This is a genomic window from Pedococcus soli (genome assembly GCF_054782575.1).
Genome location: NZ_BAAGSF010000003.1, coordinates 1 through 111,129, shown reverse-complemented (window position 1 = coordinate 111,129; position 111,129 = coordinate 1). Strand labels below are relative to the sequence as shown.

Below are 111,129 nucleotides of genomic sequence, written 5' to 3'. Positions count from 1 at the left end.
CCCGGGAGGCCCCTCGCCGCCGCGGTGGAGGAGGTGGAGCACTGGTATGCCGGGCGAGGTCTCCCAGCGAAGTTCGCCCTCGCCGGACCTCAGGGGTTCGAGCCCGCCGGTGGCTCGCTGGGGGCGCTGCTCCTGGCCCGTGGCTACACCGTCGGCAGCCGCACGCTGAACCTCACTGCCGCCCGGGAGACCATCGCCGCTGCCGACCCCGGCGGACCGGCGGTCACGATCGCGGACGACCTGTCCCCTTCGTGGCTGGAGGCCTACCACCGCACCCGGGCCACGGTGCCGGGCGCCACGGAGGCGGTCCTGAGCGGCAGCCCGCGCGTGCTGTTCGGCAGCATCACCCCCGGTGGCGGGCTCTCCCAGCAGCTGGGGCTCAGGGCTGGCGATGCGGCCGGTACCGCACCGATCGCCTTGGCACGACTGGGGATCGGCGCCGGGTGGGGCGGCCTGGGTGCGGTCTGGACCGACCCGGCATACCGGGGGCGCGGGCTGGCCGCGCATCTCACCGCGCGCCTCGCCGTCGCGCTCCGCGAGGAGGGCGTCTCGTTGCTCCACCTGCAGGTGGAGCACGACAACGAGACGGCGATCCGCCTGTACCGACGGCTGGGGTTCGTCGTGCACTCGTCCTACGCGTACCTCACGTCGCCGCAAACCGGTGGCGCACGGCAAGGGTCGGCGGGAAGAGTGGCGCCATGACGTCACGCATCTCGCACACCACGTTGGACTCCCGCGACGCCCACGCCCAGTCGGTCTGGTGGGCCGGGGTCCTCGGCTTCGGCGAGGACCCGCAGGACCCCAACCTGCCGGGGCACGAGGAGTGCATGATCTTCTCGCCCGACGGGCGTCAGCGGGTGCTGTTCATCGAGGTGCCCGAGGCGAAGACGGTCAAGAACCGCATCCACTTCGACCTCTGGCCCACCGACCGGACGATGGACGAAGAGGTCGAGCGCCTGCTCGGCGCCGGGGCCACGATGGTCCACGACCTGCGGGACCACCGTGGCCCGGGCACCGGCTGGGCGACGCTCGCCGACCCGGAGGGCAACGAGTTCTGCGTGCTGCGCAGCGAGTCCGAGCGACCGGACCCCTACGCCCACCTGGTGCGGTAGGGCACCCAGCCGTCAGGCTGCGGCGACCGTGGCGTCCGGGACGAGCGTGCCACCGGTCCGGACCACCTTGGGCTTGCCCGCCCAGTTGCCACCCATGCCCATGACGCGGGAGACGTAGGCGGCGCCACCGGACACGGCGACGACCGGCACCGACTCCGGCGTGGCCGTGGCGCGGTTGGTCCACGTGTTCGTGATCAGTGCGGTGCCGCCCTGGACCATGATCAGCGCGGTGTCCTTCTGGTCCTTGAAGTCGGTGGGGCGGGCCATGCCGAAGTTGAGCTTGGTGTTCGTCAGCGAGACGCCGCCGCCCTTGACGACGATCAGGGCACCCATGGCGGGGTCGCCCGCGTTCTGGCCCTCGATGACGCAGTCACTGATGTCCAGGCCGCCCTGCTGGGAGGCCGGGCCCTCGACGAGGACCGCGCGGGAGCCACCGCGGGCCGTCAGGTAGAGGTGGCGCACCGCGGTCTTGGCCAGGTTGCTGAACCGCATGAGGTACTTGCCGCCGTTGGCGCCGGCCCAGCCGTAGTTCATGTCGCCGGCGACCCACAGGAAGTTGTCGGAGCCGCGCAGGGAGAACTGCGTGTCCTGCACCGCGACGCAGGTCCAGGAGCCCTTGGTGGTGACCAGCGTCATCGAGAACGGGTCGGCCGGGGTGCCCAGGACGTGCTTGAACCCGTAGAACGACAGGGTGTCGAAGGTGGCGGCGTAGCACGTCCCGGCACTGATCGGGTGGTGGTAGAACTGCGTCACGGCGTTCGAGGACTTGAGCGTGATGCCGGCGACCATGACGTTGTACGTCGTGGCGGTGCCGACCAGCCACGACTTCGCGCCGTTGCCGCAGTTGAGCGTGACGGTGCACTGCGGGAGGCAGCCACTGGTTCCGGCGATCTCGGGGTTCTGCCAGCCGACGTTCGGGCCGAGGATCCGCAGGCCGGAGAACGTCGTTCGCGTCTGCGTGAACGTGTGGGCGCGGCCGGCGAGCCGGATGGCTCGACGGGGACTCGACGACTTGGCGACCGTGAGGGCCTTGGTCAGCCTCTCGTCGTCGGTGCCGGTGAACGAGTCGAGCAGGATGTCGTCCTCGGCGACGGCGGCGGAGGCCGAGGAGGCTCCGACGACGGCCGCTCCGGAGGAGACGAGGGCTGCGGCACCGAGGTGCTTGAGGACGGTACGACGGGGGGTGGACATGCTTCTCCTTGCGCGCGGGGGGACGCTTGGGGGGGACGCCCGACTCCCGCCGGAGCGGGCCTGAGGGGCGCCTGTCTGCCCCACGCAGGAGCGTGGGTCGCACGGAGCAGTGGTGCATCACGGCGGACGCGGTACCGGCAGGCCACCTCCCTGCAGGGGCGCTCCGGTCACTGTCTCCGGCTGCGTGGAACGGTTCCACGCGCAGACTCGAACAGGGCGAAACCGTAGCCCGACAGCTCCGGGTCGCGAAATCGAGGACACACGCAAACGACACGAAAATGGGTTCATATCGGGACAGAACCACCCAGCTCGAACTGGCGGGTTCCCGACGATCCGGACCACCCGACACCGGGTGTGGCGCCCTCCCGACACGGCCCGACCCCTGTCCCCGGATCGGGACGTTTCGGCTGGTCAGCCGTGCGTCACCCGCCGGTGCAGGTGACCTTGTCCTCGGGGATGTAGTGGGTGTTGAACTGCGACGTCCGCACCGTCTTGCCGGCCTTCTTGAAGATTCGCGTCACCGTGACGTCGAAGCCGGGCGTCGGGGTCTGCGTCACGCAGCCCTTGGAGTCGTCGACGATGGTCTTCGGCTGCACGACGTTGCGCCGATCCCCCTTGGAGGCCTCGACGTCCCAGACCTTGGTGCCGTGGAAGGTCACCGTCACCGAGCTGCCCGACACGTACGCCTGGATGAGGATGCCGTAGCCGCTGTCGTTGGTGAACCGGTTGTCGACGTCGGGCCAGGAGATCGTGGCCTCGCGTCCCTCGGGGTAGCGCGAGATGTAGAAGCTGTGGGGGTGGTGCTCCTCGATCTTCACGCCCGAGAAGAACACCGCGTTGAACAGCGTGGTCGACAGCTGCGAGATGCCGCCGCCGTAGTCCTTGGTCAGTCGGCCGTTGACGATGACCGGCGCCGAGTTGTAGCCCTTGGCCGCCGTCCGCTGGCCGAGTCGCTGGTTGAGGCTGAACGTCTCCCCCGGCGCGACGTACGTGCCGTTGAGGGTCCGCGCAGCGATGGTGATGTTCTCGGTGCGCGGGGGGTTGAACGGGAAGACCGAGGTGAACGAGGAGATGATCTCCTTGGGCTTGATCTTGTTCGCCTGCGCGGTCGTGAGCTTGGGCTGGACGGCCTTCGCGGTGACGGTGGCCGTCCGCGACGGTGACGTCAGGGCCGGGACCACGGCGGCGACGACCGAGGCGTCGTCGAGGGTGGAGCCCGTGGCTGACGGTATGACGACGGGCTTGGTGCCGCTGAACGTGATCTTCGCGTCGCGGGCCTTGGTTTCCAGACCGGCGGCCGAGGCGGCCGCGCGGACGGCGGCCACGAGCTTGGTGTCGTCCACAGCAGGGACGAGCTTGCCGTCCTGGACCTTCATCGACAGGGCCGGAGCGTAGTCGGCCGGCTTCACCGGGAACTTCTTGTCGGCGACCTCGACCGTGACGGGACCGGACATGGCCGGCGTCGCGAACTCCGTTGCGGCGCGCTGCACCTCGTCAGCAGTCACGTCGGGCTCGACGGTGTCGAACTTGGCCCCGATCGGTCCCTTGGCGGGCCAGCGGGCGGCCACCTCGTCAGCGGTGCCGGGCACCGAGAGGGTCGCGCCGGCCACCGGCTGCACCACCGCGGCCCTGCCATCGGGGAACGTGATGGCGCCCTGGACGACCTGGGTGTCGAGCGTCGACTCGATGCCCTTGACGGCCGCCTCGAGCTTCGCGCGGTCCACTGACGTCTTGAGCTGCTCCGCGTCCCCACCGGTGAGGTGGTTCCAGAGGTCGGAGGGTTTGAGGCTGAACCCCGTGAGCTCCCCCACCGTGCCCGGGAGGTCGAGCGCGAGGCCGGCGTCCGTGGGGCTCAGCTGGGCCGACTTCTCGCCGGCGGTGACGGTGATCGCGGCGTCCTGCCGGGCACCCAACGAGCGCGACAGGGTCCGCTCTGCGGCCGCCGGCGACATCCCGCCGATCGGCACGCCCGACACTGACGTGTTGGCGGGCACGTGCCGCCCGAGGAACCAGGCCGTGCCGAGGTAGGCGGCGAACAGGACCGCCAGCGCGACCCCGAACCTCAGACCGGCGGAGCCGCTCTCCTTCACGCCCTGCCCTCCCATCACTTCAGCGCCTGGTAGCGGCTGCGGTAGTACACCAGCGCGGCCGCGGGGTGCTCGTTGCTCGAGAGGGACACTACTTCGCCGACCACGATGCTGTGGTCACCGGCGGGGTGCACGTCCGTGGTTCGACACTCGATCGTTGCCATCGCGCCGTCCAGGAGGGCCACGCCCGTGGCCGCACCGCGGTGGTGGGGTATGCGGTCGAGCTGGCCGTGCAGGGGTCGGCCCTGGGTCGAGAGCCACTGCGCCACGGGCCGCTGCTCGGCCCCGAGGATGCTCACACCCCAGATGCCTGCGTCGGTGACGGCCTCGTGGAAGCGCGCGTCGACCTCGACGCACACGAGCACCAACAGGGGGTCGATCGAGACGGAGGTGATGGCGTTGGCCGTCATCGCGTGGTCGTGCTCGCCGCTGCGGGTGGTCAGCACCGTCACACCGGTGGCGAACCGCCCCATCGCCAGGCGGAACTGGTCGGTGTCGACGGCCGGGAGGTCGGTGCTCACGCGGGAGCTCCTGTCAGGTCGGTGCGACGGGACCCCGGCGGGGCGCCCGTCCGGGAGTGGTCGACCGGGTGCAGGTCCGCGCCGGTGACGAGGTGTCCGGTCTCGGGGTCGAGCAGGGCGAAGCCCTCACGCCCCGACAGCCGGGCCGCGATGTCGTTGGACAGGGCGTAGGTCTCACCGTCCACGGTCACCTGGGTGGCGTGGGCGCGAAGCGCCCGAGCCTGGACGGGGACGAGGGTGGGCTCGACGACCTCGTGGGTCACGAGCTCGTCGGCCACCACTGACGGCGGGTACTCGCCGTCGGGGTCCGGCAGCGACCACGGGGAGTCGGGTGGGAGGTGCTCTGCCAGCCACTGCCGGTCCTCACGGGCCCACGAGCGCGGCGTCAGCACGGCATACAGGAGGGGGCGCTGCTCGCGGGGCAGGGAGGCCACGGCCGCACAGGTGACGCGGTGGGTCTGGACGTGGTCCGGGTGGAGGTAGCCACCGTGCTCGTCGTAGGTGACGACGACGGCGGGCCGGACCCGTCGCAGGACGTCGACGACCAGGGACACGGCCTCCTCCGGGTCGGCGCGCACGAAGGTCCCGGGGCCGGGTGGCGAGTCCAGCCCGGCCATCCCGGAGTCGCGGTAGGCGGACAGGCGGCTCTCGTCCTCCCCCAGCACCTCGTGGCTCACGCCGAGGGCGGCCATGGCGGCGCGCAGCTCCTCGCGGCGGTACGGCCCGAGGGCGTCGTCGTGGTGCACGTCGAGGTGCAGCAGCTCGGGCGGGATCACCTCGCCCTCCTCCCCCAGGGTGCAGGTGAGGACGTGGACCGGGTGCCCCTCCTGCGCATGACGGGCCATGGTGATGCCCGTCGTCAAGGTCTCGTCGTCCGGGTGCGCGTGGACGAACAGCAGGGGTGCCGCGGGCGCAGGGTCGGGGGTCGTCACCTGGCTATTCCACACCGATGGTCGCCAGGTCCACGAACCCACCCAGGGCCTCGTTGGCGCTGAGCCCGCTCACGGCGCTCCCGGCGATGAACAACGAACGGCGCTGCGCCAAGGCGATGTAGGCGCCACGCTTGGCCAGCGAGGTGTCGAGGTCGGCCCACGCCGCCGCCTGCGCCGTAGGGTCCTTCACCGTCGAGATCCGGGTGATCTCCTTGTCGACGCCGTCGTCCGCGAAGGCGCCCAGGTCGCGGCCGGTCCCGCTGTCCGAGAGGTTCAGGCGGCTGTCGAACAGCGGGGGGATCACCGTGGAGGCCGCCGGCCAGGCCGGCGCCCAGTTGGCCCAGAAGACATCGGTGTCGGCCGCGCGGCCGGGCCTGGACGCCGCCGAGAAGTAGTCCTTCTCGATGGGCTGCAGCGTGACCTGGAAACCGGCCTGCTCCCAGCCGTTGAGCAGCGCCGCCATCGCCTTGTCCGCGGTCGGGGTCGAGCGGTAGGCGACCGTGATCTTCACCGGGAGCGTCAGCCCCGACGCCTGGAGGGCCGCCCGGGCCCCGGCCGGGTCGCCCGACGGTGAGGCACCGAGCGGGTCGGTGTCGCGGTGACCGGCGATGGCGGGGCCCAGCAGGGTCGACGTGGGTTCGGCTGCGCTCGTTCCGCCCAGGGCGGTGACGTACCCGTCACGGTTGGTCGCCAGCGCCAGGGCCCGTCGCACGTCCGCGTTGCGCATGACCGGGGAGGCGAAGCTCGGCGCGAGGTAGTCGACGAACTGCGCGGTGGGGTTGATCGAGCGGCTGGTCAACCCTTTGTCGGCGAGCACCTGCTGCTGCATCGCCGGGGGAGCCGAGTCGAGGGTGACGGCGCGTCGGCGGTCGCCCTCGTCGTTGATGACCTGCTGGACGGCCGTCTGGGACTCGGTGCCCTCGACGTACCGGATCGAGTCAGGCGCGGCGCGGCGGATGGGGTCGGAACCCTTGTCCCACTTGGGGTTTCGCTCGAATACCCCACCGGTGCTGGGATCCCACTCGCCCTTGAGCTGGTAGGGCCCATTGGAGAACACGGCATACGTGGCGTCGGCCTTGCCGTCCCGGGACTTCTTGACGGGCGCGAAGGCGGGCAGCGCCACGACCTGGTTGAAGTCGACCATCGGCGTGCTGAGGCGGAAGGTGATCTTGGACCCGTCGCAGGTGACCGCCTTGTCGAACGCCGCCTGGCCCGAGCCGCCGAACGGTCCGGCGTAGGTCGACGTCCCGTCGGCCTTGCGCGGGATGTCGAGGTAGGCCAGGGGGTAGTTGAGGCCCTCGTCGGCCCACGGCTTCGCGAACGACCGTGAGACGCCGTAGCGCACATCCTCGCAGGTGACCGGCGAACCGTCCTGCCACGTGGTCCCGCTGCGCAGCGTGAACGCCCAGACCTTGAGCGAGTCGTCGGGTCGGCCGGCATCGGTGGCGAGGTCACCGACGACGTCCCGCTGGGCTGCCGCGTCGGTGCCCGCCGGGTGGGCCGTCAGGGTGCGGATGAAGGTCCGCCCCGCGAAGGCGACGTCCTGCGGCGTGGTCATGCGCTGGGGGTCCCAGCTCGCCACGGGGCCCAGGGACAGCACCGAGAGCTGCCCGGCCACACCCGTGTCCGGCGCCGAGGCGTCGCCGGCGGTGCACCCGGACACCATGAGGGCGACCGCCACGAGGGCGGTCACCACCCCGGGTCGCCGGAAGGGCCTGCACGGGGGCAGGCCCGACCGGCGTGATGGCAGCAGGCGTCGGTGGAGCACGCTCACCAGCCTGCCGCGATCAGGCGTTGCGCGCCCGGGACGCGGCGCGGGCGCGCAGGGTCTGGTCGAGCTCGACCTTGCGGATGCGCACGGCCTCCGGGGTCACCTCGACGCACTCGTCCTCGCGGCAGAACTCGAGTGACTGCTCGAGGCTCAGCTTGCGCGGGGGCACGATCTTCTCGAAGTTGTCCGAGGAGGAGGCGCGCACGTTGGTGAGCTTCTTCTCCTTGGTGATGTTGACGTCCATGTCGTCGGCGCGGGAGTTCTCGCCGATGATCATGCCCTCGTAGACCTCGGTCGTCGGGTCGACGAACAGCGTCCCGCGCTCCTGGAGGTTGACCATGGCGTAGGCCGTGACGACACCGGTGCGGTCGGAGACGAGCGAACCGCTGGTGCGGGTCACGATCGGGCCGAACCACGGCTCGTAGTCCTCGAACACGTGGTGGGCGATGCCCGTGCCGCGGGTCTCGGTGAGGAACTCGGTGCGGAAGCCGATGAGCCCGCGCGACGGCACGAGGAACTCCATGCGGATCCAGCCGGTGCCGTGGTTGGTCATCTGCTCCATGCGGCCCTTGCGGGCAGCCATGATCTGCGTGATCGGGCCGAGGAACTCCTCGGGGGTGTCGATCGTGAGGCGCTCGACCGGCTCGTGGGTCTTGCCGTCGATCTCGCGGGTGACCACCTGGGGCTTGCCGACCGTGAGCTCGTAGCCCTCACGCTTCATCTGCTCGACGAGGATGGCGAGCGCGAGCTCTCCACGGCCCTGGACCTCCCACGCGTCGGGACGCTCGGTCGTCAGGACGCGCAGCGACACGTTGCCGATGAGCTCCTTGTCGAGGCGGTCCTTGACCATGCGGGCGGTGACCTTCGAGCCACGGACACGGCCCACCATCGGGCTGGTGTTGGTGCCGATGGTCATGGAGATGGCCGGCTCGTCGACGGTGATGACCGGAAGCGGGATGGGGTTCTCCGCGTCGGCGAGGGTCTCGCCGATCATGATCTCGGGGATGCCGGCGATGGCGATGATGTCGCCGGGGCCGGCCGACTCGGCGGGCTTGCGCTCGAGGGCCTCGGTCATGAGGAGCTCGGTGATCTTCACGCGCTCGACGGTGCCGTCGACCTTGCACCAGGCGACGTGCTGGCCCTTCCTGATCGTGCCGTTGTGCACGCGCAGGAGGGCGAGGCGACCGAGGAAGTTGGAGGCGTCGAGGTTGGTGACGTGCGCCTGCAGGGGCGCCTCGTCGTCGTACGTCGGCGCGGGGATCGTCGACAGGATCGTCTCGAAGAGTGCCTCGAGGTCGTCGGCGTCCGGCAGGCCACCGTTCTCGGGACGGGTCATCGACGCGCGGCCGTTCTTGGCGGAGGCGTAGACGATCGGGAACTCGATCTGGTGCTCGTCGGCGTCGAGGTCCATGAACAGCTCGTAGACCTCGTCGACGACCTCGGCGATGCGCGAGTCGGGGCGGTCGACCTTGTTGATGCACAGGACGACGGGCATCTTGGCGGCGAGCGCCTTGCGCAGCACGAAGCGGGTCTGGGGCAGCGGGCCCTCGGACGCGTCGACGAGCAGGACGACACCGTCGACCATCGACAGGCCGCGCTCGACCTCGCCACCGAAGTCGGCGTGGCCGGGGGTGTCGATGATGTTGATCGTGGCGCCATCGGCGAGGCCGGCCTCTGCGGCGGCCTTGCCGGCGTAGTGGATCGCGGTGTTCTTCGCGAGGATGGTGATGCCCTTCTCGCGCTCGAGGTCACCGGAGTCCATCGCGCGCTCGTCGACGTGCTGGTGCTCGCCGAACGCGCCGGCCTCCCAGAGCATCTTGTCGACCAGGGTGGTCTTTCCGTGGTCGACGTGGGCAACGATGGCGACATTGCGGATGTCACCGCGGGTCTTCATGGGCATGAGCACCATTGTCTCAGGCTTTCGAGCACGTCAGGACCACCCCGCCCGTGCGTGGTGACCACCCCCACAAGCGGGGTGCGCGGTGGGGCCGCCCGCCGCCATACCTCCCGGTGGTGCCGGCTCACCACCGGACGGGTCCCTGAGCGCCCGGGAGGCGGCACTGTCGGTTGTTTGGCTGCGGTTGGCGCGACTCAGCGCAGCCGGGTGGCGATCACGTCGACGATCGGGAGGTCGGCGGGCAGCCACGGCACGTCGTGGAGGTCGTCGGCGGTGAGCCACCGGAGGGCGTCGTGGTCCTCCAACGGGGCAGGCTCGCCCGACTCGACCACGGCCCACCACACCGTCATCGCGTACGCCTCCCCCAGCGGCCACCGGCCGTCCCGGGGCCCGCGGAGCACGGCTCCGAGGCGCACCGTCACCCCCAGCTCCTCGCGCAGCTCGCGGTGCAGGGCCTGCTCGTCGGTCTCGCCCGGGTCGACCTTGCCACCGGGGAACTCCCACCCGCCGGCCAGCGCCGGGGGCTCGGTCCGACGGGCGCTCAACAGGCGCGTCGGGTGGTCGAGGTCGTCGACGATCGCGGCGCCGACGACGGCGCGCACCAACGGGAACCGTGCTCTTTCCGGCATGTGTCTCACTTTTGTTAATTTCCGCGGCGGAGCGGTGCGGGCACCGCAGTTCTCGCTAGGGTCTCGCACCAACCGTAGAAGGTTTGCGCACGCATGCCCCTCCGGACCGCACCACCTGCACCACCCCTGCTCCACCCCTGGCGCCCGACCGGGTCGACCAAAGTTCGCACACAAGCGAGGTATTCATGAAGCTCACGCGAAGGACGACTCCGGTCGTCTTGGCGACGACGCTGGCCCTCACCCTGACGGCCTGCGCCCAGTCAGACCGCGGGTCTGGCAGCGGTTCCTCCAGCGGTGGTGACACCAAGGACACCATCACGTTCGGCGCGGCAGGCGCCCCCGAGCTCTTCGACCCCTTCTACGCCACCGACGGTGAGACGTTCCGCGTCACCCGCCAGATGATGGAGGGCCTGGTCGGCATCAAGCCGGGCACCGCCGACATCGAGCCCGAGCTCGCCACCAGCTGGGAGGCCTCGGCCGACGGCAAGGAGTGGACGTTCAAGCTCCGCGAGGGCGTCAAGTTCTGGGACGGCGAGGCCTTCAACGCCGCAGCCGTCTGCTACAACTTCGAGCGCATGTTCGACCAGAACGAGGTCGCCCAGGGCGGCCCCGCCGGCTACTGGGCCGACGTCATGGGTTCGTTCAAGACCGACGCGGCCAACGCCCTCTACCAGGGCTGCACGGCCAAGGACGACATGACCGCGGTCATCAAGATCCTGCGCCCGACGTCGAAGTTCCCGACGGCCCTGTCGCTCGACTCGTTCTCCATGCAGTCGCCGAAGGCGCTGAAGGACGGCGACGCGAACAACGTCACCAAGCAGGGTGAGGGCTTCGGCTACCCCGCGTACTCGAAGAACCCGGTCGGCACCGGCCCGTACAAGCTCGACAAGTACGACGAGGCCAACAAGACGGTCACGCTCGTGCGCAACGACGCCTACTGGGGCGAGAAGGCGAAGACGGCCAAGCTCGTCTTCAAGATCATCCCCGACGAGAGCACCCGTCGCCAGGAGCTCGAGGCCGGCAGCATCGACGGCTACGACCTCCCCAACCCGGCTGACTGGAAGGGCCTGAAGGACGCCGGCAACGACGTGCTCGTCCGCCCCGCGTTCAACATCCTCTACATGGGCCTCAACCCGGCCAAGAACCCGAAGCTGAAGGACCTCAAGGTCCGCCAGGCCCTCTACTACGCCCTCAACCGTGAGCAGCTGGTCAAGACCCAGCTGCCCGAGGGCGCGACCGTCGCCACGCAGTTCGTCCCCGAGACGATCAAGGGCTACAACAAGGACCTGCAGCCGTACGCGTACGACAAGGCCAAGGCCATGTCGCTCCTCAAGGAGGCCGGCGCCGAGGGCATGAGCCTGACGTTCGCCTACCCGTCCGAGGTGTCGCGTCCGTACATGCCGGACCCCCAGAAGATCTACGAGGCCCTGCGCACCGACCTCGAGGCCGTCGGCATCAAGGTCAACGTGGTCACCAAGCCGTGGAACGGTGGCTACCTCGACACCGTCGACAACGGTGGCTACGACGCGTGGCTGCTCGGCTGGACCGGTGACTACAACTCGCCCGACAACTTCATCGGCACCTTCTTCGGCAGCCTGAAGACCAACGACTTCCACACCAGTGCGACGTCGTACGGCGCCCAGCTGTCCAAGGACCTCGAGGCGGCCGACGCCATCGTGGACGAGGGCCAGCGCACCGCTGCCTACGAGAAGCTCAACAAGACGATCATGGAAGACGACCTGCCGGGTCTGGCGATCAGCCACTCCCCGCCGGCCCTGGTCGTGAGCAAGAAGCTCAAGGGCCTGGTCGCCAGCCCGCTGACCGCCGAGACGTTCTCCTCGGTGACGGTGAGCAAGTGATCTGAGGTAGACCTCGGACAGCACTTCCTAAGACTGTGGCCGTCCCAGCAGAATCGCTGGGACGGCCACAGTCGTGTATGAACGTTCGTCGAACATGCACTTCCCCCCGTGCGAACCCGTCCGTCGACGCCGATGGTCGACCGTGAAGGAGATTGAGCCCCTGTGCTGAGATTCATCCTGCGAAGACTGCTGCAGATGGTGGGGGTGGTCGTCGTCCTGTCCCTGCTGGTCTTCCTCTGGCTGCGTTCGCTGCCGGGCGGCACCGTGTCCGCCATCCTCGGCGAGAAGGCGACACCGGCCCGACGGGCCGCCCTGGAGAAGGCCCTCGGCCTCGACCAGCCCCTCTACGTCCAGTACTGGCAGTTCCTCAAGCGTGCCGTCCAGGGCCAGTTCGGGTCGAGCACCGGCGTGCAGCCGGGTGTCGACGCCATGCAGGTGTTCGTGCAGCGGTTCCCCGCGACCCTGGAGCTGAGCTTCTTCGCCCTGCTGTTCGCGATCGCCGCCGGCATTCCCCTCGGGTACATGGCCGCTCGGCGCCGCACGTCGTGGTTCGACAACCTGTCGGTGGTCGGCTCCCTCATCGGTGTCGCCGTCCCGGTCTTCTTCCTCGCCTTCCTGCTGAAGTACTGGTTCGCGATCAACCTGCACTGGCTGCCGGTGTCCGGTCGCCAGGACCCGAGCCTCGACGCGACCCGGGTCACCGGGTTCTTCGTCTTCGACGGGCTCCTCACGCGTGAGTACGACGCCGCCTGGGACGCGCTGAAGCACCTGATCCTGCCGAGCCTTGCGCTGGCGACCATCCCCTTCGCGGTGATCTTCCGCATCACCCGCGCGTCCGTCCTGGACGTCATGGACGAGGACTACGTGCGCACCGCGGAGTCGAAGGGCCTGACCAACAAGGTCATCCGCGGCCGGCACATCCTGCGCAACGCCCTCCTGCCCGTGGTCACGACGATCGGCCTGCAGACCGGTGGCCTGCTCGTCGGCGCTGTGCTGACCGAGCGGGTGTTCTCCTGGGGCGGGATCGGCGAGGCCGTGGCGGTGGCGTTCACCCGTCGCGACTACGCCGTCCTGCAGGTGTGCATCCTCATGGCGGCGATCACGTTCGTCGTCATCAACCTTCTCGTCGACATCGCGTATGCCGTGATCGACCCCCGAGTCCGGACGAGGTGACCCCGGTGTCCAATCCCCTCAACCCTGACAACCTGGACCCCAGGAACAAGAAGCAGCGCATCGACGAGCTCGCAGCCCGCTCCGGCGGCACCGCGACGCTCACCGTCGACGACGCCGGTCACATCGAGGAGAGCACCGGCGTCTCGCTCATCGCGAGCGCGTGGCGCCGGCTGCGGCGCAACCCGGTCTTCCTCCTCGGCGCCGGCATCACCCTCCTGTTCGTCCTGCTGGCGATCTTCGCCCCCCTCATCGCGCCGCACGACCCCACCAAGGGGCTGCTGCTCGACAAGGTCCGTCCGCAGAGCAACCCCGTCCCGGGTCCGGAAGCCGGCTTCCCCCTCGGCGCCGACACCTCAGGACGTGACGTCCTCTCCCGCCTCATCGTCGGGAGCCGCCAGACGCTGATCGTGGGTGTCTTCGCCACGCTCTTCGGCCTGGCGGGCGGCATGTCGCTCGGTGTCCTCGCCGGTGCCTTCAGCGGGTGGGTCGACTCCCTCGTCATGCGCATCGTGGACGTGATGCTCTCGATCCCGTCGCTGCTGCTCGCGGTGTCCATCGCGGCGCTGGCCTCGCGACCGAGCCAGTGGACGGTCATCATCGCCATCGCGACGGTCCAGGTCCCGATCTTCGCCCGACTGCTGCGAGGCTCGATGCTGGCGCAGCGTTCCAGCGACCACGTCCTCGCAGCGAGGGCGCTCGGCGTGAAGCGGTCGGCCATCGTGTTCCGGCACATGCTGCCCAACTCGCTCGGCCCGGTCATCGTCCAGGCGACGCTCGTCATCGCCGGAGCGATCATCGACGCCGCGGCGCTGTCCTTCCTCGGTCTCGGCAACCCCGACGACCGGCAGCCCGAGTGGGGCCAGATGCTGGGCAAGGCCCAGAACAACATCTTCGACAACCCGGCCCTGGCCATCTGGCCGGCGCTGTGCATCATCGTCGTGGCGCTCGGCTTCACCCTCATGGGTGAGTCGCTGCGCGAGGCCCTCGACCCCAAGAGCAGGAGATGAGGGAGGCATGACCGAAACCATCGAGAACACCCGCACCCGAGGACACAGCGAGGAACCGCTGCTGTCGGTGCGCGACCTCACGGTCACCTTCACGCGGCAGGGCGAGAAGCCGTTCGTGGCCGTCGACGGCGTGAGCTTCGACGTCCGCCCCGGCCAGACCGTCGGCCTCGTCGGCGAGTCCGGCTGCGGCAAGTCCGTCACGTCCCTGGCGATCATGGGGCTGCTCCCCCAGCGCGGGGTCCGCGTCGAGGGCGAGGTCCTCTACGGCGGCACCAACCTGCTGACCCAGTCCAAGGAGCAGATGCGCGACCGCCGTGGACGCGACCTCGGCATGATCTTCCAGGACCCGTTGTCGTCGCTGAACCCCGTCGTGCCGATCGGCGTCCAGGTCACCGAGGTGCTGGAGCGCCACAAGGGCCTGTCCCGCAAGGCGGCCACGCCGCTGGCCCGCGAGATGCTCGACAAGGTCGGCATCCCCGACCCGAACCGCCGCCTCAAGGACTACCCGCACCAGCTCTCCGGCGGGATGCGCCAGCGCGCCCTCATCGCGATGGCACTGGCGTGCGCCCCCAAGGTCCTCATCGCCGACGAGCCGACCACGGCCCTCGACGTGACGATCCAGGCCCAGATCCTCGCCCTGCTCAAGGAGCTGGTCGAGGACAGCGGCACCGCCCTGGTCATGATCACCCACGACCTCGGCGTCGTCGCCGGGCTGGTGGACCGGATCAACGTCCTCTATGCCGGTCGCATCGTCGAGCGCGGTGACCGCCACCCGCTCTTCGCGCAGCCGCGGCACCCGTACACGCACGGCCTGCTCAGCTCCATACCCCGGCTCGACGGGGAGCGGGGCACCAAGCTGACCCCGATCCCCGGCTCGGTGTCGGACAACCTGCCGTGGGCGAACGCGTGTGCGTTCGCGCCCCGGTGCTCGCAGCCCATCGACGTCTGCGTCGAGAAGACCCCTGAGTTCGTGGAGGACGGCCCGCGGGCGCTCCGCTGCCACAACCCCGTGGAGGTGTCCCGGTGACCGTCAGCGACGAGATCCTCGTCGACGTCAAGGACGTCAAGGTCCACTTCCCCATCAAGCGGGGGGTCATCTTCGACAAGACGATCGGCCACGTCTACGCCGTGGACGGCGTCGACCTGCAGATCCGCAAGGGAGAGACCTACGGCCTGGTCGGCGAGTCCGGCTGCGGGAAGTCGACCCTGGGGCGGGCCATCCTCAACCTCGAACCGCCCACCTCGGGCTCGGTCGAGTTCGACGGGATCGACATCGCCGCGCTCAAGGGCGAGGAGCTGCGGCACAAGCGCCAGGACATCCAGATGGTGTTCCAGGACCCGATGGGCAGCCTCGACCCGCGCCAGACCGTCGAGTCCCTGCTGCTCGAGGGCATGAAGGCGCACGGGCTGACCAAGGACGAGAAGCAGGCGGCCACACGGCTGCGGGACCTGCTCAAGGCCGTCGGCCTGCCGGTGGCGGCGCTGAAGAAGTACCCCCACGAGTTCTCCGGCGGCCAGCGCCAGCGCATCGGCATCGCCCGGGCCCTGTCGGTGAACCCCAAGCTCATCGTCGCCGACGAGCCCGTCTCGGCGCTCGACGTGTCGGTGCAGGCGCAGGTCATCAACCTCCTCGAGGAGCTCCAGGACGAGTTCGGGCTGACCTACCTCGTCGTGGCCCACGACCTCGCCGTCGTGCGCCACATCAGCGACCGCATCGGGGTCATGTACCTCGGGGCGATCGCGGAGGAGGCCGACGCGGAGGACCTCTACACGAAGCCGCTGCACCCGTACACGCGGGCGCTCATGTCCGCCGTGCCGGTGCCCGACCCGCTGATCGAGGACCGACGCGAGCGGATCCTGCTGCAGGGCGACCTGCCCTCCCCCGCCAATCCGCCCACCGGCTGCCGGTTCCACACGCGCTGCCCGTGGCGGCAGGACACGAAGTGCGACACCGAGCGCCCCCAGCTGCGCACCCTGCAGATCGCCGGTGTCCCCGACTCGCACCGGGTCGCCTGCCACTGGGCCGAGCAGATCGAGTCCGGCGAGGTGGCGATGCACACCGTCAAGGCCTCCCTGACCTCGCAGACCGACCACACCTCCGGTGGGGACGACTTCCTCGGGCCGGCCTCGGTCCAGGAGGCCCTCTGAGGAGCCACCCGGCCGGACCGGCCGACCGAAGACCGCGGGTGTGCCGCGTGTGCACCTCGCGCACGCGGCACACCCGTCCCCGGGGGGGTGGTCGCCCGTCGACCTGCGTTCGGGTGGGTGAGGTGAGGCTGGGCTTCGGTGACAGAGGGGGCGTTCCTTGCCAGAGTGGGCGCATGTTCAGGTTGCTCACGCACGAGGAGATCGACCGCCAGCTGAACGACCTGCCCGGGTGGGCGGTCGACGGCACCCAGATCGTGGCGACGTTCGAGGCTCCCGACTTCCCCGCCGCGATCCGCCTCGTCGACGAGGTAGCCCTCGACGCGGAGTCGATGAACCACCACCCCGACATCGACATCCGTTGGCGCTCGGTGCGGTTCGTGCTCTCGACCCACGACCAGGGTGGCCTGACCCAGCTCGATGTCGAGCTCGCCCACCAGATCAACCAGGCCGCGGACCGGATCGGGGCGCAGCCGCGTGGCTGAGGTGGAGACCGACGTCGTCCCCCACGAGGGCGAGGAGCACGACCAGGGCATCGGCGCGAAGCTCAACTGGCTGCGGGCGGCCGTCCTCGGCGCCAACGACGGCATCGTCTCGACGGCCGGCATCGTGATCGGCGTGGCCGCCGCGACGACCGACCGTGGCGCCATCGTGACGGCCGGTGTCGCAGGCCTGGCTGCGGGTGCGATGAGCATGGCCGCGGGCGAGTACGTCTCGGTGAGCACCCAGCGGGACACCGAGAAGGCGTTGCTGGACAAGGAGACCCGAGAGCTGCGCGAGATGCCCGAGGAGGAGCTGCGCGAGCTCGCGGAGATCTACGAGGGCAAGGGCCTGTCATCCGAGCTCGCCCACGAGGTCGCGGTACAGCTGACGAAGCACGACGCCCTGGGCGCCCACGCCGAGGCCGAGCTCGGCATCGACCCGAACGAGCTGACCAACCCCTGGCACGCGGCGTGGGCCTCGATGTCTGCCTTCACGGGCGGGGCGCTGCTCCCCCTGGTCGCGATCCTCCTGCCGCCGCAGGGTGCCCGGGTCGTCGTCACGGCGCTGGCCGTCGTCGTCGCCCTCGCCGTCACCGGCGCGGTGAGCGCCGGCCTCGGGGGTGCACCGCGACAGCGCGCCGTCCTGCGCAACGTCGCGGGAGGCGTCCTCGCGATGGCGGTCACCTACGGCATCGGCGCCCTGGTGGGCACCCAGCTGTAAGGGCGCGACGGACGCCACGCCCGTACCGAGGTACGGGGCGGGTCCCGCGGTGGCACGGGCCCGGGAACGGGTCGTCGACCAACTTCTCGGGCCCGAGTGCATCCCGGGACGGGGGTACGGCGGAAGTAGGGGCAGGCGGCCCACGACGGACCGCCCCGAGCCCTGGAGGTCCACCGATGTACCTGCGCCGCAGAGTCAGCTCCGTCCTCGCCACCGCCGCCCTCGCCACCGCGCTCGTCGCGCCAGCGGCGAGCGCGGCACCGACCACGACCGCGTCCACCGGGACGAGGAGCCTGGCCGCCGTGCTCACGGCGGACGGCAACACCTTCGACCGCAACTGGTACGACTACGACATCCTCACCGAGGCGGTCCTCGCCGTGCTCGCTGCCAAGCCGGACAGCCCGGTCGGGGTCCTCGCCGACGGCACCGTCCCCCTGACCGCGTTCCTGCCCAACGACCGCGCGTTCCAGGTCCTCGTCGCCGACCTCACCAGGTCGTGGCCTAGGACGGAGCAGAAGACGTTCAGCACGCTGGCGAGCACCGTGGGCATCGACGCGATCGAGAAGGTGCTGCTCTACCACGTCGTCCCGGGCGTGACGATCGACTCCCGGACGGCGCTGCGGTCCGACGGGGCCTCGCTCGCGACCGCCCTCCCGGGCGCGTCCTTCACCGTCGACGTCCTCTCCGCCCGCTTCAAGCTCGTGGTGCTGCGCGACAACGACAAGAACGACGTCAACCCGATCCTCAACCCCCGCGCCCTCGACATCAACAAGGGCAACCGGCAGATCGCCCACGGCATCGTCTTCGTCCTCCGACCCGTCGACCTCTGACCAGACCATTCCACCGAACCCTTCGAGAGCTGAGGAACCCCCATGAAGATCACCCGCTTCCTCGCCGCCGCGCTCCTCGCGGTGGCAGCCACCGGGTCGGCCCTGCCGGCGCAGGCCGCCGGCGAAGCCACCGTCACCGTCGTCCACGGCATCCCCGGCGCCACGGTCGACGTCTACGCCAACGGTGACGCGTTGCTCACCGACTTCAAGCCCGGGACCGTCACCGACCCGGTGAAGCTCCCGGCCGGCACGTACGACCTCAAGGTCACCGCGGCCAACGCCGGGGCCGACGGCAAGGCCGTCGTCGAGGCCAAGGGTGTCGCCGTACCGGCCGGCGCCAACGTGTCCGTGGTCGCGCACCTCACGGCCGACGGCAAGCCCGTCCTCACCCCCTTCGTCAACGACGTCTCCAGGGTCGCGGCGGGGAAGGCCCGCCTGACGGTCCGGCACACGGCTGCCGCCCCGGCGGTGGACGTGCGGGCCAACGGTGTGGTGGCGTTCAAGGGTCTGACGAACCCCAAGGAGGCCAAGGCCGATCTCCCTGCCGGCACGATCAGCGCGGACGTGGTGCTCGCAGGCACCGACACGGTCGCGATCGGACCCGCCGACGTGACGCTGGCCGAGGGGAGCAACACGATCGTGTACGCCTACGGCAGCGCCACGGACGACACCCTCGCCCTGGCCGTCCAGACCATCTCCGGACTGCACTCCTCGCCCGGCGGCGTCCCCGCCGGCAACGGTGGGCAGGCGGCCGCGACGGCGGACCTCTCCCGCGCCGCCCTGGTGGCGGCGGCAGCGGTCGTCGCCGGTGGCGTGGTGCTGCTGCGTCGTCGCCCCGCCGTCGCCCGCGGCTGAGGCGGGCCGACGGTGTTCGTGAGGGCCTCCCACAGGAGGGTGGCGGCCGCGGTGGTCGCCGCCCTCCTCGCGGGGGCCCTCACGGCCTGGCTGACGCGCGACGCCGGTGAGGACGACCCTCGGGCGCTCGCGCGCACGGCCTCGACGGGCACGACGGCCGCGCCGCTGTACCGCCCGCTGCCCACGTCGTCGCCCACGCCGACACGCTCGGAGACGGGGCGCGACGCCATACCCGCCGCCGGCGTGGGCGCGACGGTCCGCTCCACACCTCCACCACCCACCCGCATCGTCGTCCCCCGGCTCGACGCGACGATGCGGGTGGCTCCCGTCGGGGTGGACCAGCGCGGCGACATGGTCATTCCTGCGGACCCGCGCGTGGCGGGGTGGTACCGGTTCGGGGCCGCACCGGGGAGCTCGTCCGGGGCGACCGTGATCGCGGCGCACGTCGACGACGCGCGCTACGGCATCGGTCCCCTGGCCCGCCTGGGGACGCTGCATCGCGGCGACACCGTGACGCTGACCGCCGGAAGGGACGAGCTGCGCTACCGCGTCACCAGGGTGCTGCGTCTCGACAAGGGAGAGCTGGACACCGACGACCTGTTCGACCGGGACGGACCGGCTCGCCTGCACCTGGTCACCTGCGGTGGCGCGTTCGACAGAACCACCGGGCACTACGAGGACAACATCGTCGTCGTGGCGACACCGGTGGGCTGAGATCCCCATGACTACAGTGGAAGGCGTGTTGGCCCTGGACGAGCTGGTCGCGGAGCAGGACGACCTCGCCGCCCGGTTCGCCTCGGGTTCGCGCGAGGCTCTCGCCGAGGTCTACGAACGCTGGTCGGCACTCGTCTACACGGTGGCCTTGAGGGCCCTGGACGACGCGCACGACGCGGAGGACGTCACCCAGCAGGTCTTCGTGTCGGCGTGGGGAAGCCGCCACACCCTGCGGCCGAGCGAGGGCGCCATACCGGCCTGGCTCGTAGGCATCACCCGCCACAAGGTCGCCGACGTCCGCACCCAGCGCTACCGCAGGGCTCGCAACCTGGCCGCCGTCGCCTCCGTCACGCCCGAGGCCGGGTCCCCGCCACCCGAGCCCGACATCGCCCAGCGTCTGCTCGTCGCCCACGAGGTCGACCGCCTGGGCGAGCCACGGGCGTCGGTGCTGCGGCTGGCCTTCATCGAGGACCGGCCGCAGGAGGAGATCGCCGAGCGGCTCGGCTTGCCGCTGGGCACCGTGAAGAGCCACGTCCGCCGAGGACTGGTGCAGCTGCGATCACGACTGGAGGAGGTGGACGATGACTCACCCCGATGAGGAGACCCTGGCCGGGCTGGCCCTGGGTGACGCCGCAGGGGCGTCCGACGACCTCGCCCACGTGGCCACGTGCCCCTCCTGCAGCGCCACGGTGGCCGACCTCCGCCGCGTGGCCGACGCGGTGTCCGTGTCGCCCCGACGCCTCGACCTCGCTGCTCCTCCCGCCGGCCTGTTCGACCGCATCGAGGCCCAGATCGACGACGAGGAGCGGGACTCCGAGGTCCTCGACCAGGCTCACGCCGTCGCTCCGTCACCCGACATCGCGCAGTCCCCTCCCACGCAACCGGTCGCAGCCCGGGCGAGACGCCGCTGGGGCCCGGTCGGGTGGGCGGCGGGCGCCGCTGCTGCCGGCATCGCCATCGGGTTGCTCGCGGGGTACGCGGTGTGGAACGAACCCGCACCCCCGGCACCCGTGGAGGTCGCGAGCACCCGGCTCGACACCCTCGACACCCGGCAGTGGCAGGGGATGGCCACGCTGTTGCGCGAGGACGACCAGGAGCTCCTCTCGGTCCGGACCGAGCGACTCGACGCCGGCTCCGGCTACCTCGAGGTGTGGCTGCTCAACCGCGACGGAAAGCGAATGGTGTCCCTCGGGGTGCTCCGGTCCGACGGCCGGTCGTCCTTCCCCGTCACCCAGCAGCTGATCGACGAGGGATACGTCATCGTCGACATCTCGCGGGAGGGGTTCGACGAGCGACCCGAGCACTCCGGCGACAGCCTGGTCCGGGGGACCCTGAAGAGCTGACCCCCACGTCGTCAGACGTCGAGCTTGCCCATGGCCGGCAGCGACAGGAGGGTCGAGACCGCGGCGACCCGGACCTGCGGCGGCGCGTGCACCGCCTCGATCGAGGAGCCGGTGCCGGTGACCGGCACGGACAGGGCTGCGGCGAGGACCGCGGCGGACGTGAGCCCGCGCGCGGTCAGGTGCGGGCGACGGAGGGTGGCTGCGGCGATGTTCATGGCACCACCGTGGTGGCAGGCGCTGGCGCGCGGGTGTGCCGCCACTGTGCCGTTCCTGTGAGGGTCGGACCACCGCGCGGGGCCCGCCTGCGCTTCAGCGTTCGCAGGCCAGCCCGTCGTGGTCACGGTCCTGGTACCAGTCGTACTCCGGGTCCACACCCTGCCGGTAGGGGCCGTAGCCGGCGGCGTTCGCCTCCCGGCACGTCCCGAACCGCGGGTCGGTGTGGGAGGGCGTGGGGGTCGACGGCTTGGGGGTGCTCCGGCTGCGGGCCGGGGTCGGTGTTGGGGTGGGGGTGGCCCCGGTGGGTCCGCCACCGAGCGGGATCGCCCTGGCCGTCGGCAGCGCCTGGCCGGGGCAGGCCCGGAGCACCCGGATGACCGCGTCGCGCTCGGCCGCCGTGACCCACAGGCCGTACCGGTGCTTGACCGCCACCTGTCGCGCGACGTAGGAGCAGCGACCGGCCTTGCGCGGAGGCAGCCAGGTGGCGGCGTCTCCGTCACCCTTGCCGGCGTTCGTGGGGCCGTCCACGGCAAGGAGGTTGAGCGGGTCGTTGGCGAACGCCGTTCGCTTGGCGGTCGACCACTGCTGGGCGCCCTTCTGCCACGCGTCCGAGAGTGCGACGACGTGGTCGATCTGGACGGCGTTGGAGGTACCCCGCCCACGGACGAAGTCGATCGCCGTGCCGGTGTAGGGATCCGCGAGGGTGCCGGACAGGACCAGGCAACCGTTCGTGCCCGCCTTTAGGGTGAAGCGCGTGAGGTCGCGCCGGAGGATGTCGTTGCGGGTGTCGCAGCCGTTGCGATCGACGTCGGCCCAGGCCTGGCCGAACCGGTCGCGGTCGTAGCCCGTCCTGGGCGCCCGACCCTTGACCGGCAGGGTGGCCAACGTCGTCACGGCGGTGCCCGGTCGTACCGTCGCGGTCGCCGCGTCCGGGGCGGGGGTGGTCGAGGCGGCGGGACGGGAGGTGTCGGTCGTCGCCGAGCGCGCCGGGTTCGTCGTCGGCGTCGTGGTGGTGGTCGGCGCAGGGGCCGACGCCGGCTGCGCCTCCTCGCCTGGCGGCGTGGAGCTCGTGGAGCTCGTGGGTCCCGTGAGAGTCGAGAAGGCCGGGGAGTCCGCGTTCGCCGGCACGCAGCCCGAGACCGCGACGACGAGCAGGACCCAGCCTGCGGCCGCTGGCCAGCGGAGCTCGGGACGGCGAATCATCAGGAGGGACAGACACTTTCGATGGGGGACGCTTCACGCTACGTCCTCACCGACCCCCGTCCCTGCGAACCCGACAACCCTGACCGAAGAGACGAGGATCGGCTGGTCCGGCCGGTCCGCTCCCCCCGGCCACGCCCAGGCGCTACACATGACCTCATGACGGACAAGGTGCAGCTGCTCTGGGAACGCGCAGTGATCGGCGGTCTGGTGTGGGCCGTGGGTGTGGCCGTGGTGGTGTGGGCGCTCGTCAGCGTCGGCGGGGGCTGGGGGTGTTCTGGACGTTCGTCGGCCTCGTGATCGTCGTGGCGGGCGGCACGTTCGCCCTGATCGGCACGATCGCCCTCGGCGTGAAGCTCGGGCGCGAAGCCGCCGCGCTCGACGAGCCCTAGGACGCCCGGACCGAGTAGTCGATCGGCTTGCACGTCCCGCCGTTGGACTTCTCCGCCGAGCAGGCCGTCAGGCCCACGTGCAGGTCCATCTCGGCCCGGACCGTGAAGCGGTCCCCCGCGGACGACGTGGGAGGGTCGATGTGCAGCTCTCCCGAGGGCTCGGGCCAGACGTTCATGAAGATGTTGAGCGTCGTGGACACCATGTCGGAGGTGATCCCGAACGGCGACAGGCCGGTCACGAGGTTCTCCAGGCAGCTGGGGTGGTAAGCGCCCTCGAACTCGGGGTAGAGCAGGTCGAAGGTCTGCTGGCTGCACGGCGTGAGCAGGAAGTCGTGCCGGCCGCAGGTGTCCTCGACGACCGTGAGCATGGGAGTGCTCCGGTTGCTGTAGAGGGTGTGCCCGGTGGTCAGGAAGATCGTGTTGGCGAAGTCGATCGTCCGGCCGCTCGACAACCACTCGTCGTGGTCCTCGGCGTTGAAGCAGAAGAGGTCGCTGACCTGACCGCCGGTCGGGTCGACCACCGTGAGCTGCTCCCCGGCGCGCAGCAGGAAGCCTGTGCCCGTCTGCGGTGCGAGCCGCTCGAGGCCGGTTCCCCCGTCCCGAGCCCTGGTGTCCTGGCCGTCGGTGTCGTGCGTGGTCACGGGTTCTCCTCGTCGAAGCTCACTGGGGCGGCCCAGTCGGTGGGGACGGCTCGGCCCGAGTACTGCCGGGCCTCCGAGCCGGCCCCGTGGTCGGCGACCATGGGGTTGACGTGGCCCTGCAGGGCGGTGTCCCGACGCCGGATGGTGTCTCGCATGCGCTCGAACCGCTCGGACGCGCGAAGGTCCTCGAACTGCTGGTGCAGGTTGAACACCAGGGTGGGCAGCGGGGTCCGCCGGGCGATGCGCGAGGCTGCGGGGTGCAGACCGACGACGAAGTACGCGGTCCCCGCGACGCTGAACGCGAAGTGGGGGTTGGCCGGGTCGTCGGACACGAGCGGGCTCCACGGCTGCTGGTCGGCCTCGTGCAGCTGCTCGAGCTGACGCCACAGCAGCGACTCGAAGGCGGTCTCGCTGTCCACCACCGTGTCCGGGAAGACCGCGACGAGGGACGCGAACCCCGCCCCCTGGTCGGTGTCCCGGCCGAAGGCGCACAGGGCGTCGTACAACAGGGCCGTCGCGCCCTCGGTCGCCATCTCGCCGAGGGCGACGACGGTCGCCCGGTCGCGGTTGAACACCGAACGAGCGCCCAGGCAGGGGTAGTCCGGGTGCAGCACCATCGTCTCGAGCGCGCCGGCCACCTCGTGCGGGCTGCGGCGGTCGGGGTCGAGGGCCAGCTCCCGGGTGAGCTCGTCGAGGCCGGGCTCGCCGCCGTGGTTCGGGTGGAGTGCCTCGGTCACCGTCAGGAGACCACCGCGTCGACGACCTTCTTCAGCGCGCTGGGCTGCGCCGGGGACCGGGGAGCGGTCTTCCTGGCCTCGAGGAGCCGCTCGCCGAGCTCGCTGAGCTGCTTGCGCCCCAGCCCTTCCCGGACCTTCGGGAACCAGTCGTTCTCCTCCTCGTCCATGTGGTGCCGCACGTTCTCGATGAGGACGGTGGTCTTGGCGTGGAACCGCTCGTCCGACGGCTTCATCGGCATGAGCTCCATGACCAGCACGTCCGCGACGTGGTGCTCCTCGTAGGACTCGAGGACGTCGTCCTCCAGGTCAGGCAGCAGGCGACGCACCTCGGGGTACATCACCTCGTTCTCGATGTAGGTGTGCACCGTCAGCAGCTCGATGCACTTCTTGACGATCGCCCCTTGGCGGGCAGGCGTCGTCGTCGACTTCTCGAACTCGCGGAAGAGCGCTCGGACCTCTTTGTGGTCGGCTCGCAGGATGGTGATGGCGTCGGTCGACATGGGGGCTCCAGACGTGAAGGGGTCGGGCCACGCGGCCCGACCCTGTGTCCTTACCCCCGCACCCCCACCCCAAACCCCCGGGTATGGCGCGGGGACCGGGACCTTGGCCCCTGCCGGTACGCGTGGTGGGCGTCGAGGCGGGGCCCCATGGCCTGCCGCGACGGGTAGCACCCTCCACGAGGTCGCCGGAGACGAGCCACGACCGGACGGCACGCGGGGGGGTCCCCTTCAGGAGCCTGCCCAGCGCCCCGCTCGTCGAGGCGGCGAAGGTGTGGTTCCACCGCCTCGTGGCCACGCCCCCGGCCTGCCCTCGCCGCCTCCGCGGTCGCACGCGCACGGTCGGCACCGTCGCGCAGCACGGTTCACCGCCCGTGAGCGGCTGCGGCCCTGCCGGCCGTACAGCGCTGGCGCGCAGCCCGGACGCCTTCCCTCGAAGGGTCAGACGGCCTGGCGCGCGCTCTGGCCGAGGCGGATGAGCTCGCGCTCCTCCGGCGTCGTGCCGCCCCACACGCCATACGCCTCACGCACGGACATGGCGTGCTCGAAGCACTGCTTGACCACAGGGCACTCGCGGCACAGGGCCTTGGCCCGCTCGTCGCGGCTGAGGCGTCGGTTGCCGCGCTCGGCCTCCTCGGCGAAGAACTCGTTGGGGTCGGTGTCGCGGCACGCGCCCTCGACCTGCCATTCGTAGGAGCTCAACAGCGGTTGGGGCAGTCGCTTGATGCTGGCCATGTCTGAACTCTTCTCATGTGGCGGTGAAGTGGTTCACAACTTATGCAAAACCTATTCAACATGCAACCCGCCTGAACAAGTTCTACAGTCGAACCATGCCCAACGACGTCACCGCCTCCATCCCGGGGCAGGCACCCGGGCTCCGAATCGCCGGCTCGACGCCGCTCCTCGTCCGCCCGTCACTGCTCGTGGTCCGCGCCGACGACACGGCACCACCTGAGGTCGAGTGGTCGGTGGGCGCGGTCTCCGAGCAGTGCGGCATCCCGACGGCGACCCTGCGCAGCTGGGACCGCCGGTACGGCATCGGACCGTCGCAGCGCACCAGCGGCGGCCACCGCCGCTACACCGACCTGGACATCTGCCGGGTTCAGGTGGTGCAACAGCTCAGCGACCGCGGAGTGCCCACCCAGACCGCGGCACGCGTCGCCCTGTCGATGGACGCAGGCCGCCTCGCTCGCGAGACCGCCGCTCCCTCCGCCTGACAGCCACCCCCGCCCCTCGCGCGCCGGACGCCCCGAGCAGGACCCCCGCGACCACGACCACCCCTCCGGCCACCTCGACGAGCGTGGGTCGCTCGTGCAGGACCAGCCCCGCGGTGGCCATCCCGACCACCGGGACGAGCATCGAGAACGGCCCGACGACGCCAGCAGGGTGCCGGGCGAGCAACCAGGTCCAGATCCCCGAGCCGACGACCGTCCCGACGAGCACGGTGTAGGCCAGCCCGGCCCAGGCGGGGGCTGCCCCGGCGGTGAACGAGGTGGACAGCGACCGCCCGATCGCCTCCGGACCCTCGAGGGCCAGGGACAGCGCGAGCATCGGCACGGGCACCACCACGGACATCCACAACGTCAGGTGCAACGGGTTGGGTGGCGCCGCGAGCCGGCTGGACAGGTTGCCCAGCGCCCACCCGAGCGCACCGAGCAGCACCAGGACGTAGGGAACGAGCTGGGCGACGCCCGCTCGCGAGACCCCCACGACGAGCATGCCGACCGCGGCCAGGGCCACCCCGAGCCACTGCCGTCGCCCCACCGCCTCCCCCAGCAGCAGGGCGCCCAGGACGAGGGTGAACGGGCCGGAGGCCTGCAGCACCAGCGACGCCAGACCGGACGGCATCCCCGCAGCCATCCCGGTGTACAGGAAGGTGAACTGGAGGACCCCGAACCCCAGGCCGTACCCCACCAGCCAGCGCGTGGGCACCTGCGGGCGAGGCACGAAGAGCAGGGTCGGGACCGCCAGCAGCGCGAAGCGCAGGGCCACGAGGAACAACGGCGGGAACTGCGCCAGCGACAGGTGGATCGCCAGGAAGTTCACGCCCCAGATGGCCGCGACCACGCAGGCCAGGACACGGTGCAGCGGTGGCAGTCCCTGGGTCATGACCCGAGCATGCGTGACGCGACGCCGTAGCACAATCACAAACTTCTGCAGAGACACTTAAGGTGTACTACATGGACGTTCGTCACCTGGACCTGCTGCGCGAGCTCGCCGACCGGGGCACCCTCACGGCCGTCGCCACCGCGACCCACCGGACCCCGTCCGCGGTGTCCCAGCAGCTGCGCGCGGCCGAGCGCGAAGCGGGTATGCCGCTCGTGGAGCCCCACGGGCGCGGCGTGCGGCTGACCCGGGCCGGGCTCCTGCTCGCCGAGGGCGCCATCGACGTCGCCACCGCCCTCGCCCGGGTGGGCGCGCAGCTCGACACCCTGCGGGACGCCCCGGTCGGCACCGTCACGATCGGGGCCCTGCCCAGTGCGGCCGAGGTCCTCGTGCCCGAGCTCCTCGCCCGCCTCGAGGGCAGCGGGTTGCTCGTCACGCTCGACGACTTCGACGTGGCGGAGTCGGACTTCGCCAGACTCGCGGCGGACCACGACATCGTCATCGGCCACACCATCACCGGCGACGCTCCCGAGGGCTCGGCCCACCTGCACCACCGCACCCTCGCCGAGGAGCCCCTCGACGTCGCCCTGCCCGTCGACCACCACCTCGCCCGGCGACGACACCTGACCCCTGAGCTCGTGGTCGGCGAACGCTGGGTCGGCGTGCCGGAGGGCTATCCCTTCGACACGGTCCTCGTGGCGATGGAGAACGCCACCGGGCGCCGGATCGAACGGGTCCAGCGCCTGCGGGACAACCGGGTGGTCGAGGCGATGGTGGCCCACGGCCTCGGGATCGCCCTGCTGCCCCGGTTCACCACGCGCCCCCGGGCCGGCGTGGTCAGCAAGCCGCTGGTCGGGGTTCGCGCCGCCCGACGGATTGTCGCCCTCTCGCGCCGGGACGTCGCCCAGCGAGTGGCCGTGCGAAGCGTCCTCGACCTGCTCGCCGACATCGGTGCGAGGGCGTCGCGCTGACCCCGCCGCTGCCGGACGTCCTCGTCAGACGTTGAAGCGGAACTCCACCACGTCGCCGTCGGCCATGACGTACTCCTTGCCCTCGATGCGGACCTTGCCGGCGGACTTGGCCGCCGCCATCGACCCCGCCTCGACGAGGTCGTCGAACGACACGATCTCGGCCTTGATGAACCCGCGCTGGAAGTCGGTGTGGATGACCCCGGCGGCCTGCGGGGCGGTCCAGCCCCGGCCGATCGTCCAGGCGCGCGACTCCTTGGGACCCGCGGTGAGGTAGGTCTGCAGGCCGAGCGTGTGGAACCCGGTGCGGGCGAGCTGGTCGAGCCCGGACTCGGTGGCACCGAACGACTCCAGCAGCTCCATCGCCTCGTCCGCCTCCATCTCCATGAGGTCCATCTCGAGCTTGGCGTTGAGGAACACCGCGTCCGCCGGCTCGACCAGCGAGCGCAGCGAGGCGTGCAGCTCGGCGTCGCCGAGCTGGTCCTCGTCGAGGTTGAACACGTAGATGAACGGCTTGGTCGTCAGCAGGCCGAGCTGACGCGCATCGGCGAGGTCGACCCCGGCGGCCGCCCCCGCGGCATACAGGGTGTGACCCTCCTCGAGGACCTTCTGGGCCGCCACGGCGTTCGCGTGGGAGGCCTTCTTCTCCTTCTGGATCCGCGACTCCTTCTCGAGGCGCGGCACGGCCTTCTCGAGGGTCTGCAGGTCGGCGAGGATGAGCTCGGTGTGGATCGTCTCGATGTCCGACGCCGGCGAGACCTTGCCGTCGACGTGGACGACGTCGCCGTCCTCGAACGCACGGACGACCTGGCAGATCGCGTCGGCCTCACGGATGTTGGCGAGGAACTTGTTGCCCAGCCCCTCCCCTTCGGAGGCGCCGCGGACGATCCCGGCGATGTCGACGAAGGACACCGTCGCCGGGAGGATCTTCTCCGAGGAGAAGATCTCGGCGAGCTTGCCCAGGCGGGCGTCCGGCAGGGGCACGACCCCGACGTTGGGCTCGATGGTCGCGAACGGGTAGTTCGCGGCGAGCACGTTGTTCTTGGTCAGGGCGTTGAACATCGTGGACTTGCCGACGTTGGGCAGACCGACGATTCCGATAGTGAGAGCCACAAGGCCGAGAGTCTACCGTCGCGGTGTGGCGGCCCTTGCCAGCTGCCGGGACAGGGCGACGAGCCGTCCCCGGCTGTCCCAGACCTCGGCGTCCTCCTCGAGGTAGCCGCCCGACATGGTGCGGCTGGTGAGGTTGACGCGCAGCCAGCCCGGTGCCGGACGCGCGCGTACGTGGGCGGTGAGCTCGAGGGTCGGCGCCCACCCCGGCAGGCCCAGCTCGAACGCCACGGGCGGCAGCGCGTCGACGGCGAGCAGGAGCAGCAGCGGGTCGGGCTCACGGCCGTCGACCATCCGCAGCCAGCCGCGGATGACCCCGTTGCCCGAGGGCCTGCCCATCGCCCACCCGGTCGTGGCGGGGTCGAGCCGCAGGTCGAGCCGCTCGAGGAGGGAGGCGGCCTTGAGGAACTGCGGCGGCGCCTGCTCGGTCGTGAGGCACTCGTCCGGCGGCGGGAGCTCCGGCGGCGTGGCCGTCGTCGTCGCCTCGTCGTCCATGATGGCGAGGTCACCGTAGGTGGCCAGCACCCGGATGCGTTCGACCTCACCGCCCGCGCCGTCGTCCTGGAGGAGGGACGCCTGGCCGTTCGACACGGCACGGCCTCGGCGCAGGACCGAGGTGCGCACCGTGGCAGGGCCGGGGACGCCGGGAGTCAGGTAGTAGGCGCTGATCGCGAGCGGGTGCGGGTGGGGTGGCCGGTCGCCGTCGGAGGTGCCGAGCTCCGCGGCGAGCGCCCGACCGGCGATCGACAGCAGCATCCCGCCGTTCACGCCCCCACCGATGCGCCACCCGTCCCCGAGCGCGGCGTCGTACGCTCCCTGCTCCTGCGCCCGTGCCACCACTGCTGAACCGTCGTCGAACTCGCTCACCCGCACAGTCTCACCCACGACCGCGGGTGCCGCGCGGCCGACGTGAAGAGGCTCACCTCAGAGGGCCGGCAGGCCGTCCTCGAGGTAGGCAGTGGGTCCGGTGTGCGTCGCGAGGAAGGCGAGCAGGCGTTGGTTGTATGGCGCGACGCGGTGTTCGAGGTCCTCCTCGCCCACCCAGTGCACGGCCCGGATCTCCCTCGGCTGCAACGTCGTCGAGGCGACGAAGTCGTCGTCCACGACCCCGAGGTCGAAGACGAACACGGTCGCGTCGGACCAGCCGCGCCACGGCGGGAGCCAGTTCACGGCGATCAGGCCGCGGACCTCGACCTCGACACCCAGCTCCTCACGCACCTCCCGGACGACGCAGTGGGCGGGTGACTCGTGCGGGTCCACGACACCACCGGGCAGGTCCCACTCCTGCTTGTAGACGAGCTCGCACAGCAGGACACGGTCCTGCCGGTCGCGCAGGACACCCTGGGCGATGGCCCGCTTGGTGGGCAGCGCCGAGTTGAGCTGGGCGATGAACCCCTCGCGGCTGTCCGGCGACGGGTCGTCGGCGAGCCCACCGAGGACCACCACGTCGCCCCTCCCTCCGGGCACGTTCTGGGAGCGGCTCACGCCCTCCTTGCGCAGCCCGGCCCGCATGGCGGCCCGCACCCCGTCGCGGTCCGCGTCCTGCACCCTCGCCTCGACGCGCAGCAGGCCGAGGTCGTCGAATGCCCACCGCAGGACCAGCCGCAGGGCCCGCTCGACGATGCCGACGGCGCGGTACTCGGGGACGAACACCCAGATGACCTCGGCGTCCCCGGTCTCGCCGAGGAGCAGCTCGACCCGTCCGACCCGCTCGTCCTGCCAACGCACCTCGAAGGCGCGCAGGTCGGCGGGATCCGCTCCGTCCTCGACCCCGCGCACCACGACGTCGCCATCAGCCAGGAGGGGTCGGCGGGAGTCGGCAGCGGTTTCGGACATGCCGGAACGCTACCCGCCGAGCGCCTCCCTCTCGCTGTCGGTGCGGTCTGCCACAGTCCTCGACATGGAACTCGTCCTCGCCCTCCTCGTCGGCCTCGCCCTCGGTGCCGTCGTGGCTGTCGCGGTGTGCCGCCAGCTCGGGACGGCCCGGGCGGCCGGCGTGAGCGCCGAGCGCGACCTGCTGCGCGAGCGCGTCATCGACCTCGAGGCCGCCCTGTCGGACGACGCCCAGACCGCCGCCGCGCTCGTCCCCCTGCGGGACGCACTGGGCCGCGTCGAGCAGCAGGTGGGCACGCTCGAGCGCGACCGGACCCACCAGTACGCAGCCCTCGAGCAGACGATCGCGCAGGTCCACGCCTCGACCTCGGCCCTGGGCCGTCAGACGCAGAGCCTGGCCGGGTCGCTCAACGCGTCCACCGTGCGAGGCGCCTGGGGCGAGGTCCAGCTGCGCCGCGTGCTGGAGCACGCCGGCCTGCTCTCCCGGTGCGACTTCGAGGAGCAGGTGCACCGCGTCAGCCGGCACGACCGGCAGGTGCGCCCCGACGTGGTGGTGCGACTCCCCGGGCAGAAGTTCCTCGTCGTGGACGCCAAGGCGCCGATGGTCTCGTTCCTCAAGGCCCAGGCCGACGACCTCCCCGCCGACGAGCGGGCCCGGCTGCTGCGCGAGCACGCGACGGCACTCCAGGGGCACGTCCGGGCCCTGGCGGCGAAGGACTACTGGTCGGCGTTCGAGACCTCACCCGAGATGGTGGTGTGCTTCGTGCCGAGCGAGGCGATGCTGTCCGCGGCACTCGCCGCCGACCCCAGCCTGCACGAGGACGCGATGGCACGACGGGTCGTCCTCGTCGGCCCGGGCGCGCTGATGGCCCTGCTGCGCACCGTGGCGTTCACGTGGCAGCAGGACGCCCTCACGGCCAACGCCCGCGAGCTGATGTCGGTGGGCCGCGAGCTCTACGCGAGGCTCGGCACCCTCGGTGCCCACACCGCCCGCATGGGTGGAGCGCTTCAGCGTTCGGTCGAGGCCTACAACCAGATGGTGGGGGCGCTCGAGTCGCGGGTCCTCGTCACGGCCCGGCGGATGCACGAGCTCCAGGTCGTCGAGGACGAGCTGCCCGTCGCCCGCCCCGTCGAGACCGGCCCACGGGTGCTCACCGCCGTGGAGCTGCTCGACGCGGCCACCGCCGAGGACGCCCGCCCTCAGCTGGACCTGTCGCCCGAGTCGCTGGGGCGGGCTCCTGAGGTGCTCGGCGACGACGGCACGCCCAGGTGGACCGGCAGGGAGTCGACCGCGTAGACGATCGACTGGTCGCGGAACCGCAGCGTCGACGGCTGGACCGCCAGCTCGAGGTCGGGGAACCGGCGGGCCAGCCGGGGAAAGGCCATCCGCAGCTCGAGGCGCGCGAGCTCCGCGCCGACGCACCGGTGGAACCCGTAGCCGAAGGCCAGGTGCGGTGACGGCGGGCGGAGCGGGTCGAAGGTGTCGAGGTTCGGCCCGATCCTGGCGTCCCGGTCACCGCGGGCGAGCTGGACGATGACGACGTCACCCTTGCGGACCTTGCGACCGAAGAGCTCGTGGTCCTCGAGGGCGAACCGGGGGAAGGCGATCTGGACCACGGACAGGTAGCGCAGCATCTCCTCCACCACCCGGTCGATCGCCGTGGGGTCGTCGCGGACGAGCTCGAAGTGGGGTCGGTCGCGCAGCAGGACCAGGGTTCCGAGGGCGAGCATGCTGGCCGTGGTCTCGTACCCGCCGGTGAAGACGCCGTCGGCGAGCCCCGCGATCTCCTCGTCACTCACCTCGTCGCCCGCCTCGGCGATGATCCTCCCCAGCAGGCCGTCCCCCGGGTCCCTGCGCTGGCGCCGCGTCGCCTCCAGGAGGAACTCCCTCGACGACGAGATCGCGCCGAAGGCCCCCGCGCCACCGGCGGACACGTCGAACCTCGCGTGCGACAGGGCCTGGAAGCGGGCGCGGTCCTCGGCCGGCAGCCCCAGGAGCTCGCAGATGACGAGGAACGGGATCGGGAAGGCGAAGTCCTCGACGATGTCGACGTCCGCGCCCTTGGCGGCCATCAGGTCGAGCTGGGTGTCGATGATCTGCTCGATCCGTGGGGTCAGCCGTTGGATCCGACGCATCGTGAACTCCGGCGTCAGCAGACCCCTCAGGCGGGTGTGCTCCGGCGGGTCGGTGAACCCCAGACCGCCGACGGCTCCGCCGCTGGCACCGACGTACGGCCGGACGTCGTTGCTGTAGCGCTTCTGGTCGGCCAGCACCGCCTTGCCCTCCGGGTGGCCGGAGACGAGCCAGATGTTCATCCCGAACATGTGCGCGAGGCGGTGGACCGGGTCAGCGGACCCCGGCCCCGAGCGGCGCACCGGGTCCAGGCCGTCCCGGCGCAGCGGGCGCAGCAGCCGCCGCGGCACGGAGTCCAGCAGGGACAGGTCGACCACGGCGGGCCCGCGGGCGACGAGCCGCTGCAGGATTCGGCGCTTGGTCGCCGACAGGTCGATCATGGTCAGACCGTACCCGCGCGGGCGTCCAGATCCGTGCAGTGCCCGCGCACGGCGCCGCGCGGCATCCGTCAGTGCAGGGAGCCGGCTTCCTCGAACGCGCCGTCGTGACGCATCTTGTCGCTCAGCCCACGGGCCTTGAGGTCACGACGGATCTCGTTGGGCAGCGAGAAGAGCAGGCTCTCCTGGGCGGCCACCACCGGGGTGACGTCGGCGTACCCGCGCTCGGCCAGGTAGGTGAGGACGTCGCGCACGAGGACCTCGGGCACCGACGCACCGGAGGTCACCCCCACGGTGGAGACGCCCTCCAGCCAGGTGGGGTCGATCTCGTCGGCGTAGTCGACGAGGTGACCGGCGCGTGAGCCGTGCTCGAGAGCCACCTCGACGAGTCGGACCGAGTTGGACGAGTTGCGCGACCCGACGACGATCATGAGGTCGCAGTCGGGGGCCATCTGCTTGACGGCGAGCTGGCGGTTCTGGGTGGCGTAGCAGATGTCGTCGCTGGGCGGGTCCTGCAGCGACGGGAACCGCTCGCGCAGTCGGCGGACGGTCTCCATGGTCTCGTCGACGGACAGCGTGGTCTGGGACAGCCAGACCACCTTCTCCGGGTCGCGCACGGTGACGTTGGCGACGTCGTCGGGGCCGTCGACGAGGGTGATGTGCTCAGGCGCCTCCCCCGACGTCCCGACGACCTCCTCGTGGCCCTCGTGACCGATGAGCAGGATGTCGAAGTCGTCGCCGGCGAACCGGACCGCCTCACGGTGCACCTTGGTGACCAGCGGGCAGGTGGCGTCGATGGTCTTCAGGCTCAGCGCCTTGGCCTCCTCGTGGACGACGGGGGCCACACCGTGGGCGCTGAAGATGACCGTCGCACCCTCGGGGACCTCGTCGGTCTCCTCCACGAAGATCGCCCCGCGCTTCTCGAGCGTGGTGACGACGTGCTTGTTGTGGACGATCTCCTTGCGGACGTAGACCGGCGGACCGTAGAGCTCGAGGGCCTTCTCCACCGTCACGACGGCGCGGTCGACGCCGGCGCAGTAGCCGCGGGGCGCGGCGAGGAGCACGCGCTGGGTGGGCTGTCCGATGGTGTCAGTCATGACTCCATCGTAGGTTGCCGCGCCGGGGCACCCCAATCGCCCACCACCGCTCAGAACGCCTGCGGCCCGAAGCGCTGCCACGCCACGAAGGCTGCGACGAGCAGGACCGGCACGTTGATCGCCAGCGCCTGGGGCTCGCCACGGCGCAGGTGGGTCACCGCGGCCAGGGCCATGACGACGGCGAGGCCGACAGCGGCAAGCGGGGTCAGGACCACGGCGATCCCGGTGGCTGCCGGGAGGACCAGCCCGATGGCGCCGAGGAGCTCCACGGCGCCGATGAACCGGACCGTCCCCGCCGAGAAGTCCTCCACCCAGGGGAGTCGGGCGCGCAGCTTCTCCTTGGGCTGGCTCAGCTTGGTCACCCCGGCCATGGCGAAGAAGAGGGCGAGCACGATCTGCAGGATCCAGAGCACGGTGTTCATCGGTCGACGTCCTTCGAGTCATCAAGTGGAGGCCATCCTCCACTCTGTCGGGAGGCACAACGCAAGAAGTGGAGGACCTATTCCGGTTAATGTGTGGACGTGACCACCCCACCCCCGTTGCGCGTCGACGCCGAGGCCAACCGGGCCCGCATCGTCCAGGCCGCGCAGGCGGTGTTCGCCGAGCAGGGCGTGTCCGCTCCACTGACCGAGGTCGCCGCACGGGCGGGTGTCGGGATCGCGACGCTGTACCGCCGCTTCCCCGACCGTGCCGACCTCGTGGCCGAGGCGTTCGACGACGCCCTCCGGCAGTACGAGGCCAGTGCCGACCTGGCGCTCACGGACGACGACCCGTGGGCCGGATTCGTGGGCCTGGTCGAACGGATGGCGGCGCTGCAGGCCGAGAACCGCGGGTTCACCCACCTCATCCAGTCCGTCCCGCTGGGGCGTGGTTCGTCGACGGCGGCGCATGGTTCGTCCGGGCGTCGCGAGCGCGGCTCGTCCGGACGTCGCGAGCGTGGCTACCGCACCGTCGTGGAGGTCATCGACCGGGCCAAGTCGTCCGGCGTCCTGCGGGCCGACTTCAGCCCGGAGGACCTCCCCGTCCTCACGTTCGCCGTCGCGGGCGTGATCGAGACGACCCGTGACGACCTCCCGGAAGCGTGGCGGCGGCACGTCGCGCTGTTCCTCGACGCGTGTCGCCCGATCGCGGCCACCCCGCTCCCACCGGCGCCCGAGCCGATCGCCCTGCAGCGCGCGATGCTGCGGGCCGCCCGCCGGCGCCAGACCCGCGGTCAGAGCGGGTAGGACCCGAACCGCGCCCAGGCCACCACGAGCGCCAGGACGGCCAGGACGACGTTGCCGGCGACCATGGGCCACTCGCGCAACCGCAGGTGCGTCGCGATGGCGCCCACCATCACCAGCACCAGGCCGCTGGCAGCCAGCGGCGTCAGCCACGTCAGCACGTCCAGCCACCCGGGGAGCACCAGGCCCAGCGCGCCCAGGACCTCGGCCAGCCCGATCCCGCGGATCGTGTCCTGGGAGAAGCCGTCGACCCAGCGCATCTGCTCGCGCAGCTTCTCCTTCGGCTGGACGAGCTTGAGGGCGCCCGTGGCCAGGAACACCAGCGCCAGCACGACCTGGAGGATCCACACGAAGGTGTTCATGGGCCGATCCTGCGCCCAGGGCGACCGGCAGGGGCGTCGACACGCGAGGCCGTCGGTGCCGTCTCCTAGAGTGAGCCCCGTGACCGGCCCCGAGCAGCGCCCGACCCTGCCCGAGCGGGCCGGCGACACGACGGCCGAGTCGCCCTGGCCGGTGCGGCTGCTGAGCATGAAGATCGCCGAGTACGTCGAGAAGATGTCGGTCCTGTGGGTCGAGGGCCAGGTCGTGCAGCTCACCCGCCGACCGGGGTCCCGGACGGCCTACCTCACCCTGCGCGACCCGGACGTCGACATGTCCCTGTCGGTCGCGATCTCGACCAACGCCCTCGACGCGATGCCGGTCCCGGTCGCCCAGGGGGCCCGGGTCGTCCTGCAGGCGAAGCCCGTCTTCTGGACCCAGCGCGGTTCGCTGATGCTCGACGCCCGGCAGATCCGACCGGTCGGGGTCGGCGAGCTGCTCGCGCGGGTCGAGCACCTCAAGCGCACGCTCGCCTCCGAGGGCCTGTTCGACCCCGACCGCAAGAAGTCGCTGCCCTTCCTCCCGCGGACCGTCGGCCTCGTCTGCGGGCGGGCGAGCGCGGCGGAGAAGGACGTCGTCGAGAACGCCCGGCGGCGCTGGCCCACCGTCCGCTTCGAGATCCGTGAGGTCGCCGTCCAGGGGCCGCAGGCCGTGCAAGAGGTGATGGCCGCGCTCGCCGAGCTCGACGCCGTCGCCGGGGTCGACGTCATCGTCATCGCCCGCGGTGGGGGTTCGGTCGAGGACCTCCTGCCGTTCAGCAACGAGGCGCTCCTGCGCGCCGTCGCCGCCGCCCGCACCCCTGTCGTCTCGGCCATCGGCCACGACGTGGACACCCCGCTGCTGGACCACGTCGCCGACTGGCGCGCCTCCACCCCCACCGACGCCGGCAAGCGGGTGGTGCCGGACGCGCAGGAGGAGCGGCACGGCATACGCCAGTCGCGTGAGCGGGCCCGACGGGCCCTCGCGGGTCACGTCGCGAGCGAGCGACGTCACCTCGTGGCGCTGCGTTCGCGGCCCGTCGTCGCCAACCCCGCCGCGATGATCGACGCGCGGCGGGCCGAGCTCGATGCGCTCACCGCACGCTCGCAGCGCCGCGTCCTCGCCTCCGTCCACCGGGCCACCGACCACATCGGCCACCTCCGTGCCCAGGTCCGCACCCTCTCGCCGTTGTCCACCCTCGAGCGTGGGTATGCCGTGGTGCAGCACCGCGACGGCCGCGTGGTCATGGACCAGGACGACGTCGCCCCCGACGAGCTCCTTCGGGTCCGGGTGGCCCGGGGTGACTTCGCGACCCGCGTCGTGGGCCTGCCGGCGGGCCAGCCGGCCGAGGCCGGTTAGGCTCCTGCCCCATGGCCAAGGGAGCAGAGCAGACCTCGTCCACCGACCAGTTCCCCGACGTGGCGGAGCTGTCCTACGAGGCGGCTCGCGACGAGCTCATCGGCATCGTCGCCCAGCTCGAGGGGGGCCAGGTGGGTCTCGAGGAGAGCATGCGGCTCTGGAAGCGCGGCGAGGCGCTCGCGGCCCACTGCAGCACCTGGCTCGACGACGCCGAGGCAGCCCTCACCGAGGACGTCGACGGCTCCTGAGCCGGCGGGGCACCGCGGCGGCGTCAGCCTGCAGGAGCCTTCTGCAGGGTCCCGGCGAAGGCGCTCAGCTCGTCGAGCGTGCCGGTTCCGGTGACGATCGTCGTCAGCTCCTCACCCGCTCCCGCTTGGTGGACGAGGCTGTTCTGGACCTTGCCGCTGCGGACGTACGTCGTCCATGTGCGACCACCGGCTTCGACCGTGCCCTTCGCCGCGGCACGGTTGGTCTGCGCCTCGATCCACTTCGCGGTGGCGTCCTTCGTCTGCTCGATCGCGACGTAGTTCCCCGTGGGCGACTGGTAGCCGGCGTGCCAGACCATCAGGCCGTCGGTGGAGCGTTCGTACCGCACGCTCGTCGCCCGCCACCCGTCGGGCAGGTTCGTCGGCACCTCGATGGGCCAGCCGCTCTCACGCGCGACCTCCACGGACGCCCCCGCGACGTCGACCGGCGGCTGGGTGACGTTGTTGACGCGAGGCACCACCGCCACCAGGACCGCGACCAGGGCACCGATCACGAGCAGGGACCGGATCATGTTGGGCACGGAGCCGTTGGCGTAGGAACTGCGGGGTGCCTGGGTGCTCACGGCACCATCGTCCCTGACGCGGACCGCTGGGCGCCAACTGCCCCTGCCACCGATAGTCTCGGGGCACTCACCCGCCGCCGCGTGAAGGATCTGATGCATGTCCGAGCAGCACCTCCCCTCATCCCTTCGCGTCGGCAGGGAGGCCCCTGACCGCAACCTCGCGCTCGAGCTCGTCCGCGTCACCGAGGCCGCCGCCATGGCCGGTGGCCGTTGGGTCGGGCGGGGTGACAAGAACGGCGCGGACGGCGCAGCGGTCGAGGCCATGCGGACCCTCATCTCGACGGTCTCGATGAAGGGCGTCGTCGTCATCGGCGAGGGCGAGAAGGACGACGCGCCCATGCTCTACAACGGCGAGGAGGTCGGCGACGGCAACGGTCCCGAGTGCGACGTCGCGGTCGACCCCATCGACGGGACGACGCTGACGGCCAAGGGTCAGTCCAACGCCGTCGCGGTGCTGGCCGTGGCTGACCGGGGCAGCATGTACGACCCCTCTGCGGTGTTCTACATGGACAAGCTCGTCACCGGCCCCGAGGCCGCCGACGCCGTCGACATCCGCCTCCCCGTCGCCGAGAACATCCGCCGGGTCGCCAAGGCCAAGCGCGAGACCGTGGAGGACGTCACGGTGGTCATGCTCGACCGCCCGCGCCACGACAAGCTGGCCGCCGAGGTCCGCGAGGCGGGGGCGCGCCTGCGCCTCATCTCCGACGGCGACGTCGCCGGGGCGATCATGGCCGCCCGCGACGAGACCGGCATCGACCTGCTGCTCGGTGTCGGCGGCACCCCCGAGGGGATCATCGCCGCGTGTGCCATCAAGTGCATGGGTGGCGTCATCCAGGGACGCCTCGCGCCCAAGGACGACGAGGAGCGCCAGCGCGCCATCGACGCCGGTCACGACCTCGACCGCGTGCTGTCGACGAACGACCTGGTCAGCGGCGAGAACTGCTTCTTCGTCGCCACCGGGATCACCGACGGCGAGCTCCTCCGCGGGGTCCGCTACCGAGCCGGCGGCGTGACGACGCACTCCCTCGTCATGCGCAGCAAGTCCGGCACGATCCGGCTGATCGAGAGCCACCACCAGCTCGCCAAGCTGCGGGCCTACAGCTCCATCGACTTCGACCACGCCACCCCCCACCTCCAGGACGCCCCATGAGCCAGCGCCTGCTCGTCGTCGGCGAGGCACTCGTCGACATCGTCACCGATGCCAACGGCGAGTCCGCAGAGCACATCGGCGGCAGCCCGGCCAACGTCGCCGTCGGCCTGGCCCGGCTCGACCACCGGGTCGACTTCGCGACCTGGCTGGGCGACGACGAACGCGGCTCCCGCATCGCCGGTCACCTCAAGCGGCACGGCGTGCACGTGCTGCCGGCGAGCCTGGGCGCGGCCCGCACCTCCGTCGCAGCGGCGACCCTGGACCAGGGTGGCGCAGCGAGCTACGACTTCGACCTCCTCTGGGAGCTGCCGGAGGTCGTCCTCGAGCCGGGCACGAGCCACGTCCACACCGGCTCGATCGCCACGGTGCTCCAACCGGGGGCGCAGAGCGTCACCGCGGCCCTGCGCGCGGTCCGCGAGGTCGGCACCGTGTCCTACGACCCCAACATCCGCCCGAGCATCATGGGCGACCTCGACGCCGTCCGCGACCGCGTGGAGGAGCTGGTCGGCCTGTCCGACGTCGTCAAGGCGAGCGAGGACGACCTCGACCTGCTCTACCCCGACCGCTCCCCCGAGGAGGTCATGGCCCGGTGGGTCGAGCTCGGCGCAGGCATGACCCTGGTGACGCTCGGCGGTGAGGGCGTGGTCTACCGCGTGGCCGCCGGTGAGCAGGTCGTGACCGAGCCCGCGCGGGCGGACCGGGTCGTCGACACCGTCGGTGCCGGCGACTCCTTCATGGCCGGACTCGTGTCCGGGCTCGTCGTCGCCGGGCTGCTGGGTGACCCGGGTGCACGCGAGCGGCTGCGGAGCGCGACACTGGAGGACGTCAGCCCCGCCGTCGACCGCGGGCTGGCCACGAGTGGAGTCACCGTCGGGAAGGCCGGGGCCTACGCCCCCAGCCTCGACGAGCTCTAGTCACGAGCGGTAGTCACGAGCTGTTGTCGCTGCGGCGACCTGAGGACAGGAGCACCATGCCGGACACGCCGGAGAACCCGCCGGAGCCCGAGTTCCCCTACGAGGACCTGCTGCCGATCGGTCCCGACCAGACGGGGTACCGCCTGCTGACGACCGAGGGCGTCCGGACGGTCGAGGGGCCCGGGGGTCGCACCTTCCTCGAGGTGGCACCCGAGGCGCTGCGGCTGCTCACCGACACGGCGATGCACGACATCGCCCACTACCTGCGGCCGGCCCACCTGACGCAGCTGCGGCGCATCCTCGACGACCCGGAGGCGAGCAACAACGACAAGTTCGTCGCGCTCGACCTGCTCAAGAACGCCAACATCGCCGCCGGTGGCGTGCTGCCGATGTGCCAGGACACCGGCACCGCGATCGTCATGGGCAAGCGCGGCCAGCACGTCCTCACCGAGGGCACCGACGAGCGCGCGATCGCCCGCGGTGTCAGCGACGCGTACACCCGCCTCAACCTGCGCTACTCGCAGATGGCGCCGCTGACGACGTGGGAGGAGAAGAACACCGGCTCCAACCTCCCCGCGCAGATCGAGCTCTACGCCGACACCGCCGAGGGCCACGAGAACACCTACAAGTTCCTCTTCATGGCCAAGGGTGGCGGCAGCGCCAACAAGTCCTTCCTCTACCAGGAGACCAAGGCGATCCTGAACCCCGAGCGCATGCTCGCGTTCCTGGACGAGAAGCTGCGTTCCCTCGGCACGGCCGCCTGCCCGCCCTACCACCTGGCCATCGTCATTGGCGGCACGAGTGCCGAGTTCGCCCTGAAGACAGCCAAGTACGCGAGCGCGAAGTACCTCGACGACCTCCCACGCGAGGGGGCGATGACGGCTCGCGGGTTCCGTGACACCGAGCTCGAGGAGCAGGTGCTCGAGCTCACCCGCAACTTCGGGATCGGGGCGCAGTTCGGCGGCAAGTACTTCTGCCACGACGTCCGCGTCGTCCGCCTCCCCCGCCACGGGGCCTCCCTCCCGGTCGCCATCGCGGTGTCCTGCTCCGCGGACCGCCAGGCCCTCGGCAAGATCACTCCCGAGGGCGTCTTCATCGAGGTCCTCGAGACGGACCCGGCCCGCTTCCTCCCGGAGACGACCGACGAGCACCTCGAGGGCGAGGACGACGTCGTGCGCATCGACCTCAACCGCCCGATGGACGACATCCGTGCCGAGCTGACGAAATACCCTGTCAAGACACGGCTCTCGCTCAGCGGCCCCCTCGTCGTCGCGCGCGACATCGCGCACGCCAAGATCAAGGAACGCCTCGACGCCGGCGACGGCATGCCGCAGTACCTCAAGGACCACGCGGTCTACTACGCAGGTCCGGCCAAGACGCCCGAGGGCTACGCCAGCGGCTCGTTCGGCCCGACGACCGCCGGCCGGATGGACTCCTACGTCGACCAGTTCCAGGCCGCGGGCGGGTCGATGGTCATGCTGGCCAAGGGCAACCGCTCCAAGCAGGTGACCGATGCGTGCGACGCCCACGGCGGCTTCTACCTCGGGTCGATCGGTGGCCCGGCGGCCCGCCTCGCGCAGGACTGCATCAAGTCGGTCGAGGTCCTCGAGTACGCCGAGCTCGGCATGGAGGCGGTCTGGAAGATCGAGGTCGAGGACTTCCCCGCCTTCATCGTGGTCGACGACAAGGGCAACGACTTCTTTGCCTCCACCACCAAGCCGATGGCCATGTCCATCCCTAAGAGACCGGGGCTGCTGTGAGCGAATCACCCATCAGTGCACAAGGATTCGACGACCTGATCGAGGCGAACAAGCGTTACGCCGAGACCGAGTTCTCGACCGGCGGGTTCGACGGCATCGCGCACGCAGGTGTCGCGATCGTCACCTGCATGGACTCGCGGATCGACCCGCTGCGACTCGTCGGCCTCCAGCCCGGCGACGCCAAGATCTTCCGCAACCCCGGCGGGCGGGTGACCTCCAACGCCCTCGAGGCGCTGGTCCTCGGCGTCCACCTGCTCGGCGTCGAACGCATCCTCATCGTGCCCCACACCCGGTGCGCCATGGCCTCGAACAGCGAGCAGGAGCTGCGGGCGAAGATCGGCGAGTCGTCCGGGCAGGACGCCTCCTGGCAGGGCTTCCACGTGGTCACCGACCAGCGGGCCGCGCTCGGTGCGGACGTCGCCGCGGTCCGCAGCCACCCGCTCATCCCCGGCACGGTCTCCGTCGGCGGCTTCCTCTACGACGTCGACAGCGGCCTGCTCGACCAGCTGTTCTGACCGTCGGTCCCCACGACGGGACCCGGAGACGGAGGCACACACACAGAGGCGGGGTATGGCGCGTGGTGACCACGCGCCATACCCCGCCTGTGTGCTGTTGGGGACCGGGGTCAGATGCCCTTGGCCGAGATGGTGACGTCGATGTTGCCGCGCGTCGCCTTGGAGTAGGGGCAGAACTCGTGGGCGAGCTCGGCGAGGCGTTGGGCCGTCGCGTCATCGACCCCGGGGACCTCCGAGACGAGGGTGACCGCGAGGCCGAAGCCCGTGTCGGTCTTGCCGAAGGTCACGTCGGCGGTGGTGGTGGACGCGCTGGCGTCGACACCCTCACGGCCGGCGACGGCTGCGAGCGCGCCGTTGAAGCACGAGGCGTAGCCGGACGCGAACAGCGTCTCCGGGTTGGCCTTGGGGTTGCTCTTGCTGCCGGGCTTGCCCAGGGGCAGGTCGACGACGCCGTCCTCACTCTGCACGCGGCCCTCACGTCCACCCTGGGCGGAGGCGGCGATGGTGTAGAGGGTCTCGTTGACTGCTTCGAAAGGCATGGCTGTCCTGTCTGTCGGTGTACGGGTACGTCTGCGCAACTCGTGGGGAGGTGGGGCAATTCCCGGTGGTCCACGTCCCGAGACGTGTGCCTGCACACACCGGTCGGCCACGCCCGAGCCCCTCCCCACCTGCTGCTCGCTAGGTTGGTGGCATGTCCCCACCAGTCCGCGTCGTCGTCATCGGTGGCGGGATCCTGGGCCTCGCAGTCGCCGAGCGGTTGCTGCGCACGCGGCCGGGGACCGAGGTCACGGTGGTCGAGAAGGAGCAGGGCTGGGCGCGGCACCAGACGGGGCGCAACAGCGGCGTCATCCACTCCGGCCTGTACTACCCGCCCGGGTCGGCCAAGGCGAGGATGTGCCGGGCCGGGTCCGCCTCCATGGTCGCCCTCGCCCGCGAGGACGGCATCGCGCACGAGGTGTGCGGCAAGCTCGTGGTGGCCACCCGTGAGGACGAGCTCGCCGGCCTGCGCCGCCTGCACGAACGCGGCCTCGCCAACGGGCTGCAGGTCCGTGAGCTCGGCCCCGAGGAGGCCCGCGAGCACGAGCCACACGTCGCGGCGCTGGCTGCCCTGCACGTGGCCGAGACGGGGATCATCGACTACGGCGCGGTCTGCGCGGCGCTCGTGCATCGCCTCGAGTCCGGCGGTGCCGAGCTGCTGCTCGGCACCGAGGTGCTCGGCGCCCACGAGACCGTCACCGGTGGGACGGTCGTCCGCACCACCCGAGGCGACCTGCCTGCAGACCTCGTGGTCGCCTGTGCCGGGCTGCACGCCGATGCCGTCGCCCGGCGTCTGGGGCACGAGCCCTCGGCGCGGATCGTGCCCTTCCGCGGGGAGTACTACGAGCTGTCCCCCTCGGCCACCCCGCTCGTCCGGGGCCTAGTCTACCCCGTCCCCGACCCCGACTTCCCGTTCCTCGGCGTGCACCTCACCCGCGGCATCGACGGTCACGTCCACGCCGGGCCCAACGCGGTGCTGGCGTTCGCGCGTGAGGGGTACGACTGGCGCACCGCCTCCTGGGAGGACCTGCGCGGCACCCTGACCTTCCCCGGGTTCTGGCGGCTCGCGGGTCGGCACTACCGGGCCGGGGCCCGCGAGGTGGCCCGGTCGGCGTCCCGGCACCTCTTCGCCGACAGCCTGCGCCGCCTGGTCCCGGAGATCCACGACGACGACCTGGTGCCCGCAACAGCCGGGGTTCGCGCCCAGGCCGTGCGGGACGACGGCACGTTGGTCGACGACTTCCTCGTGGAGCGGGTCGGCAAGGTGGTGCACGTCCTCAACGCCCCCTCGCCGGCCGCGACGAGCGCCCTGGAGATCGCGCGCCACATCGTCGACGACCTCGTGGGACCGCACGAGCGCTGACGCGGGGCCGAGGTCTTGACAGCGCGGCTCGCTGGGTTGCATGGTTAGTTACATGAGTAATGAACCGGCTAACCGAGGGTCCGTCCGGTGATGGACGACGGTCGGCCGATCTTCCTCCAGATCGCCGAACAGATCGAGAACTCGATCGTCGACGGCTCGATCGACGAGGAGAGCCAGGTCCCCTCGACCAACGAGCTCGCCGCCTTCCACCGGATCAACCCGGCCACGGCGGCCAAGGGCGTGGCCCAGCTCGCGACCGACGGGGTCATCTACAAGAAGCGGGGGATCGGGATGTTCGTCGCCAGCGGGGCGCGCTCGCGCCTGCTCGAACGGCGCCGGGAGGACTTCGCCCGGCAGTTCGTCGAGCCGCTCATGACCGAGGCACGCAAGCTCGGCATCGAGCCCGACTACGTGAGGAAGCTGATCGACGTGTGGGAGGAAGACCAGTGAGCATCATCGAGCTCGACCACGTCAGCAAGCGGTTCGGAGACGTCACCGCGCTGGACGACGTCACGGTCCGCTTGGAGGAGAACGCCATCCACGGCCTCCTCGGACGCAACGGCGCCGGCAAGACCACCCTGATGCAGATCCTCACGGCCCAGGCCTTCGCGACCTCGGGCCGGGTGCGGGCCTTCGGGGAGGACCCGTGGGAGAACACCGGCGTCCTCGATCGGACCTGCTTCATCCGTGAGGGGCAGCGCTACCCCGACGCCTTCACGGTGCGCCACGTCCTCGCGGCCGGGCGGATCTCCTTCGCACAGTGGGACGACGACCTCGCGACCGAGCTGGTCGACCAGTTCCGGCTCAGGACGAACCAGCGGGTCAAGAAGCTGTCACGCGGCCAGCTGTCCGCGGTCGGTGTGGTCCTGGGGCTCGCCTCGCGCGCCCCGCTGACGATCTTCGACGAGCCCTACCTGGGGCTCGACGCGGTCGCGCGGCAGCTGTTCTACGACCGCCTGCTGGCCGACTTCGCCGAGCACCCGCGCACCATCGTGCTCTCGACCCACCTCATCGACGAGGTGAGCGACCTGCTCGACCACGTCGTGGTGCTCGACCAGGGGCGGGTGGTCGTCGACGAGGACACCGAGGCGCTGCGCGGGAGCCTCGTCGTGGTGAGCGGCCCGAGCGCGGCGGTCGACGACTTCGCCGCCGGTCTCGACGTCGTGCACCGCGAGAACCTCGGCGGCTTCACGCGGGCGACCGTCCGCCACGCCCCGACCGCCGACGCCGAGCGGCACGGGCTCCGGCTGGAGCCCGTCTCGCTCCAGCAGCTCGTCGTGCGCACCACGACCGGCCCAGCCCTGCCACCCGACACCGTCATCCGCCACGAGGAGGTCCACCTCTCATGACCGCCGCCCTGAAGGTCCTGCGCATCCACCTGCTCCCGGGGCCGATGGCCCTGTTCTGGCCGTGGCTCATCCTGGCCATCTCGTTCTTCGTGAACCTCGCCATCTTCGGCCTCACGGACGTCCCCGTGGCCGACCGGCAGACCGGCGGCATCGCCTCGCTCTACGGCGTGGCGATCTTCGCGAACCTCTCGCTGTGGACCCAGGTCTTCCCGCTCGCGATCGGGCTGAGCTCCACCCGTCGCAGCTTCTTCCACGGGACGTGCCTGTACGTCCTGGGGCAGTCCGTGCTCGCGGGGGTCGTCCTCACCGTCCTCCACGCGCTGGAGGGAGCGACGAACGGCTGGGGCGTCCACATGCGGTTCTTCACCCCGGGATTCCTGGAGGGGGGCAACCCCGCCGAGCTGTTCCTCACCTACTCGGTGCCGTTCGTGTGCGTCTCGGCGCTGGGGATGCTCATGGGCACCGTCTTCAAGCGGTGGGGGCAGACCGGGATGTACTCCCTGTCGACCGCCAGCCTCCTGCTGGGGTGCGGTGCGGCCGTGCTCGTCACGTGGCGTCACGCCTGGGGCGCCGTCGGGCGGTTCTTCACCGACACCGACCCGTTGGCCCTGACCAGCGGCTACCCGCTCGTGCTCGCCGTGGCCCTCGGCGCGGCGGCCTGGGTCGTGCTGCGACCCGTCACGCCCTGACGCCGGGGCCGAACGGCCCGCTGCGCTACCGAGCCGGGCCGGCCGGCCGGCCCGGCCCGAGCCAGCACGGTAGCCCGGCTGACCGGTGGCTCAGAGCGAGAGGCGCGCCGTGACGACGTCGACGAGGCGACCGGCCACGGCCTGGGCCTCGGCCTCGTCTGCGGCCTCGACCATGACGCGCACGACCGGCTCGGTGCCGGACTTGCGCAGCAGCACGCGGCCCGAGCCGGCCAGGGCCGCCTCCTCCTTGGCCACCGCCTCCTGCAGCTCCACGTCACTGTCGACACGGGACTTGTCCACGCCCTTGACGTTGATGAGCACCTGCGGCAGCCGGCGCATCACGGTGGCGAGGTCGGCCAGTGAACGCCCGGTGGCGCAGACACGGGCAGCCAGCATCAGGCCGGTGAGGACCCCGTCCCCGGTGGTGCCGTGGTCGAGGAAGATCACGTGGCCGCTCTGCTCGCCGCCCAGGGACAGGTCGGACGCCCGCATCTCCTCGAGGACGTAGCGGTCGCCGACGCCGGTCTGGCGGACGGCGACCCCCTCACGCTCCATCGCCTGGATGAGCCCGAGGTTGCTCATCACCGTGGCGACGAGGGTGTCCTGGGCGAGCGCGCCGCGCTCCTTCATGTCGACCGCGAGGATGGCCATGATCTGGTCACCGTCCACCTCGTTGCCGTCGGCGTCGACGGCCAGGCAGCGGTCGGCGTCACCGTCGTGGGCGATGCCGAGGTCGGCGCCCTTGGCCTTCACAGCGGCCTTGATGTGGTCGAGGTGCGTCGAGCCGTACCCGTCGTTGATGTTGAGCCCGTCCGGCTCGGTGCCGATCTCGTGCACCGTGGCGCCGGCGAGGCGGAACACCTCGGGCGAGACCGAGCTCGCGGCGCCGTGCGCGCCGTCGATCACGACGGTGATCCCGTCGAGCCGGTTCGGCAGCACGGCGAGCAGGTGGGAGATGTAGCGCGTGTGGCCGTCGGGCATCGTCACGACCCGGCCCACGTCTGCGCCGGTCGGGCGGTCCCACTCCTGGTCGAGCAGGGCCGCGATCTCGTCCTCGACGGCGTCGTCGAGCTTGTGCCCACCGGTGGCGAAGAACTTGATGCCGTTGTCCGGCATGGCGTTGTGCGAGGCGGACAACATCACGCCGAAGTCGGCGTGGGTGTCGGCGGTGAGGAACGCGATCGCCGGGGTCGGCAGGACGTTGGCGTGGTAGACGTCGACCCCTGCCGAGGCGAGGCCGGCGATGACGGCGGCCGAGAGGAACTCGCCGGACGCCCGGGGGTCGCGACCGACGACGGCCTTGGGGCGGCGGCCGTTCCTGCGGGCCCCGTCCCCGAGGACGTGGGCCGCGGCGACGCTCAGCTTCAGGGCGAGCTCGGCGGTGATGTCGACGTTGGCGAGGCCGCGGACCCCGTCGGTCCCGAACAGTCGTGCCGGAGTGGCCATGGGTGGTGAACCTTTCGGTGGTCAGGCGCCCATGCGGCATACGGGAGGACCGCAACCGGGTGGCGCCCGCGAACACGGGCATCTCGAGGAACCTACTCCCCCGAACGCCGCGATGGCGGCACCCGACGTGCGGGTGCCGCCATCGCGGTGGTGAGACGGCAGGCGCCGAGGCGACGCCCACGCTGATCTGTCAGCACATGCGGAGCCAAGCGGTGAGCCTGGCGCCAGCCAGGATCAGCGCTTGCTGTACTGAGGCGCCTTGCGGGCCTTCTTGAGACCAGCCTTCTTGCGCTCCGGGACGCGGGAGTCGCGCTTGAGGAAGCCGGCCTTCTTGAGTGCGGGACGGTTCAGCTCCTCGTCGATCCCGTTCAGCGAGCGGGCGACGCCGAGGCGCACCGCGCCGGCCTGGCCGGAGGGGCCACCGCCGTGGACGCGCACGAGCACGTCGTAGGCACCGTCGAGCTCGAGCAGCGTGAGCGGCTCGTTGACGATCTGCTGGTGGACCTTGTTCGGGAAGTAGTGCTCGAGCGTGCGCCCGTTGATCTTCCACTCGCCGGTGCCGGGGACGATGCGCACGCGGGCGATGGCCTGCTTGCGTCGGCCGGTCGCCGCGCCGGGCGCCGTGGCGCTCGCACGTCGCGTGGGCTCGTCGGAGACGGGACCCTCGGACTCGGAGGTGTACTCGGTGAGCTCGACCTCGTCGGTCGAGTCGATGTTCTCGGTGGTGTCAGCCACGTGATGTCCTCAATTCGCTTTCTTGCACAGGTCCTTGCGGACTTACTGCGCGACCTGTGAGATCTCGAAGGGCTTCGGCTGCTGGGCCGCGTGGGGGTGCTCGCCGCCGGCGTAGACCTTGAGGTGAGTCAGCTGCTCGCGCCCGAGGGTCGTGTGGGGAAGCATGCCGCGGACGGCCTTCTCCACAGCCTTCTCGGGGCTCTTCGCGAGGAGCTCGGTGTAGGAGGTGCTCCGCAGGCCGCCCGGGAAACCGGAGTGGCGGTACGCCTTCTTCTGCTCGAGCTTGGCGCCGGTGAGGGCGACCTTGTCGGCGTTGATGATGATGACGAAGTCACCACCGTCGACGTGCGGCGCGAAGGTGGTCTTGTGCTTGCCGCGCAGGAGGATCGCGGTCTGGCTCGCCAGGCGACCCAGGACGACGTCCGTGGCGTCGATGACGTGCCAGGTCCGAGTGACCTCGGCCGGCTTCGGGGTAAAAGTGCGCAATGTACTGGCCCTTTGCTTGCTGGGAAGGATCCGTGTGCCGTGGGCGCCCGAGGCGCTGATGTGTCGCCTTGCGAGGGCGCACGGCACAACAGTGCTCAAGTTTACGGGTGGGGTGCGGTGGACCCAAATCGCCCCCGGGGCAGCCGGGAATGGCACCTGACCTGCGAGAACACGCTTTCGGAGCACCCGTGCACAGATCTTGTGCAAACAGAGTGTGCACATGTATTGTGCACACATGGCTCCCGATGAACCCTCCACGAGTGCCGGCCTGACCGGCTTCCGGCTCGATGCGACCTCACTGAAGGTCCTCGCCCACCCCCTGCGCTCGCGCCTGCTCTCGCGCCTGCGGATCGGGGGTCCGGCCACGGCGACCGACCTGGCGACCCAGCTCGGCACCAACTCCGGCGCCACCTCGTACCACCTGCGCAAGCTGGAGTCGGTGGGCCTCGTGAGCGACACCGGTGACGGTGAGGGCAAGCGGCGGCTGTGGCAGGCGGCCACCGAGAGCCACCAGTTCGAGCCGAGCGACTTCGCCGGCGACGAGGACTCCGAGACAGCCCTCAACTGGCTGGTCCGCGACTACGCGCGGCACTTCTCCGAGCGGTTCGAGAAGTGGCTCGACGTCGAGGCCGACTGGCCCATGGAGTGGCGCGACGCCGTGGGGCTCAACGACTCCTTCATCGTCGCCACGGCCGCGCAGGTGGAGGAGCTCAAGGTGGAGATCGACGAGCTCATCGCCCGCTACCGGCGGGTGGGACAGGGCAACCCCAACGCGCGTCGCCTTGCCGTCTACACCGCCACCTACCCGCTGGACCTCGACCGGGTCCCCCGAGGGACGGACCAGTCATGACCGCCTCCCCCGTGACCGCCCTGCAGGCCCGCCGGGTCCTGCTGCTGCTCACCTTCACCCGGTGGTTCCCGGTGGGACTCACCATCGGTGTGACGACGCTGCTCGTCCTCGAGCGCGGCATGAGCCTGGCCCAGCTCGGTGTCATCTTCTCGATGCAGGGCTTCGTCGTCCTCGGCCTCGAGCTGCCGACGGGCGGGTTCGCCGACGCGCTGGGCCGCCGCCCGGTGCTCGTGGCCTCGGCCGTGGTCGCCCTCGTCTCGGGCCTCGTGTTCATCACCTCCCACACCTTCACGGGGTTCGTCGTGGCGCTGCTGCTGCAGGGCGTGTTCCGTGCGCTGGACTCCGGGCCGCTGGAGTCCTGGTACGTCGACACCGCCCACGCCGAGGACCCGGCCATCCCGGTCGAGGACGGGCTCTCCCGCGCGGGCACGGTCCTCGGGCTGGCCATCGCCTCCGGCGCGCTGGTCTCCGGCGGCCTCATCGCCTGGCACCCGGTGCGGGCGCTGAGGGCCCTGGAGTTCCCGTACTGGTGCGCGATCGGCTTCTACGCCGTCCACCTCGCCGCCGTGGCGGTGCTCGTGCGCGAGCCCGTGACCCACGTCGACTCCACCGGGTTCCACCGCGCCCTGGCCTCGGCCAGGCAGGCACCGACGGTCGTCGTCGACGGCCTGCGCACGCTCCGCACATCACGCGTGCTGCTGGCGCTCGTGCTCGTGGAGGTGTTCTGGTCGGTCGGCATGATCGCGTTCGAGACGTTCATGCCGGTGCGGCTGGCCGAGCTCGCCGGGGGCGAGACGGAGGCGGGCGCGCTCATGGGGCCGGTGTCGGCCGCCGCCTGGGGCCTGTTCGCCGTCGGGTCGGCTGCTGCGGGGCTCGCGAGCCGCCGCATCGGCGTCGCCTGGACCGCGGTCCTCGCCCGCGTGCTCAACGGCGCCTTCATCGTCGTCATGGGCCTGATGCTCGGGACGGTCGGCCTGATCACCGCCTTCCTCGTCACCTACACGTTGCACGGTTCCGGCGGCCCGGTGCACAGCACCCTGCTGCACCGCCAGGCCGAGGCCCGCAACCGCACCACGGTCCTGTCGATGAACTCGATGATCGCCGGCGGCGCGTTCAGCCTCGGGATGCTCGTCCTCGGCCCGTTCGCCGAGAGCACCAGCACGGCGATGGCCATCATCGTGGCGGGAGCCTTCAGCATCCTCGGCGCCGCCCTGTACCTCCCCGCCATCCGCCAGGAACGCCACCAGGACCGGTCCGTCACCGAGCCAGCCCCCGCCTGAGCCCACAGACTGGGCACATGCGTTCCTTCCTCGCCGGAGTCCTCACCACCCTCGTGGCCCTCGCCGTCGCGGCCGTGGTCGTCGTGGGCACGCTGCCCGTCGCCGACCCGGCTCCAGCGACGTCGTCGCCCTCCCCCGCCCCCTCGGGGGCACCGGCGAGCGTCGCACAGGGTGAGACCTGGCTCAGCGACGTCGACCTCTCCAGCAGCACGGTCCTGACCTCCGACGGCCCCCTCACCGACGTGCGGGCGACCGGCGCCGGAGTGCGCCTCACCGCCGACGGGCTGAGGGCCCAGCGGCTCGACCTCGGGGCGGTCCTCCCGTTCGCCACCGCCGCGCGCCAGATCGGTGACGTCGAGCTGTATGCCGCCGGCAACGGCCGGGCGGGCGTCCGCCGGACTGCGAGCATCCTGGGGCGCGACCTCTCCGTCCGCGCCACGGGAACGGTGCGAGCCGTCGACGGCCAGCTGGTCATCGAGCCCGAGAGCGTCGACCTGGGCGGCCCCGGCCTGGTCGACACGGCCCTGTCCGCCGCCGCCAGGCGGTTCGTGACGATCCGCCACACGGTGACCGGGCTGCCCGCCGGGATGCGCCTGACCGGGGTCTCGGTGCAGCAGAACGGGTTCCGGGCCACGCTGTCCGGCACCGACGTGGTCCTCACCCAGTAGGCAGCGGCCCGTCGCACGACCGAAGCCCCCTGAGCGAGCGCGCTCAGGGGGCCTCGGTGGTGTCGTCGGTCAGCGCTGGACGAACACCGCGACGGTGCGCGGCGGCACCGTGGCCGTGCCGGCCGTCGCGTTCCACGACGAGGACTTGACGACCGGGTCGGCTCCGGTCGCCTGCACCGGGGACAGCGCCAGGGAGGCACCGGCCAGGCCGGGCACCTTCTGGGTCACGGCCGTCGGCGAGGCGTTGATGACGACGACCAGGCCCTTGAGCCGCGGGTCGACGTCGGCGCCGACGGTGTCATCGATCCGCATGGCGATCACGCCGGCCACCGCATCGGCCGTGCCGCTCGCCGGGTAGGAGACCTTGGCCCGGATCGCGTCGGCGTTGCCGAGCCGGAACAGCGGGGTGGAGAACCGCAGCCGGAGCAGCTCCTGCGCCTGGGCGCTGGCGGACTGCACGTCGTTCGCCGTCGGCTTGAGCGCCGGGTCGGCGAGCAGGGGCTTCATGTACGGCCACTTCGCCTCGTTGTCGCCCTTGAGCGGCAACCCGTGCCCGAAGCCGTTGTCGGCACCGGTCCAGTCGAGGGTGTTGAACCAGTCACCGCTGTCGTAGCTGTTGCGGTCGAGCGACTTGCTGCGCAGCAGGTCGGCGCCCGCGTGCCAGAACGACGGCGTCTGCGCGAGGGCCGTCGTGGCCAACGAGACCGAGTTCATCCGCACCCGGTCCTTCATCGTCGTGGCCTGCGGCAGCTTGAAGGCCAGGCTGTCGAACAACGTCTCGTTGTCGTGGGCGTCGACGTAGCTGATGACCTCGTCGGGCTGGTCGGCGTACCCCGCCGGCGCGCCGTTGTAGTCGACGTCCTTGCCCTGGGCGACCTTGCCGTTCTCGTTGAGCCGGAAGGCGAACGAACGCAGGTTGCCCGCCATACCGAGCTGAACGAGGTCGGTGTCGTGCTTGAGTCGCGTTGCGGCAGAAGGGTTTGCCCCACTGTCACCGTTGGGGTCGGTCGCTTCGCCGCTGCCGAAGCCCTGGGTGCGCGGGTCGTCGTCGAACGGCCCACCGCCACGGACGGCGTCCCTCAGGCGGTCGGAGAACGTCCCGATGCCGGTGCCCCCGAGCTGGCCCTGGGTGGCCTGCACGAAGCGCGCGTTGTCGGCGACCTCGCCGAAGTTCCAGCCCTCGCCGTAGAGGTAGACCTTCTTCCCGTCCACCCCGTCCCGGGCCAGGGTCAGCTTGTCGAGGGCGCCCCGGATCGCGAGCATGTTCGCCTTGCTGTGATGACCCATGAGGTCGAAGCGGAACCCGTCGACCTTGTAGTCCTTGGCCCACAGGACGACGGCGTCGACCATGGCCTTCTGGGCCATGGCGTGCTCGGTGGCGACGTTCTGGCAGCAGGTCGACGTCTCGACGCCGCCCGTGGCGTTCAGTCGCTGGTAGTACCCGGGGACGACCTTGTCGAGGACGCTGGTCGGCGCCTGGCCCGAGCTGGGCGTGTGGTTGAAGACCTGGTCGAGGACGACCCGCAGCCCGTCGCGGTGCAGCGCACCGACCATGGTGCGGAACTCGGCGACGCGGGCGCCACCGTCGGCCTTGGCCGGGGTGGAGGCGTAGGAGCCCTCGGGCGCCATCCAGTGCCACGGGTCGTAGCCCCAGTTGAAGGCGTCGCCCGAGCGGGTGGGCTCGATGCAGGCCTGCTGCTGCTCGCTGTCCGGGGCGTACGACTTCAGGTTGCACGCGGGCTTGGCCTGCTTGGCCGGGTCCTCCTCGATCGAGGCGATGTCGAAGGTCGGCAGCAGGTGCACCGTGTTGAGTCCGGCGGCCGCGAGCGCCTTGAGGTGCTTGGTGCCGTTGCCGTTCTCCGCGAACGCGAGGTAGGAGCCGCGGTTCTCGGCGCTCACCGTCGTGTCGTTGACGGAGAAGTCGCGCACGTGCAGCTCGTAGATGGTCGAGTCGACATCCTGCTTCAGCGCGGGCGCCTTCGTCGTCGACCACAGGGCCGGACGGTATGCCGGGTCCCGCAGGTCCACGGCGACCGACCGGGTCGAGTTGAGCGTCAGGGCCACCGAGTAGGGGTCGGTGACCTGGGTGGTCTCGACCTTGCCCGTGGACGGCACCCAGACGGTCACCTCGTACAGGTAGCGCGCGTTGCGCCATCCGGCCATGGCCGACCACGACCCGTCGTCCGCCCGGGTCATCGCGGTGCGCTTGGCAGCACTGGTCGGGGCGTTCGCCTTCGCGTCGGGCGCCCACGTGAGGACGTCGACCTTCTGCGCGGTCGGTGCCCACAGCCGGAACACCGGCTTGCGACCCTGGAAGGTGACGCCGTAGGCGCGCTTGCTCGCCCCGGCGGCATACAGGTCGTCCAGGGCGTAGGCGTTCTGGGTCCCGGTGGCGTCGAGCAGCCGGTTCAGCGAGTCGTACATGCCGACGGCGACCTGTCCGCGCAGGATCACGGGGACGGCGTTCGCGGTGCGCTTGTCGAGGTTCAGGGCGAGGTAGCCCTTGAGCTCGGGGTGCGCCGTCGTGACCTTCGCAGGCAGGCCCGCGGGGTCGAACGTCAGCGGGGCGGACGAGCCACCGGTGATGTCCTCGGCATCGACCGTGAGCCCACCCTTGGCGGACCATGCGAGGCGCCACTTGAGCAGGGCCGGGTTGGCACCGTCGGGGACCATGTCGGCGGGCCAGGCGACGGTGTCGCGGTCGACCCAGATGGCGCGCTGCTTGGTCAGGTCGGGAGCCGAGCCGGCCCGGACCACCTTGGTGGTCGCCACGTGCGTCGCGAGGTCGTAGGAGATCGACGTGATCATCCCGGCCGCGGGGACGGTCACCGAGAGGTTCGCTCCGCCGGGTGCGCCACCCGCGCCGTAGTTCTCGTCCCAGTTCAGGCCGTGGGCGATCTTGAACTCGTAGGTACCGGGCGGGAGCTGGTCGGTCGACCACGTGTACGTCTTGTCGCCGTCCGGGTCCTGCAGCCACGGCTGCATGCAGTCCGGGCTCCAGTCAGCCGGGCAGCCCAGCTCGCTCTGGAAGGCACCCGGGGCCGTGATGATCGGTCCCTGGGCGTCGGAGGTGGCCCAGTGCGTGGCGTGGTCGTAGTAGAACGTCACCGGTCCGCTCGGCGCGGTGTAGCTGATGTTGTCGCCGTTGGGGCGGCCGCCGGCGCCGTAGTTCTCGTCCCACTTCTTGTCGATCGCCGCCTTGTAGGCGTGCTCGGCCGGAGGGAGCGTGTACGTCCCCTTCCAGACGTGGTCCTTCGGGTCGAGCGTGAGCTGGGCCTGGTCGCAGTCGGGCGCCCAGTCGGCGGCACAGCCCATCTCGCTGTTGTGGTCACCGGGAACGCTGACGTTCGCCGGCTGGGTCACCGGACCGACGCCACCACCGTCGCCGCCACCAGCCGGCTTGGGGTCGCCGACGATGCCGTAGGACGAGGAGGCAGAGACGTGCCCGGCGCTGTCCTTGGCGACGGCGCGGTACTCCAGCAGGGTCCCCTTGGCCATCCCGCTCACGTCGTGGAAGACGCGGTACGGCGCGTTGTCGTCCGTGCCGAGCTTCTGCCAGGCCGTGGTGCCGACCGGGCGGTAGAGGAAGCTCACCTGGGCGAAGGTGTTGTCCGGGATGGCGGCGCCGATCTCGGCGCGACCGCCGACGACGTCGCCGGCGCCCGGCGAGGTGAGGTAGACCGCCGGGGCCGACTTCGGCTTGTCCATCGGGGACGTCGCCTTCCAGACCGACACGGACTGGGCGGGGACGCTCACCGTGACGCGACCGTCCTTGGCCGACCGGACCAGCCGCGAGGTCCCGTACACGGGCTTGAAGGTCTGGTTGTGCCCGTAGGTGGCGAACGTCGCCGACTTCGTGGTGGTCGCGTTGTTGGCGGCGACGACGTACTCCACGCGCTTGCCCTCGTCGATCCGGGAGAAGGCGAAGACACCGGCGTTGCTGCTGGCGTAGCGGTGGACCTGGGCTCCGTCCGCCAGGGCCGGGTTCGCGGCGCGGACCGCCGCCAGCGACTTGATGTGCTGGTAGAGCGGGGCGCTCGTCGAGTAGCGGTCCTTGGAGCCGGCGGTCCCGCCGAGGACGGGCTGCGTGGTGTAGCCGGGGTCGGTGCCACCACCCGCCTTGGGCCGGTCGGCGACCTTGGAGGCGAACATGTCCTGCCGGGCGTCCTTGTCACCGCCGTAGCCGACGAAGCCCTGCTCGTCGCCGTAGTAGGTGATGGGTTGGCCACGCGTGAGGTACATCAGGGAGTCGGCGAGCTTGACCTTCGACATCAGCGCCGGTCCGACCGGGTCGGCCCCCTTGAGGAGGTAGCCGACGCGACCCATGTCGTGGTTGCCGAGGAAGGTCGGCAGCTCGTACGCGTTCGAGTCGGTGTCCGTGTAGTAGTCGTCGTCGGCATAGAGGTCGCGCAGGTCCGTCCCCGCCTTGCCCTGGGCCCAGTTGGTGGCCTGCGCCTGGAACCCGAAGTCGAGGGTGGCCTGCAGCTTCCCGGTCGTCGTGAACTGCGACATGTACGAGGGCCGTGCGTCGTAGACCTCGCCGAACATGAAGAAGTCGTCGTTCTTGCGGGCCTTGGCCTGGGCGATCATCGCCGGGCTGAACGACTGCCAGAACTCCATGTTGACGTGCTTGACCGTGTCGATGCGGAAGCCGTCGACCCCGAAGTCGACCCACGCCTTGTAGATGTCCTCCATGCCCTTCTCGACGTCCTGCTGCTCGGTGAACAGGTCGTCGAGGCCGACGAAGTCGCCGTACTCCGAGGACTCACCGGCGAAGGTCGAGTCACCACGGTTGTGGTAGTTCGTCGGGTCGTTGAGCCACGCCGGGACCTTGGCCGTGGAGTCGCCGGGGTTGGTGAAGACCGGGGTGTAGGGGAACGAGGTCCTGGGGTCGAGCTTCGGGAAGCCGGGCTTGCCCGCGTACGCCTTGTCGTCGAAGACGGTGCCGTCGGCGTCCTTGTAGGGGAAGGCCGTCTTGTCGCGGTAGGTGTACTGGTTCTCCTTGTAGTTGATGACGTCCGCGGTGTGGTTGGTGATGATGTCGAAGAAGACCTTCATCCCCTTGGCGTGCGCCGCGGCGATCAGGGCCTTGAGGTCGGCGTTGGTGCCGAGGTGCGGGTCGACCTGGGTGAAGTCGGTGATCCAGTAGCCGTGGTAGCCCGCGCTCTCGTTGCCCGCGGAACCCTGAACCGGCTTGTTCTTGAACGACGGGGTCAGCCAGATCGCCGTCGTGCCCAGGCCCTTGATGTAGTCGAGCTTGCCCTCGATGCCCTTGAGGTCACCACCGTGGTAGAAGCCCTTGTCCGTCGGGTCGTAACCCGTCGCGAGCCGTCCGCCCGTCAGCCCGCCGAGGTCGTTCCCCTTGTCCCCGTTGGCGAACCGGTCCGCCATGACGAAGTAGTAGCGCTCCTTGGTGAGCGGCTGGCGCAGCGAGTCCGCGGCATACGCCTTGTCGGCGGTGGTGGCCGGCCCGGACAGGGTCACGGGGCGGACACCGACCTGGTGCGACACGTCGTCGTAGGTGAACTCGAGCCTGGCCGGCCCCTTGAGGACCAGCGGGAGGTTCGCTCCGCCCTTGGCGCCACCGGCGCCGTAGCTCTCGTCCCACGAGTGGTCGATGGCGACCTTGTACTCGTAGGTGCCCGCGGGGACGGTCACGGTCTTCGCGTAGGTCGTGCCGGTGCCGACCCGCGTCAGGTCGGTCGCGGTGCAGGCGGGGGCCCAGTCCGCATCGCAGCCGAGCTCGGACTGGAGCGACCCGACGAGGGTCACCGTCCGTTCGGCCGCTGCGGCCGGGGCCGCGGTGAGCGGGACGAGCGCCCCGGAGAGGACCAGCGCTGCGCCGCTGACGGCGGCGACGACGGACGAACGGACCATTGACAGCTCCTTTGCTGCGGGGGTGCCGGCACACCCTATGACCCTGTTCGTCCGACTCGCCAGAGTGCGTTGCAACTTGCTGCAAGAAATTGCGATCTCTTGACCTGCGGCAACGCGATCGCCGTCGCCACGGTGGCGTCACGGTGTGACCTGGGTCACCATGAACGATGGGCCGCTGCCATCCCGCAGCCTCCGCCGAGCACAAAGGAGTGCCATGTCCAGGAAAGTCACACCACGGATGCCCCGAGGCACCCGCACACGGACGGCCCTCGTGGCCGGGACCGTCCTGACCGTCGGGCTCGCGATGGGCATCCCGTCATCGGTCACCTCCGCCCAGGGCGACGGCAACCGCACCGAGGTTCCCGGCGTCACGGCAAACCTCTTCGAGTGGAACTGGGACTCGGTCGGCAACGAGTGCACCACGGTGCTCGGGCCCGGGGGCTACCAGGGCGTCCAGGTCTCGGCGCCGGCGGACTCCCTCAAGCGGATCGCCCTGGGCGACGGCAGCAACACCGTCCTCCACCCCTGGTGGGAGGTCTACCAGCCCGTCGACTACGCCCTCACCAGCCGGATGGGCTCCGAGGCGCAGTTCAGGTCCATGGTCACCACCTGTCGCAAGGCAGGCGTGAAGGTCTACGTCGACGCGGTCATCAACCACATGACGGGGCAGGGCAGCACGTCCTACGGCGGCCAGACCTACACCCACTTCAACTACCCGGGCGTGTACTCGGAGACCGACTTCCACCACAAGGGCACCGGGCCCGACGACTGCACCTCCGCCTCGGGTGGCATAGAGGACTTCAACAACATGCACCAGGTGTTCACCTGCGAGCTGGTGGGACTGGCGGACCTCGACACGTCGAGCCCGACGGTCCAGGACCGACTTGCCGCCTACCTCAACACGCTGATCGGCTACGGCGTCTCCGGGTTCCGCGTCGACGCGGCGAAGCACGTCGGCCAGACCGACCTCGATGCCATCTACGCCAAGCTCCACCGCACGCGGGACAAGGTGAAGCCGTACTGGGCCCTCGAGGTGTTCGGCGGCGGACCCGGCGTCCTGTCGCCCCAGGCCTTCACGAGCAGTGGTGACGTGCTCGGCCTCGACGGGGTCAAGCAGATCCGCGATGCCTTCAAGAGCTACCCGGCAGAGCACATCGGCAGCCTCGCGACCCTGCAGGTCTTCGGTTCCGGCTCGGGGCTCACCCCGGCGGCGAAGACACTGTCCTTCGTCACGAACCACGACACGGAGCGCAACGGCGACGCCCTCAACTACAAGGACGGCGCGCGCTACGTGCTGGCCAACGAGTGGCTCCTCGCCGACGGGTACGGCCATCCGCAGGTCTTCTCGGGCTTCACCTGGAACACGACGGACGACTCCCCACCCTCCGACGCCAACGGGATCATCACCAACACCGACTGCGCCAACGGCCAGTGGACCTGCACGCACCGCAACCCGGGCATCCTCGGGATGGTGGGCTGGCACAACTACGTCGGCACCGCTCGCCGGGGCAACTTCTGGACCGACGGCGACAACGTCATCTCCTTCAGCCGGGGCGACCGGGGATGGGTGGCGTTCAACAACGGTCCAGCGGCGAAGACGATCACCGTGCAGACCGGACTGCCCCGGGGCCACTACTGCAACGTGCTCGAGGGCAAGGCGACACGGGCCGGCTGCGCCAACGGCAGCGCACCCGTCCAGGTGAACGGCCGCGGGTACGCCACGGTCACCGTGGGAGCCACCGGCGCGGTGGCGCTCGACCGGCAGAACAGGACCTGACCCTCGCCACCACGCGGGCCAGGACGTCGGGGATCCGAGCGTCCTGGCCCGCCCAGCACCGGGCAGCTCAGCGGCTGCGGACGACGCGACCCTCGTCCCAGACCGGCTCGTCGCTCTCGTAGACGCGGCCGTCGGCGCCGAAGACGAGGAACCGGTCGAAGCCGCGGGAGAACCAGCGGTCGTGGGTCACCGCGATGACCGTCCCCTCGAACGCAGCCAGCCCCTCCTCCAGGGCCTCGGCCGAGTGCAGGTCGAGGTTGTCCGTGGGTTCGTCCAGCAGCAGGCACGTGGCACCTGACAGCTCGAGCAGCAGGATCTGGAACCGCGCCTGCTGCCCACCGGAGAGCGACTCGAAGGTCTGCTCGCTGGCCCGCGCCAGGCCGTAGCGGTCCAGCGCCCGGGCCGCCTCCTCGCGAGGCTTCCCGGCCCGGTGCTCGTCACCGCGGTGCAGGATCTCCAGCAGCGTCCGTCCGGTCAGCGACGGCTGCTCGTGCGTCTGCGCGAACCACCCCGGCCGCACCCTCGACCCGAGGCGGAGCCGCCCGGTGTGCTCGACGGGGCGGGGGACGACGTCGCCGACCGGCTGGTGCTCCACGTCGGGGTCGCTGCCGCCGCACGCCACGAGGCGCAGGAAGTGCGACTTGCCCGACCCGTTGCTCCCGAGGACCGCGACCCGCTCCCCGAACCAGACCTCGAGGTCGAAGGGACGCATCAACCCGGTGAGCTCGAGACCCTCGGCGATGACCGCGCGCTTGGCCGTGCGCCCACCCTGCAGGCGCATCCTGACGTTCTGCCGCAACGGGATCGCCTCGGGCGGCCCCGCCTCGACGAACCGCCGCAAGCGCGTCTCGGCCGCCTGCAGCTTGGGCGCCATGTCGGAGTTGTACGAGGCCTTCTGCCGGTACATGACGACCAGCGCCTTGAGCTTGAGGTGCTCCTCGTCCCAGCGGCGGGCGAGCTCCTCGAGGCGGGAGTTCCGGTCCTCACGAGCCTGCTGGTAGGTCGCGAAGCGGCCCGGGTGCACCCAGAGGCTCGACCCGGCGCTCCCGGGCTCGAGCGTCGCGATGCGGGTGGCGACGCGGTCGAGCAGCTCGCGGTCGTGGCTGACGAACAGCACCGTCTTCGGCGAGGCGATGAGCTGGTCCTCGAGCCAGCGCTTGGCGGGGACGTCGAGGTAGTTGTCCGGCTCGTCGAGCAGCAGGACCTCCTCGGGCCCGCGCAGGAGCGCCTCGAGGACCACGCGCTTCTGCTCCCCGCCCGAGAGGGTGGTGACCTTGCGCCACTGGGCCTTGTCGAACGGCATACCGAGGGCTGCCACGGTGCACACGTCCCAGAGCGTCTCGTAGTCGTAGCCTCCGACGTCGCCCCACGTGACCAGCGCCTGCGCGTAGGCCATCTGGTCCGACTCCTCGTCGCGCTCCATCATGGCCAGCTCGGTCCGGTCGATCTCGGCGGCAGCGGCGCGGATCGCGGCCGGTGCCACGGAGACGAGCAGGTCGCGGACGGTGGAGTCGTCCCGGACCGAGCCGATGAACTGGCGCATCACCCCGAGCCCGCCAGAACGCGTCACGGCACCGTCGTTCGCCGTCAGGTCCCCGGCGATGATCCGCCCCAGGGTCGTCTTGCCCGTGCCGTTGGGACCGATGAGCGCGACCTTGGCGCCCTCCCCCACCCGGAGCGAGACGTCGCCGAGCAGCGGCCTGCCGTCGGGCAGGACGAAGCTGACGGAGTTGACGTCGATGTGGCCCACGGGACAAGGGTGCTGCACCGCGTGCCCTGCCGTCACCTCGATATCGCCGGCTGGCGCCGGCCGGGCTCCCCCGTGCCCGGCCCCGGCCGTCGGCGCAAGCCCGCGCGGACATCCGCACCACAAGGGGGGTGCGCGGGTGACCGTACGGAGGAGGCAACGGTCAAGGCTTGCCCAAGTCGGCTCAGGGGACCCGCCCACCACGGCAACCATCGAGGTGTCGTCGAAAGGTCTCCCCGTGCCCCGTCCCACCACCGCGTTGCGCGCCGTCGTTATGGTCAGCCTCGTGTCCCTCATCGGCATCATCGGCGTGAGCGCTGCCGCGCAGGCCAGTGCCGCCCAGAACGGCCCGAAGGCCGCCCCGGCCGCCGGGACGGCCTCGCCGACCCGCGCGAAGAGCCCCCAGGGAACCAAGGCCACCAAGGTCCGCAGGACCCGGCCCGTCCCGGGCGCCGTCGCCGCCGCCACCCCCGCGATCCCTGCCGCGCGCGCCATGTACGTGTGGGACACCTCCGACGCGCAGGCCGTCGTCGCCCTGGCCACCTCCCGCGGCATCGGCCAGCTGTATGCCGCCGTCCCCGCCCACGTGGACAGCTCGCCGAAGCTCGCGGAGCTGCGTGCGCTGGTCACCCTGGCCCGGGCGTCAGGCCTGAGGGTCGACGCGCTCGGCGGCGACCCCGGCTGGGTCGACAACCCCTCGGCCGCCGTCACGAGCTGGCTGCGCCCCACTCTCGCCACCGGGCTGTTCACCGGTGTCCACGTCGACATCGAGCCCTACAACACCCCCGCGTGGACGAAGAAGCGGTCCACCGTCGTGACGAAGTACCTGGCCACCCTCGACGCCTTCCGTGCGACCGCGGGCAGCACCCCCCTCGAGGCGGACATCCCGTTCTGGTTCGACGAGATCCCGGCCAACAGGTCGACCTTCGACCGGGAGGTCATGAAGCGCACGGACGGCGTCACGGTGATGGCCTACCGTCGCCTCGCGAGCGGCGTCGACGGGTCGATCGCGCTGTCCGCCAACGAAGTCCGCGCCGGCGCCGAGCTCGGCGTCCCGGTCCGCATCGGCCAGGAGACCAACCACCTCGGTGACGACCCGGTGTCGGTGAAGCAGTCCTTCTACGGTGGGACGATGGCGCAGATGGAGGTGCAGCTCGACCTCGTCGTGGGGGCCTACTCCGGCTCACCGTCGTTCGCCGGCCTCGCGATCCACGACGCGATCGGCTACGCCGCCATCCGGGACTGAGCCCGTCGGGACGCGGCCGTTCACGGGGTGGGTGGGGCCGTCCCGACCAGGAGCAGCCGGCACCACAGGTCCGCGAGGAGGTCGGCATAACGCTGTCGTGACCAACCTCGGGACTGCAGCAGCAACCAGTACTCGTGGGCGTTGGTCGACCAGATGATGTCCGCGACGTCCCGGTCGACGAGCTCCGCACGCAGCTCACCCGTCGCCCGCAGGTCGGCTGCCAGCAGCATCATGTTCGCCGCCCGCCGGTCCACCACCGCAGCCCAGGCTCGGGCGCACTCGTCGTCGTTCTCGCCGGCGCGCCGCAAGGCGTCCATGAGGGGAGCCGTGCCGGGGACCACCTCACCCACGGCAGCGGCATACAGCTCGAGCTTGCGGCGGGCGTCCTCAGCGGCACGGACCGCCCTGACGTACGCACGCTCCTCGGCGGCCAGCGGCTCGTCGGACGACCCCAGCACCATGTCCACCACCGCGACGGTGAGCTGGGGCTTGCGGCCCACGCTGGCGTACACGGTGTCGACGGAGACGCCTGCGCGCTCGGCGACCATGGCCACCGTCGTGGCGTCGTACCCGAGCTGCCCCAGCAGCTCCCGAGCGGCCACCAGGACGCGGTGGCGGGTCCGGGCGGCTCGCTCGGCACGCACCGTCGAGCGGTAGGCGCGGGTCTTGACGGTCTCGGACATCGCCCCTACCGTACCAATATTCGCCTGAATCTGGTTCGGACGAAATCTGCGAGGAGGCCGTCATGGCTCGACCCGAACCCGTGGGCACCGCCGGCCGGGTGGTCCACCGCCGCGCCGGCACCGGTCCGGCCACCTGGGCGATGGGGAGCCTGTTCGAGCACCTCCTCACCGCTGAGGAGTCCGGCGGACGGGTGGGTGTCGCCCTCGTGACGCAACCGCCCGGCACCGCCACACCGCTGCACCGGCACGCGAACGAGGCCGAGGGCTTCTACCTCCTGGACGGCTCGATGACCTACCGCGCGGGCGACGAGGTGTTCGAGCTCGGTGCCGGCGACCTCATCTGGCTGCCCGCCGGCATCCCGCACGCCTTCCGCGTCACCGGCGAGCAGGCGGTCCGCTTCGTCGGCCTCAGCGATCCCGGGCACCTCTTCGACCTCTACCCGGAGGTGGGCCTGCCGGCCGCCGAGCGACGCCTGCCCGGCCCCGACGGCCGTCCCATGGGCGAGGAGATCGCCCGGTGGAACGAGGTCGGACCGCGCTACGGCCTCGAGGTGGTGGGGCCGCCGCTCCCGGAGTCCCCCGGGCCCGGCAGCGAGCGCACCGAGCGGGACTCGGACGCCCTCGCCGCGAGACCCGCGGCGTCGGGGTAGACGACCTCCTCGAGGGAGAGCCCGTGGGGCGGCATCACGCTGACGGCCGCGTCCCGCCGGGAGGCGCGCAGCACCTCGGCGGGCCAGTCGAGCGGCCGTCGCCCCTCGCCCACGGGCACCACGACCCCCACGAGCGACCGCACCATGGAGTGGCAGAACGCATCGGCCACCACCGTCGCTGCCAGGGTCCCGTCCTCCTGCCGCTCCCACGAGTACTCCAGCAGGGTGCGGACCGTCGTGGCCCCCTCCCGCTTCTTGCAGAACGCCGCGAAGTCGTTGAGCCCCACGAGAGTCCGGGCCGCGGCATCCATGGCAGCCACGTCCAGCCCGCGCTTGGTGTGCACGGTGTCCCGCCGACGCAGGGGGTCGGCGGCGGCGGGGTCGTCGCACAAGCGGTAGAGGTAGCGGCGGCGCAGGGCCGAGAAGCGGGCGTCGAACCCGTCCGGCGCCTCGGTCACCGCGTGCACGACCACGTCCGGTGGCAGGATCCCGCCGAGGCGGGTCCGGGCGGCGACCCCCGGCTCACGGTCGGACCGACCCGGGACGCGCGCCCAGGCCTCGGCGTCCACGTCGGCGTGCACCACCTGCCCGCGGGCGTGGACCCCCGCGTCGGTGCGCCCGGCGACCGTGAGCCGCACGGGAGCAGGCGCGCGGAGCAACGTCGTCAACGCCGCCGACAGCTCGCCCTCGACCGTGCGCAGGCCGGGCTGGGCGGCCCACCCGGAGAAGTCGGTCCCGTCGTAGGCGAGGTCCAGCCGGACCCGGAGCGTGCGACCGCCCGACCCCGCGTCCTCGACCATGCCGCCAGCCTAGCGACGCGCAGCACGTACCCCGCCGACCCGGTCGGGGTACGTGGTGGGTCGGGTCGAGCCGACGGCTCGGGCCGGACGGCTCGGTCCGGGGCGACTGCACCCCACCGCCCGGCCCCGTCTGCCACAGTGTCCCGGTGAGCGATCCGCGGACCACGACCCCGGCCACCTCGGAGGCCGCCCTGACCCGGCAGCGGCTGGGCATCGCCGCGACGTTCGCCACCCAGGGACTGCTGTTCATCTCGGTGACGACCCGCCTGCCACGCTTCCAGGACCGCTGGGACCTCGACGAGCTGTTCATCACCGGGCTCCTGCTCATGGTCGTCCTGCTCGCGGGGGTGGGCTCGGTCCTCACCGAACCCGGTGCCCGCCGGCTGGGCAGCGCGACCGTGCTGCGGGTCGCCTTCGGCCTGATCACGGTGGGGCTCGCCCTGGTCGCCCTCGCTCCCCAGCGGCCGGTGTTCGTCGCGGGACTGGCCGTCTACGGCCTCGGGCTCGGTGCGGTGGACGCCGCGGGCAACATGCAGGCCGTGGCCCTCGAGCACCGGTGGGGACGCACGATCCTGCCCTCCTTCCACGGTGCGTGGACGGTCGGCGGCATCATCGGCACGCTCGTCGCCATCGCCGTGACGAACGCCGGGCTCACCGCAGGGCTCCTCCCCCTCGCTGCCGTGGCAGCCCTGGCCATCGGTGCACCACTGCTGCCCCACGCCGTCTCCGCGGTCGGCGACGCACCCCCGGCCGTGGCGATCGACATCCCGTGGCGACGGATCGGCCTGCTCGGGGCCGCGATGGTGCTCTTCTACACGGTCGACACGGCCGCGACGACGTGGGGACCGGTCTTCCTCAAGTCCGCCCACGACGCGCCGGCCTGGCTGCTCCCGCTGGCCACGCTCCCCTACCTCGTCGCCAGCGGCCTGACACGGCTCCTCGGCGACCGGGCCGTGGAACGGTTCGGCGCGGTCCCCCTCGTGCGCGGGGGCGCCGTGGCGGCGAGCCTGGGTCTGGCCGTGATCGTCTTCTCACCCACCTGGCCCGTGGCGGTGGTCGGCTTCACGGTCGTGGGCGCCTCGGTCGCGGTGATCGCCCCCCTGAGCTTCTCCGCCGCCGCGGTGGTGGCCGGTGACGGCGTGGACGGGGAGGCGCGTCGTGCCCGCGTGGACGCGGTCATCGCCCGCTTCAACCAGTTCAACTACGTCGGGGGCCTGCTCGGGGCGGTGCTCACCGGTGCCGTCGGCCAGGACTCCCTGCGCGTCGGCTTCGCGGTCCCCATGGTGCTGGTCCTGCTCATCCTCCCCCTCGCCGGCGTCTTCCGGGCCCGCCGCACCTGACCCGGCGTCCCCACCCGGCGAGTTTGAAGCGTCAGCGACGTCCTGACGTCGCTGACGCTTCAGTCTCGGCGACCCGACGCCCGGGCGCTCGCCCGTAGGGTGCCCGGGCACGGCGAAGGGCCGCCCACCCCGTGGGGGTGAACGGCCCTTCGACGGTCAGCCAGTGGCTACCGGATCAGGAACCGGCCTTGGTGAAGCCAGCCTTCTCGGCGTCCTCGGCGGACTTGAACCAGAACTCGGCGTGCGTCTGCTCGAACCACTGGCCGTCGGCCTCGTGGTACTTGCCGGAGTCGGCGTTGCCCTTGACGACGTAGGCCTCGTCGGGGGTGGAACCATCCTCGTTGGCAGCGATCGCACCCTCGGGCAGCGCAGCCGCCTCGGTGGTCTCGGTCGCCTCGGTGGTCTCGGCCTTCGCCTCGTCCTCGGCGGCCTTGGTCTCGACCGCGGCCTCCTTGGCCTCGGCCTGCTTGGCGGAGCGCTTGGTGGCGGCCTCCGCCTCCTTGACCGTGGCCTTCTTCGCGATGGGCTCGCGGACGAGCTCGATCACGGCCATGGGCGCGTTGTCACCCTTGCGGGCGCCGATCTTGGTGATGCGGGTGTAGCCACCGGGACGCTCGGCCATGTCGGGCGCGATCTCGGTGAAGAGGCGGTGGACGACACCCTTGTCCTCGATGACCGACATGACGCGGCGACGCGCGTGCAGGTCACCGCGCTTGGCGAACGTCACCAGACGCTCGGCCAGCGGGCGAAGGCGCTTGGCCTTGGCCTCGGTGGTGGTGATGGAGTCGTGCTCGAACAGGGAAGCGGCCAGGTTCGCCAGGATGTGGCGCTCGTGAGCCGGACCGCCGCCGAGACGGGGACCCTTGGTGGGCGTAGGCATGTTTGGGTTCTCCTTGGTGTGTGAGGTGGCGGTGTTCAGACCGCCACCTCAGCGGCGGTTGGTCAGAGCTGCTCGTCTTCGGCCAGCGCGCGGCCGTCGTCAGCGAAGTCGTCGTCGTAGTCGCCGTAGTTGTCAGCGATCGCGCTCGGGTCGAACCCGGGCGGGCTGTCCTTGAGCGCCAGGCCCATGCCGACGAGCTTGGCCTTGACCTCGTCGATCGACTTCGCACCGAAGTTGCGGATGTCGAGCAGGTCCGCCTCGCTGCGACCCACGAGCTCACCCACGGTGTGGATGCCCTCGCGCTTGAGGCAGTTGTACGAACGCACGGTGAGGTCGAGGTCCTCGATCGGCAGCGCCAGGTCGGCGGCCAGGGCGGCGTCGGTCGGCGACGGGCCCATGTCGATGCCCTCGGCCTCGACGTTGAGCTCGCGGGCCAGGCCGAACAGCTCGACCAGGGTCTTGCCGGCGGAGGCCATGGCGTCACGGGGAGCCATCGAGTTCTTGGTCTCGACGTCCACGATCAGCTTGTCGAAGTCGGTGCGCTGCTCGACACGGGTCGCCTCGACCTTGTAGGTCACGGCGAGCACGGGCGAGTAGATGGAGTCGACCGGGATGCGGCCGATCTCCTGGTCGCCGGACTTGTTCTGGTTGGCCGAGACGTAACCGCGACCGCGCTCGACGGTCAGCTCCATCTCGACCTTGCCCTTGCCGTTGAGCGTGGCGATGTGCAGGTGGGGGTTGTGGACCTCGACACCGGCCGGGGGCGCGATGTCGGCGGCGGTGACCGGGCCGGAGCCGGTCTTGCGCAGGTACATGACCACGGGCTCGTCGTGCTCCGAGGAGACGACCAGGCCCTTGATGTTGAGGATGATCTCGGTGACGTCTTCCTTGACCCCGGGGATCGTGGAGAACTCGTGCAGCACACCGTCGATGCGGATGCTGGTCACGGCGGCACCGGGGATGCTCGACAGGAGCGTGCGGCGCATGGAGTTGCCGAGCGTGTAGCCGAAGCCGGGCTCGAGGGGCTCGATGACGAAGCGGCTGCGGTTGTCCGCAACGACCTCTTCGCTGAGTGAGGGGCGCTGTGCGATGAGCACGGGGTGATTCCTTTCTCGTCGGCGACCGCTATATGACGCCGATGAAGTCGCCGGTTCTCAACCGGCCGGCCGGCCCACCTCTGTCTGTGGTCCGGACCAGATCCGCTCCGTATGGCGCGGGCGCACGCGGCGCCCGCGCCATACGGAGGCGTGGATCAGTTCTTCGAGTAGAGCTCGACGATCAGCTGCTCGGTGAGGATCGTGTCGATCTGCTCACGGACGGGCAGCGAGTGGATCATGATCTGCAGCGTGCCCGGGACGACCTGGAGCCAGGCCGGGGTGGGGCGCTCGCCGAAGGTCTGGCGAGCCAGCTCGATCGGGAAGGTGTTCACGGACTTGGCGCGAACGGTGATGATGTCGTACTGCTCGACGCGGTAGGACGGGACGTCCACGCGCACGCCGTTGACCTCGAAGTGGCCGTGCGTGACGAGCTGGCGAGCCGCACGACGGGTGCGGGCCAGGCCGGCGCGGTAGACCACGTTGTCCAGGCGGGACTCGAGGATCTGCAGCAGGGTCTCACCGGTCTTGCCCGAGCGGCGCGAGGCCTCCTCGTAGTAACCGCGGAACTGCTTCTCCATGACGCCGTAGGTGAAGCGGGCCTTCTGCTTCTCCTGCAGCTGGGTGAGGTACTCCTTCTCCTGCATCCGGCGACGGCCGTGCTGGCCGGGCGGGAAGGGACGGAGCTCGAAGTTCTTGTCGCCGCCGACGAGGTCGACCTTGAGGCGACGCGACTTCTTGGTGATGGGGCCGGTGTAACGAGCCATGAGTTTTCTCTATCTCCCAGTTCTCAGACGCGACGGCGCTTGGGCGGGCGGACGCCGTTGTGCGGCGAGGGGGTGACGTCGCTGATCGCGCCGACCTCGAGGCCGGTGGCGGTCAGGGAGCGGATGGCGGTCTCACGACCGGAGCCCGGGCCCTTGACGAAGACGTCGACCTTGCGCATGCCGTGCTCCATCGCGCGACGGGCGGCAGCCTCGGCAGCCATCTGCGCCGCGAACGGGGTGGACTTGCGCGAGCCCTTGAAGCCGACCTGGCCGGCAGAGGCCCACGAGATCACGGCGCCCGAGGGGTCCGTGATCGAGATGATGGTGTTGTTGAACGTGCTCTTGATGTGAGCGTGCCCGTGGGCGACGTTCTTCTTCTCCTTGCGGCGCACCTTCTTGGCGCCAGCGGTACGAGCCTTGGGAGGCATTACTTACCAACCTTCTTCTTGCCGGCGACGGTGCGCTTCGGGCCCTTGCGGGTGCGCGCGTTGGTCTTGGTGCGCTGACCACGCACGGGAAGGCCGCGACGGTGGCGCAGACCCTCGTAGGAACCGATCTCGACCTTGCGGCGGATGTCGGCGGCGACCTCACGGCGGAGGTCACCTTCGATCTTGACGTTGGCCTCGAGGTAGTCACGGAGCTGGACCAGCTCGGTGTCGGAGAGGTCGCGGACGCGGGTGTTCGGGTTGACACCCGTGGCTGCCAGCGCCTGCTGGGAGCGGGTGCGACCCACTCCGAAGATGTAGGTGAGAGCGATCTCGACGCGCTTCTCGCGCGGAAGATCCACACCAACAAGACGTGCCATGTTGTGTGTTCCTTTTGTTTCACCGGAGGTCTGGGGCAGTACCGTTCCGGGCTTGGTCCCGAAGCTTTCCTCGGGGCACCGGTCCTCGGCCTCCGGGCCGGGGGTGACGTCCTGGTCGGCATGGAGGTCGTCTGTCGACGACGCCGCGCACAGGGGCCGGGTACTGCGTCATTCACTTGTCTGCGCTTCTCGAAGAGATGCGACTCGTGCTCCGGGCGAACCCGGGGCGGAGGTCCCTGGTGGGGACCCAGGTCATGCTCAGCCCTGGCGCTGCTTGTGGCGCAGGTTCTCGCAGATGACCATGACCCGACCGTGACGGCGGATCACCTTGCACTTGTCGCAGATCTTCTTGACGCTCGGCTGAACCTTCATAGCCTCTGCTTCGAGTCGATCTGGCACTACGGACCCGGACGGGTCTGCAGGTCTTGCGGGGTCGTGCTCAGCGGTAGCGGAAGACGATCCGGCCACGGGTCAGGTCGTACGGGCTGAGCTCCACCACCACGCGGTCCTCGGGGAGGATCCGGATGTAGTGCTGTCGCATCTTGCCCGAGATGTGAGCGAGAACCTTGTGACCGTTCGTGAGCTCGACCCGGAACATCGCGTTCGGGAGAGCCTCGACGATCGTGCCCTCGATCTCGATGACACCGTCCTTCTTGGCCATAGCCTCCACAATCTGCTGCATCGGTCTGCTCCAGGCTGGAACAGACACATCGACGTCGGCACGCGCACACACGCATGCCGACGTAACAGTCTACGTCAGGCCCCCCTCAGCGACGAAATCGCGCCGGGGCCCCAGTGCGGTCTCAGCCCTGGTCGAGCGGTGCGTATGGTGCGCCGGCGGCTGCCAGCCGCTCCTTGCCGCCGTCGAGGGCGGTGAGGACCCACAGCCCGTCGTCGGTGACCGCCACGGTGTTCTCCCAGTGGGCCGCACGCGAGCCGTCGGTGGTGACGACCGTCCAGTCGTCGGCCAGCACGCGGGTCTCCGCGGAACCGAGGGTCACCATCGGCTCGATCGCCACGGTGACCCCGGACCGCACGACCGGGCCCTTGTCACGGACGCGGTAGTTGGGGACCTGCGGGTCCATGTGCATGGCGGTGCCGATGCCGTGCCCGACGTAGTCCTCGATGATCCCGTAGTCGCGGCCGACCCGCTCCCCCGACGCGACGACGCTGTCCTCGACGCCGGCGCCGACCTCGTAGAGCGACTCCCCCACGCGGAGGGCGGCGATCCCGGCCCACATGGAGTCCTCGGTGGCGTCGATGAGCTCGAGGTCCTCCGGGCGCCCGGCCTCACGACCGCCGACGATCACGGAGATCGCCGCGTCGCCGTGCCAGCCCTCGACGATGGCTCCGCAGTCGATGGAGATGAGGTCGCCCTCGGCCAGCACCCGGCTGCCCGGGATGCCGTGGACGACCTCGTCGTTCACGGAGGTGCACAGCGAGCCCTTGAAGCCGTGGTAGCCCAGGAACGACGGCGTCGCCCCGCAGCCCCGGATGTGCTCCTCGGCCAGCTCGTCGAGCTGCTTGGTGGTCATGCCCGGGCGCACGGTCTGCGCCATGAGCTGCAGGGTCTGGCCCACGACCAGCCCGGCCCTGCGCATCAGCAGGAGCTGGTCGGTGGTCTTGGTGTCGATCTTGGACCGGCCGAACATCAGGAGCGAGCAACCCCTTCGAGGGCCTCGGAGATGCGTGCGAAGACCTCGTCGACCGAACCCATGCCGTCGACCTTCACGAGCAGCCCGCGCTCGGAGTACACGTCGGTGAGCGGGGCGGTCTCGCGGCGGTAGATGGCCTGACGCTCGCGGATGACCTCCTCGGTGTCGTCGTCACGGCCCTCGATCTCGGCCCGCTTGAGCAGCCGGGCCACGACGGCGTCCTCGTCCACGGTCAGCTCGAGGACGACCTCGAGGGTGTGGCCGTGCTCGGCGAGGATCGCGTCGAGGGCGTCGACCTGGGCCGAGGTCCGGGGGTAGCCGTCGAGGAGGAAGCCCTTCTCGGCGTCGTCCTCGAACAGGCGGTCGCGCACGATCGCGTTGGTGATGTCGTCGGTGACGTAGCCACCGGACGCCAGCACCTCCTTGACCTGCTTGCCCAGGGGGGTCTCGTTCTTGATGTTGGCGCGGAAGATGTCACCGGTGGAGATCGCGGGGATGCCGAAGGACTCGGCGATCCTGGCGGCCTGGGTGCCCTTACCGGCGCCCGGGGGGCCGAGGATGATCAGACGCATCAGCGGAGGAACCCTTCGTAGTGACGCTGCTGGAGCTGGCTCTCGATCTGCTTCACCGTCTCCAGGCCGACGCCGACGATGATGAGGATCGACGTGCCACCGAACGGGAAGTTCGAGTTGGCACCGACGGCCACGAGCGCGATGAGCGGGATGAGCGAGATGAGGCCCAGGTAGATGGCCCCGGGGACCGTGATGCGGGTGAGCACGTAGTCGAGGTACTCGGCCGTGGGTCGCCCGGCGCGGATACCTGGGATGAAGCCGCCGTAGCGCTTCATGTTGTCGGCGACCTCGACGGGGTTGAACGTGATCGACACGTAGAAGAACGTGAAGAACAGGATGAGGCCGACGTACATCAGCATGTAGATCGGGTGGTCTCCCCTGGTGAGGTTCTGGTCGATCCACGTCACCCAGCCGGGCTGGTTCCCGGTGGTCGACCTGTTGAACTGTGCCAGCAGCGTCGGCAGCGCGAGCAGCGACGAGGCGAAGATCACGGGGATGACGCCGGCCATGTTGACCTTGAGCGGGATGTAGGTGGACGTACCGCCATACATCTGGCGCCCGACCTGGCGCTTGGCGTACTGCACCGGGATGCGTCGCTGGCTCTGCTCGACGAAGACGACGAGGGCGATGATGAGGAACCCGAGCAGGATCACGCCGATGAAGACGTCCCAGCGGCCGTCCTGCTGCTGGATGGCCCACAGCGAGCTGGGGAAGCTCGAGGCGATCGAGGTGAAGATCAGCAGCGACATGCCGTTGCCGATGCCCTTGTCGGTGATGAGCTCACCGAGCCACATGACGACACCGGTGCCGGCGGTCATGGTGAGCACCATGATGACCAGGGTCGGGATCGAGTCGTCGGGCAGGATGCTCGTGCACTGGGGGCCGAAGAGGGCCGAGGGGTTCTGCGCGAAGGTGATCAGCGTCGAGGACTGCAGGATCGCCAGGCCGATGGTGAGGTAACGCGTGTACTGCGTCATCTTCGTCTGGCCCTGCTGGCCCTCCTTCTTGAGGGCCTCGAACCGCGGGATGACCACGGTGAGGAGCTGCACGATGATGCTCGCGGTGATGTACGGCATGATCCCGAGCGCGAAGATCGACAGCTGCAGGAGCGCGCCACCGCTGAAGAGGTTGGCCAGGCCCAGCACGCCGGTGGTCGCATCGGCACCCTTGATGCACGCCTGCACGGCGGTGTAGCTGACGCCCGGGACGGGCACGTGCGAACCCATCCGGAAGATGAGCACGATGGCGAGCGTGAAGAGCAGCTTCCTGCGCAGGTCCGGCGTCTTGAACGCACGGGTGAAGGCGGTGAGCACAGGTCCTCCTGGGTGACGCGGGCCGAGCGGCACGCGGTGAGACGGTCAGGCAATCCTAGGCACGATACCCCGACCGATGGTGAGGGGTGTGCATGCAAAACAGGTATGCCGCGGGCTCACCTTCTGCGGTGAGCCCGCGGCATACCGTGGAGCTGGGTGGATCAGGCGGAGGTGACCGAGCCGCCGGCGGCCTCGATCTTCTCCTTGGCGCTGGCCGAGAACTTGTCAGCGGTCACGGAGACCTTGACGCTGATCTCGCCGTCGCCGAGCACCTTGACCGGGAGGTTGTCCCGGACGGCACCCTTGGCCACGAGGTCGTCGACGGTCACGTCGCCGCCCTGCGGGTAGAGGGCGGAGAGCTTGTCCAGGTTCACGACCTGGTACTCCACCTTGAACGGGTTCTTGAAGCCGCGAAGCTTCGGCAGCCGCATGTGCAGCGGCATGGCGCCACCCTCGAAGCGCTCGGGCACCTGGTAACGAGCCTTGGTGCCCTTCGTGCCACGACCGGCGGTCTTGCCCTTGGAACCCTCACCGCGACCCACGCGGGTCTTGGCGGTCTTGGCTCCGGGGGCGGGACGCAGGTGGTGCAGCTTGAGAGCGGTGCCCTCGACGGACTTCTCCGACTTCGCAGCAGCGGCCTTGGTGGCCTTCTTCTCTGCCATGGTCAGTCAACCTCCTCGACGGCGACCAGGTGGGCCACCGTCTTGACCATCCCGCGGATCTCGGGACGGTCCTCCTTGACGACGACGTCGCCAATGCGCTTCAGACCGAGGCTGCGCAGGGTGTCACGCTGGTTCTGCTTGCCGCCGATCTCGGAACGGGTCTGGATCACCTTCAGACGCATCAGGCACCTGCCTTGGCGGCCTCGCGGCCAGCAGCCTGGGCGCGCAGCATGGCGGCCGGGGCGACACGGTCCACGGGGAGGCCGCGGCGTGCAGCCACCTCCTCCGGACGCTCGAGGCCCTTGAGGGCCGCGACCGTCGCGTGGACGATGTTGATCGCGTTGTCCGAGCCGAGCGACTTGCTCAGCACGTCGTGGATGCCGGCGCACTCGAGCACCGCGCGCACCGGACCGCCGGCGATGACACCGGTACCGGGAGCGGCGGGGCGCAGCATGACGACACCGGCAGCGGCCTCACCCTGCACGGGGTGCGGGATGGTGCCCTGGATGCGCGGGACCTTGAAGAACTCCTTCTTGGCCTCCTCGACACCCTTGGCGATCGCTGCGGGAACTTCCTTGGCCTTGCCGTAGCCGACACCGACGGTTCCGTCGCCGTCACCCACCACCACGAGGGCGGTGAAGCTGAAGCGGCGGCCGCCCTTGACGACCTTGGCGACGCGGTTGATGGTCACCACGCGCTCGACGTAGGCGCTCTTCTCGGCCTGGTCACGGCCACCTTGACGGTTGTCGCGGCCACCGCGGCGGTCGCCGCGCTCGCCACGAGCTGCGTCGCCGCCAGCAGCGGCACCAGTGCCTCGACGCTGGGGTCCGGGCATCAGATGTTCCTCATCTCAATAACAGTTGCGGTCACGGTGCTCACAGGGACAACCCACCCTCGCGGGCGCCCTCGGCGATGGCCGCGACGCGACCGTGGTAGCGGTTGCCGCCACGGTCGAACACGACGGCCTCGACGCCGGCGCTCTTGGCACGCTCGGCCAGCAGCTCGCCGACCTTGCGGGCCTTGGCGGTCTTGTCGCCCTCGAACGAGCGCAGGTCCGCCTCCATGGTGGAGGCCGACGCCACGGTCTTGCCGAGGGTGTCGTCGACGACCTGCACGAAGACGTGGCGCGACGAACGGGAGACGACCAGCCGCGGACGAACCGCGGTGCCGGTCACCTTCTTGCGCAGGCGCAGGTGGCGACGGCCGCGTGCAGCGGACTTGCCCTTGGCGCGCTTGACGATCATTGCCATGACTTACTTACCGGCCTTTCCGACCTTGCGACGGATGGTCTCGCCCGCGTAGCGCACGCCCTTGCCCTTGTACGGGTCGGGCTTGCGCAGCTTGCGGATGTTCGCGGCAACCTCGCCGACCAGCTGCTTGTCGATGCCCTGGACCGCGAAGCGGGTCGGGTTCTCGACGGTGAAGGAGATGCCCGCGGGGGCTTCGACGGTGATCGAGTGGCTGTAGCCGAGGGCGAACTCGAGCGTGCCGCCCTTGTTGACCACGCGGTAACCCGTGCCGTGGATCTCCATCTTCTTCTCGTAGCCCTCGGTGACACCGAGGACCATGTTGTTGATCAGCGAGCGGGTCAGGCCGTGCAGGGCACGGGACTGGCGCTCGTCGTTGGGCCGCTTGACCTCGAGGGCCTCGTCACCCTTCTCAACGGTGATCGGCTCGGCCACACGGTGGCTGAGCTCGCCCTTGGGGCCCTTCACCTTGACGGTCTGACCGTCGATGGTGATGTCGACACCGCTGGGGATGGAGACCGGGAGTCGTCCAATACGCGACATGTCGAATACCCCTTACCAGACGTAGGCGAGGACTTCCCCGCCCACACCCTTGGAAGCCGCCTGACGATCCGTGAGGAGTCCAGACGAGGTGGAAATGATGGCCACACCGAGTCCGCCGAGAACCTTGGGAAGGTTCGTCGACTTGGCGTAGACGCGCAGACCGGGCTTGGAGACACGGCGCACGCCAGCGATGGAACGCTCGCGGTTGGGGCCGTACTTCAGCTCGATTGTCAGCGTCTTGCCGACCTCGGCATCCTCGACCCTCCAGGAGGCGATGTAGCCCTCAGCCTGGAGGATCTCGGCAACGTGGGACTTCAGCTTGGAAAACGGCATGGAGACAGCGTCGTGGTGCGCCGAGTTGGCGTTCCGGACGCGCGTCAACATGTCCGCAATCGGGTCAGTCATGGTCATGGGCTTCTCCGGCCCTCTCTCACCGCGGTTTCACTGCGCTGTGCGCTGCGACCTGCGATGTAGAACGAAATCAATGGGTGGGGTGGTGCTGAGCTGCTTACCAGGAGCTCTTGGTGACGCCGGGCAGTTCACCGCGGTGAGCCATCTCGCGAAGGCAGATGCGGCACAGTCCGAACTTGCGGTAGACCGAGTGCGGTCGGCCGCAGCGCTGGCAACGGGTGTAGCCACGCACCTTGAACTTCGGCTTCTTGTTGGCCTTGTTGACCAGGGCGGTCTTCGCCATGTCAGTTCTCCTTGAAGGGGAAGCCGAGCGCCTTGAGCAGTGCGCGGCCCTCGTCGTCGTTGGTGGCGGTGGTCACCACGGTGATGTCCATGCCACGCACGCGGTCGATCCGGTCCTGGTCGATCTCGTGGAACATCGACTGCTCGGTCAGACCGAAGGTGTAGTTGCCGTTGCCGTCGAACTGCTTGGGCGACAGACCACGGAAGTCACGGATGCGGGGCAGCGCCGTGGACACCAGACGGTCGAGGAACTCCCACATGCGGTCGCCGCGCAGCGTGGTGTGCGCGCCGATCGGCATGCCCTCACGCAGCTTGAACTGGGCGATCGACTTGCGGGCCTTGGTGACGAGCGGCTTCTGGCCGGTGATCGCCGAGAGGTCGCGGATGGCGCCCTCGATGAGCTTGGCGTCCTTGGCGGCGTCACCGACACCCATGTTGACGACGACCTTGACGACGCCGGGGACCTGCATGACGTTCGCGTGGCCGAACTGCTGCTGCAGCTGGCCCTTGATCTCCTCGGCGTAGCGCGTCTTCAGACGCGGCGCCTGCTTGGTTGCAGTCTCAGTCATGTCTCTCACAGGTCCTTGCCCGAGCGCACCGCGACGCGGGTACGGACGGTCTTCTCGCGCCCGTTGCGCTCGACGGTCTCGACACGGGTCTTGACGCGGGTCGGCTTCTTGTCGGTGGGGTCGACGATGGCCACGTTGCTCACGTGGATCGCGGCCTCCTGGACGACCAGGCCACCGGTGCGGCTGCCGCGAGCGGTCTGGCCGGCCTTGGTGTGGCGGGTCACCCGGTTGACGCCCTCGACGAGCACGCGCTCGGTCTCGGGGTACACGGCGATGACCTTGCCCTGCTTGGTCTTGTCCTTGCCCGTGAGGACCTGGACGAGATCGCCCTTCTTGATCTTCATCTTCTTGGGGGCTGCCATGGCTCAGAGCACCTCCGGCGCCAGCGAAATGATCTTCATGAACTTCTTCTCGCGCAGCTCGCGGCCCACCGGGCCGAAGATGCGGGTACCACGCGGGTCCCCGTCACCCTTGAGGATGACGGCGGCGTTCTCGTCGAACTTGATGTAGCTGCCGTCGGAACGACGACGCTCCTTCGTGGTCCGGACGATGACGGCCTTGACGACGTCGCCCTTCTTGACGTTGCCGCCGGGGATGGCGTCCTTGACGGCGGCGACGATCACGTCACCGATGCCGGCGTAACGACGACCCGAACCACCGAGAACACGGATGCAAAGGATCTCCTTGGCACCAGTGTTGTCGGCGACACGCAGTCGCGACTCCTGCTGGATCACTGTCTAACTCCTGTCGTCGAGCTGGTTCTCACGCGCGGTGAGCCTTGCCGAACTGTGGGTGGTCTTGTTTCCGTCCCGCCGCGGCATACCCGGCCAGGTGGCCGGGCGCCGCGGTGGTGACGGTATGTCGTGGTGTTACTTGGCCTTCTCGAGGATCTCCACCACGCGCCAGCGCTTGGTGGCCGACAGCGGTCGGGTCTCCATGATCAGCACGCGGTCGCCGATGCCGGCGGCGTTCTGCTCGTCGTGGGCCTTGACCTTGCTCGAGCGACGCAGGACCTTGCCGTAGAGCGCGTGCTTGACGCGGTCCTCGACCTCGACCACGACGGTCTTGTCCATCTTGTCGCTGACCACGTAACCCTGACGGGTCTTGCGGTAGTTGCGGTCTGCAGCCGTCACGGCCTCATCCTTCACGTTCTCGGTCATGCCGACTCCTCCTTCGCGGGTGCGCCGATACCCAGCTCGCGCTCACGCAGCTCGGTGTAGATGCGGGCGATGTCCTTGCGGACCGCACGCAGGCGACCGTGGTTGTCCAGCTGGCCGGTGGCCGACTGGAACCGGAGGTTGAACAGCTCCTCCTTGGCCTTGCGGAGCTCGTCCACCAGGCGCTCGTCATCGAGACCACGCATGTTCTCGGACGTCAGGTCCTTGGATCCGACTGCCATCAGATGTCACCACCCTCACGCCGAACGAAGCGGCACTTCATGGGGAGCTTGTGCATCGCCAGACGCATCGCCTCGCGGGCGACCTCTTCCGACACACCGGAGATCTCGAACATCACGCGACCAGGCTTGACGTTGGCGATCCACCACTCGGGGGAACCCTTACCGGAACCCATGCGGGTCTCGGCGGGCTTCTTGGTCAGCGGGCGGTCGGGGTAGATGTTGATCCACACCTTTCCACCACGCTTCATGTAACGCGTCATCGCGATACGAGCGGACTCGATCTGACGGTTGGTGACGTAGGCGGGCTCGAGGGCCTGGATGCCGTAGTCGCCGAACGCGATCTTCGTGCCACCCTTCGCAGCGCCCGAGCGACCCGGGTGGTGCTGCTTGCGGTGCTTGACTCGACGAGGAATCAACATGTCAGGACTGCTCTCCCTCAGTGCTGGCAGCGGCTGCCGGGGCCGGGGCCTCGGTGGCGGGTGCTGCGGCAGCGGTCTCGGTGGCGGTGCCCTCCGGACGCTCGCGACGAGCGCGGGCCGGACGGTCGGCGCCGTCACGACGCGGGCCACGGCTCGGGCGCGGCGCAGCAGCCTGCTGCTGGGCCAGCTCGCGAGCGGTGACGTCGCCCTTGTAGATCCACACCTTGACGCCGATGCGACCGAAGGTGGTGCGGGCCTCGTAGAAGCCGTAGTCGATCTGCGCACGCAGGGTGTGCAGCGGGACGCGACCCTCACGGTAGAACTCCGTGCGGGACATCTCGGCGCCGCCGAGGCGACCGGAGACCTGGACACGGATGCCCTTGGCGCCGGCGCGGGTGGCGGACTGCATGCCCTTGCGCATCGCACGACGGAACGACACACGAGCAGAGAGCTGCTCGGCGATGCCCTGCGCGACGAGCTGGGAGTCGACCTCGGGGTTCTTGACCTCGAGGATGTTCAGCTGCACCTGCTTGCCCGTGAGCTTCTCGAGCTCGCCACGGATGCGGTCGGCCTCTGCGCCGCGCCGACCGATGACGATGCCGGGACGCGCGGTGTGGATGTCCACACGGACGCGGTCACGGGTGCGCTCGATCTCGACGCGGGAGATGCCGGCTCGCTCCATGCCCTCGGACATGAGCTTGCGGATGGCGACGTCTTCCTTGACGTAGTCGCGGTAACGCTGCCCTTCCTTGGTGGAGTCAGCGAACCAGCGGCTCTTGTGCTCGGTGGTGATGCCGAGGCGGAAGCCGTGCGGGTTGACCTTCTGGCCCATTAGCGGGTGCCTCCCTTGGTGGTCTTCGGCGTGACGACCACGGTGATGTGGCTGGTCCGCTTGTTGATGCGGGCCGCGCGGCCCTGGGCACGCGGGCGGAACCGCTTCATCGTCGGGCCCTCGTCGACGTAGGCGGCGCTGATGACGAGGTTGCGCTCGTCAAAGGCCTCCGACGCCTTGTCGGCCTTGACCCGGGCGTTGGCGATGGCGCTCTCGAGCACCTTCTGGATCGGGTCGGACGCGGACTGCGGCGCGAACTTCAGCACGCCGATGGCCTCGACGGCCTGCTTGCCGCGGATGAGGTCGACGATGCGACGCGCCTTCTGGGGCGTGACGCGGACGGACCGCGCAATCGCCTTGGCTTCCATCACGTTGTCCTTGTTCTCGGTGGGGGCGGCCATCAGCGACGACGCCCCTTCTTGTCTTCCTTCACGTGACCCTTGAACGTGCGGGTCGGCGCGAACTCGCCGAGCTTGTGGCCGACCATCGACTCGGTGACGAACACCGGGACGTGCTTGCGGCCGTCGTGGACGGCGAACGTGTGACCGAGCATGTCGGGGCTGATGACCGACCGACGTGACCAGGTCTTGATGACTGTCTTGGTGCCCGCTTCGTTCTGGACGTCGACCTTCTTCTGAAGGTGGCCGTCGATGAAGGGGCCCTTCTTCAAGCTACGAGGCATGGTTTCTCAGGCTCCTTCTCAGCGCTTCTTGCCAGTACGACGGCGACGGACGATCATCTTGTCGCTCGGCTTGCCGGGGCGGCGGGTGCGGCCCTCGGCCTGTCCCCACGGGCTGACCGGGTGGCGTCCACCGGAGGTCTTGCCCTCTCCACCACCGTGCGGGTGGTCGACCGGGTTCATGGCGACACCACGGACGGTCGGGCGCTTGCCCTTCCACCGCATGCGGCCGGCCTTGCCCCAGTTGATGTTGGACTGCTCGGCGTTGCCCACCTCGCCGACCGTGGCGCGGCAGCGCAGGTCGACGTTGCGGATCTCGCCGGACGGCATGCGCAGCTGGGCGTAGGGGCCGTCCTTGGCGACGAGCTGAACACGCACACCGGCCGATCGGGCGATCTTCGCGCCGCCGCCGGGCTTGAGCTCGACAGCGTGGATGACCGTACCGGTCGGGATGTTGCGCATCGGCAGGCTGTTGCCGGGCTTGATGTCGGCACCGGGGCCGTTCTCGATGTTGGCGCCCTGCTCCAGGCCCTTGGGGGCCAGGATGTAGCGCTTCTCACCGTCGGCGTAGTGCAGCAGGGCGATGCGTGCGGTGCGGTTGGGGTCGTACTCGATGTGAGCGACCTTGGCCGGCACGCCGTCCTTGTCGTGGCGACGGAAGTCGATGACGCGGTAGGCGCGCTTGTGACCTCCACCGATGTGACGGGTCGTGATGCGGCCGTTGCTGTTACGTCCACCGGACTTGGTCAGTGGACGAACCAGCGACTTTTCCGGAGTGGAGCGCGTGACCTCGACGAAGTCGGCAACGCTGGAGCCTCGACGGCCAGGCGTCGTCGGCTTGTACTTGCGGATACCCATGTTTGAAAGTCCCTAACGTCTCTTCAGCGTCCTGGTCAGGCGCCGGCACCGAAGATGTCGATCGAGCCCTCGCGGAGGGTGACGATCGCACGCTTGGTGTCCTTGCGCTTGCCGATGCCGAACCGCGTGCGACGGGTCTTGCCGACACGGTTGAGGGTGTGCACGGAGTCGACCTTGACACCGAAGACACGCTCAACGGCGATCTTGATCTCGGTCTTGTTGGCCCGCGGGTCGACGATGAAGGTGTACTTGCCCTGGTCGAGCAGCGAGTACGACTTCTCGGAAACGACCGGAGCGATCAGGATGTCGCGGGGGTCCTTGCCTGCAGCGAGCGAGCTCACTTGCCCTCCTCCTCATCCGCAGACTCGGCGGCCTTGGCAGCCTTCGTCGTCTTCGCGGGCTTGTCGGCCTTCTCGGCCTTCGCCGGCTTCTCAGCCTTTGCGGGCTTGTCGGCCTTCTCAGCCTTGTCGGCCTTCTTCTCGGTCTTCGTGGCGGGCTTCTCGACCGCGGCGGGCTCTGCAGCCTCGACCTCGATCTCGATGACGCCACCCACCGGCTGCGCACCGGAGACGAACGCCTCCAGGGCCGCCGTGGTGAAGACCACGTCGTCGGACATCAGCACGTCGTACGTGTTGAGCTGGTCGGCCGCGAGGACGTGGACGCCCTCGAGGTTGCGCACCGACTTCAGCGACACGAGGTCACTGCGGTCGAGGACCACGAGCACGTTGGTGCGGGTGGTCAGCGCGGCCAGCAGGCCGGCAGCGTCCTTGGTGGACGGAGCGGCTGCGGTCACCAGCGAGTCGACCACGTGGACGCGACCGTTGCGGGCCCGGTCGGAGAGGGCACCGCGCAGGGCGGCGGCCTTCATCTTCTTGGGGGTCCGCTGCGAGTAGTCACGCGGCTGCGGGCCGTGGACGACGCCACCGCCGGCGAACTGCGGAGCACGGGTCGAGCCCTGACGGGCGCGGCCGGTGCCCTTCTGGCGGTAGGGCTTGCGCCCACCGCCGCGGACCTCGCCGCGGGTCTTGGTCGAGTGCGTGCCCTGACGAGCGGCAGCCATCTGCGCGACGACGACCTGGTGGATCAGGGGGACGTTGACCTGGACGTCGAAGATCTCGGCGGGCAGGTCAGCAGCGACAGTCTTGGTAGCCATGATGATCAGGCTCCCTTCGCGGCCGTGCGGACGAGGACGGTGCCGCCACGGGGGCCGGGAACGGCACCCTTGACGAGCAGCAGGCCGCGCTCGACGTCCACGGCGTGGATCGTGAGGTTCTGGGTGGTCTGACGCACGCCGCCCATACGGCCGGCCATGCGCATGCCCTTGAAGACGCGACCCGGGGTGGCGCAGCCACCGATCGAGCCCGGCTTGCGGTGGTTCTTGTGCGAACCGTGGGAGGAGCTGACGCCGTGGAAGCCGTGACGCTTCATGACGCCGGCGAAGCCCTTGCCCTTGGTCGTGCCGGTGACGTCGATGTCCTGGCCGGCCTCGAAGGTCTCGACCGTGACTTCCTGGCCGAGCGAGTACTCGGCGGCGTCAGCGGTGCGGAGCTCCACGAGGTGGCGACGCGGGGTCACGCCGGCCTTCTCGAAGTGGCCGGTGAGGGGCTTGGTCACCTTGCGGGGGTCGATCGCGCCGAACGCGATCTGGACGGCGGCATAGCCGTCCGTGGCGGCATCGCGCACCTGCGTCACGACGCAGGGGCCGGCCTCGATGACGGTGACGGGGATGAGCCGGTTCTCGGCGTCCCACACCTGGGTCATGCCGAGCTTCTTGCCCAGCACACCCTTCACGGTCTTGGTAGCAGTGTCGGTCATTGTCGCCAGCCTCAGAGCTTGATCTCGATGTTGACGTCAGCCGGCAGGTCGAGGCGCATCAGCGAGTCGACGGCCTTCGGCGTCGGGTCGATGATGTCGATCAAGCGCTTGTGGGTGCGCATCTCGAAGTGCTCGCGGCTGTCCTTGTACTTGTGGGGCGAACGGATGACCACGAAGACATTCTTCTCCGTGGGCAGCGGCACAGGGCCGACCACCGTCGCGCCAGCACGGGTGACCGTGTCGACAATCTTGCGCGCCGAGTTGTCGATGACCTCGTGGTCATACGACTTCAAGCGGATGCGGATCTTCTGTCCCGCCATCTCCGTTACGTCTCTCTCTCGCCGAACATCTAACCGGCCCTGTGGTCTTCTCCGACCCCCGCGGTCGGGTGTGTCGCACCCGCTTCGCGGTCCGGCGACATGCGTTCGCACGCAGTGGTCACACAGATCGAATAGTTTCCGGCAGAGCCGGGGCTTGCGCTTCCCTGGAGTGTCGCCCCGAGCGCTCAGGCACTCGGTTCGAGGTGTGTCACCGGGGGTGGCGGCGTCGACATGGGTCAACGGCGCGCGTCAAGCAACCGGTCCAGTGTGCCAGAGCCCCCCGTGACCTACCAAATCGAGGTCGGGCCGCTCGGCAACTGGTGCCACGTGGCGCGTCGCACCACGTCCCTCCACTGTACGGCCTCCCCCGCGAGTCCCTGACCAGTCCCCTGCCGGCCCCCCACCGATCGACCCCCGTGTGCCGCGGGACCCGTTCACGGTCAAGGATCCCGCGGCCACGCTCACCCGCCACGACCGCTGCGGACCACGGTGGACGGTCCACGCGAAACCCGACGCGCGACGCCCACCGTTCACGGTGAACGGTGGGCGTCGGCGACAGGATGGGCCGCGTCAGGGGCGGGGGCCCCCGAGCACTCCGGCGTCGAAGGCCTTGAGGACAGACGCCTTGTCGGCGGCGGTGAGCTTGCCGTCCTTGACCGCACCGTCCAGACGGCTGGACAGGTCGGTGCGGCGGGCCGCCTCGTGGTCGGCCCTGACCGCGTCGAAGGCGGCCTGGACCTTGGCCTCGGAGAGGCCGAGCTGCTTCGCGAGGGCAGCCACCCGGGCCTTCTCGTGGGCGGTCCGCTCAGCCGCCGTCGGTGGGGTCGGCTTGGTGCCCTGGGCCGGCGGCGTCGCGGGGCGGGCCGGCCGGTTCGCGTCACGGACGGCGTCGAGCGCGGTGCGGAGCTTGGCCTCCGTGACCCCGAGCTCCTTCGCCAGGGCAGCCGCGTCGGCGCCGTCCGGGCCGTGTCCGCGGGTGCCGGGCCCGCCCGGTCCGCCCTTCCCCGCCGGGCCGGCGTCGCCCTGGGCAGGAGCCGAGCTCGTCGTCCCGCTCGGGGTGGGGGTGCTGGTGTCGGCCAGGGCCTGGCTGGCCCCGAGGCCCGCGGCGATGGCGGTCACCCCGGCGGCGCCGGCGATCTTCACGGACGTGCGGACTGGAGACATGCGTGGTTCCTCTCGTGGTGGGGACGGCCTCTGCGACGTCCCGCCGTCCCACCACCGTGCGCACAGGTCCTTGTGGCGAGCAGTGCGCCACCTGTCACGAACCTGTCAGCGGGGGCCGGCGACGCACAGGTTCCCGTGCCCGGACACGGGTTCGGCCGCCGAGCCGGTGACAAGATCGGCGCATGACGACCGCACCCCAGTCCCCCACCGGCCCGGACGCCCCACCCGAGGGTGCGGGCCGTCGACGGCAGGGGCTGATCTACCGCGCCGGGGTGCTCGGGCACCGGCCGGCCGTCCCCGCCGACGCGGCCGAGCTCGAGCGCCGCGCCGGCGCGGCGATGACCCCGCGCGCCCGGGCCTACGTCGGTGGTGGCGCCGGGGAGGGCGCCACCGTGCGGGCCAACCGGGAGGCCTTCGACCGTCGCCGGCTGGTGCCGCGCATGGCCTCGGGGCACACCACCCGCGACCTGTCGACGACCCTTCTCGGGACGAGGCTGGCCACGCCGCTGCTGCTGGCCCCGGTCGGGGCGCTCGGCCTGGTGTCACGGGGCAGCGACCTGCAGGTCGCCCGCGCGGCGGCGCAGACGGGCGTCCCCTACATCGTCTCCAACCAGGGCTGCTCCCCGATGGAGGAGGTCGCCACGGCCCTGGGCGACACGCCCTGGTGGTTCCAGCTCTACTGGTCCACCGACGAACGACTCGTCGACAGCCTCGTGGGCCGGGCCGAGCAGGCCGGCGCGAGCGCCATCGTCGTCACGCTCGACACGACCATGCTCGGCTGGCGTCCCCAGGACCTCAACCTCGGGTCGCTGCCCTTCTCGCAGGGCATCGGGATCGCGCAGTACACCTCCGACCCGCGGTTCCAGGAGATCGTCCGCGAGCGCGTTGCAGCCAAGGCCGCTGGCTCGGGGGGCTCGGGGGGCTCGGAGGGCTCGGACGACGTGAAGGTGACGCTGGGCGCCATCCGGTCGCTGCTGTCGATCAGCCGCGAGCACCCCGGGACGCTGCGCGACAACCTCCGCTCGCCCGCGCCGCGCGCCGCTGTGGAGGCCTTCCTGGACATCTACTCCAACCCCGGGCTGTCGTGGGACCTGCTCGCGACCCTGTCCCGACGCACCCACCTGCCGATCCTGCTCAAGGGGATCCTGCACCCCGACGACGCGCGCCGCGCCGCCGAGCTGGGGGTCGGCGGGATCGTGGTCAGCAACCACGGAGGCCGTCAGGTCGACGGGGCGGTGGCCTCGCTCGACGCCCTCGGTCCGATCCGCGCAGCAGTGGGACCAGGTATGCCGCTGGTGCTGGACAGCGGGGTGCGCACCGGTGCCGACGTGGTCAAGGCGCTCGCCTCCGGAGCCGACGCCGTGGCCCTGGGCCGCCCGTACGTGTACGGGCTGGCCCTCGCCGGCCAGGACGGGGTCCGTGACGTCGTCACCAACGTCGTGGCGGAGCTGGACCTCACGCTGGGGCTGTGCGGCGTGGGCTCGGTGGCCGAGCTGGGCCCCCACGTCCTCGCTGGGGACTGAGGCCGCGCGGCGGTCAGGGTGAGGGGTTCACGACCAGGTCGTCGACCGACATCGTGACCGGGCCGTTGGTCGCCGATCCCGAGAGGTAGCCGTAGAACCCCAGGCTCCCCGCGACCTGGAATCCGGCCGTCGCGTCCGTGACCGTCTTCTGCCACGTCGCGGGCTCGGTGGCCCCCACCTTCCAGACCCGGGCTCGGACGGTCGTGGGAGAGGTCCCGACGACCTGCACCCGCACCCGGAGCTGGTCCCCGGCTGCCAGCGTCACGCCCGGGACGGTCGTCTCGGCGGCCAGTGCCGTCTCGGCGCCTGCCGTCGTCGCCCGCTGCAGGGACAGGCCCACCCCACCGTTGGACGTGAGGTGCACCTTCGCGCGGTAGTCACCGGCAGTGCTGATGCGGCGGCCGAGCACCGAGACGTAGTGGCCGCTGCCGGTGGGCACCTTGTCCAGGGCGTAGGTCGTGAGGATGTCCACCCCCGACGAGCTCACCGAACCGAGCGCGACGGTCTGCCCGCTGCCCGCGGCCAGGCGGAGACGTCCGAAGCCACCACCGACCGAGAGGTTGGCCGCGGCCCCGGTCGAGGTCCAGGCCCCGCCCGTGTCGGCGGTGCCCCAGCCACTGGCGAGGGTGCGGCCGAACGCATCGGCGGCGACCACAGTGACCGGCGGCGGTGGCGTGGTGACGGTGACAGCGGTGGTGGTCGTCCCCGTGGCGCCCTGGTTGTCGGTGACGGTGAGCCGGACCGTGTAGGTGCCCGCTGCGGCGTAGGCGTGCACCGCCGAGGCCGTCGTGGCGGTGCCGCCGTCACCGAACTGCCAGGCCCACGAGGCGATCGTGCCGTCGGGGTCGGTCGACGGGCCGGCGTCGAACGCACAGCTGAGGTCGTCGCAGTCCCGGGTGAAGGCGGCCGTGGGTGACTGGTTGGCCGCGGCCACGGTGACCTGCTGGGTGGTGGTGCCCGTCGCTCCGGCGTCGTCGGTGACGGTGAGGGTGATCGTGTAGGTGCCGGCCGCGGCATACGTGTGGGTCGCGGTCTGACCGCTGCCGGTCGTCCCGTCGCCCCACTGCCACGCCCACGCGGTGACGGTGCCGTCGGGGTCGCCCGAGGCCGACGCGTCACCGGTGCAGGCGAGCTGCGCGCAGGTCGGGGTGAAGACGGCGACCGGGGCCTGGTTGGGCGGGGGCGGGCCGGCCGTCAGCGTGAACGCGTCCGCGAACGTGCCGCCGGAGGCCCGCGCGAAGGAGGCGCTGAGCTGGGTCGACGTCGCCGACACGTCGAGCACCCCCCACGTGGGGTTCTGGTTCAGGCCCGAGGTGGTCGCGAAGTACCCCGCCTCGGAGTCGGCGGCATTGACGTCGCGCAGGTTGATGCCCCCGGTGCCCACGGTGGCGAAGACCGTCCCGGCGCCCTTGAGCATCGTGCTGTCGGAGTCGGCGACGCAGGCACTGGTGAAGGTCCCCGGCGTCACGCTCGTGCAGCCGGTGCGCAGGGCGAGCTGCTTGGTGCGCTGGTAGAGGTGCTCGTGACCGGTGAGCACGAGGTCCACCCGCTTGGTCAGGAGCAGGTTGAGCAGGTCGGCGCCGGGGTCGCACGCGTAGTCACCCATGCTCAGGCACGGCTTGTGCATCGACACCACGACCCACGGGATCCCGGCGGCCCGGGCGCTGTCGATCGCCGCAGCCGTCCACTGGTAGCGCGGCGTCCCGGCGGCGTAGGACCAGGTGCTGTCCGGGAACGGCAGGTCGGGGGAGATCTGGATGAAGCGCACCAGCGGCGCCGACTGCGGCACGTCCATGAAGTACTGCCGGCCGTAGGTGCCCTTGGCGCCGGGCAGCTGGTTGGGCAGGCAGGCGGAGAAGTCGTTGATGTTGCCGTTCTGGCCGTTGCTCTCGTGGTTGCCCGACACGAGCTCGAACGGGTACCCCTCGCCCACCCCGGCCTTGACCAGGTCGCACCACTGCTGCTCGGCGCCGACGACGCCGTACGACAGGTCGCCCAGGGCCAGGTGCAGGTCGTTGTGCAGGCCGCCGATGGTGCTGAAGACGGACTGCGCCGCGGCCGAGGACGAGAAGTCCCCTGCGGCGCTGAACCGCACGGTGGGGTCACCCGGGGCCGAGGACCCGGGGAGGGCTACTGCTGTGAGGAGTACCGCCGCGGCAACGACCACGCGACGGAGGCGGCCCGTCATGTCCCTGAACGTAGGGGCTTGCCCCCACTTCGCGCCTCCCCCACCGGGCGTAGGCAGGAAGGGGCGCAAGCGGCATACCGGACACGACGACGCGGCGCCCCCACGAGGGGAGCGCCGCGCCGTCGTCAGGCGGTCCTGGTCGTCAGCGCTTGAGCGCCATCGACATGAGGAACGAGATCCCGTTCGGGCTGCCCACGCCGGTGACGTCGTCGTACCCCTTGCGGGTGTAGATCGTCCCCGTCTGGTTGAGCGTGCGCAGCGAGGTGAGCAGGCCGTCGCTGCTGTCGAAGCCGTTGGCGTAGTCGACCCGGACGACGGCGTCGGTGACGCTGCGCCCGTGGTTGACGTCCCGGAAGGCCGAGGTGCCGGACAGCGAGTACAGCTTCGGGTTGAGGAAGCCCAGCGAACCACGGTTGACTTGGTCGGCGACCGCCACCATGCCGGCGAACAGCGGCGAGGACAGGGACGTTCCGCCGATGCGGTACTCCGAGTACTTGATGGTGCCGTCGGGGAAGGTCTGGCTCTGGCCCACGAGGAACCCGGTGTTGGGGTCGCCGACCATCGCCACGTCCGGGACGACCCGGTGCGGGCCCTCGCGGAAGTAGTTGGCCAACGCCGCGGGGACGACCGGCTTCTGGTAGCTCGGCTCGGCGAACAGGTGCGTCGTGCCACCGCCACCGCCATAGAGGTAGGCCGGCTTGCTGGGCGACCAGGCGCCGTTGACGAGCGAGGACTTGCCGGTGCCCCAACCCTGCTCGAAGCCGTAACCGTTGCCCTGCGTCACGGCCAGGGCCGTCCCGCCGACGGCGGTGACCATCGGGTCGGAGGCCTGGAAGTCCGTCTGGCGCTGGCCGCTGGCAGCGATCTCGTCGCCGTCGTCACCGCTGGAGAAGACCATCGAGATGCCCTCGGCCGCAGCCTGCAGAGCGGTCTGGTGGCTGTTGACGAGGTCGGCCGGGGCCACCACGTCATCGGTCTCGCCGTAGGAGTTGGTGATGACCTGGGCGAGCTCGTTGTCCACCACCGTGTTGACGGCGGCGTTGATGTCGTCGTCGAAGCAGCTCTCGGCGCCGACGTAGAGGATCTTCGCGCCCGGTGCCGTGGCGTGGACCGCCTCGACGTCGAGGGTCTCCTCGCCGTACCAGCCACTCGCGCCGCACTCGTCGGTGTGGGTGAAGTTCGCCGGGAGGTTCTGGTCGAGCTGGTAGCTGCGCAGCGGGTGGCTGGGGTCGTTCAGCTGGGCGTACCGCGTGGCGTCGCCGAGGATGTACTGCGACGCGTAGGCGTCCACGACGGCGACCGTGGTGCCCCGACCGTCGTACCCCTGGGACTGGGCCACGTTGGTGCCGTAGGCGCCCCGCACCTGCGGCGGCTTGTAGCCGCACGGTGCGTACGGCTGCGGGTTCTTGACGAGCTGTGGCAGCGTCGTCGCCATCTTCTCCCCGTAGTACGAGGAGCAGGGCCGGGCGTTGCGGAACACGGCGTCCGGCGGCGGCAGCACCTCGGCGGGCCGGGTGCTCGCGGACGCGGCGTGCGCGGCCGCCTTCTGCTGCTGCGCCGTCGTGTCGGGCACGGCCCGCATCGGCGTCTTGCGGGCCGAGGTGTCCAGGCCCGCGACGCCCGCGACGATGCCGGCGAGCGAGGCCGGGACGGAGTATGCCGTGGTGGGCGCGGTGACCGTCTGGCCTGCCTTCCTGAAGGAGGAGAGCTTGGTGGCCAGCGCCTTCTGCGCCGTGGCGGCCGGTGCGGTCGCCTCGATGTAGCGGTGGTTGGCGGGCACGGAGCCGATCGTGAAGCCCTGGCCTCGCAGCCAGCTGGTCACGGAGGCGACCTGGCTCGACGTCGGGGCGAACCGTGAGCGCCAGGAGGCTGCCGAGACGAAGTGGCCGTACTGCGCCGAGCCCGGCGTGGAGACGGCGTCGGCCAGCGCCTGGGCGCCGGCGGCGTCACGCAGGTTGAGGACGAAGGTGAGGTGCTGCGTGGCCGAGGAGGCCACAGGCGCGACGCGCTGGGCGTGCGCCGTCCACGAGGGGGCGCTGCCCACCACGTGGCGGCTGGTCTCCCCCGAGGCCTGCGCGATGGTGGGGACCGCCATCGCGAGGGCCAGGGCCCCCGTGACCGCAAGTCCTGTCTGACTCCTGCTGGGACTTCTCATCCGAATGTGACCTCCGAGGTCGTGAGCCGGGTCGACCGGTCGACGACCCCTGCGCAGTGTCATCCCGTTCGACCGCCCCACCCATGGCAAATGTCACGATCTTCGGTCAGTCCGCGGAACATCTTGCGGACGACGAGGCTCCCCGGGGGCCCGAGCGCAACGCGAAGGGCCCCGCAGCCGAAGCTGCGGGGCCCTCCAGGTGGTGCGGTGTCGCGTCAGATCACCGGTGGCGAAGTCGCCGGGTGTTACTTGGTGATCTTGGTGACGCGACCGGCGCCGACGGTGCGACCGCCCTCGCGGATGGCGAACTTGAGGCCGTCCTCCATGGCGATGGGCTGGATGAGCTCGACGTTCATCTCGGTGTTGTCACCGGGCATGACCATCTCGGTGCCCTCGGGGAGGTGCACGACACCCGTCACGTCAGTCGTACGGAAGTAGAACTGGGGACGGTAGTTGTCGTAGAACGGCGTGTGACGGCCGCCCTCGTCCTTGGACAGGATGTAGACGTTGGCCTCGAAGTCGGTGTGCGGGGTGATGGAACCCGGCTTCACGATGACCTGGCCACGCTCGACGTCCTCGCGCTTGGTGCCACGAAGGAGCAGGCCGACGTTCTCGCCAGCGCGACCCTCGTCGAGGAGCTTGCGGAACATCTCGACACCGGTGACGGTGGTCTTGGCCGGCGGGCCGGTGTGGATGCCGACGATCTCGACCTCCTCGTTGACCTTGAGGATGCCGCGCTCGATACGACCGGTGACGACGGTGCCACGACCGGTGATCGTGAAGACGTCCTCGACGGGCATGAGGAACGGCTTGTCGACCTCGCGCTCGGGCTCCGGGATGTAGTTGTCCACGGCGTCCATGAGGTCGAGGACCGACTGGCCCCACTCGGCGTCGCCCTCGAGCGCCTTCAGCGCCGAGACCTTGACGACCGGGAGGTCGTCGCCGGGGAACTCGTAGGAGGACAGCAGCTCGCGGACCTCCATCTCGACGAGCTCCATGATCTCCTCGTCGTCGACCATGTCAGCCTTGTTGAGCGCAACGACGATGTAGGGGACGCCGACCTGCTTGGCCAGCAGGACGTGCTCCTTCGTCTGCGGCATCGGACCATCGGTGGCCGCAACCACGAGGATCGCACCGTCCATCTGCGCCGCACCCGTGATCATGTTCTTCACGTAGTCGGCGTGGCCGGGGCAGTCGACGTGGGCGTAGTGACGACCCTCCGTCTGGTACTCGATGTGCGCGATCGAGATCGTGATGCCGCGCTGCTTCTCTTCCGGCGCCTTGTCGATGTCGTCGAACGCGAACTGCGGGTTCAGGTCCGGGTACTTGTCGTGCAGGACCTTGGAAATCGCAGCCGTCAGCGTCGTCTTACCGTGGTCGATGTGACCGATGGTGCCGATGTTGACGTGCGGCTTGGTCCGCTCGAACTTTGCCTTCGCCACTTGGTGTCCTCCTCAGGACTCTGTACTTGGTGGTACGCCGCGTGCCCAGGTGGGACGTGACGCGATATGGGGGTGGAGCTGGGGTGAGTCAGATCGTGGTTCGACCGTTGATCCTAGCGGTCACTCACCACGGGTCTTCTTGATGATCTCCTCGGCCACAGCCTTGGGGACCTCGGCGTAGGAGTCAAACTCCATCGAGTAGCTCGCGCGACCCTGGGTCTTGGACCGCAGGTCACCGACGTAGCCGAACATCTCCGACAGCGGGACGAGGCCGCGGACGACCTTGGCACCACTGATGTCCTCCATGGCCTGGATCTGGCCACGACGGGAGTTGATGTCACCGATGACGTCGCCCATGTAGTCCTCGGGCGTACGCACCTCGACGGCCATCATCGGCTCGAGGAGCACGGGGTCGGCCTTGCGGACGGCCTCCTTGAGCGCCATGGAACCGGCGATCTTGAACGCCATCTCCGAGGAGTCGACGTCGTGGTAGGCACCGTCGAGCAGGGTCGCCTTGATCCCGACGAGCGGGTAGCCGGCGAGCACGCCGTACTGCATGGCGTCCTGGATTCCGGCGTCCACCGACGGGATGTACTCGCGCGGGACGCGACCACCGGTGACCTTGTTGGTGAACTCGTAGAGCTCGCCCTCGGCGGTGTCCAGCGGCTCGATCGAGATCTGGATCTTGGCGAACTGGCCGGAGCCACCCGTCTGCTTCTTGTGGGTGAAGTCGAGCTTCTCCACGGTGCGACGGATCGTCTCGCGGTAGGCCACCTGCGGCTTGCCGACGTTGGCCTCGACCTTGAACTCGCGCTTCATGCGGTCCACGAGGATGTCGAGGTGGAGCTCGCCCATGCCGGCGATGATGGTCTGGCCGGTCTCCTCGTCGTGGTGGACCTGGAAGGTCGGGTCCTCGGCGGAGAGCTTCTGGATGGCGGTGGAGAGCTTCTCCTGGTCACCCTTGGTCTTCGGCTCGATGGCCACCTGGATGACCGGGTCCGGGAACGTCATCGACTCGAGCACGATCTGCTCGTTCGGGTCGCTCAGGGTGTCACCGGTCGTGGTGTCCTTGAGGCCGATCGCCGCGTAGATGTGACCCGCGAGGGCCTCGTCCACCGGGTTCTCCTTGTTGGCGTGCATCTGGAAGAGCTTCCCGATGCGCTCCTTGCGGCCCTTGGTCGTGTTGACGACCGCGGAGCCGCTGGAGATCTGGCCGGAGTAGACGCGGATGAAGGTCAGCGTGCCGAAGAACGGGTGCGTCGCGACCTTGAACGCCAGGGCCGAGAACGGCTCCGTGGTGTCGGGCTTGCGCGTCATCTCGATCTCCTCGTGGTTCGGCTTGTGGCCGACCATCGGGGGGACGTCGAGCGGGGACGGCAGGTAGTCGACGACGGCGTCGAGCATCGGCTGCACACCGCGGTTCTTGAAGGCGGAGCCGCACAGGATCGGGTAGAGCTCGGAGTTGACCGTGAGCTTGCGGATCGCGCCCTTGATCTCCTCGGGCGTCAGCTCCTCGCCACCGAGGTACTTCTCCATGAGGACGTCGTCGGACTCGGCGACGCGCTCGACCAGGGCGTGGCGGTACTCCTCCACCTTCTCGACCATGTCGGCCGGGATCTCCTGGATCTCGTACTTGGCACCCATGGTGACGTCACCCTTGGCGTCACCGGGCCACACGAGGGCGCGACGGTAGATGAGGTCGACGACACCGACGAAGTCGTTCTCGGCGCCGATCGGCAGCTGGAGCACGAGGGGCTCCGCGCCGAGGCGGTCCTTGATGGTGTCGACGGTGAAGTAGAAGTCCGCGCCGAGCTTGTCCATCTTGTTGACGAACGCGATGCGGGGGACGTCGTACTTGTCGGCCTGGCGCCAGACGGTCTCGGACTGGGGCTCGACGCCCTCCTTGCCGTCGAACACCGCGACGGCGCCGTCGAGCACGCGCAGCGAACGCTCCACCTCGACGGTGAAGTCGACGTGCCCGGGGGTGTCGATGATGTTGATCTGGGTGCCCTCCCAGAAGGAGGTCACGGCGGCAGACGTGATCGTGATGCCGCGCTCCTTCTCCTGCTCCATCCAGTCGGTGGTGGAGGCACCGTCGTGGGTCTCACCGATCTTGTGGTTGACCCCGGTGTAGAAGAGGATGCGCTCAGTCGTCGTCGTCTTGCCGGCGTCGATGTGCGCCATGATCCCGATGTTGCGGACCTTGGTCAGGTCCGTCAGGACGTCGAGTGCCAATGTGATCGTCTCATCTCGCTCGTTACGAAAATTCGTGGTGGTGCGGGTGGCGCGTGAGCACCACGCACCTCCGGTGTGCCGCGCGCGCGGTCTGCAGCGCGCGGCACCCCGGTGCTGTTACCAGCGGTAGTGCGCGAAGGCCTTGTTGGACTCGGCCATCTTGTGGGTGTCCTCGCGACGCTTGACCGCGGCACCGAGGCCGTTGGACGCGTCGAGGATCTCGTTCATGAGGCGCTCGGTCATGGTCTTCTCACGACGCTGACGCGAGTAGCCGACCATCCAGCGCAGGGCCAGCGTGGTCGCGCGGTTGGGCTTGACCTCGATCGGCACCTGGTAGGTCGCGCCACCGACACGGCGGGACTTGACCTCGAGGGTGGGACGGATGTTGTCGAGGGCACGCTTGAGCGTGACCACGGGGTCGGAGCCGGTCTTCTCCTTGACGCCCTCGAGGGCGCCGTAGACGATCGTCTCGGCGATGGACTTCTTGCCGTCGAGGAGGATCTTGTTGACCAGCTGGGTCACCAACGGGGAGTTGTGGACCGGGTCGACGACGAGGGGGCGCTTGGGCGCGGGTCCCTTACGAGGCATTACTTCTTCTCCTTCTTCGCGCCGTAAAGGGAGCGGGCCTGCTTGCGGTTCTTGACACCCTGGGTGTCGAGCGAGCCGCGGACGATCTTGTAGCGCACGCCGGGAAGGTCCTTCACACGACCGCCACGCACGAGCACGATCGAGTGCTCCTGCAGGTTGTGGCCGACGCCGGGGATGTAGGCCGTGACCTCGATGCCGCTGGTGAGGCGCACGCGGGCGACCTTGCGCAGGGCAGAGTTCGGCTTCTTGGGGGTGGTGGTGTACACACGCGTGCACACACCACGGCGCTGGGGCGAGCCCTTGAGGGCAGGAGTCTTGGTCTTGGTGACCTTGTCCTGACGCCCCTTGCGCACAAGCTGGTTGATCGTAGGCAACCTGTTCTCCGTACGTAGTTGATGTTCTGCGCCGACTGGCTGACCAGCAGCCGTCCGGCACTCCTTGGTGTGGTGCTCCGCCCGACCCCCGCACTCGGGTGTGTCGGACTCGGCGCTCCCCCCTGCACTCCCCACGACGGACCCATGCGGATCTGACGTGGATTGCCCGGCGAGAGGTGGTGCTGGCCCACCTGCCGGTGACGGCGGCGGCTCCAGCGGGCGTGCCCGAGGTTTGGACCTCAGACACAGTGTTCAAAGATACCGCCTGCGTGGTGGCCCACCAAATCGGTATGGGCCCGCTCCCCCGCTGCGCGGCACCCCGGTCAACACCGGCGCGGCCCCGTGTATGCCGCCTGCTCCCCGGCGGGCGTCGCCCACCCGGCGTGCGGGTGGCCGGCACGCGAACGTCCGGGGCCGCGGGGCGGCACGACCGAGGGGGCCGGCCCGGCGAACCGGACCGACCCCCTCGGGTCACGCTCTGCGGGAACCTCAGTCGAGGCCCAGCTCGGCGTCGTCGAGGCGGATGGCCTCGCCGGAGCCCGGGCCGAAGACCGGGTAGTCGTACTCGTAGCTCGGCATCGAGTACATCGCAGCCTTGGCCTCTTCCGTGGCCTCGACCTTGATGTTCCGGTAGCGCGGGAGACCCGTGCCGGCCGGGATGAGCTTTCCGAGGATGACGTTCTCCTTCAGACCCAGCAGCGGGTCCGACTTCCCGTTCATCGCAGCCTCGGTGAGCACGCGGGTCGTCTCCTGGAAGGAGGCGGCCGACAGCCACGAGTCGGTCGCGAGCGACGCCTTGGTGATACCCATGAGCTCGGGGCGACCCGAGGCCGGGCGACCGTTCTCGGCGACGACGCGACGGTTCTCGTTCTCGAAGCGGCCACGCTCGGCCAGCTCACCGGGGAGCAGGTCGGCGTCACCGGACTCGATGATCGTGATCCGGCGCAGCATCTGCCGCACGATGACCTCGATGTGCTTGTCGTGGATCGACACACCCTGCTGGCGGTAGACGTGCTGGACCTCGTCGACCAGGTGCATCTGGACCGCACGCGGGCCGAGGATGCGCAGGACCTGCTTCGGGTCGATGGAACCGACCGTCAGCTGGTGGCCGACCTCGACGTGCTCGCCGTCCGCGACGAGCAGGCGCGCACGCTTGCTCACGGGGTAGGCGTGCTCCTCGGAGCCGTCGTCGGGGGTCAGCATCAGGCGACGCGTCTTGTCCGTGTCCTCGATCACGACGCGGCCGGAGGCCTCGGCGATCGGGGAGACACCCTTCGGGGTACGTGCCTCGAAGAGCTCGACGACACGCGGCAGACCCTGGGTGATGTCGTCACCGGCCACACCACCGGTGTGGAAGGTACGCATCGTCAGCTGGGTGCCGGGCTCACCGATGGACTGCGCGGCGATGATGCCGACCGCCTCACCGATGTCGACGAGCTTGCCGGTGGCCAGCGAACGGCCGTAGCAGGCGGCGCAGGTGCCGACGTGGGACTCACAGGTGAGCACCGAGCGGACCTTGACCTCCTCGACGCCGGCGGCGACGAGGGCGTCGATGACCACGTCACCGAGGTCGATACCGGCCTCGGCCAGGACGGAACCGTCCTTCTCGACGTCGGCGGCGAGCGTCCGCGCGTAGACCGAGGTCTCCACGTCGTCGTGCTCGACCAGCGCACCGGCCGCGTTCTTCTGCGCGATCGGCATGGTCAGGCCACGGTCGGTGCCGCAGTCGTCCTCGCGGATGATGACGTCCTGCGAGACGTCCACCAGACGACGGGTCAGGTAACCCGAGTCGGCGGTACGCAGCGCGGTGTCGGCCAGACCCTTGCGCGAGCCGTGCGTGGAGATGAAGAACTCGAGCACCGACAGACCCTCGCGGAAGTTCGCGCGGATCGGGCGGGGAATGATGTCGCCCTTCGGGTTGGACACCAGACCACGCATACCGGCGATCTGACGCAGCTGCATCCAGTTACCACGCGCACCCGAGGACACCATCTTGTAGATGGTGTTGGTCTTCGGGAGGTTGGCCTCCATCTCCTTGGCGACCTCGTTGGTGGCCTGGGTCCAGATCTCGATGAGCTCCTGGCGACGCTCGTCGTCGGTGATCAGACCGCGCTCGTACTGGACCTGGACCTTGGTGGCCTTGGTCTCGTACGCCTCGAGGATCTCGAGCTTGCGCGGCGGGGTCACGACGTCGGAGATGGCGACCGTGGTGCCCGAGCGGGTCGCCCAGTGGAAGCCGTACTCCTTGAGCGCGTCGAGGCTGGCCGCGACCTGCACCTTGCTGTAGCGCTCGGCGAGGTCGTTGACGATCGTCGAGAGGCGCTTCTTGTCCACGACGGCGTCGACGAACGGGTAGTCCACCGGCAGCGTCTGGTTGAACAGCGCGCGACCCAGGGTGGTCTCGAACGTCAGCGAGGGCACCTGGCCCTGCGCGTCCGCCTCGACACCCTCGGGCAGCTCGGTGCCCGGGATCGGCACGACGTCGACCAGGCGCAGCTTGATCTTGCTGCCGAGCTCGAGCGAGCCCGCGTCGAACGCCATCCGCGCCTCGTGGACCGAGGAGAACGCGCGACCGGTGCCGCGACCCTCCTCCACCTCGGAGGTGAGGTGGTAGAGGCCGATGATCATGTCCTGGGTGGGCATGGTCACCGGACGACCGTCGGCCGGCTTGAGGATGTTGTTGCTCGAGAGCATGAGGATGCGGGCCTCGGCCTGCGCCTCGGTGCTCAGCGGCACGTGGACAGCCATCTGGTCACCGTCGAAGTCGGCGTTGAAGGCCGAGCAGACGAGCGGGTGGATCTGGATGGCCTTGCCCTCGACCAGCTGGGGCTCGAACGCCTGGATGCCGAGTCGGTGCAGCGTGGGTGCACGGTTGAGCAGCACGGGGTGCTCGGTGATGACCTCTTCGAGGACGTCCCACACGACCGGACGGGCGCGCTCGACCATGCGCTTGGCCGACTTGATGTTCTGCGCGTGGTCGAGGTCGACCAGGCGCTTCATCACGAACGGCTTGAAGAGCTCCAGGGCCATCTGCTTGGGCAGACCGCACTGGTGCAGCTTGAGCTGCGGGCCGACGACGATGACCGAACGGCCGGAGTAGTCGACGCGCTTGCCGAGCAGGTTCTGGCGGAAACGACCCTGCTTGCCCTTGAGCATGTCGGACAGCGACTTGAGCGGACGGTTGCCGGGGCCCGTGACCGGGCGACCACGACGGCCGTTGTCGAAGAGGCTGTCGACAGCCTCCTGGAGCATCCGCTTCTCGTTGTTGACGATGATCTCGGGAGCACCGAGGTCGAGCAGCCGCTTGAGGCGGTTGTTGCGGTTGATCACGCGGCGGTACAGGTCGTTCAGGTCGGAGGTCGCGAAGCGGCCACCGTCCAGCTGCACCATCGGACGCAGGTCCGGCGGGATGACCGGGACGGCGTCGAGCACCATGCCGTCGGGCTTGTTGGTCGTGACCTGGAACGCGGTGACGACCTTGAGCCGCTTGAGGGCACGGGTCTTCTTCTGGCCCTTGCCGGTGGCGATGATCTCGCGCAGCACCTCCGCCTCGGCCTCGAGGTCGAAGGTCTGCAGGCGCTTCTGGATCGCCGCGGCGCCCATGCCGCCCTCGAAGTAGAGGCCGAACCGGTCGCGCATCTCGCGGTAGAGGATCTCGTCGCCCTCGAGGTCCTGGACCTTGAGGTTCTTGAACCGGTCCCAGACCTGCTCGAGGCGCTCGATCTGCTGGTCCGCACGCTTGCGGATCTGGTTCATCTCGCGCTCGGCGGACTCGCGGACCTTGCGGCGCGCGTCGGCCTTGGCACCCTCGGCCTCGAGCTCGGCGAGGTCGGACTCGAGGCGCTTGGCACGGGCCTCGACCTCGGAGTCGCGCTTGTTCGAGAACTCCTTCTTCTCGACCTCGATCTGCGCCTCGAGCGACGGCAGGTCCTTGTGGCGCTGCTCGTCGTCGACGGACGTGATCATGTAGGCCGCGAAGTAGATGACCTTCTCGAGGTCCTTCGGGGCCAGGTCGAGCAGGTAGCCCAGGCGCGACGGGACGCCCTTGAAGTACCAGATGTGGGTGACGGGGGCGGCGAGCTCGATGTGGCCCATCCGCTCACGACGCACCTTGGCGCGGGTGACCTCGACGCCACAGCGCTCACAGATGATGCCCTTGAAGCGGACTCGCTTGTACTTGCCGCAGTTGCACTCCCAGTCCCGGGTGGGGCCGAAGATGCGCTCGCAGAACAGGCCCTCCTTCTCGGGCTTGAGCGTGCGGTAGTTGATGGTTTCCGGCTTCTTCACCTCACCGTGGCTCCACTGACGGATGTCGTCAGCAGTGGCCAGGCCGATGCGCAGTTCGTCAAAGAAGTTGACGTCGAGCACGTGGTTCCTTCTTCCGTGTCTCTAGCTTTAAATCTGGGGTTGGTCGGGAGGAGGGGCGGTATGCCGCGCGCTCACCAGGGGTGCCCGCGCGGCATACCGACGCCTTAGACCTCTTCGACCGAACTGGGCTCGCGCCGGGACAGGTCGATTCCGAGCTCCTCCGCCGCGCGGAAGACGTCCTCGTCGGACTCCTTCAGCTCGATGGACGTGCCGTCGCTGCTGAGCACCTCGACGTTGAGGCACAGCGACTGCATCTCCTTGATGAGCACCTTGAAGGACTCGGGGATGCCGGGCTCGGGGATGTTGTCGCCCTTGACGATCGCCTCGTAGACCTTCACGCGGCCCTGGACGTCGTCGGACTTGATGGTGAGCAGCTCCTGCAGCGCGTAGGCGGCGCCGTAGGCCTCGAGGGCCCACACCTCCATCTCACCGAAGCGCTGGCCACCGAACTGCGCCTTACCACCCAGCGGCTGCTGCGTGATCATGGAGTACGGGCCGGTGCTGCGGGCGTGGATCTTGTCGTCCACGAGGTGGTGCAGCTTGAGGATGTACATGTAACCCACCGACACCGGCTCGGGGAACGGCTCGCCGGAGCGGCCGTCGAAGAGCCGGGACTTGCCGGAACCGTCGATGAGGCGCACGTCGTCGCGGGTCTTGGTCGTGGAGTCCAGCAGACCCACGATCTCGTCCTCGCGCACACCGTCGAACACCGGGGAGGCCACGCGCGTGCCGGCGGGCGCCTTGCGGGCGTCCTCCGGGATGAGCTTGGCCCAGTCCGGGTTGCCGGCGATCTCCCAGCCGCGCGAGGCGGCCCAGCCGAGGTGCAGCTCGAGGATCTGGCCGACGTTCATTCGACCGGGGACACCGAGCGGGTTGAGCACGACGTCCACGGGGGTGCCGTCCTCGAGGAACGGCATGTCCTCGACGGGCAGGATCTTGGAGATGACGCCCTTGTTGCCGTGACGGCCGGCGAGCTTGTCACCGTCGGTGATCTTGCGCTTGTTGGCGACGTAGACGCGCACGAGCTGGTTGACACCCGGGGGCAGGTCGTCGCCCTCGTCCTTGTCGAACACCTTCACGCCGATGACCGTGCCGGTCTCGCCGTGGGGCACCTTCAGGGACGTGTCGCGGACCTCGCGGGCCTTCTCGCCGAAGATGGCGCGCAGGAGGCGCTCCTCCGGCGTCAGCTCGGTCTCACCCTTGGGCGTGACCTTGCCGACGAGCAGGTCGCCGTCGCGGACCTCGGCGCCGATGCGGATGATGCCGCGCTCGTCGAGGTCGGCCAGGACCTCCTCGGAGACGTTCGGGATGTCCCGGGTGATCTCCTCCGGCCCGAGCTTGGTGTCACGGGCGTCGACCTCGTGCTCCTCGATGTGGATCGAGGAGAGGACGTCGTCCTGCACCAGGCGCTGGCTGAGGATGATCGCGTCCTCGTAGTTGTGGCCCTCCCAAGGCATGAACGCCACGAGCAGGTTGCGCCCGAGCGCCATCTCGCCACCGTCGGTCGCGGGACCGTCGGCGATGACGCCGCCGGTCTCGACCCGGTCGCCCTCGTTGACGACGACGACCTGGTTGTACGACGTGCCCTGGTTGGAGCGCGCGAACTTGGCGATGCGGTAGGTGCGGGTCGAGCCGTCGTCACCGGCGACGGTGACGAGGTCGGCGGAGACCTCGGTGACCACACCAGCGGCCTCGGCACGGACGACGTCGCCCGAGTCGAGCGCGGCGCGGTACTCCATGCCGGTGCCGACCAGCGGCGCCTCGGACTTGACGAGCGGCACCGCCTGGCGCTGCATGTTGGAACCCATGAGCGCGCGGTTGGCGTCGTCGTGCTCGAGGAACGGGATCAGCGCGGTCGCGGCGGACACCATCTGGCGGGCCGAGACGTCGATGAAGTCGACGTCCTCACCCGGGATGTAGTCGACCTCGCCGCCCTTGGTGCGGACCAGGACGCGCTCGTCGGTGAAGTTGCCCTCGGCGTCGATGACGGCGTTGGCCTGCGCGATGACGTGGCGGTCCTCCTCGTCGGCGGACAGGTACTGGATGTCGTCGGTGACGCGACCCTTGACGACCTTGCGGTAGGGGGTCTCGATGAAGCCGAAGGCGTTGATCCGACCGTAGGACGCCAGCGAGCCGATCAGGCCGATGTTCGGGCCTTCCGGGGTCTCGATGGGGCACATGCGGCCGTAGTGCGACGGGTGGACGTCACGGACCTCCATGCCGGCGCGGTCACGGGACAGACCACCCGGGCCGAGGGCCGACAGACGCCGCTTGTGCGTCAGGCCCGCGAGCGGGTTGTTCTGGTCCATGAACTGCGACAGCTGCGAGGTGCCGAAGAACTCCTTGATCGAGGCCACCACGGGGCGGATGTTGATCAGGGTCTGCGGCGTGATCGCCTCGACGTCCTGCGTGGTCATGCGCTCGCGGACGACGCGCTCCATGCGGGACAGGCCGGTGCGGACCTGGTTCTGGATGAGCTCGCCGACGTTGCGCAGGCGACGGTTGCCGAAGTGGTCGATGTCGTCGACCTCGACGACGACCTCGTCACCGTTCTTGCCGTTCAGGGTCGTCTCGCCGGCGTGCAGGGAGACGATGTACTTGATCGTCGCGACGATGTCGTCCACGGACAGGACCGAGTCGCCGAGCTCGGCGGCGACGCCGAGCTTGCGGTCGATCTTGTAGCGGCCGACCTTGGCGAGGTCGTAGCGCTTGGGGTTGAAGTAGAGGTTGTCCAGGAGGGTCTGGGCGGCCTCACGGGTCGGCGGTTCGCCCGGGCGAAGCTTGCGGTAGATGTCGAGCAGCGCGTCGTCCTGGCCGGCCGTGTGGTCCTTCTCCAGGGTGAGCCGCATCGACTCGTAGTCGCCGAACTCCTCGAGGATGTCGGCCTCGGACATGCCCAGGGCCTTGAGGAGCACCGTGACCGACTGCTTGCGCTTGCGGTCGACGCGGACGCCCACCATGTCGCGCTTGTCGATCTCGAACTCGAGCCACGCACCGCGGCTCGGGATGATCTTCGAGGTGTAGATGTCCTTGTCGGACGTCTTGTCGGGCGTGCGCTCGAAGTAGACGCCCGGGCTGCGGACCAGCTGGGAGACGACGACACGCTCGGTGCCGTTGATGACGAAGGTGCCGCGCTCGGTCATGAGCGGGAAGTCACCCATGAACACCGTCTGGCTCTTGATCTCGCCGGTGGTGGTGTTCATGAACTCCGCGGTGACGAACAGGGGCGCGGAGTAGGTCTGGTCGCGCTCCTTGCAGTCCTCGATGGAGTACTTGACCTCTTCGAAGCGGTGGTCACGGAACGACAGCGACATGGAGCCGCTGAAGTCCTCGATGGGAGAGATTTCCTCGAAGATCTCCTCGAGGCCGGAGCGATCCGGCACATCCCCCCGACCCGCGGCCTTGGCCTCTGCGACACGGGCCTGCCAGCGCTCGTTACCGAGCAGCCAGTCGAAGCTTTCCGTTTGCAGCGCCAAGAGGTCGGGGACCTCGAGGGGTTCGCGGATCTTCGCGAACGACAGACGGCCAGAAGCCGTCCGTGCGGTGGACACAGTCTGAGTCGCGTTGCGCGAGGCAGCCAAGGAGGGGTCCTTCCACGGGCCTGTCTTAAAACTGATGGTTCGAAACCGAATTGGCGCCGGCCGCCGTCACGATCCCGCCAGGAGGTGGCTCGTTTTCCGTGCCGGAGGGCACGACGAAGAGCTTCTGTCCGAGGTGGGGGCGCGAAAGAGGGCAGCGCAAAGGATGAGCATACACGTAGGAGGGCAGCCTCGTCCAACCGTGTCCAGCGGGCAGAGCCACAGCCTTGACGGGGGTCTCGCCCCCACAAGGGGCGGGTCGACGCAGACGAGGATGACGCGCCCGCGCCCCTGCGTCAAGGGCGGCACCCCGAGAAGGAGCCGAACGGTCCCCCGGCACGACTGCGGCGACGCCCCGCAGGGGACGTCGCCGCAGGTCAGCGGGGTGCTCCGAGGATCGTCAGAACGCGTCCACCCGGCTGATCAACCACCGGTCGCCGACCTTGGACAGCGTCGCGAGGACGCGGTTCTGGTCGACGACGGGCTGCTTCTGGTCGGTGCCGACCCGCGCCTGGTTGACGAAGGCCATCACCTTCACCGTCGTCGGGGACGAGCTCATCACGCCGACGTCGGAGACCCGGGCCTGCACGACGGTCTGGTTCTTGACGGCCAGCGGCTTGATCTCCTTGTCCATGGCGGTGGTGAACTCGGTCTTGAACGACCCGGTGAGCAGGCCCTCGATCTGGGCGGACTGCGCGTCGATGGTCTTGTAGTTGTAGCTGAGCATCTGCTCGATCGACGTGCGCGCCTGGCTGGTCGCTGCGCGCTCGGCGCGCGCGTCGGCGCCGGTGTCCTGGAGGCTGAGGCCGGCGACGGTGCCGAGCAGGGCGAGGCTGGCCACGAGGGCCACCGAGGGGGCCACCCAGCGGCGTCGACGCCCGGCGGGCACCTCCGAGGAGCCCGTGCCCTCTCCCGCCTCGAGCCCGGACATCGCCTCGGACGTCGCCTCGGACGTCGCCTCGGACGTGGGCTCTGCCGCGGCGCGCTGGTGCCGCGTGGGCAGGGTCAGCCGGCGTGGGGGACCAGCCGTGGCACCCTCGGCCGGGTCGCCGCTGCGCTCGACCACGGGTGCGTCCGTGGCGCCGGTCGCGGGGGCCGCGGCCGTGGCGGCCGCCGTGGGGGTGCCCGTCGTGCGGGCGCGTGAACGGTGCCCGGCGACCTTGGGGCGGGGACGAGGGGTGTCAGCCGACGAACTCAAGGTTCTCCACCTTCCATGCCGATCCGACCTTCCGGAGCTCCAGCCGCATCCGGTAGGTCTTGGTCTCCCCCGCGGGGACGGCGGTGTTCTTCGTCGGCGCGACCACCCCGACGAGCGCGACCGCAGAGTCGAGGTCACCGGAGACGAGGGCGGCCTCGGACCGCTGGACGGTCGAGACCGTCTTGTTGGCGACCAGCACCTTCTTGAGCTGGTCGACCGAGGTCGTGTAGCTCTTGAGGAACTCCCCCGTGGCACCGGCCCGGACCCGTGCGGTGTCTGCGTCGACCTTGGCGTAGTCGACGCTGACGAAGTTGATGGCCAGCTGCCTGGCCGCAGCCGTGGCGGCGGCGTTGGCCGCCGAGGTCTGCCGCGCGGCATACCAGTCCCGGCCGCGGGTGGCCCCGAGGGCCACCGAGGCGACGAGGGCGAGGGCCACCACCACCCACACGAGGCGGGGGGTGATGCGGGCGACGCCCGCGGTGGGCGCTGCGCGGCCCGCGGGGTCGGTGGTCGACCCGGTGGCGGGTTCGGCGTCGGCGTCGGTCATGCCCGCCATTGTGGTGGGCGTCGTGACGGGCGCGGTGGTGGTGGTGCTCATCGAGCGGCCTCCTTCATGATCCACAACCACGAGGCCTCACCGCCCGCACCGTCCGTCGGGGGGACGGGCACGGAGACCTGTGGTGTCGCCATGCCCAACGACGCGGCCATGCCCGGCGATACGGGCTGGTCGCCGAAAGCGAGCGGAACGGTCGCGTTGGCGGCCCCGCCCGAGGCCGGGGGCGCGTTCTGCGCACCGCGCACGGTCGTCCCCGACCCACGGGGGGCGGTGCAGCGGGCGCTGGTGTTCACCGGCGGCAGGTTGGTCGTGGTCTTCGGGTTGGTCCGCTTCGTGCCGCCGTAGCCCTGGGTGCAGACCGGCGGGTTCTGCGCGAGGGCCAGCCCGAAGTGGGCGGTGCCGTCACCGGGCACGACGGTGAAGCCGCCGGCCACGACGTCGGGGTACGTCACGAGCAGCTGCTGGATGCCGTCGACGCGCGCGGTGGTGACCTGGCCGACGGTGATGAGGTTGGCCAGCAGGGCCGCGAGGTTGCCCTTGTTGTCGCGGATCAGCGCCTCGAGCTCGGTCGAGGCCACGACGCCACGGTCGAGCACGAGACGCAGGTCGCCGTCCGAGGCCTTGAGGGTGTCGGCGAGGTCGGCGAAGTTCTTCGCGAAGGTCTTGACCTGGCCGGAGGTGTCGCGCTGGGTGTCCAGGACGATCCGGCCGTCGTCGAGCAGCTTCTTGGTCTCGGGCAGCGCCTCGGTGGCCGCCTGGGTGAGGGCGTCACCACTGTCGATGAGCCGCTGGAGGTCCTGCCCGCCGTCGGCGAACCCGTTCCCGAGCTCGTCGACCACCGTGGACAGGTCCTGCCGGTCGACGGAGTTGACGGTGTGGTCGAGGTCGAGCAGCAGCGTGTCGACCCGCAGGGGGAACTGGGTGTCCTTGCGCGGGATCGTGTCGCCGTCGGCGAGCACGGCCCCACCGTCGCTGCGCGGCTGGAAGTCGAGGTACTGCTCCCCCACCGCCGAGCGGTTCTCCACGACGACCTTGGTGTCCTTGGGGATCTTGACGCCGCGCTGGATCTTCGCGTCGACGACGACGCCGTCCTTGGACAGGCGCAGGTCGTCCACGCGGCCGACGGTGACCCCCCGGTAGGACACCTCGGAGCCGATGAAGATGCCACCGGACTGCGCGAAGTCGGCCGACACGTGGTACTGACCGCCGACCACCCGGTCGTAGAGGCCGACGTAGCGCGCCGACAGCACCGAGACCGTGAGGAGGGTGATGAGCATGAAGGCGAACAGCTGCACCTTCACCGAGCGGCGGATCATGCGTCACCTCCGTAGAGGGAGCGCCAGGAGCCGTCGGAGCTCGACTGCGACTGCTGCGGGCTCAGGCAGAGCGGCGGACAGACGGGGTTCCCGCTCGACGTCCGGCTCGACGACGTGCTGCTGGGCAGGGGCACCCCGGGGACGCTCGGCACCGAGATGGACGGGGTGGGCAGCGACGGCGTCACCGGCAGCGACGGCGTCGGCAGTCCCGGGAGCCCGGGGAGGCCACCCGTGGGCAGCCCGCCGGTGGGGAGACCGCCGGTGGGCAGGGTCGTCGGCAGGCCGAGGTTGCCCGCGAGGTTCTTGAGGTTGAGGTCCAGGTCGGCCGACAGGTTCGTGTAGTCGCCCTTGATCGCCCCGGTGGCGCTGTCGGGGAACGGGTAGGTCAGGAACAGCTGCAGGGACTTGGGCAGGTTGTCACCGGCCTTGGTGAGCTGGGCCAGGATGGGTTCGAGGGCCTTGAGGTTGGCCGTGGTGTCGGCCTTGCTCTGCGCGATGACGTCGGTACCCACCGCCCCGAGGCGGCTGAGCGCAGCGAGCAGCTGGACCAGCTGCTTGCGCTGGTCGGCGAGCACCTTCAGGCCCTGCGGCATCGTGGCCAGGGCCCGGTCGATGTCGTCCTTCTGGGCCGCGAGCCGGCTGGCGAGCTTGTCGATGTTGTCGATGGCCCGGACGATCTCGCTCTTCTGCTGGTCGAGCCCGCCGACGAACGTGTCGAGCTGCTTGATCAGGTCCTTGATCTCGGTCTGGTTGCCGGTCAGGGCGTGGTTGAGCTCGGTCTCGATCACCTTCAGCTGGGCGACGCCACCACCGTTGAGCAGCAACGACATCGCACTGAGGACCTCTTCGACCTCGGGGTTGCGGCCGGTCCGGTCGAGGGGGATGTTGTCGCCGTCGCCGAGGGCGCCCTCGGGGGTGCCCGTGGTCGGCGGTGAGAGCTCGACGTACTTCTCCCCCAGCAGGGACGTCTGCTTGAGCTCGGCCACCGCGTTGTCGGGGAGCTTCACGTCCTTGGGCAGGCGCAGCGTCACCCGGGCGGTCCAGCCGTTGAGCTCGATCTTCTCCACCGAGCCCACGGTCACCTGGTCCACCTTCACCGAGGACTGCGGGACGAGGTCGAGCACGTCGGCGAACTCGGCGGTGACGCGGATGATGTCGCCGCTGTTGGCGGCGCCACCGGGCAGGGGCAGGTCGAACGCACCCTGGCAGCCCGTCGTGGTCAGCACCGCGCCGGCCGCCAGCGCGGCGGCGAACAGGCGGCCACGCGGCATACGCGTCCGGGTGGTGGGTTCGCTGGAGTGCGCCATGGTGGTCACCGGTCCCCCTCGAGGAGCCCACCGAGGGTGGGGTCGGCGCCGCGCAGCTGCACGGCGGGCGTGGTCGGGGCTGCGGCCCCGACGGTGGTCGCCTCGGGCCCGGTGCCCCCCTGCGACCTCGGTATGGCGCTGAGCAGGTTGGTCGGGAGGACCACGCCCAGCCCCTTGAGCTTGTCGAGGAGGTCGGTCACGGGCTTGAGCACGCCCGCCACGGTGGTGCAGACGCTCGGCGGCTGGCCGCTCGCGGTGATGAGGTTGCACAGCAACGTCTGGAGCTTGAGGTTCTCGTTGAGGTTGGCGCGGGTGTCGAGCGTGCCGCTCTTGGGGTTGTAGGCGTTCTGGAGGTTGCTGATCGCGACCGGGGCGTCGGTCAGCGTCTCCGCCAGGGCGTCACGCTGCTTGGCGACCGTCCCGGTGACGGAGGCGAGCTGGCCGATGTTGGTCGTCAGCGACGCCCGGTTGTCGTGCACGAACGAGCTGACCTCGCTCAGCGCCACCGCGAGGTTCTTCAGGGCGGCGGCGAGGTCGTCCCGCTCGGCGTCGAGCTGGGTCGAGACGCTCGCGAGGTCGGCGTTGAGTCGGCGCACCTGGCTGTCGTTGGTGGCGAGCATCGAGGTGAAGGTCTGCAGGTTCTTCACCGTGCCGAACAGGTCGTTGCGCCCGCCCGACAGGGTCTGCAGGGCGAGGCTGAGGTCGTGGTTGGTGTCGTGGATCTTCTGGCCCTGGCCGTCGAGGTTCCTGGCTCCGGTGTCGAGGGCCGCCTGGAGGGCACCGTCCTTGTTGGCACCCGTGGGACCGAGGGCGACGAGCAGGTCGTCCAGGCTGGTGGAGATCCGGTCGAGCTCGACCGGGACGGCGGTGCGGTCCAGGCCGATCTGCGCGCGGTCCTTCATCACCGGCCCACCGGTGTAGGCAGGGAAGAGCTGGACGTAGCGGTCGCTGACCAGTGACGGAGCGACCACGGCGGCCTGGGCCTGGGCGGGCACCTTGTACTTGGCGTCGTACTCGAAGACCACCTCGACCTTGTCGCCCTTCGGGGTGACGTCCTTGACCTGCCCGACCTGCACGCCGAGGATGCGCACGTCGGAGCCAGGGAAGAGACCCACGGCGCGGGAGAACTCACCCGTGACCCGGACGGTCTCGTGGCGGGGCCAGAACGCGTACGCGCCCGCAGCCAGCGCCACCACGGTGAGCGCGGCGACGGCCTTCGGGACGAAGCCCCCGAGCGACGGGGTACGGCGGGCCATCACTTGCCTCCGAGTTCGACGGGCGTGGTGAGGTTCTCGATGTAGGTGTCAAACCACCGGCCGTTGCCCAGGACGTTGGCGAACAGCCGGGTGAAGGGCGCCATGGCGGCGATCGTGTCGCTGAGGTCCTTCTCGTGCTTCTGCAGCACCGCGAGGACCTTGGTCAGCTGGTCCAGGGCCGGCTTGAGCTGTGCCCGGTTGTCCCGGACCAGGCCGGTCACCTGCTGGGCCATCGCCGAGGTGTTGACGAAGAGGGTGTGGATGTCCTCCCGACGCGCCTCGAGCTCGACCAGCAGCAGGTCGGCGTTCTTGATGATCGACTCGATCGCCTTGTTCCGCTGGGCGACCGTGCCCGAGACGCTGTTCGCCGAGGCGAGCAGCTTCTTCAGCTCGGCGTCCCGCGAGGCGATCGTCCGCGACAGCCGGCTGAGGCCGTCGAGAGCGGCCTTGACGTCCTTCGGGCTGTCCTTGAACTCCGTGGCCAGGGTCGTCAGGGAGTCGGCCAGCTGACCCGTGTCGATGCGCTCGGTGGTCGTCGCGAGGTCGCTGAAGGCGTTGATGATGTCGTAGGACGAGACCGTGCGGTCGATCGGGATCTCGCTGTCCGCCTTGAGCTGCCCCGGACCGGCGGGCTCGAGCGCGAGGTACTTCTGGCCCAGCAGGGTCTTCATCCGCACCGACGCGGCGGTCTCCGTGCCGAATGCGGCCGGCTCGGTGACCTTGAACTGCACGACGACGTGGTCGCCCGCGAGGTCGACGGACTTCACCTTGCCGACCTTGACGCCGGCGATGCGGACGTCGTCGCCCTTGAGCAGGCCACCTGCCTCGCTGAAGGCGGCCCGGTAGGAGTCGCCCCCACCGATGAAGGGGATGCTCTGGATGTTGAAGGCCAGGAACAGCAGCACGGCGATGGAGAGCAGGCCGACCGCCCCGATCGGGACGGGGTTGCGCTCACGGAACGGGATGGCCATCAGGAGCACCTCGCAGCCGACAGCTGTTCGGGCTTGCCGAGGTTGACCGCAGGGCCGACCGGCAGCTTGATCGTGCCGCTGAAGTCGCACAGGTAGAAGTTGAACCACGAGCCGTACGTGGCGGTCCGGGTGATCGTGGAGATCTTCCCGGGTGAGGTCGACAGGAACTTCTCGAAGGTGGCCGTGTTGGCGGGCTCGTTGAGGTTGGTCGCGAGGGACCGCAGGTTGGCGATGTCCGACTTCAGCGGCGAGCGGGTCACCTTGAGCAGGTCCGCGGTCTGGGCCGTCAGCGAGTTGATGTTGGTCAGCGACGCACCGATGGTCTTGCGGTCGGCGGCCAAGCCGGAGACGAACCGCTGGAGCTGGTCGATCAGCTCCTTGAGCGCGGCGTCGCGGTCGTCGACCGTGCCGAGCACGGTGTTGAGGTTGCTGATGGTGCGCCCGATGACCGCGTCGCGGTCGGCCAGCGTCGAGGTCAGGGACGCGGTCTTGGCCAGCAGCGAGTTGATGTTGCCGCCCTCGCCCTGCAGGACGCTGACGATGTTGGCGGACAGCTCGTTGACGTCCTTGGGCGAGAGTGCGGCGAACAGCGGCTTGAACCCGTTGAAGAGCACGGTGAGGTCGAGCGCGGACTGGGTGTGGTCGAGCCCGAGGGTGGCGCCGTCCTTGAGGGGGGTGGCGCCCCCCACGTCCTGGGTGAGGGCGATGTAGCGCTCCCCGACGAGGTTGCGGTACTTGATCGTCGCCTTGGTCCCCTGGGTGAGGACGCTGGTCTTGAGCACCTTGAACTGGACGTCGGCGTGCACCCGGTCGCGGGCGACCTTGATGGCCTTGACCTCCCCGACGCGCACGCCGGCGATCCGCACCTCCTGGCCCGCGGCCAGGCCGGTGACGTCCTTGAACACGGCGGTGTACGTCGCCTTGTCACCGAACTGGATGTTGGCGATGGTCGCGGCCAGGGTGCCCGTCGCGAGCAGCGTCGCCACGACGAACACGATGAACTTCACGAGGCTGGAGCGAGTGCTCATCGGGGCCCCCGCGAAGTATCGGAGCGACGAAGGAGGGAAGAACCTTGTGGGGTGGTGTTCATCGCTGGCTCACCACCGTTCCGCGCAGCATCGGCCCGGCGAGCAGGGTCGTGATGGCGGACGGCTCGGCAGAGCCGTTCCCGGACAGCAGTGCCGCCACGACGCGCTGCTCCTCCTCGGTACCGGCCAGGCCCGCGTCGGGTCCGACGATGCTGGAGCCCGACGGACCGGTGAAGGCGGTGGGCAAGGCACTGCCTGCGCTGGCGCCGCCCGACCGGGTGCCGTCGTCGAAGTGCGGCCCCTGGTGGGGCTTGGCCTGGCTGCCACCGGGGTTGGGCAGCCCGAGGCAGTTCGGCCCGCGGCTCTCGCCCCAGCGCGGCTCCTCCCCCGGGGTGTACCCCGGACGCTGCGGCGCGACCTCCACCGTGATGTGGAACTGCGAGTCCCGGAACGCCTCGTCGATGCGGGGCTGCCAGTTGACCAGCGCCTCGGTGAAGCACGGGTACTGCGGCGAGTACTTCGCCAGCACCGCCAACGTCGGCCGCTGCACCTG

Annotated in this window: 113 protein-coding genes and 2 pseudogenes (1 of these 115 only partly in view); 37 read left to right on the top strand and 78 right to left on the bottom strand. The window is 70.0% G+C overall.

Features of this window, described 5'->3' with window-relative positions; genetic code table 11:
- Together ACYVKF_RS03480 and ACYVKF_RS03475 are read left to right on the top strand one after the other, a co-directional pair.
- Positions 1-702 carry the 3' portion of a GNAT family N-acetyltransferase gene (locus tag ACYVKF_RS03480; RefSeq protein ID WP_460964865.1) on the top strand. It extends 387 nt beyond the left edge of the window, so the window shows 702 of its 1,089 coding nt (coding positions 388-1,089); the start codon falls outside the window, past its left edge; its stop codon occupies positions 700-702.
- On the top strand, positions 699-1,112 hold the full coding sequence (locus tag ACYVKF_RS03475) for a VOC family protein (RefSeq protein ID WP_460964863.1): 414 nt from the start codon (positions 699-701) through the stop codon (positions 1,110-1,112). The genes ACYVKF_RS03480 and ACYVKF_RS03475 overlap by 4 nt, the downstream gene beginning before the upstream one ends.
- Before the next feature lie 12 nt (positions 1,113-1,124).
- Here ACYVKF_RS03475 and ACYVKF_RS03470 read toward each other — a convergent pair whose 3' ends face one another.
- The 7 genes from ACYVKF_RS03470 to ACYVKF_RS03440 form a co-directional block, all read right to left on the bottom strand.
- Entirely contained in the window at positions 1,125-2,303 is a 1,179-nt protein-coding gene (locus ACYVKF_RS03470; RefSeq protein WP_460964861.1) for a hypothetical protein, read from the bottom strand.
- A gap of 422 nt (positions 2,304-2,725) precedes the next feature.
- A complete protein-coding gene (locus ACYVKF_RS03465; protein ID WP_460964859.1) occupies positions 2,726-4,393 on the bottom strand; it encodes a VanW family protein in 1,668 nt (555 codons plus the stop codon).
- Positions 4,394-4,407: 14 nt separating this feature from the next.
- A complete protein-coding gene (locus tag ACYVKF_RS03460; RefSeq protein ID WP_056915395.1) occupies positions 4,408-4,911 on the bottom strand; it encodes a flavin reductase family protein in 504 nt (167 codons plus the stop codon).
- Positions 4,908-5,843, bottom strand: coding sequence for an N-acetyl-1-D-myo-inositol-2-amino-2-deoxy-alpha-D-glucopyranoside deacetylase (gene mshB / locus ACYVKF_RS03455; RefSeq protein WP_460964856.1), 936 nt, complete (start codon positions 5,841-5,843; stop codon positions 4,908-4,910). The genes ACYVKF_RS03460 and mshB overlap by 4 nt, the downstream gene beginning before the upstream one ends.
- A gap of 4 nt (positions 5,844-5,847) precedes the next feature.
- The gene (locus tag ACYVKF_RS03450; protein ID WP_460964854.1) at positions 5,848-7,536 is read right to left on the bottom strand and encodes an ABC transporter substrate-binding protein; all 1,689 of its coding nucleotides are present in this window, start codon (positions 7,534-7,536) and stop codon (positions 5,848-5,850) included.
- 94 nt (positions 7,537-7,630) lie between these two features.
- On the bottom strand, positions 7,631-9,514 hold the full coding sequence (gene typA / locus ACYVKF_RS03445) for a translational GTPase TypA (RefSeq protein WP_460964852.1): 1,884 nt from the start codon (positions 9,512-9,514) through the stop codon (positions 7,631-7,633).
- A 191-nt stretch (positions 9,515-9,705) separates the two neighbouring features.
- Positions 9,706-10,140 (bottom strand): (deoxy)nucleoside triphosphate pyrophosphohydrolase, encoded by a 435-nt coding sequence (locus ACYVKF_RS03440; RefSeq protein ID WP_056915398.1) that lies wholly within the window; start codon positions 10,138-10,140, stop codon positions 9,706-9,708.
- A gap of 185 nt (positions 10,141-10,325) precedes the next feature.
- Between ACYVKF_RS03440 and ACYVKF_RS03435 the strand changes: the two genes are divergently transcribed.
- The 12 genes from ACYVKF_RS03435 to ACYVKF_RS03380 all read left to right on the top strand — a co-directional run bounded on the left by ACYVKF_RS03435 (position 10,326) and on the right by ACYVKF_RS03380 (position 21,269).
- The gene (locus ACYVKF_RS03435) at positions 10,326-11,999 is read left to right on the top strand and encodes an ABC transporter substrate-binding protein (protein ID WP_056915399.1); all 1,674 of its coding nucleotides are present in this window, start codon (positions 10,326-10,328) and stop codon (positions 11,997-11,999) included.
- A gap of 162 nt (positions 12,000-12,161) precedes the next feature.
- Positions 12,162-13,172, top strand: a complete 1,011-nt coding sequence (locus ACYVKF_RS03430; RefSeq protein WP_460964848.1) for an ABC transporter permease — start codon at positions 12,162-12,164, stop codon at positions 13,170-13,172.
- Positions 13,169-14,179 (top strand): ABC transporter permease, encoded by a 1,011-nt coding sequence (locus ACYVKF_RS03425; RefSeq protein ID WP_056915401.1) that lies wholly within the window; start codon positions 13,169-13,171, stop codon positions 14,177-14,179. The genes ACYVKF_RS03430 and ACYVKF_RS03425 overlap by 4 nt, the downstream gene beginning before the upstream one ends.
- Before the next feature lie 7 nt (positions 14,180-14,186).
- Positions 14,187-15,206 carry an ABC transporter ATP-binding protein gene (locus ACYVKF_RS03420; RefSeq protein ID WP_056918355.1) on the top strand — a complete coding sequence of 340 codons (1,020 nt, stop codon included), beginning with the start codon at positions 14,187-14,189 and terminating at the stop codon, positions 15,204-15,206.
- The gene (locus ACYVKF_RS03415; protein WP_056915403.1) at positions 15,203-16,327 is read left to right on the top strand and encodes an ABC transporter ATP-binding protein; all 1,125 of its coding nucleotides are present in this window, start codon (positions 15,203-15,205) and stop codon (positions 16,325-16,327) included. Before ACYVKF_RS03420 ends, ACYVKF_RS03415 begins: the two co-directional genes overlap by 4 nt.
- A 173-nt stretch (positions 16,328-16,500) precedes the next feature.
- Complete coding sequence (locus tag ACYVKF_RS03410; protein ID WP_460964845.1) at positions 16,501-16,809, top strand: 4a-hydroxytetrahydrobiopterin dehydratase; 309 nt, start codon at positions 16,501-16,503, stop codon at positions 16,807-16,809.
- The gene (locus ACYVKF_RS03405) at positions 16,802-17,527 is read left to right on the top strand and encodes a VIT1/CCC1 transporter family protein (RefSeq protein WP_369818762.1); all 726 of its coding nucleotides are present in this window, start codon (positions 16,802-16,804) and stop codon (positions 17,525-17,527) included. The genes ACYVKF_RS03410 and ACYVKF_RS03405 overlap by 8 nt, the downstream gene beginning before the upstream one ends.
- A gap of 176 nt (positions 17,528-17,703) precedes the next feature.
- The gene (locus ACYVKF_RS03400) at positions 17,704-18,357 is read left to right on the top strand and encodes a fasciclin domain-containing protein (RefSeq protein WP_460964843.1); all 654 of its coding nucleotides are present in this window, start codon (positions 17,704-17,706) and stop codon (positions 18,355-18,357) included.
- Positions 18,358-18,399: 42 nt separating this feature from the next.
- Entirely contained in the window at positions 18,400-19,212 is an 813-nt protein-coding gene (locus ACYVKF_RS03395) for a DUF4397 domain-containing protein (RefSeq protein ID WP_460964841.1), read from the top strand.
- An 18-nt stretch (positions 19,213-19,230) separates the two neighbouring features.
- Complete coding sequence (locus ACYVKF_RS03390) at positions 19,231-19,926, top strand: class F sortase (RefSeq protein ID WP_460964839.1); 696 nt, start codon at positions 19,231-19,233, stop codon at positions 19,924-19,926.
- Between the two features lie 25 nt (positions 19,927-19,951).
- Positions 19,952-20,524, top strand: a complete 573-nt coding sequence (locus ACYVKF_RS03385) for an RNA polymerase sigma factor (protein ID WP_235529073.1) — start codon at positions 19,952-19,954, stop codon at positions 20,522-20,524.
- A complete protein-coding gene (locus ACYVKF_RS03380) occupies positions 20,508-21,269 on the top strand; it encodes an anti-sigma factor domain-containing protein (RefSeq protein WP_460964836.1) in 762 nt (253 codons plus the stop codon). The genes ACYVKF_RS03385 and ACYVKF_RS03380 overlap by 17 nt, the downstream gene beginning before the upstream one ends.
- 11 nt (positions 21,270-21,280) lie before the next feature.
- On the opposite strand, the gene ACYVKF_RS03375 is transcribed toward ACYVKF_RS03380, so the two are convergent.
- On the bottom strand, positions 21,281-21,484 hold the full coding sequence (locus ACYVKF_RS03375) for a hypothetical protein (protein WP_056915410.1): 204 nt from the start codon (positions 21,482-21,484) through the stop codon (positions 21,281-21,283).
- A 94-nt stretch (positions 21,485-21,578) separates the two neighbouring features.
- Positions 21,579-22,688: a GmrSD restriction endonuclease domain-containing protein gene (locus ACYVKF_RS03370; RefSeq protein ID WP_460964834.1), complete on the bottom strand. Its 1,110-nt coding sequence runs from the start codon at positions 22,686-22,688 to the stop codon at positions 21,579-21,581.
- Between the two features lie 236 nt (positions 22,689-22,924).
- On the opposite strand from ACYVKF_RS03370, the gene ACYVKF_RS03365 reads away from it, so the two are divergent.
- Positions 22,925-23,077, top strand: coding sequence for a hypothetical protein (locus ACYVKF_RS03365; protein ID WP_460964832.1), 153 nt, complete (start codon positions 22,925-22,927; stop codon positions 23,075-23,077).
- On the opposite strand, the gene ACYVKF_RS03360 is transcribed toward ACYVKF_RS03365, so the two are convergent.
- The 4 genes from ACYVKF_RS03360 to ACYVKF_RS03345 form a co-directional block, all read right to left on the bottom strand.
- Positions 23,074-23,718 carry a DUF1989 domain-containing protein gene (locus ACYVKF_RS03360; RefSeq protein WP_460964830.1) on the bottom strand — a complete coding sequence of 215 codons (645 nt, stop codon included), beginning with the start codon at positions 23,716-23,718 and terminating at the stop codon, positions 23,074-23,076. The two genes, ACYVKF_RS03365 and ACYVKF_RS03360, sit on opposite strands and share 4 nt — an antisense overlap.
- Complete coding sequence (gene gntA, locus ACYVKF_RS03355; protein WP_460964828.1) at positions 23,715-24,455, bottom strand: guanitoxin biosynthesis heme-dependent pre-guanitoxin N-hydroxylase GntA; 741 nt, start codon at positions 24,453-24,455, stop codon at positions 23,715-23,717. Before gntA ends, ACYVKF_RS03360 begins: the two co-directional genes overlap by 4 nt.
- A gap of 2 nt (positions 24,456-24,457) precedes the next feature.
- Positions 24,458-24,955, bottom strand: a complete 498-nt coding sequence (locus ACYVKF_RS03350) for a hemerythrin domain-containing protein (protein WP_460964826.1) — start codon at positions 24,953-24,955, stop codon at positions 24,458-24,460.
- Positions 24,956-25,393: 438 nt separating this feature from the next.
- A complete protein-coding gene (locus ACYVKF_RS03345; protein ID WP_056915416.1) occupies positions 25,394-25,687 on the bottom strand; it encodes a WhiB family transcriptional regulator in 294 nt (97 codons plus the stop codon).
- 95 nt (positions 25,688-25,782) lie between these two features.
- Here ACYVKF_RS03345 and ACYVKF_RS03340 point away from each other — a divergent pair, with 95 nt between their 5' ends.
- Positions 25,783-26,169: a MerR family transcriptional regulator gene (locus ACYVKF_RS03340; RefSeq protein WP_460964824.1), complete on the top strand. Its 387-nt coding sequence runs from the start codon at positions 25,783-25,785 to the stop codon at positions 26,167-26,169.
- On the opposite strand, the gene ACYVKF_RS03335 is transcribed toward ACYVKF_RS03340, so the two are convergent.
- Positions 26,072-27,049 carry an EamA family transporter gene (locus tag ACYVKF_RS03335; RefSeq protein WP_460965521.1) on the bottom strand — a complete coding sequence of 326 codons (978 nt, stop codon included), beginning with the start codon at positions 27,047-27,049 and terminating at the stop codon, positions 26,072-26,074. The genes ACYVKF_RS03340 and ACYVKF_RS03335 overlap by 98 nt on opposite strands.
- An 83-nt stretch (positions 27,050-27,132) precedes the next feature.
- Between ACYVKF_RS03335 and ACYVKF_RS03330 the strand changes: the two genes are divergently transcribed.
- Positions 27,133-28,029, top strand: a complete 897-nt coding sequence (locus ACYVKF_RS03330; protein ID WP_460964822.1) for a LysR family transcriptional regulator — start codon at positions 27,133-27,135, stop codon at positions 28,027-28,029.
- Positions 28,030-28,053: 24 nt separating this feature from the next.
- Here ACYVKF_RS03330 and ychF read toward each other — a convergent pair whose 3' ends face one another.
- The 3 genes from ychF to ACYVKF_RS03315 are packed head-to-tail and all read right to left on the bottom strand — an operon-like array spanning position 28,054 to position 30,972.
- Positions 28,054-29,139, bottom strand: coding sequence for a redox-regulated ATPase YchF (gene ychF, locus ACYVKF_RS03325; RefSeq protein ID WP_056918386.1), 1,086 nt, complete (start codon positions 29,137-29,139; stop codon positions 28,054-28,056).
- Between the two features lie 12 nt (positions 29,140-29,151).
- Positions 29,152-30,003, bottom strand: a complete 852-nt coding sequence (locus tag ACYVKF_RS03320; protein ID WP_460964819.1) for a thioesterase family protein — start codon at positions 30,001-30,003, stop codon at positions 29,152-29,154.
- A 57-nt stretch (positions 30,004-30,060) separates the two neighbouring features.
- Positions 30,061-30,972, bottom strand: coding sequence for an NUDIX hydrolase (locus ACYVKF_RS03315; RefSeq protein ID WP_460964817.1), 912 nt, complete (start codon positions 30,970-30,972; stop codon positions 30,061-30,063).
- Between the two features lie 64 nt (positions 30,973-31,036).
- On the opposite strand from ACYVKF_RS03315, the gene ACYVKF_RS03310 reads away from it, so the two are divergent.
- Positions 31,037-32,266 (top strand): DNA recombination protein RmuC, encoded by a 1,230-nt coding sequence (locus ACYVKF_RS03310; RefSeq protein ID WP_056917238.1) that lies wholly within the window; start codon positions 31,037-31,039, stop codon positions 32,264-32,266.
- On the opposite strand, the gene ACYVKF_RS03305 is transcribed toward ACYVKF_RS03310, so the two are convergent.
- The 3 genes from ACYVKF_RS03305 to ACYVKF_RS03295 form a co-directional block, all read right to left on the bottom strand.
- Positions 32,170-33,483: a cytochrome P450 gene (locus ACYVKF_RS03305; protein WP_460964815.1), complete on the bottom strand. Its 1,314-nt coding sequence runs from the start codon at positions 33,481-33,483 to the stop codon at positions 32,170-32,172. The two genes, ACYVKF_RS03310 and ACYVKF_RS03305, sit on opposite strands and share 97 nt — an antisense overlap.
- Positions 33,484-33,551: 68 nt before the next feature.
- Positions 33,552-34,577, bottom strand: a complete 1,026-nt coding sequence (locus ACYVKF_RS03300; RefSeq protein WP_056918388.1) for a 4-hydroxy-3-methylbut-2-enyl diphosphate reductase — start codon at positions 34,575-34,577, stop codon at positions 33,552-33,554.
- 50 nt (positions 34,578-34,627) lie between these two features.
- On the bottom strand, positions 34,628-34,999 hold the full coding sequence (locus tag ACYVKF_RS03295; RefSeq protein WP_460964813.1) for a DoxX family protein: 372 nt from the start codon (positions 34,997-34,999) through the stop codon (positions 34,628-34,630).
- A 99-nt stretch (positions 35,000-35,098) separates the two neighbouring features.
- Here ACYVKF_RS03295 and ACYVKF_RS03290 point away from each other — a divergent pair, with 99 nt between their 5' ends.
- Positions 35,099-35,803: a TetR/AcrR family transcriptional regulator gene (locus ACYVKF_RS03290; RefSeq protein WP_200956861.1), complete on the top strand. Its 705-nt coding sequence runs from the start codon at positions 35,099-35,101 to the stop codon at positions 35,801-35,803.
- Here ACYVKF_RS03290 and ACYVKF_RS03285 read toward each other — a convergent pair.
- The gene (locus ACYVKF_RS03285) at positions 35,791-36,162 is read right to left on the bottom strand and encodes a DoxX family protein (RefSeq protein ID WP_056915424.1); all 372 of its coding nucleotides are present in this window, start codon (positions 36,160-36,162) and stop codon (positions 35,791-35,793) included. The two genes, ACYVKF_RS03290 and ACYVKF_RS03285, sit on opposite strands and share 13 nt — an antisense overlap.
- Before the next feature lie 79 nt (positions 36,163-36,241).
- Between ACYVKF_RS03285 and xseA the strand changes: the two genes are divergently transcribed.
- Positions 36,242-37,516, top strand: coding sequence for an exodeoxyribonuclease VII large subunit (gene xseA / locus ACYVKF_RS03280; protein WP_460964810.1), 1,275 nt, complete (start codon positions 36,242-36,244; stop codon positions 37,514-37,516).
- An 11-nt stretch (positions 37,517-37,527) separates the two neighbouring features.
- A complete protein-coding gene (locus ACYVKF_RS03275) occupies positions 37,528-37,764 on the top strand; it encodes an exodeoxyribonuclease VII small subunit (protein ID WP_056915426.1) in 237 nt (78 codons plus the stop codon).
- 23 nt (positions 37,765-37,787) lie between these two features.
- Here the strand turns inward: ACYVKF_RS03275 and ACYVKF_RS03270 are convergent, their stop codons facing one another.
- Positions 37,788-38,345, bottom strand: a complete 558-nt coding sequence (locus ACYVKF_RS03270; RefSeq protein WP_460964808.1) for a DUF4245 domain-containing protein — start codon at positions 38,343-38,345, stop codon at positions 37,788-37,790.
- Positions 38,346-38,442: 97 nt separating this feature from the next.
- On the opposite strand from ACYVKF_RS03270, the gene glpX reads away from it, so the two are divergent.
- The 4 genes from glpX to ACYVKF_RS03250 are packed head-to-tail and all read left to right on the top strand — an operon-like array spanning position 38,443 to position 42,684.
- Positions 38,443-39,495, top strand: a complete 1,053-nt coding sequence (gene glpX / locus ACYVKF_RS03265) for a class II fructose-bisphosphatase (RefSeq protein ID WP_056915428.1) — start codon at positions 38,443-38,445, stop codon at positions 39,493-39,495.
- Positions 39,492-40,409, top strand: a complete 918-nt coding sequence (locus ACYVKF_RS03260; RefSeq protein WP_460964806.1) for a carbohydrate kinase family protein — start codon at positions 39,492-39,494, stop codon at positions 40,407-40,409. Before glpX ends, ACYVKF_RS03260 begins: the two co-directional genes overlap by 4 nt.
- A 56-nt stretch (positions 40,410-40,465) precedes the next feature.
- On the top strand, positions 40,466-42,169 hold the full coding sequence (locus tag ACYVKF_RS03255) for a fumarate hydratase (protein WP_056915430.1): 1,704 nt from the start codon (positions 40,466-40,468) through the stop codon (positions 42,167-42,169).
- Positions 42,166-42,684: a beta-class carbonic anhydrase gene (locus tag ACYVKF_RS03250; RefSeq protein WP_056915431.1), complete on the top strand. Its 519-nt coding sequence runs from the start codon at positions 42,166-42,168 to the stop codon at positions 42,682-42,684. The genes ACYVKF_RS03255 and ACYVKF_RS03250 overlap by 4 nt, the downstream gene beginning before the upstream one ends.
- A gap of 110 nt (positions 42,685-42,794) precedes the next feature.
- On the opposite strand, the gene ACYVKF_RS03245 is transcribed toward ACYVKF_RS03250, so the two are convergent.
- Positions 42,795-43,223, bottom strand: a complete 429-nt coding sequence (locus ACYVKF_RS03245; protein WP_056918395.1) for an Ohr family peroxiredoxin — start codon at positions 43,221-43,223, stop codon at positions 42,795-42,797.
- Between the two features lie 152 nt (positions 43,224-43,375).
- On the opposite strand from ACYVKF_RS03245, the gene lhgO reads away from it, so the two are divergent.
- The 4 genes from lhgO to ACYVKF_RS03225 all read left to right on the top strand — a co-directional run bounded on the left by lhgO (position 43,376) and on the right by ACYVKF_RS03225 (position 46,622).
- Positions 43,376-44,584 (top strand): L-2-hydroxyglutarate oxidase, encoded by a 1,209-nt coding sequence (gene lhgO / locus ACYVKF_RS03240; protein ID WP_056918396.1) that lies wholly within the window; start codon positions 43,376-43,378, stop codon positions 44,582-44,584.
- 90 nt (positions 44,585-44,674) lie between these two features.
- Positions 44,675-45,034 (top strand): GntR family transcriptional regulator, encoded by a 360-nt coding sequence (locus ACYVKF_RS03235; RefSeq protein WP_056918397.1) that lies wholly within the window; start codon positions 44,675-44,677, stop codon positions 45,032-45,034.
- Complete coding sequence (locus ACYVKF_RS03230) at positions 45,031-45,933, top strand: ABC transporter ATP-binding protein (protein WP_460964803.1); 903 nt, start codon at positions 45,031-45,033, stop codon at positions 45,931-45,933. The genes ACYVKF_RS03235 and ACYVKF_RS03230 overlap by 4 nt, the downstream gene beginning before the upstream one ends.
- Positions 45,930-46,622 carry a hypothetical protein gene (locus ACYVKF_RS03225; RefSeq protein WP_056918399.1) on the top strand — a complete coding sequence of 231 codons (693 nt, stop codon included), beginning with the start codon at positions 45,930-45,932 and terminating at the stop codon, positions 46,620-46,622. Before ACYVKF_RS03230 ends, ACYVKF_RS03225 begins: the two co-directional genes overlap by 4 nt.
- A gap of 90 nt (positions 46,623-46,712) precedes the next feature.
- Here ACYVKF_RS03225 and glmM read toward each other — a convergent pair whose 3' ends face one another.
- From glmM to rplM, 3 genes are all read right to left on the bottom strand, one after another.
- Entirely contained in the window at positions 46,713-48,068 is a 1,356-nt protein-coding gene (glmM, locus tag ACYVKF_RS03220; RefSeq protein ID WP_460964800.1) for a phosphoglucosamine mutase, read from the bottom strand.
- A gap of 234 nt (positions 48,069-48,302) precedes the next feature.
- On the bottom strand, positions 48,303-48,803 hold the full coding sequence (gene rpsI, locus ACYVKF_RS03215; protein ID WP_056915434.1) for a 30S ribosomal protein S9: 501 nt from the start codon (positions 48,801-48,803) through the stop codon (positions 48,303-48,305).
- A 42-nt stretch (positions 48,804-48,845) separates the two neighbouring features.
- Complete coding sequence (rplM, locus tag ACYVKF_RS03210) at positions 48,846-49,289, bottom strand: 50S ribosomal protein L13 (protein ID WP_056915435.1); 444 nt, start codon at positions 49,287-49,289, stop codon at positions 48,846-48,848.
- A 235-nt stretch (positions 49,290-49,524) separates the two neighbouring features.
- Between rplM and ACYVKF_RS03205 the strand changes: the two genes are divergently transcribed.
- From ACYVKF_RS03205 to ACYVKF_RS03195, 3 genes are read left to right on the top strand one after another with little or no spacing between them, the layout of a single operon-like run.
- Entirely contained in the window at positions 49,525-50,139 is a 615-nt protein-coding gene (locus ACYVKF_RS03205) for a winged helix-turn-helix domain-containing protein (protein ID WP_056915436.1), read from the top strand.
- Positions 50,136-51,419 (top strand): MFS transporter, encoded by a 1,284-nt coding sequence (locus ACYVKF_RS03200; RefSeq protein WP_460964797.1) that lies wholly within the window; start codon positions 50,136-50,138, stop codon positions 51,417-51,419. Before ACYVKF_RS03205 ends, ACYVKF_RS03200 begins: the two co-directional genes overlap by 4 nt.
- A gap of 17 nt (positions 51,420-51,436) precedes the next feature.
- A complete protein-coding gene (locus tag ACYVKF_RS03195; RefSeq protein WP_460964795.1) occupies positions 51,437-52,087 on the top strand; it encodes an LmeA family phospholipid-binding protein in 651 nt (216 codons plus the stop codon).
- Between the two features lie 69 nt (positions 52,088-52,156).
- Here ACYVKF_RS03195 and pulA read toward each other — a convergent pair whose 3' ends face one another.
- Positions 52,157-57,964 carry a pullulanase-type alpha-1,6-glucosidase gene (gene pulA / locus ACYVKF_RS03190; protein WP_460964793.1) on the bottom strand — a complete coding sequence of 1,936 codons (5,808 nt, stop codon included), beginning with the start codon at positions 57,962-57,964 and terminating at the stop codon, positions 52,157-52,159.
- A 214-nt stretch (positions 57,965-58,178) separates the two neighbouring features.
- Between pulA and ACYVKF_RS03185 the strand changes: the two genes are divergently transcribed.
- Positions 58,179-59,741: an alpha-amylase gene (locus tag ACYVKF_RS03185; RefSeq protein WP_460964791.1), complete on the top strand. Its 1,563-nt coding sequence runs from the start codon at positions 58,179-58,181 to the stop codon at positions 59,739-59,741.
- A 67-nt stretch (positions 59,742-59,808) separates the two neighbouring features.
- Here the strand turns inward: ACYVKF_RS03185 and ACYVKF_RS03180 are convergent, their stop codons facing one another.
- The gene (locus ACYVKF_RS03180; protein ID WP_056915441.1) at positions 59,809-61,491 is read right to left on the bottom strand and encodes an ABC-F family ATP-binding cassette domain-containing protein; all 1,683 of its coding nucleotides are present in this window, start codon (positions 61,489-61,491) and stop codon (positions 59,809-59,811) included.
- Positions 61,492-61,726: 235 nt separating this feature from the next.
- Between ACYVKF_RS03180 and ACYVKF_RS03175 the strand changes: the two genes are divergently transcribed.
- The gene (locus tag ACYVKF_RS03175) at positions 61,727-62,734 is read left to right on the top strand and encodes a hypothetical protein (RefSeq protein WP_460964789.1); all 1,008 of its coding nucleotides are present in this window, start codon (positions 61,727-61,729) and stop codon (positions 62,732-62,734) included.
- Between the two features lie 20 nt (positions 62,735-62,754).
- Here the strand turns inward: ACYVKF_RS03175 and ACYVKF_RS03170 are convergent, their stop codons facing one another.
- Positions 62,755-63,417, bottom strand: a complete 663-nt coding sequence (locus ACYVKF_RS03170; protein ID WP_460964787.1) for a TetR/AcrR family transcriptional regulator — start codon at positions 63,415-63,417, stop codon at positions 62,755-62,757.
- A 62-nt stretch (positions 63,418-63,479) separates the two neighbouring features.
- Between ACYVKF_RS03170 and ACYVKF_RS03165 the strand changes: the two genes are divergently transcribed.
- Complete coding sequence (locus ACYVKF_RS03165) at positions 63,480-64,067, top strand: dimethylsulfonioproprionate lyase family protein (RefSeq protein WP_460964785.1); 588 nt, start codon at positions 63,480-63,482, stop codon at positions 64,065-64,067.
- On the opposite strand, the gene truA is transcribed toward ACYVKF_RS03165, so the two are convergent.
- Positions 63,956-64,867, bottom strand: coding sequence for a tRNA pseudouridine(38-40) synthase TruA (gene truA, locus ACYVKF_RS03160; protein ID WP_460964784.1), 912 nt, complete (start codon positions 64,865-64,867; stop codon positions 63,956-63,958). The genes ACYVKF_RS03165 and truA overlap by 112 nt on opposite strands.
- A 146-nt stretch (positions 64,868-65,013) precedes the next feature.
- On the opposite strand from truA, the gene ACYVKF_RS03155 reads away from it, so the two are divergent.
- On the top strand, positions 65,014-66,207 hold the full coding sequence (locus tag ACYVKF_RS03155; protein ID WP_460964782.1) for an MFS transporter: 1,194 nt from the start codon (positions 65,014-65,016) through the stop codon (positions 66,205-66,207).
- 175 nt (positions 66,208-66,382) lie between these two features.
- On the opposite strand, the gene rplQ is transcribed toward ACYVKF_RS03155, so the two are convergent.
- The 32 genes and pseudogenes from rplQ to ACYVKF_RS02995 form a co-directional block, all read right to left on the bottom strand.
- Entirely contained in the window at positions 66,383-67,087 is a 705-nt protein-coding gene (gene rplQ, locus ACYVKF_RS03150) for a 50S ribosomal protein L17, sunset domain variant (protein ID WP_056918407.1), read from the bottom strand.
- Between the two features lie 62 nt (positions 67,088-67,149).
- Positions 67,150-68,184 carry a DNA-directed RNA polymerase subunit alpha gene (locus tag ACYVKF_RS03145; RefSeq protein WP_056915448.1) on the bottom strand — a complete coding sequence of 345 codons (1,035 nt, stop codon included), beginning with the start codon at positions 68,182-68,184 and terminating at the stop codon, positions 67,150-67,152.
- Positions 68,185-68,339: 155 nt separating this feature from the next.
- Complete coding sequence (gene rpsD / locus ACYVKF_RS03140; protein ID WP_056915449.1) at positions 68,340-68,948, bottom strand: 30S ribosomal protein S4; 609 nt, start codon at positions 68,946-68,948, stop codon at positions 68,340-68,342.
- 23 nt (positions 68,949-68,971) lie between these two features.
- The gene (gene rpsK / locus ACYVKF_RS03135) at positions 68,972-69,376 is read right to left on the bottom strand and encodes a 30S ribosomal protein S11 (RefSeq protein ID WP_056915450.1); all 405 of its coding nucleotides are present in this window, start codon (positions 69,374-69,376) and stop codon (positions 68,972-68,974) included.
- On the bottom strand, positions 69,376-69,753 hold the full coding sequence (gene rpsM / locus ACYVKF_RS03130; protein ID WP_056915451.1) for a 30S ribosomal protein S13: 378 nt from the start codon (positions 69,751-69,753) through the stop codon (positions 69,376-69,378). The genes rpsK and rpsM overlap by 1 nt, the downstream gene beginning before the upstream one ends.
- Positions 69,754-70,011: 258 nt before the next feature.
- Positions 70,012-70,125, bottom strand: a complete 114-nt coding sequence (gene rpmJ / locus ACYVKF_RS03125) for a 50S ribosomal protein L36 (protein ID WP_010148647.1) — start codon at positions 70,123-70,125, stop codon at positions 70,012-70,014.
- Positions 70,126-70,192: 67 nt separating this feature from the next.
- Complete coding sequence (gene infA, locus ACYVKF_RS03120) at positions 70,193-70,414, bottom strand: translation initiation factor IF-1 (protein WP_006946284.1); 222 nt, start codon at positions 70,412-70,414, stop codon at positions 70,193-70,195.
- A gap of 142 nt (positions 70,415-70,556) precedes the next feature.
- Positions 70,557-71,405 carry a type I methionyl aminopeptidase gene (map, locus tag ACYVKF_RS03115; RefSeq protein ID WP_056918408.1) on the bottom strand — a complete coding sequence of 283 codons (849 nt, stop codon included), beginning with the start codon at positions 71,403-71,405 and terminating at the stop codon, positions 70,557-70,559.
- Positions 71,405-71,980 carry an adenylate kinase gene (locus ACYVKF_RS03110; RefSeq protein WP_056915453.1) on the bottom strand — a complete coding sequence of 192 codons (576 nt, stop codon included), beginning with the start codon at positions 71,978-71,980 and terminating at the stop codon, positions 71,405-71,407. Before ACYVKF_RS03110 ends, map begins: the two co-directional genes overlap by 1 nt.
- Positions 71,980-73,293: a preprotein translocase subunit SecY gene (secY, locus tag ACYVKF_RS03105; protein WP_056915454.1), complete on the bottom strand. Its 1,314-nt coding sequence runs from the start codon at positions 73,291-73,293 to the stop codon at positions 71,980-71,982. The genes ACYVKF_RS03110 and secY overlap by 1 nt, the downstream gene beginning before the upstream one ends.
- Before the next feature lie 161 nt (positions 73,294-73,454).
- Positions 73,455-73,955: a 50S ribosomal protein L15 gene (gene rplO / locus ACYVKF_RS03100; RefSeq protein ID WP_082552894.1), complete on the bottom strand. Its 501-nt coding sequence runs from the start codon at positions 73,953-73,955 to the stop codon at positions 73,455-73,457.
- A gap of 2 nt (positions 73,956-73,957) precedes the next feature.
- A complete protein-coding gene (gene rpmD, locus ACYVKF_RS03095) occupies positions 73,958-74,140 on the bottom strand; it encodes a 50S ribosomal protein L30 (protein WP_056917240.1) in 183 nt (60 codons plus the stop codon).
- Complete coding sequence (gene rpsE / locus ACYVKF_RS03090) at positions 74,137-74,790, bottom strand: 30S ribosomal protein S5 (protein ID WP_056915455.1); 654 nt, start codon at positions 74,788-74,790, stop codon at positions 74,137-74,139. Before rpsE ends, rpmD begins: the two co-directional genes overlap by 4 nt.
- A 40-nt stretch (positions 74,791-74,830) precedes the next feature.
- Complete coding sequence (rplR, locus tag ACYVKF_RS03085; protein ID WP_056915456.1) at positions 74,831-75,205, bottom strand: 50S ribosomal protein L18; 375 nt, start codon at positions 75,203-75,205, stop codon at positions 74,831-74,833.
- Positions 75,206-75,208: 3 nt separating this feature from the next.
- The gene (rplF, locus tag ACYVKF_RS03080) at positions 75,209-75,745 is read right to left on the bottom strand and encodes a 50S ribosomal protein L6 (protein WP_056915457.1); all 537 of its coding nucleotides are present in this window, start codon (positions 75,743-75,745) and stop codon (positions 75,209-75,211) included.
- Between the two features lie 12 nt (positions 75,746-75,757).
- Positions 75,758-76,156, bottom strand: coding sequence for a 30S ribosomal protein S8 (gene rpsH / locus ACYVKF_RS03075; RefSeq protein ID WP_460964776.1), 399 nt, complete (start codon positions 76,154-76,156; stop codon positions 75,758-75,760).
- A gap of 97 nt (positions 76,157-76,253) precedes the next feature.
- On the bottom strand, positions 76,254-76,439 hold the full coding sequence (locus ACYVKF_RS03070; protein ID WP_035902511.1) for a type Z 30S ribosomal protein S14: 186 nt from the start codon (positions 76,437-76,439) through the stop codon (positions 76,254-76,256).
- A gap of 1 nt (position 76,440) precedes the next feature.
- Positions 76,441-77,007 (bottom strand): 50S ribosomal protein L5, encoded by a 567-nt coding sequence (rplE, locus tag ACYVKF_RS03065; protein WP_056918410.1) that lies wholly within the window; start codon positions 77,005-77,007, stop codon positions 76,441-76,443.
- Between the two features lie 5 nt (positions 77,008-77,012).
- Complete coding sequence (gene rplX / locus ACYVKF_RS03060) at positions 77,013-77,369, bottom strand: 50S ribosomal protein L24 (protein ID WP_056915460.1); 357 nt, start codon at positions 77,367-77,369, stop codon at positions 77,013-77,015.
- Between the two features lie 3 nt (positions 77,370-77,372).
- The gene (rplN, locus tag ACYVKF_RS03055) at positions 77,373-77,741 is read right to left on the bottom strand and encodes a 50S ribosomal protein L14 (RefSeq protein ID WP_056883304.1); all 369 of its coding nucleotides are present in this window, start codon (positions 77,739-77,741) and stop codon (positions 77,373-77,375) included.
- A gap of 135 nt (positions 77,742-77,876) precedes the next feature.
- Entirely contained in the window at positions 77,877-78,167 is a 291-nt protein-coding gene (rpsQ, locus tag ACYVKF_RS03050) for a 30S ribosomal protein S17 (protein ID WP_056915461.1), read from the bottom strand.
- Positions 78,168-78,187: 20 nt separating this feature from the next.
- Positions 78,188-78,406: pseudogene (gene rpmC, locus ACYVKF_RS03045) on the bottom strand (50S ribosomal protein L29); the annotation flags it as partial.
- Positions 78,406-78,825, bottom strand: a complete 420-nt coding sequence (gene rplP, locus ACYVKF_RS03040) for a 50S ribosomal protein L16 (protein ID WP_056915463.1) — start codon at positions 78,823-78,825, stop codon at positions 78,406-78,408. The gene rplP and the pseudogene rpmC, both read right to left, overlap by 1 nt.
- A gap of 1 nt (position 78,826) precedes the next feature.
- The gene (rpsC, locus tag ACYVKF_RS03035; RefSeq protein WP_056915464.1) at positions 78,827-79,657 is read right to left on the bottom strand and encodes a 30S ribosomal protein S3; all 831 of its coding nucleotides are present in this window, start codon (positions 79,655-79,657) and stop codon (positions 78,827-78,829) included.
- Complete coding sequence (gene rplV / locus ACYVKF_RS03030; RefSeq protein WP_056917241.1) at positions 79,657-80,025, bottom strand: 50S ribosomal protein L22; 369 nt, start codon at positions 80,023-80,025, stop codon at positions 79,657-79,659. The genes rpsC and rplV overlap by 1 nt, the downstream gene beginning before the upstream one ends.
- Before the next feature lie 32 nt (positions 80,026-80,057).
- Positions 80,058-80,339 carry a 30S ribosomal protein S19 gene (gene rpsS, locus ACYVKF_RS03025; protein ID WP_056915465.1) on the bottom strand — a complete coding sequence of 94 codons (282 nt, stop codon included), beginning with the start codon at positions 80,337-80,339 and terminating at the stop codon, positions 80,058-80,060.
- A gap of 18 nt (positions 80,340-80,357) precedes the next feature.
- Positions 80,358-81,194, bottom strand: a complete 837-nt coding sequence (gene rplB, locus ACYVKF_RS03020; protein WP_056883298.1) for a 50S ribosomal protein L2 — start codon at positions 81,192-81,194, stop codon at positions 80,358-80,360.
- A 35-nt stretch (positions 81,195-81,229) separates the two neighbouring features.
- A complete protein-coding gene (gene rplW / locus ACYVKF_RS03015; protein WP_056915466.1) occupies positions 81,230-81,535 on the bottom strand; it encodes a 50S ribosomal protein L23 in 306 nt (101 codons plus the stop codon).
- Positions 81,536-81,756: 221 nt separating this feature from the next.
- Positions 81,757-82,347, bottom strand: a pseudogene (gene rplD / locus ACYVKF_RS03010) (50S ribosomal protein L4); the annotation flags it as partial.
- Between the two features lie 5 nt (positions 82,348-82,352).
- Positions 82,353-83,009, bottom strand: a complete 657-nt coding sequence (gene rplC, locus ACYVKF_RS03005; protein ID WP_056915467.1) for a 50S ribosomal protein L3 — start codon at positions 83,007-83,009, stop codon at positions 82,353-82,355.
- Positions 83,010-83,020: 11 nt separating this feature from the next.
- Positions 83,021-83,329: a 30S ribosomal protein S10 gene (gene rpsJ / locus ACYVKF_RS03000; RefSeq protein ID WP_009775966.1), complete on the bottom strand. Its 309-nt coding sequence runs from the start codon at positions 83,327-83,329 to the stop codon at positions 83,021-83,023.
- Positions 83,330-83,899: 570 nt separating this feature from the next.
- A complete protein-coding gene (locus ACYVKF_RS02995; RefSeq protein WP_460964770.1) occupies positions 83,900-84,493 on the bottom strand; it encodes a hypothetical protein in 594 nt (197 codons plus the stop codon).
- Between the two features lie 182 nt (positions 84,494-84,675).
- On the opposite strand from ACYVKF_RS02995, the gene ACYVKF_RS02990 reads away from it, so the two are divergent.
- Positions 84,676-86,016: an alpha-hydroxy-acid oxidizing protein gene (locus tag ACYVKF_RS02990; RefSeq protein WP_460964768.1), complete on the top strand. Its 1,341-nt coding sequence runs from the start codon at positions 84,676-84,678 to the stop codon at positions 86,014-86,016.
- Positions 86,017-86,029: 13 nt separating this feature from the next.
- On the opposite strand, the gene ACYVKF_RS02985 is transcribed toward ACYVKF_RS02990, so the two are convergent.
- The 16 genes from ACYVKF_RS02985 to ACYVKF_RS02910 form a co-directional block, all read right to left on the bottom strand.
- Positions 86,030-88,204, bottom strand: coding sequence for a PKD domain-containing protein (locus ACYVKF_RS02985; protein ID WP_460964766.1), 2,175 nt, complete (start codon positions 88,202-88,204; stop codon positions 86,030-86,032).
- Between the two features lie 142 nt (positions 88,205-88,346).
- Positions 88,347-90,299 (bottom strand): S53 family peptidase, encoded by a 1,953-nt coding sequence (locus ACYVKF_RS02980; RefSeq protein WP_460964764.1) that lies wholly within the window; start codon positions 90,297-90,299, stop codon positions 88,347-88,349.
- A gap of 305 nt (positions 90,300-90,604) precedes the next feature.
- A complete protein-coding gene (gene tuf, locus ACYVKF_RS02975) occupies positions 90,605-91,801 on the bottom strand; it encodes an elongation factor Tu (protein WP_460964762.1) in 1,197 nt (398 codons plus the stop codon).
- 120 nt (positions 91,802-91,921) lie between these two features.
- Positions 91,922-94,036 carry an elongation factor G gene (gene fusA / locus ACYVKF_RS02970; protein WP_056915472.1) on the bottom strand — a complete coding sequence of 705 codons (2,115 nt, stop codon included), beginning with the start codon at positions 94,034-94,036 and terminating at the stop codon, positions 91,922-91,924.
- A 117-nt stretch (positions 94,037-94,153) separates the two neighbouring features.
- On the bottom strand, positions 94,154-94,624 hold the full coding sequence (rpsG, locus tag ACYVKF_RS02965) for a 30S ribosomal protein S7 (protein ID WP_056915473.1): 471 nt from the start codon (positions 94,622-94,624) through the stop codon (positions 94,154-94,156).
- Positions 94,624-94,998, bottom strand: coding sequence for a 30S ribosomal protein S12 (gene rpsL / locus ACYVKF_RS02960; protein ID WP_056915474.1), 375 nt, complete (start codon positions 94,996-94,998; stop codon positions 94,624-94,626). Before rpsL ends, rpsG begins: the two co-directional genes overlap by 1 nt.
- A 489-nt stretch (positions 94,999-95,487) precedes the next feature.
- Entirely contained in the window at positions 95,488-99,366 is a 3,879-nt protein-coding gene (locus tag ACYVKF_RS02955) for a DNA-directed RNA polymerase subunit beta' (protein WP_460964758.1), read from the bottom strand.
- A gap of 104 nt (positions 99,367-99,470) precedes the next feature.
- Entirely contained in the window at positions 99,471-102,947 is a 3,477-nt protein-coding gene (rpoB, locus tag ACYVKF_RS02950) for a DNA-directed RNA polymerase subunit beta (protein ID WP_056915476.1), read from the bottom strand.
- Positions 102,948-103,344: 397 nt separating this feature from the next.
- Positions 103,345-104,142, bottom strand: a complete 798-nt coding sequence (locus ACYVKF_RS02945) for a hypothetical protein (protein WP_460964756.1) — start codon at positions 104,140-104,142, stop codon at positions 103,345-103,347.
- A complete protein-coding gene (locus tag ACYVKF_RS02940; RefSeq protein WP_235530662.1) occupies positions 104,126-104,740 on the bottom strand; it encodes a hypothetical protein in 615 nt (204 codons plus the stop codon). The genes ACYVKF_RS02945 and ACYVKF_RS02940 overlap by 17 nt, the downstream gene beginning before the upstream one ends.
- A complete protein-coding gene (locus tag ACYVKF_RS02935) occupies positions 104,737-106,014 on the bottom strand; it encodes an MCE family protein (RefSeq protein ID WP_460964754.1) in 1,278 nt (425 codons plus the stop codon). Before ACYVKF_RS02935 ends, ACYVKF_RS02940 begins: the two co-directional genes overlap by 4 nt.
- Positions 106,011-107,321, bottom strand: a complete 1,311-nt coding sequence (locus tag ACYVKF_RS02930) for an MCE family protein (RefSeq protein ID WP_460965518.1) — start codon at positions 107,319-107,321, stop codon at positions 106,011-106,013. Before ACYVKF_RS02930 ends, ACYVKF_RS02935 begins: the two co-directional genes overlap by 4 nt.
- 5 nt (positions 107,322-107,326) lie before the next feature.
- Complete coding sequence (locus tag ACYVKF_RS02925; RefSeq protein WP_460964752.1) at positions 107,327-108,577, bottom strand: MCE family protein; 1,251 nt, start codon at positions 108,575-108,577, stop codon at positions 107,327-107,329.
- Positions 108,577-109,548 (bottom strand): MCE family protein, encoded by a 972-nt coding sequence (locus ACYVKF_RS02920; RefSeq protein WP_056915480.1) that lies wholly within the window; start codon positions 109,546-109,548, stop codon positions 108,577-108,579. Before ACYVKF_RS02920 ends, ACYVKF_RS02925 begins: the two co-directional genes overlap by 1 nt.
- Positions 109,548-110,576, bottom strand: a complete 1,029-nt coding sequence (locus ACYVKF_RS02915) for an MCE family protein (RefSeq protein WP_460964750.1) — start codon at positions 110,574-110,576, stop codon at positions 109,548-109,550. Before ACYVKF_RS02915 ends, ACYVKF_RS02920 begins: the two co-directional genes overlap by 1 nt.
- 58 nt (positions 110,577-110,634) lie before the next feature.
- Positions 110,635-111,129 (bottom strand): MCE family protein (locus ACYVKF_RS02910; RefSeq protein WP_460964748.1); only part of this gene is annotated, 495 nt, incomplete at its 5' end.

Excerpts from the sequence above, each read along its gene's own strand:
- ACYVKF_RS03475 (WP_460964863.1), top strand. The coding sequence starts at position 699 with ATGACGTCACGCATCTCGCACACCACGTTGGACTCCCGCGACGCCCAC.
- ACYVKF_RS03470 (WP_460964861.1), bottom strand. The coding sequence starts at position 2,303 with ATGTCCACCCCCCGTCGTACCGTCCTCAAGCACCTCGGTGCCGCAGCC.
- typA (WP_460964852.1), bottom strand. The coding sequence starts at position 9,514 with ATGCCCATGAAGACCCGCGGTGACATCCGCAATGTCGCCATCGTTGCC.
- ACYVKF_RS03440 (WP_056915398.1), bottom strand. The coding sequence starts at position 10,140 with ATGCCGGAAAGAGCACGGTTCCCGTTGGTGCGCGCCGTCGTCGGCGCC.
- ACYVKF_RS03435 (WP_056915399.1), top strand. The coding sequence starts at position 10,326 with ATGAAGCTCACGCGAAGGACGACTCCGGTCGTCTTGGCGACGACGCTG.
- ACYVKF_RS03420 (WP_056918355.1), top strand. The coding sequence starts at position 14,187 with ATGACCGAAACCATCGAGAACACCCGCACCCGAGGACACAGCGAGGAA.
- ACYVKF_RS03410 (WP_460964845.1), top strand. The coding sequence starts at position 16,501 with ATGTTCAGGTTGCTCACGCACGAGGAGATCGACCGCCAGCTGAACGAC.
- ACYVKF_RS03400 (WP_460964843.1), top strand. The coding sequence starts at position 17,704 with ATGTACCTGCGCCGCAGAGTCAGCTCCGTCCTCGCCACCGCCGCCCTC.
- ACYVKF_RS03395 (WP_460964841.1), top strand. The coding sequence starts at position 18,400 with ATGAAGATCACCCGCTTCCTCGCCGCCGCGCTCCTCGCGGTGGCAGCC.
- ACYVKF_RS03380 (WP_460964836.1), top strand. The coding sequence starts at position 20,508 with ATGACTCACCCCGATGAGGAGACCCTGGCCGGGCTGGCCCTGGGTGAC.
- ACYVKF_RS03375 (WP_056915410.1), bottom strand. The coding sequence starts at position 21,484 with ATGAACATCGCCGCAGCCACCCTCCGTCGCCCGCACCTGACCGCGCGC.
- ACYVKF_RS03370 (WP_460964834.1), bottom strand. The coding sequence starts at position 22,688 with ATGATTCGCCGTCCCGAGCTCCGCTGGCCAGCGGCCGCAGGCTGGGTC.
- ACYVKF_RS03350 (WP_460964826.1), bottom strand. The coding sequence starts at position 24,955 with ATGTCGACCGACGCCATCACCATCCTGCGAGCCGACCACAAAGAGGTC.
- ACYVKF_RS03345 (WP_056915416.1), bottom strand. The coding sequence starts at position 25,687 with ATGGCCAGCATCAAGCGACTGCCCCAACCGCTGTTGAGCTCCTACGAA.
- ACYVKF_RS03340 (WP_460964824.1), top strand. The coding sequence starts at position 25,783 with ATGCCCAACGACGTCACCGCCTCCATCCCGGGGCAGGCACCCGGGCTC.
- ACYVKF_RS03330 (WP_460964822.1), top strand. The coding sequence starts at position 27,133 with ATGGACGTTCGTCACCTGGACCTGCTGCGCGAGCTCGCCGACCGGGGC.
- ACYVKF_RS03315 (WP_460964817.1), bottom strand. The coding sequence starts at position 30,972 with ATGTCCGAAACCGCTGCCGACTCCCGCCGACCCCTCCTGGCTGATGGC.
- ACYVKF_RS03310 (WP_056917238.1), top strand. The coding sequence starts at position 31,037 with ATGGAACTCGTCCTCGCCCTCCTCGTCGGCCTCGCCCTCGGTGCCGTC.
- ACYVKF_RS03305 (WP_460964815.1), bottom strand. The coding sequence starts at position 33,483 with ATGATCGACCTGTCGGCGACCAAGCGCCGAATCCTGCAGCGGCTCGTC.
- ACYVKF_RS03300 (WP_056918388.1), bottom strand. The coding sequence starts at position 34,577 with ATGACTGACACCATCGGACAGCCCACCCAGCGCGTGCTCCTCGCCGCG.
- ACYVKF_RS03295 (WP_460964813.1), bottom strand. The coding sequence starts at position 34,999 with ATGAACACCGTGCTCTGGATCCTGCAGATCGTGCTCGCCCTCTTCTTC.
- ACYVKF_RS03285 (WP_056915424.1), bottom strand. The coding sequence starts at position 36,162 with ATGAACACCTTCGTGTGGATCCTCCAGGTCGTGCTGGCGCTGGTGTTC.
- ACYVKF_RS03275 (WP_056915426.1), top strand. The coding sequence starts at position 37,528 with ATGGCCAAGGGAGCAGAGCAGACCTCGTCCACCGACCAGTTCCCCGAC.
- glpX (WP_056915428.1), top strand. The coding sequence starts at position 38,443 with ATGTCCGAGCAGCACCTCCCCTCATCCCTTCGCGTCGGCAGGGAGGCC.
- ACYVKF_RS03260 (WP_460964806.1), top strand. The coding sequence starts at position 39,492 with ATGAGCCAGCGCCTGCTCGTCGTCGGCGAGGCACTCGTCGACATCGTC.
- ACYVKF_RS03255 (WP_056915430.1), top strand. The coding sequence starts at position 40,466 with ATGCCGGACACGCCGGAGAACCCGCCGGAGCCCGAGTTCCCCTACGAG.
- ACYVKF_RS03245 (WP_056918395.1), bottom strand. The coding sequence starts at position 43,223 with ATGCCTTTCGAAGCAGTCAACGAGACCCTCTACACCATCGCCGCCTCC.
- lhgO (WP_056918396.1), top strand. The coding sequence starts at position 43,376 with ATGTCCCCACCAGTCCGCGTCGTCGTCATCGGTGGCGGGATCCTGGGC.
- ACYVKF_RS03235 (WP_056918397.1), top strand. The coding sequence starts at position 44,675 with ATGGACGACGGTCGGCCGATCTTCCTCCAGATCGCCGAACAGATCGAG.
- ACYVKF_RS03225 (WP_056918399.1), top strand. The coding sequence starts at position 45,930 with ATGACCGCCGCCCTGAAGGTCCTGCGCATCCACCTGCTCCCGGGGCCG.
- glmM (WP_460964800.1), bottom strand. The coding sequence starts at position 48,068 with ATGGCCACTCCGGCACGACTGTTCGGGACCGACGGGGTCCGCGGCCTC.
- ACYVKF_RS03205 (WP_056915436.1), top strand. The coding sequence starts at position 49,525 with ATGGCTCCCGATGAACCCTCCACGAGTGCCGGCCTGACCGGCTTCCGG.
- ACYVKF_RS03200 (WP_460964797.1), top strand. The coding sequence starts at position 50,136 with ATGACCGCCTCCCCCGTGACCGCCCTGCAGGCCCGCCGGGTCCTGCTG.
- ACYVKF_RS03195 (WP_460964795.1), top strand. The coding sequence starts at position 51,437 with ATGCGTTCCTTCCTCGCCGGAGTCCTCACCACCCTCGTGGCCCTCGCC.
- pulA (WP_460964793.1), bottom strand. The coding sequence starts at position 57,964 with ATGGTCCGTTCGTCCGTCGTCGCCGCCGTCAGCGGCGCAGCGCTGGTC.
- ACYVKF_RS03185 (WP_460964791.1), top strand. The coding sequence starts at position 58,179 with ATGTCCAGGAAAGTCACACCACGGATGCCCCGAGGCACCCGCACACGG.
- ACYVKF_RS03170 (WP_460964787.1), bottom strand. The coding sequence starts at position 63,417 with ATGTCCGAGACCGTCAAGACCCGCGCCTACCGCTCGACGGTGCGTGCC.
- ACYVKF_RS03165 (WP_460964785.1), top strand. The coding sequence starts at position 63,480 with ATGGCTCGACCCGAACCCGTGGGCACCGCCGGCCGGGTGGTCCACCGC.
- truA (WP_460964784.1), bottom strand. The coding sequence starts at position 64,867 with ATGGTCGAGGACGCGGGGTCGGGCGGTCGCACGCTCCGGGTCCGGCTG.
- rplQ (WP_056918407.1), bottom strand. The coding sequence starts at position 67,087 with ATGCCTACGCCCACCAAGGGTCCCCGTCTCGGCGGCGGTCCGGCTCAC.
- rpsD (WP_056915449.1), bottom strand. The coding sequence starts at position 68,948 with ATGGCTCGTTACACCGGCCCCATCACCAAGAAGTCGCGTCGCCTCAAG.
- rpsK (WP_056915450.1), bottom strand. The coding sequence starts at position 69,376 with ATGCCTCCCAAGGCTCGTACCGCTGGCGCCAAGAAGGTGCGCCGCAAG.
- rpsM (WP_056915451.1), bottom strand. The coding sequence starts at position 69,753 with ATGGCACGTCTTGTTGGTGTGGATCTTCCGCGCGAGAAGCGCGTCGAG.
- rpmJ (WP_010148647.1), bottom strand. The coding sequence starts at position 70,125 with ATGAAGGTTCAGCCGAGCGTCAAGAAGATCTGCGACAAGTGCAAGGTG.
- infA (WP_006946284.1), bottom strand. The coding sequence starts at position 70,414 with ATGGCCAAGAAGGACGGTGTCATCGAGATCGAGGGCACGATCGTCGAG.
- map (WP_056918408.1), bottom strand. The coding sequence starts at position 71,405 with ATGTTCGGCCGGTCCAAGATCGACACCAAGACCACCGACCAGCTCCTG.
- ACYVKF_RS03110 (WP_056915453.1), bottom strand. The coding sequence starts at position 71,980 with ATGCGTCTGATCATCCTCGGCCCCCCGGGCGCCGGTAAGGGCACCCAG.
- rplO (WP_082552894.1), bottom strand. The coding sequence starts at position 73,955 with ATGGCAGAGAAGAAGGCCACCAAGGCCGCTGCTGCGAAGTCGGAGAAG.
- rpsE (WP_056915455.1), bottom strand. The coding sequence starts at position 74,790 with ATGCCCGGACCCCAGCGTCGAGGCACTGGTGCCGCTGCTGGCGGCGAC.
- rplR (WP_056915456.1), bottom strand. The coding sequence starts at position 75,205 with ATGGCAATGATCGTCAAGCGCGCCAAGGGCAAGTCCGCTGCACGCGGC.
- rplF (WP_056915457.1), bottom strand. The coding sequence starts at position 75,745 with ATGTCGCGTATTGGACGACTCCCGGTCTCCATCCCCAGCGGTGTCGAC.
- rpsH (WP_460964776.1), bottom strand. The coding sequence starts at position 76,156 with ATGACCATGACTGACCCGATTGCGGACATGTTGACGCGCGTCCGGAAC.
- ACYVKF_RS03070 (WP_035902511.1), bottom strand. The coding sequence starts at position 76,439 with ATGGCGAAGACCGCCCTGGTCAACAAGGCCAACAAGAAGCCGAAGTTC.
- rplE (WP_056918410.1), bottom strand. The coding sequence starts at position 77,007 with ATGACTGAGACTGCAACCAAGCAGGCGCCGCGTCTGAAGACGCGCTAC.
- rplX (WP_056915460.1), bottom strand. The coding sequence starts at position 77,369 with ATGGCAGCCCCCAAGAAGATGAAGATCAAGAAGGGCGATCTCGTCCAG.
- rpsQ (WP_056915461.1), bottom strand. The coding sequence starts at position 78,167 with ATGACCGAGAACGTGAAGGATGAGGCCGTGACGGCTGCAGACCGCAAC.
- rplP (WP_056915463.1), bottom strand. The coding sequence starts at position 78,825 with ATGTTGATTCCTCGTCGAGTCAAGCACCGCAAGCAGCACCACCCGGGT.
- rpsC (WP_056915464.1), bottom strand. The coding sequence starts at position 79,657 with ATGGGCCAGAAGGTCAACCCGCACGGCTTCCGCCTCGGCATCACCACC.
- rplV (WP_056917241.1), bottom strand. The coding sequence starts at position 80,025 with ATGGAAGCCAAGGCGATTGCGCGGTCCGTCCGCGTCACGCCCCAGAAG.
- rpsS (WP_056915465.1), bottom strand. The coding sequence starts at position 80,339 with ATGCCTCGTAGCTTGAAGAAGGGCCCCTTCATCGACGGCCACCTTCAG.
- rplB (WP_056883298.1), bottom strand. The coding sequence starts at position 81,194 with ATGGGTATCCGCAAGTACAAGCCGACGACGCCTGGCCGTCGAGGCTCC.
- rplC (WP_056915467.1), bottom strand. The coding sequence starts at position 83,009 with ATGACCGACACTGCTACCAAGACCGTGAAGGGTGTGCTGGGCAAGAAG.
- rpsJ (WP_009775966.1), bottom strand. The coding sequence starts at position 83,329 with ATGGCGGGACAGAAGATCCGCATCCGCTTGAAGTCGTATGACCACGAG.
- ACYVKF_RS02995 (WP_460964770.1), bottom strand. The coding sequence starts at position 84,493 with ATGTCTCCAGTCCGCACGTCCGTGAAGATCGCCGGCGCCGCCGGGGTG.
- ACYVKF_RS02990 (WP_460964768.1), top strand. The coding sequence starts at position 84,676 with ATGACGACCGCACCCCAGTCCCCCACCGGCCCGGACGCCCCACCCGAG.
- ACYVKF_RS02985 (WP_460964766.1), bottom strand. The coding sequence starts at position 88,204 with ATGACGGGCCGCCTCCGTCGCGTGGTCGTTGCCGCGGCGGTACTCCTC.
- ACYVKF_RS02980 (WP_460964764.1), bottom strand. The coding sequence starts at position 90,299 with ATGGCGGTCCCCACCATCGCGCAGGCCTCGGGGGAGACCAGCCGCCAC.
- rpsG (WP_056915473.1), bottom strand. The coding sequence starts at position 94,624 with ATGCCTCGTAAGGGACCCGCGCCCAAGCGCCCCCTCGTCGTCGACCCG.
- ACYVKF_RS02940 (WP_235530662.1), bottom strand. The coding sequence starts at position 104,740 with ATGAGCACCACCACCACCGCGCCCGTCACGACGCCCACCACAATGGCG.
- ACYVKF_RS02935 (WP_460964754.1), bottom strand. The coding sequence starts at position 106,014 with ATGATCCGCCGCTCGGTGAAGGTGCAGCTGTTCGCCTTCATGCTCATC.
- ACYVKF_RS02930 (WP_460965518.1), bottom strand. The coding sequence starts at position 107,321 with ATGGCGCACTCCAGCGAACCCACCACCCGGACGCGTATGCCGCGTGGC.
- ACYVKF_RS02925 (WP_460964752.1), bottom strand. The coding sequence starts at position 108,577 with ATGGCCCGCCGTACCCCGTCGCTCGGGGGCTTCGTCCCGAAGGCCGTC.
- ACYVKF_RS02920 (WP_056915480.1), bottom strand. The coding sequence starts at position 109,548 with ATGGCCATCCCGTTCCGTGAGCGCAACCCCGTCCCGATCGGGGCGGTC.
- ACYVKF_RS02915 (WP_460964750.1), bottom strand. The coding sequence starts at position 110,576 with ATGAGCACTCGCTCCAGCCTCGTGAAGTTCATCGTGTTCGTCGTGGCG.